The following is a 113,810-nucleotide window of genomic DNA, read 5'->3' as shown; positions in this document are numbered from 1 at the left end:
CGGCTTCGGGCGGCATGTAGTTCTGGTCGTGCTTGGCCAGCACTTCGTCGGCCTGCAGCGTGCCCTGGGCGTCGAGCCGGCCCAGGGCGACGATGCCCTGGCCTTCGCGGAACAGGTCGGGCAGGATGCCCTCGTAGCGCACCGGAACCTGGTGGGCGCCGTCGGTGATGCCGAACTGCACGGCCAGGCTGCCCGGGGCGCGGCGCAGCGACCCGTCCAGCACCAGCCCGCCGGCGCGTATGCGCGTGTGCAGCGGCGCTTCGCCGGCGGCGATCTGGCTGGGCGAGTAGAACAGGTTGATGTTCTGCTGCAGGGCCGCCAGGGCCAGCGCCACCGCGGCGGCCAATCCGCCTGCCAGGGCGGCCAGCATGGCCAGCCGCTTCTTGCGCAGCGGGGTCATCGCGGCGCCTCGCGGCGCAGGCGGCGCGCCAGGGATTTCAGGTAGCGGCGCCGCGCCAGCAGCGGCAGCAGCGCATTCCAGGCCAGCAGCGCCACGCACAATGCGTAAGAAGCCCAGACATAGGCGCCATGGCCGCCCATGGCCAGAAAGTCGTGGAGCGAAGCAAAGGGAGTCATGCGGGGCCTTTCAGCAGGCGGGTGATTTCCTGGCCGGCCCAGCGCGCGTCGGCTTCACGCCTGAGCACTTCGAGCCGCATGCGCAACAGCAGCACCGTGCCGAAGAAGCAATAGAAGCCCAGCACCGCCAGCATCAGCGGCAGCCACATCTGCGGCGGCATGGCCGGCTTCTGGGCCAGCGAGAACGTGGCGGGCTGGTGCAGGGTGTTCCACCAGACGACCGAATACTTGATGATGGGGATGTTCACCACCCCCACCACGGCCAGCAGCGCACAGGCGCGCGCCGCGTTCTGGCGGTGGGCAATGGCCTGCCCCAGCGCGATGATGCCGAAGTACAGGAACAGCAGGATCAGCATCGAGGTCAGGCGCGCGTCCCAGACCCAGTAGGTGCCCCAGGTGGGCTTGCCCCACAGCGCGCCGCTGGCCAGGGCGATCACGGCCATCCAGGCCCCGATGGGCGCGGCCTGCTGCAGGGCCACGTCGGCCAGCTTGATCTTCCAGACCAGGCCGGCCACGCCCGCCGCGGCCAGCATGACGTAGATGGATTGCGCCAGCATGGCGGCCGGCACGTGCACATAGATGATGCGGAAGCTGTCGCCCTGCTGGTAGTCGGGCGGCGCGAAAGCCAGGCCCCAGGCCAGGCCCGCCGCGATCAGCACGACGCTGGCGCCGGCCAGCCAGGGCAGGCAGCGCCCGCTGATGCGGTAGAACCACTTGGGCGAGCCCCATCGATGCAGCCAGGCGAGGCTCATGGCGAGGGCCCGTCAGCTGTGGCCGCGCGCGGGACGGGCGGCGTCATTCGCCGGCGCTGATGGACAGGCCCGCGGCGATGGCGTAGGGGGCCAGGGCAAGCGCCAGCGCGGCCAGGCAGCCCAGCCACAACAGGTGGCCGGCGGCGGGCAGGCCCTGCAGCACGGCCTGCAAGGCCCCGCTGCCCAGGATGAGCACCGGGATGTACAGCGGCAGAATGAGTAGCGCCAGCAGCAGCCCGCCCCGGCGCAGGGCGACGGTAAGCGCCGCGCCCACGGCGCCCAGCAGGCTGAGTACCGGCGTGCCCAGCAGCAGCGATGCCATCAGCACGGGCAGGCACCTGGCGGGCAGGCCGAGCATCAGGGCCAGCAGCGGCGCCAGCACCACCAGCGCCAGGCCGCTGCACAGCCAGTGCGCCAGCACTTTGGCCAGCACCAGCACGGGCAGCGGATGCGGCGACAGCAGCCATTGTTCGAGGGAGCCGTCGTCGAGGTCGGTACGGAACAGGCTGTCGAGCGACAGCAGTACCGCCAGCAGCGCCGCCACCCACAGAATGCCGGGGGCCATGCGCTGCAGCAGCTGGCTTTGCGGCCCGACCGCCAGCGGAAACAGGGCGATGACCAGAGCGAAGAAGACCAGGGGATTGGCGAGTTCTGCAGGACGGCGGCATAGCAAATTCAGCTCACGAATGAATAAGAGAATAAATATCCTGCTCATGCGGCGTACTGTCCGAGATCAAGCTCGCGGTAGGCGGATGGCCGGTGCGCCAGCCGGTGATGGCTGGTCAGCACGGCGATGCCGCCGCGCGCGCAATGGCCGGCCAGATGTTGTTCGAGCTGCATCACGCCCTGCTGGTCGAGCGCGGTAAAGGGCTCGTCCAGAATCCACAGCGGCGCGCTGCCGGGCAGGTACAGCCGCGCCAGGGCCACGCGCCGCTGCTGTCCGGCCGACAGGGTGTGGCACGGAACGTCCTCGAAGCCGCGTAGCCCGGCTGCCTCGAGCGCCCGCCAGCTGTCGGCGCGCGATACCGGCGCATGCAGAGCGCTCAGCCACGACAGGTTCTCGTGCGCGGTCAGCAGGCCCTTGATGCCGGTGGCATGGCCGATCCACAGCAGGCGGCGGCCCGCGGGGCCATGCCATTGCACGCTGCCGGCGGCCGGCCGCATCAAGCCGGCCAGCAGCCGCAGCAGGCTGGTCTTGCCGCTGCCATTGGGGCCGCTGACCTGCAGCATGTCGCCCGGGCGCAGCTGCAGGTGCAGGCGCCTGAACAGCCGCCGCTCGCCGCGTTCGCAGGCCAGGCCCGCGGCGGTAAGCGCCGGCGCCGTGGCGGCGTGCGTGTCGAGTCGTGCGGCGCAGCGGGCTTGCATGGTGCGGGGTTCAGTGGGACGTGCCTTCGGCGTATTCGATCTTGTTGCCCACGTTGTACTTGCCGGACGGCTTGTTCATCGGGATACGCTTGATTTCCCGCAAGGTGAGGCTGTCGTAGACGATCAGCGCGCCGTCGTGGTCCCAGACGCTGAGCAACAGATGGCGCCCGTCGCGGGTGAACTCGACGTGGGCGGCGTTTTTGCCGGGCATGGGCCGCAGCGTGCGGGCGATGGCCAGCGTCTGCTTGTCGATCAGGTGCACCGCGTCGTTGTGGGGGCCGAAGAAGACGTCGGTCCAGGCGTAGGGCGAGTTGCGGTGGCTGCGCATGAAAAACCCGGGGCCTTCGGTGGGTATTTCCTTGATCAGTTTCCAGGTGCGCAGATCGAGCACCGAAATCAGCCCCTGGCTGATGTTGGGCGTGGCGAACACCCAGTCGTTGCCGCGCTGCCAGTAGATGCCCGAGCCCAGGTGCGGCATGCCCGGCAGGGCGATGTCGTTGACGGCTTCGCCGCTGTTCAGGTCGATGACCTGGCCGCCATGCGCCTTGCGCGAGGTGGCCAGCAGATAGTGATAGTCGGGCGTGAAGGAAAAGTCGTCGAGGAAATCGCGGGCCGGGATCCGGCGCGGGATGAAGTCGGGCTGGCCCGCATAGGACAGCTCCCAGACTTCCTGGACGTCTTTCAGGGCAACCACGAAGCTTTGCCGCGGCGGCGCCGTATACACCGCGCTGACACGCGAGGGCATGCCGTCGGCCGGCGGTGTGGCGATGCGGCCTGCCAGCGACAGGTCGCGGGCGTCGAGCAGCACCAGCCCGCCGGGCAGGTAGTTGCCGACCAGTACCCAGCGGCCGTCGCTGCTGACGGCCAGATTGCGCGTGTTCAGCCCGGCCCGTATTTCGGCCAGCATGGTCAGGTTGTGCAGGTCGTAGAGGCTGACCCAGCCATCGCGCGAGGCGAAGTACACAAAGCGCCCATCGGGCGAGAACTTGGGTCCGCCATGCAGGGCGAAGTGGGACGGAAACCGCGCCAGCGGCTCGAAGCGGTCGCCGTCCAGGATGACCACGTGATGATTGCCGGCTTCGACCACGACGAACAGGTTGAGCGGATCGGCGCCGTGCTGCGGGGTGGCCGGCAGCGTATTCGGGTCGGCCAGTTGCCGGTGGCTGGCGCGGATGTCGGTGTCGGTCCAGGTGGGAGGCGTAGCGGGCGGCTGGTACAGGTAATCGGCCAGGGCGTCGATCTGGGCTGCGTCGAGCACCTGCGCGAAGCCCGCCATCTGGCTGGCCGGGCGGCCTTGCCGGATGGTTTTCAGCGCCTCGGCGCGCTTGATGCGCGCCAGGCTTTCGGGCAGCAGCGCCGGCCCGGTGCCGCCCAGGCGGTCGGCGCCATGGCAGCTTTGGCAATGTTGCCGATAAAGCTGCGCCGCGTCTTGCGCCAGGGCGGCGCCAGCCAGCAGCCAGGCCGCCAAGGGCAGCAGCAGGCGGGGACTCAGCCGCATAGCTGTTCCCGCGCGGCGGGCACCGGCCGCGGATTGGCCCGCAATCTGCCCGGATGTTCGACTTCGCGATCGTCCAGCAGGCTGACGACGCGCCCGACGATGGTCAGGGTGGGAGTGCCCAGGCGATGGCTGCGCGCCGCGCCGGCCAGGCTGCGCAGCGTGCCGCGCACGGTGCGCTGGTCGTGGCGGGTGCCGTTGGCTACCAGCATGGCGGGCGTATCGGCGGGCCGGCCGGCGGCGATGAGCTGGCGCGAGATTTCATCGAGGCTGGCCAGGCCCATGTAGAACACCAGGGTGCAGCCCGGGTCGGTCATGGTGTGCCAGGGCAGCGCCAGCGTGCCGTTGCCCTGCGCGTGGCCGGTAATGAACTGGCACGAATGCGCCAGGCCCCGGTACGTGAGGGGGATGCCGGCGTAGGCGGTGCAGCCCGAGGCCGCGGTCACGCCCGGCACCAGCTGGCAATCGACGCCGTGGGTCAGCAGGAAATCGATCTCTTCGCCGCCGCGGCCGAAAATGAAAGGGTCGCCCCCCTTCAGGCGCGCCACCCGCATGCCGTGCCGGGCCAGCCGCAGCAGCAGTTCGTTGATTTCGTCCTGGGGCAGGCTGTGGCGGCCGCTGGCCTTGCCCACGTAATAGTGGCGACAGGAGCCGGGCAGCAGGTCGAGCAGCGCCTGGCTGACCAGGCGGTCGTAGACCAGCGCATCGGCCTGCAGCAGCAGGCTCCAGGCCGCCACGGTAAGCAGGCCCGGGTCGCCCGGGCCTGCGCCGATCAGGGCGACTTCGCCAGGGCGGAACAGGCGCTGCAGCGCGGCAGGCAGGGTGATCGGGTGGGGCAGGACGCAATCGGGAAGTGTCATGTTGGCAAGCTGGGTGTGGGGCATCAGGCCGGCTGCCCGGCCGGCGCGGGCACGTGGATGGGGGCCTCGATTTCGGCGTCGCTGAGGTGGCAGCCGGGGTCTGCGCCCCACAGATCGCCCGCCGCCCAGGCGCGTGTGCGGGTGTTGCCGTTGCAGATGGGCAGCCAGTGGCAGCCTGCGCAGCGCCCGCCCACGGAACGAGGGTGCTGGCGCAGCTGCAGCAGCAGGGGGTGGGGGCGGCCGATCCAGATGTCGCGAAAGGACTGGCGCCGCACATTGCCCACCTGGTGCTGCCACCAGTAGGTATCGGGGTGTACGTCGCCGGTGTTGTCGATGTTGGCGATGCCGTTGCCCGAAGCGTTGCCGCCCCAGGCTCGCAGCATGCGTTCCAGCCGCGCGGCGTGCTGCGGCACACGCCGGCGTACCCAGTGCAGCAGCAGGATGGCATCGGCATCGTTGTTGCCGGTGACGAAATCGGTATCCAGGCCGGCGCCGATATCGGCCCAGGCGCGTTCGAACAGCAAGTGCACCGCGTCGCGCGTCATCTGGCGATGCGCGTCGAACTTCCTGCTGCGCCTGCCCCGGCCGCTGTAATTAAGATGAGACAGATAGAACTTCTGCACGCCGTGGTCGTGCATCAGGCTGAGAATGGCCGGCAGCTGTTCGCTGTTGTGCTGGGTGAGAGTGGTGCGCAGGCCCACACGGATGCCATGCTGGCGGCACAGATCGATGGCGTGCATGGCCGCGGCAAAGCTGCCCGGCATCTGTCGCCATGCATCGTGGACGTCCTGCAGACCGTCCACGCTGATGCCCACATAGTCGAATTGCGCTGCCGCGACCTGTTCGATGTTGTGCGCGTTGATCAGGGTGCCGTTGCTGGACAGGGCTACGAAGAAACCTTGCGCGCGGGCATGGCCCGCCAGCTGGAAGAGATCGGTGCGCAGCAAGGGTTCGCCGCCGGACAGGATGAGTATGCGCACGCCGGCGGCGTGCAGGTCGTCGATGACGCGCAGCGCTTCGCTGGTGCCGAGTTCATTGCGGAACGGGCTGTCGGCCGAAGTGGCGTAGCAGTGCTTGCAGGTCAGATTGCAGCGCCTGAGCAGGTTCCAGATGACGACGGGCGGGCGCTGGGCGGGCGTGACAGGAGCGCCAGGTGCCGGCGCGGCCTCCGGTTGGGCAAGGGCGCGCAGGTAATGGCTGATTCTCAACATGGGGATTCTCTGGATGCGGCGGGCTGGCAATCGGCCCGGCTGATGCATGGGTTCAGCATCGCCGAGACGCGCGGCGCACGCCTTGACCGTGGACAATAAGATTCGGTACCCCACGGCCTGTTTGCGTTAAAGGGCGTTCTGCGAGGGCCGGGTATCGGGTGGCAGGCGCAGGCCGGTTTTCTTCAGAATGCGGGTGCTGACCAGCATGTCGTCGGCGACCGCGGCGCGCCCGAGCAAGAGACGGATGTGCCCGCGATACTGCTCGATTTCGGCGGCGCTGCGGCCATGCACCATGGCGAACAGGTTGTAGCGCCAGGCCCGGCGGCGCGGCCGCCGGTAGCAATGGCTGACGAAAGGCAGCGCGCCCACCTGCAGGCCGAGCCGGTCGATTTTTTCGTCGTCGACATCCCAGACGGTCATGCCGTTGTGCACGTAGCCCAGGCGGTAGTGGTTGGGTACCGCGGCAATACGGCGTATGGCGCCGGCGGCGTGCAGGCGGCGCAGCAGGGCCAGCACGGCGCCGCGGCTGAGGCCAAGCTGCGCGCCCAGCCAGGCCCAGGGGTCGGCCACCAGCGGCAGGCCGGCTTCGGTAAGCTGGATCAGCCGCTGGGCCAGGCAGGCGTCAGACGGGGAAATGCAGGCCGACATGATAGGTTTGCTCTTTGGGCAGGTTGAGCACGGCGAGCCCGGTGTGTTCTTCGATGTGCTGGATGGCGCGGGCGATGTCGCGCGGCGCGCGGCACGCCAGCACGAACCACATGTTCCAAGTGTGTTCGCGCAGGTAGTTGTGCGCCACTTCGGGCATGCCGGCAAGCACGCCGGCGACTTCATCGATGCGCGATGGCGGCACGCACAGCGCGGCCAGCGTGAAGGCGCCCCCCAGGGGTTCGACATCGAACAGGGGGCCGAAGCGGGTCAGCGTGCCGTCGTCCAGCCAGGCCTTCACCCGGGCGCGCAGCTGGCGCGCGGGCACGCCGAGCTCGGCGCCGATGGCATCCCAGGGCCGGGGCACCAGCGGCAGGCCATGCTGCAGGCGGTTCAGCAGGCATCGGTCGAGTTCATCCATGATGGCTTCCCAGCGCGTAGCGGCCGCCGCCTTGCTTGAAAGCCTGCTCGCTGAACAGCAGGCGGTGCGGCAGGTGGCTCAGGCCCGTCCGCCGCAGCAGCAGGCCGACATGCTGGCGCACGGCTTCGCGCTGGCGGCCGTGCACCATGCAGAACAGGTTGTACGGCCAGTCGGGCAGCCTGCGGGGGCGCTGATAGCAAAGATTGACGCCGGGCGCGGCACCCAGTTGCCGGCCGGCCTGGTCCACCTGGCGGTCGGGCACGTCGATGACCAGCATGGCGTTGGCGCGAAAGCCCAGGGCGCGGTGGTTGAGCACCAGGCCAATGCGGCGGAACAGGCCGTCGTCGTTCCAGCGCCGCACCTGGCCCAGCACCGCGTCTTCGGTGGCGCCGATCTGGTCCGCCAGGCGCAGATAGGGCCGCGTGTCCAGCGGCAGGCCGGCTTCGAGCAGGCGGCGCAGTTGCAACGCCTGGGCGGGCGCCAGGGCCGGGGCATGGGTCATGCCGGAGCCTCCAGCGGGAAGCCGAGATCGATGCGGTGGGCCCGGACCATGGGCAGGTCGAGCGGCGCCTGGCCGGTGTCGGCGGCGATTTCAGCCAGGATCTGGTCGATGCGGGCCCGGTGGGGCGCCGTGATGACGAACCAGAGGTTGTAGCGATGGCTGCGCAGGTAGTTGTGGTTGACTTCGGAATACTGGTTGATGCGGGCGGCCACGCGGTCGACATCATGCGGCGCCAGGGCCAGGGCCGCCAGGGTGCTGGCGCCGGCCTGGCGATGCTCGAAGACGGGGCCGACGCGGTTCAGGATGCCGGTTTCCTGCAGGCGGCGCAGGCAGTCGAGCAACTGCCGTTCGCCGCATCCCAGGGCCTGCGCCATGGCCTGGTAGGGCCGCGCACACAGCGGCATGCCGTGCTGGTAGGCATTCGCAGCCCGCAGTGCCAGTTCGTCGAGCATCGTTTCACAGGCCGGTTGCATGGGCTCTGCTGGTGAAGAAGATGCCGCTGGGGCTGGCCGCCGGCAGCGTGGCCGTGCGTTCCAGTGTGTAGGGGTTCCATATCTGGATTTCCCCGCTGTCGCGCACCGACATCCAGAGCTGGTCGCCGCGCGCCGTGAATTCCATGTGCAGCACGGCCGGGCCGGGTTTCAGCGTGGCGATGACGCGCAAGGTTTCGGTGTCGATGACCTGCACCACATCGTTGTCGGGATGCGCGAAATTCACCCATACCTGGCGTCCGTCGGGGCGGGCCATGACGAACACGGGCTGTCCCGCCACGTCGATGGCGGCGGTCTGCTGCCAGGCGCCGGTGTCCATGACCAGCACCTGGTGGTGTCCGACGGCCGGCACGAAAGTCTGGCTGCCCGCGACGGTCCAGCCTTCCAGGTGCGGCATCTTGTACACCGGAAGCCTGCGTTCGCCGCGCCCGTAGTGGCCGAGCACGCGCCGCACGCCACGCTCGGGGTGCCACAGGTCCAGCTGCGCCATGCCGTCTTCGCCGAACAGGCCGGCCAGGTAATAGCGGCCGTCAGGCGTCAGCAGGGCGTCATAGGGCTGGTTGCCGATGCCGGTATGGCGGGTGACCAGCGGTTCGCCGGCGCCGCTGAAGTCAGCCACCCAGATTTCGCCGGTGTCGAACAGGCTGTAGATAAAGCGCTGGCCGGGGGCATCGGCCACGCCGATCACGCGTGATCGGCGTTCGGTGCCGGGCACCATGGTGGCCGGAATATCGGCCACCTGCGCCAGCGTGCGCGCGTCGAACACCTTGACCCCGCCAGGTTCGTAGTTGCCCACGGCGATCAGGGTGCCGTCCTGGCTGATGGCGCCGCCGATGCTGTTGCCGCCTTGCACGACGCGCCGCTCGATGCGCCGCGCCAGCAGATCGACCTTGGTCAGGCCGCCGTCGCGGCCGAACACGTAGGCATAGCGCTGGTCGCGTGAAAACACCACCGAGGCGTGCGACAGGTCGCCCAGGCCTTGCACGCGGCCCAGGCTGGTACGGCCAGTACTTTCGACAATTTGCAGGCTGCCGGTGGCGCGTTCGACCACGACGCCAAGGTCGCCGGTGCCGCGCGGCGCAGGCTGTGCGCAGCCGCCCAGCAGCAGGCCGGACAGTAAAAGCAGCAGGGGGCGCATCATGGTGGGGAAGATCCTTGCAGAAGGCGGTCGGCCAGCCAGGCGATATCTTGTTGGTCGAGCAGGGCATCCCAGTTGGGCATGGGGGTGCCCGGGCGGCCGTGCGTGATGGTGGCGACCAGCAGCTCGCGTGGTTTGCCGGCCAGGGCCTGGCGCGTCAGCGGCGGCCCCAGGCCGCCGGTCAGGCGCAGGCCGTGGCATGACCCGCAATCCTGGCGCAGCAGATGTTCGAGCTGGCCCTGCCGCAGGCTGCCCGGCTCGGCGTGGGCGGCGCCCAGCAAGACGCAGGCCGCCAGGATGCCAGCCAGTCCGGTTGCGGGGTAGCGGGTGCGCGCCACGGGCCGAATGGTGGGTAAACGCATGCTGCCTACTGGCGAACCGCGGTAATGTCGGCCGTGGCGCCGATGCCCAGGTGGTAGCCCAGCGACACGTGGTGATAGCGGCCGGCGCTGTGGTCATCGTGGATGGCCATGCCGAAGTTGTAGGTCTTGCCCGGTTCGAGCAGCACATCACCCGTGCCGCCCGCAAGCTTGCGCGTGAATTCCACCGTCCAGGTATCGCCGTCGAGCTTGCCCTGCGCCTCTGTCAGGGCCTGGCCGCCTTCCATGACGCGCGCCTCGGCGACGTGGCCGTCGTAGGCTTTGTTTTCGCCACTGCGCCATTGGTTCAGATCGTAGAAAACGCCGTTGGCCGGCGAGCCACCCTTGACATATTTGGTTCGGGTGTCGGCGGCGCCCGGCATGGTGCGGGCGTCGGCGTGGCAGGCACCCCAGCAGCCGCCGGCCTCGGCCAGTGGAACCTTGCCGCCCGCTTCGAGCATGTAGGCGAGCTTGACGGGGTTGTCGGCGTCCATCGGGGCGGCGCCCGAGCCCTTGGGCTGCGTCCAGCTGAAACGCAGGTACAGGTTCTGGTCGTCGTGGGTGGCCTGGACCTTGACCTTGATGTAGGACGCCTTGCCGGCAATGGGGCTGGGCTCGAGCTTCTTGCCGCTGGCGATCAGCTGGCCCATGTTGGCGACTTCTTCCGAATGGCAGTCGAGGCAGGTTTCGCCCTTTTTCAGGGCACGCGCGCCGCCGTGCTCGGTGCCCTTGGTGATCCATTCCACTGCCGAGATACCAGGGTAGAACAGAGTGACCTCGGTGGCTTGCACGGTGTTCCAGTCGGCCGGGGCGGCGGCCTGGACGGCGCTGGCCGCCAGGGCGAGCGCGGCGCCGGCAGCGCCGCCAAGCAAGGTGTTCTTCATGCTGGGTTCCTTTTCGTTCAGTGAGGCGGGCCGCTATTCTTCGTCTTCTTCGGTCATGCCTTGCGGTTTGTGGTGCGCGATGCCTTTGTGGCAGTCGATGCAGGTCATGTTGTCTGCGGCGGCCGTGGCATGCTGCTTGCGGGCGCGCTGCTTCTGCGAGTCGCTGTTCATGCTTTCCAGGCTGTGGCAGTTGCGGCATTCGCGGGAATCGGAGGCCTTCATGCGCCGCCATTCGTGGCGGGCCAGTTCGAGCCGCTTGGCCTCGAATTTCTCGCGGGTGTCGATGGTGCCCACCAGCTTGCCCCACAGTTCTTTCGATGCCTGGACCTTGCGGACCATTTTGTAGGTCCAGTCTTTGGGCACGTGGCAGTCGGGGCAGGTGGCGCGCACGCCCGTGCGATTGCTGTAGTGGATGGTTTCTTTGTATTCGGGATAGACGTTGTCGCGCATTTCGTGGCAGGAAATGCAGAACGCCTCGGTGTTGGTGGCTTCCAGGGCGGTGTTGAACCCGCCCCAGAAAATGATGCCCAGCGCCATTCCCGCCAGCAGCAGGAAGCCGACCGAGTACCTTGCGCTGGGGCGCCGCAACAGGGCGCCGAAGCCCTTCTTGCCGTTGGTGTATGTCATGTGATGGCCTGGGCGGTTCCCCGCGACAGGGAACCGCCGACGAGTGGAGGCGGCGTGGATCAGTAGACGTCGTGCATGGTGTTGTAGACGTTGAACTTGCCGGTGGGGGTGACCACGGCCGGATCCGTAATGACCTGCTTGAGTTTCAAGGTCTTGTCGTCGTAGATCACGATGGCGGACTGGTCGGCCTTGCCGCCCCAAAGCGAGATCCAGACCTCGTTGCCCGCCTCGTTGTATTCGGGCTGCACGGCGCGGCGGATGGCCTTGCTTTCAGGCAGCCCGGAATCCTTGGCCACGTTGAGCTGCACGGGCGCCTTGGACAGGTCGTCGAGGCTGAACACGTATACCGATTCGGCGATTTCGCGTTCGGGGTTCATGGGGGCATCGGCCCAGAAGTGCCTGGACTTCGGATGGGTCTTGACGAACAGGTTGCCGGCGCCCGGCATCTTCAGTTCTTGCACGACCTTCCAGTTGTGCTGCTTGAACTTGGCGTGCTCGGGTTTCTCGGAAGCGGTGGAGATCAGCGACACCACGTCGTCGCCCAGGTGGCCCGTGGCCCAGACGGGGCCGAACTGCTTGTGCACGAAGTTGGCGCCGCGGCCCGGATGGGGGATCTTGGCGGTATCGACCAGCGCCGCGAGCTTGCCGGTCTTGGTGTCGGCCACGGCGACCTTGTTCGAGGCGTTGGCGGCCACCATGAAGTAGCGCCCGGATGCGTCCCAGCCGCCGTCGTGCAGGAACTTGGCCGATTCGATGGCGGTGGTTTTCAGATTATGCAGGTCGGTATAGTCGACCAGCAGGATCTGCCCGGTTTCTTTCACGTTGACCACCCATTCGGGCTTTTGCAGCGAGGCCACGATGGACGCCACGCGGGGCTCGGGGTGGTAGTCGCCGTCGACCGTATTGCCGCGGGTGGACACGATCTTGATGGGCTCGAGCGTTTCGCCGTCCATGATGGAGTACTGGGGCGGCCAGTACGTGCCGCCGATCAGGTATTTGTCTTCGTAGCCCTTGAACTTGGACACGTCGACCGAGCGCGCGTCGGAACCCAGACGCACGGTGGCCACGGTGGTGGGTTCTTCGAACCACATGTCGATGATGGTGGTAAGCCCGTCTCGGCCCACCGTGTATACATACCGGCCCGAGGCGGACAGGCGCGAGATGTGCACCGCGTAGCCGGTGTCGAGGATCTTCCAGATCTTGTGGGTGTCGCCGTCGACCAGGGCCAGCTTGCCGGCGTCGCGCAGCGTGATGGCGAACACGTTCTTCAGGTTGATCTTGTTGAGCTGCTTCTTGGGGCGTTCGGACACGGGGACGATGAGCTTCCAGCTGTCTTTCATGTCCTGCAGCGAGAATTCTGGCGGCACGTCGGGCGTTTGCTGGATGTAGCGCGCCATCAGGTTGATTTCCTGGTCGGTCAGGATGTCGTCGTAGTTGACCATCCCGCCTTCGGTGCCGTAGGCAATGATGTTTTCCAGCCGCTTGGTGCCGAGCTGCAGCGTGCCGCCTTCGGTCTTGGCGCCGCCGGCGTCGGTGTGGGTCCAGTGGGGTTCCAGGTTCTTGCCCGTGGCGCCCTTGCGCAGCACGCCGTGACAGCCGGCGCAGCGCTCGAAATAGATTTGCTTGGCAACCTCTTTTTCGTCGTCGGTCATGGCCGGCGCATTGGCCTGGGCGCCTGCCGCGCCCAGCAGCGAGACGCTGGCGATGAGGCCTGCCAACAGGGTTTTCTTGGGACTGGTCATGGGTACTTCTCCTTAAGGAGTCGCTGGCCGCGGCCCCCGGGACCGCCGCGCTTGTGGGTAATGGGTGAAACGCTGGACTCTCGGGCGGATCGTACTCACGGCCCGCTGGCGGCATGCTTGACTGCGGTCAATTGAATGGGCGCGGCGTTGACTGCAATCAAGAGCGGCCGCCGGATGGCTTGAGAACCCATGTTTCGCACAGGTAAGGTCGTTTTTGATTTACGACATAAACAAAGGAATTCGCATGACTCTTTCCGCAGTGGCCGGGCCTGCCGGCGCAGCGCCCGATGCGCCTTACTACCGGCCCCTGGGCAACGAGGCGCAATTGTTCGAGCGGGCGTGGCGCCACGGCATGCCCGTACTGGTGAAGGGGCCTACCGGCTGCGGCAAGACCCGCTTTGTGCAGCACATGGCGCATCGCCTGGGCTTGCCGCTGTATACCGTGGCCTGCCACGACGATCTCAGCGCCACCGATCTGGTCGGGCGCCACCTGATCGGCGCCGCGGGAACGTGGTGGCAAGACGGCCCGCTGACCCGCGCCGTGCGCGAAGGGGGCATCTGCTACCTGGATGAAATCGTCGAGGCCCGGCAAGACACCGCGGTGGTGCTGCACCCCCTGGCCGACGACCGCCGCGAGCTGTATATCGAGCGCACGGGCGAAACCCTGCGGGCCCCGCCCGGGTTCATGCTGGTGGTGTCGTACAACCCCGGCTACCAGAATCTGCTGAAAGGCATGAAGCCCAGCACGCGCCAGCGGTTCGTGGCATTGCGCTTCGGCTATCCGCCGCCGGCCGAAGAATGCGCCGTCGTGGCGGCCGAGGCGCGGGTCGACGACGCTCTTGCGGCTCGCGTGGTCGAGCTGGGGCAGGCGCTGCGCCGGCTCGAGCACCACGATCTCGAAGAAGTGGCCTCGACCCGCCTGCTGATATTCGCCGCCCGCATGATCCGCGACGGCATGCCGCCGCGCGAGGCCTGCCTGGCCTGCCTGGCCGAGCCGCTATCGGATGATCCCCAGACGGTGGCCGCGCTGATGGATGTGGTCGATGTCCACTTCGCCTGAGGCCGGGCTGCCCGCCGGGCCGCGCCTGCCGGGCGACCTGGCGATGTGGTTCTTCATCCTGGCCGAGCTGGCGGTGTTCGGCATCCTGATTCTTGCTTTTGTCGTCGCCCAGGCAATGCAGGCCGAGCGCTTCCAGGCCGGCCGCCAGGCGCTGGACGCCTCGACCGGCCTGGCCCTGACCCTGAGCCTGCTGACCGCGGGCTGGTGCGCCGCCCAGGCGCTGGCCAGGGTGCGGCTGGGGCGCGGCGGCGCCAGCCCGCTGTTGTGCATGGCGCTGGCCGCGGCGTCCTGCTACGTGGTCTTCAAGCTGGCCGAATACAGCCACCTGGCCGGGCTCGGCCTGGGGCTGGAACACGATACTTTCTTCACGCTGTACTGGATACTGACCGGGTTCCATTTTCTGCACGTGCTGCTGGGCATGCTGATACTGGGATGGCTGGCGTGGCGCTGCCGCGCCGGCGCATACGGGCCGGGGCGCAGCGCCGGCATGGAATCCGGCGTGCTGTACTGGCACATGGTCGATCTGGTCTGGGTGCTGTTGTTTCCCGTGGTGTATTTGCTGGGGCCGGCATGAACGAGACCTTGCGCCTGCTGTGCTACTGGATCGGGCTGGCACTGCTGACGGCCGCCACGGTAAGCATCGCCGGGGGCGCGCGGCCGCCATGGCCGCAGCTGGGCGTCATTGCCCTGGCGGTGGCCAAGGCATGGCTGATCATCGACGGCTTCATGGAACTGCGCCGTGCGCCGCGCGCCTGGCGCCTGCTGTTGCTGGCCTGGCCATTCGCCATGGCGGCGGGGGTGCTGCTGGCCGGCTATCTGCCAGGGCGCTGAGGCGGCCGGCCCGGTCTCGCGGCGACTACTTTTGTTTCTTGATTGCAGTCAAGCAGGGCCGGCAGCCTCGCTTCCTAGAATGAAGTCCACCTGAAACCAAGTGGAACCATCATGCCGGAAACCTTTACCAAGGGCATGGCCAGGAATATCTACTTCGGGGGAAGCGTGTTCTTCATCCTGATATTCCTGGCCCTGACTTTCCATACCGAAAAGCAATTTCCCGAACGCACCAACCAAGACCAGATGACCGAGGCCGTGGTGCGCGGCAAGCTGGTCTGGGAACAGAACAACTGTGTCGGCTGCCACACCATCCTGGGCGAAGGCGCCTACTTTGCCCCCGAACTGGGCAATGTGTACGAACGCCGCGGCGGCGACCAGGACTTCCACTCGTTCCTGCGCGCCTGGATGAGCGCCCAGCCGCTGGGCGTGCCAGGGCGCCGCGCCATGCCGCAGTTCCGCCTTTCCGAGGGGCAGGTCGACGACCTGGCCGAGTTCCTGAAATGGACCTCGAAAATCAACAACTACAACTGGCCTCCCAACCGTGAGGGCTGAACCATGACCGCCGCCAATCCGCATCTCAAGTTCGCCTCGCAGGCCGTTGCGAAGCCCTATTTCGTGTTCGCCCTCATCCTGTTCGCGGGGCAGATCCTGTTCGGCCTGATCATGGGCCTGCAATACGTGGTGGGCGATTTCCTGTTCCCGCTCATCCCGTTCAACGTCGCGCGCATGGTGCATACCAACCTGCTCATCGTGTGGCTGCTGTTCGGTTTCATGGGCGCCGCCTACTACCTGATACCCGAAGAAGCCGATCGCGAGCTGCACAGCCCGCGGCTGGCGCTGGTGCTGTTCTGGGTGTTCGCCGTGGCCGGCGTGCTGACCATCCTGGGCTACCTGCTGCTGCCCTATGCCGGGCTGGCCGCCCTGACGGGCAACGACGTGCTGCCCACCATGGGGCGCGAATTCCTCGAGCAGCCCACCATCACCAAGGCGGGTATCGTGGTGGTGGCCCTGGGGTTCCTGTACAACATCGGCATGACCCTGCTCAAGGGCCGAAAAACCGCCATCAGCATGGTCATGATGACCGGCCTGATCGGCCTGGCGGTGCTGTTCCTGTTCTCGTTCTACAACCCCGAAAACCTGTCGCGCGACAAGTTCTACTGGTGGTGGGTGGTGCATCTGTGGGTCGAGGGCGTATGGGAACTGATCATGGGTTCCATGCTGGCCTTCGTCCTGATCAAAATCACCGGCGTCGACCGCGAGGTCGTCGAGAAATGGCTGTATGTCATCATCGGCATGGCGCTCATCACCGGCATCATCGGCACCGGCCACCATTATTTCTGGATCGGCGCGCCGGGCGTGTGGCTGTGGCTGGGCTCGATATTCTCGGCCCTGGAACCGCTGCCGTTCTTCGCCATGGTGCTGTTCGCCTGGAACATGATGAACCGGCGCCGGCGCCAGCATCCCAACCGCGCCGCTTCATACTGGGCCATCGGCACCACGGTCACGGCGTTCCTGGGCGCGGGCGTGTGGGGCTTCCTGCATACCCTGGCGCCGGTGAACTACTACACCCACGGCACGCAGATCACCGCGGCGCACGGCCACCTGGCGTTCTACGGCGCCTACGTGATGATCGTGCTGACCATGATCTCGTACGCCATGCCGCGCCTGCGCGGCCTGGGCGAGGCGCCGTCCGCCCAGGCGCAGCGCATGGAACTGTGGGGCTTCTGGCTGATGACGCTGTCGATGCTTGCCATCACGCTGCTGCTTACCGCGGCCGGCGTGGTGCAGGTCTGGCTGCAGCGCCTGCCGGCCGATGCGGGCGCCATGTCCTTCATGAACACCATGGAGCAGCTGTCGCTGTTCTTCTGGCTGCGCCTGGCAGCCGGGGTGGGGTTCCTGGCAGGCCTGGTGTGCTACCTGCTCAGCTTCCGCCAGCGCGGCGCGATCATGCCGCAGGCCGCGGCCAGCGCCTGAGGCGGCCATCCGCAGGCAAACGGCCCGGCGCATCGGCGCGGGGCCGTTTTTCATTTGACGAACCGGGGGCATGTTTGAGTTTCGAGCTGGAAGAATGGGTGGGCGGGTTCTGGCACAGGTTCATCACACGCCAGGCCAGCCATGAATTTCCCGCCGCGCGCGTGCTGCTGGCCGACATGCAGCGCAGCCTGGCGGTGCTGTTCCGCGCCATGGGCGGCGCCGGCGGCATTGCCCTTGAAACCGCCGACCCGCGCACCCTGACGCTGCGGCGCAATCTGCTGCAGCGCGTCGCCGGCGCGGGCCGGCACGGCGCGCTGGCGTGGCGCGATGCCGATACCCTGCGCCTGCCCGGCCAGTTGGCGGTGTATGCCGACGCCGCGCTCAACGCCGAACTGTATCGCTGGCTGGCGCTGCTGGCCGGGCAGGCCGGCCGCATGCGCCATTGGGGCCGCGACAACCAGCGCTGGACGCACGCTTTGCTGCAGCGCTACCCGGCCTTGCGCCCCCGCTATCGGCGGCTGGTCGAGGCGCATCTGCGCCTGCGCCCGGAGCCGGCCGCATTGCGGCGCGACGAGGCCGCGCTGGAACACGCCGTGCGGCAGGCGTTGCACGAGCCCGGCAGCCTTGTCGATTTCCCGCGCAGCGAGCGCGCGCCGTGGCCCGTGCCGTTGTGGCTGTACCCGCCCCAGCAGGCCGGCCTGCCGCAAGCGGCCGAGCTCGACAGCGGGCCTGAAGACGGGCAGCAGCCCGCCGCCGATGCGCGCACGGCGGCGCGCAAGCGCGCCACGCGGGTCGATGACCATTCCGGCAAAGACGGCCTGTTGCTGATACGCCTGGAAAACCTGTTCAGCTGGTCCGAGCACGTCGACCTGGACCGGCGCGGCGACGACAGCGAAAACCCCGATGCCGCGCGCGCGGCCGAAGACCTGGACGAACTGGCAATGTCGCGGCGGCGCATGCGCCAGGGCGGCGGGCTGAAACTGGACCTGGACCTGCCGCCCGCCGATGTCGACGACTTGCCCCTGAGCGACCCCTTGGCCCTGCCCGAATGGGACTACCGCCGCCAGCACCTGCAAGACAACTTCGTGCAGGTGCAGATGATGGCGCCGCGCCAGTCCGAGCCGGCGGCGCTGCCGGCCCGCCTGGCGCCGCTGGCCAGGCGCCTGCGCCGGCAGTTCGAAAATTTGCGCAGCGATCGCCAGTGGCTGCGCCAGCAGCCGCTGGGTTCCGAGCTAGACATGCAGGCCTGGATCGATTTCCAGGTCGAGCGCCACCATGGGCATTGCGCCGAGCGCGGCTGGTTTCTCGAGCGCCGGCAAACCCGGCGCGACCTGGCCTGCCTGCTGCTGGCCGACTTGTCGATGTCCACCGACGCTCACCTCGACGATGAACACCGTGTCATCGACGTCATCGGCGACAGTCTGCTGCTGTTCGGCGAGGCGCTGTCGGCAGTGGGCGACCCGTTCGCGCTGTACGGGTTTTCCTCGCTGCGGCGCCAGCAGGTACGCATGCTGGAACTGAAAACATTCCGCCAGCGCTATGGCGACGAAACGCGCGGCCGCATCCAGGCGCTGCGGCCCGGCTACTACACCCGCATGGGCGCCGCGCTGCGGCAGGCCACGCGGCTGCTGGCCGCCAGCCCGCGCCGGCGCAAGTTGCTGCTGCTGGTAACCGACGGCAAGCCCAACGACCTGGACCGCTACGAAGGCCGCTACGGCGTCGAAGATACGCGCCAGGCCGTCATCGAGGCGCGCCGCCAGGGGCTGCTGCCGTTCTGCATCACCATCGATCGCGAGGCCGGCGGCTATCTGCCCTATATGTTCGGCGCGCACGGGTACACCCTGATACGCCAGCCGCAGCAGTTGCCCTACCGGCTGCCCCAGCTGTACCGCCAGCTGACGCAGCCTTAGCACGGCGAGCAGCGGTGTCTGGTTCCGTCAGGTGCCAGACACCGAAGTGTGCAGCGATTTTCTCAACAGCACGGTGTCTGACATCAGAGGTATCAGACACCCATGGCGCTACCTTAAGGCCGATCCGGTGATTTCCTGGCTATTGGCCTCGTGTACCTGTGGATATTCCGTTTTGGGGTTTGCGTTCTAGCCCCGTCCCGCGTCGTGCGGGCCAGCGGTGTCGGCGCNGCGCCGACACCGCTGGCCCGCACGACGCGGGACTGCGATAGTTGAATTCGAACCGCCGCTCAGCACCCGTATCGCAGGATCGGCCAGCTTATCCAGGTGCCTGACACCCTGCGGGAGTCAGACACCTGGCGACGGCCCACGGAGCCCGATACCGGGGCGAAGCCCCTCAAAACGCCGTCTTTCGCCTTAAGGTAGCGCCATGGGTATCAGACACCTGGCGGTGCGGTGTGGGGGAAGTGCGCAGGGCTACATAGCGGGGTTACGTCAAAGTGCGTGGCAGCCAGTAGATCATGATGGCGCAGAACACGGCCAGGCCGGCGCAGAACCACTGGAAGCGCCGCAGGCGGCGCTGGCGGGCGCGTTCGGCCGAGACGGGCAGGGGCATGCCGCAATGCGGGCAATCGTGGGCGCCGGTTGGGGCGGCGCGCTGGCAGTACAGGCAATCGGACATGGCAGAGCGTGCGGATTATTCGAAAAGTTCCAGGCGCTGGCTGTTCAGCACGCAGATATGGTTGCCGCGCTGGGTGATGATGCCTTCGTCGATCAGGTGGCGGATGATGCGCGAGAAGGTTTCAGGCTGGATCGACAGGTGGCCCGCAACCAGCCGCTTGGCCATGGGCAGCTCGAAGCTGTCGCAGTCGGGGTGCCGCGCCAGCTGGGTGAGCAGGTAGCGCACCACGCGGTGGGTGGCGTTCTTCAGGGACAGGGTTTCGATTTCGTTGATGCGCTGGTGCAGCCGGATGCAGAGCTTGCCCAGCAGGGCGAAGGTCAGCTTGCTGTTGTTCTGCAGCAGTTCCATATAGGTGCTGTTGGAAAACCGGTACAGCTGCGAAGGCGCGATGGCCTGCGCCGACGCCACGTAGTCGGGGGTGTCCATCAGCATCATGGCTTCGGCGAAGGTCTGGCGGCCGCCGATCACGTCGAAGACTTTTTCCTGGCCGTCCGGCGTCAGGCGATAGATTTTTACCGTGCCGGCGATCACAAAGTAGAAGGCATGGGCGGGTTCGCCCTGGTGGAACAGTTTTTCGCCCTTGTCGACATTGAGCAGCCGGGCCGTTTCCAGCAGGGTGTCGAGTTGCGCTTCGCTCAAGGGCTCGAACAGATGGTGGCTGCGAAGGATCTGGTGATGGACGCGGTGGGGCTGCATGGTGGAATGGGCGGTAAGTGTGGAGGGCCGATGCTTCAGGCGGGCGCTGGCGCCGCCAGGCTGTCGACGCCCGGCACTACCTGGAACGGGATGCCGTGCGCCGCCAGGGCATCGAGCGCGCCGCCGTGTTCATGGGCGGCGGCATTGCCGGCCACCAGCAGCAGTACCCGCTTGCCCTGCCGGGCCAGTTCGATGAGTTGCAGGCTGCAGCAGGGGGCGGTGCCGGCGGCGGGCGGGCGCGGCGCGATGCGGTCGGCGTCGCGGCGGCACAGGTCGACGATGGACGACGGGATGCAGGGGCTGCTGAGCACGATATCGGCCTGTTGCATCAGCCGCAGGGCGCGAAAGGTGAGCAGGTCGGGGTCGCCCGGGCCAGCGCCTACCCAGTAGACCTCGCCCGATGCCTGCGGGGCCGGGCCCGCCAGCCGGGCTTCGAGCAGGCGCCGCGCCAGTTCGGGCTGGCCGGCGAGCAGGGCTTCGGCAACCGGACCCTGGAAAATGTCTTCCCAGAACAGGCGGCGCTGCTGCACGCTGGGCAGCAGCGACTTGACGCGGCCGCGGAACTGCCTGGCCAGGCTGGCCAGCTGGCCGTAGCGGGCGGGCAGCCGGGTTTCGATCTGGGCGCGCGCCAGCCGGGCCAGCACCGGGGCGTGGCCGCCGCTGCCGACCGCCACCACCAGCGGCGAACGATCGACGATGGCGGGAAACAGGGCGCTGCACAGGCTGGGAGAATCCACCACATTGACCGGGATGCCGCGCGCCTGGGCCTGCGCCGATACGGCGGCGTTGAGCGCGGCCTGGTCGGTGGCGGCGACCGCCAGCGCGACGCCGTCGAGGTCGGTGGGGGCGTAGGCGCGCTGGCGCATTTCGGCGGCCAGGGCAGGAATCTGGGGGTGCACGCGCGGGGCTACCACGCGCAGCAAGGCGCCGGCGCTGTAAAGCAGCCGCGCCTTGCGCAATGCCACGTCGCCGCCGCCGACAAGCAGGACGGCGCGGCCTCGCAGGGAGTGGAACAGGGGAAGGAATTCCATGGCGCGCTTGGCGTCGCGCCGGGGGATGCCGGCCGGTGTGGCCGGCCGCGATGCGCGACGCCGAAAAGTTTACGGCGCGCGCTGGCGCAAAGTATTCACCATGCAAGCGAACACTTTGCGAAAAATCATATCAATGCAAATCAGACTGTCTTAGCGCGGCGCGCTGGCCAGTGTTTCGGCAAATTGCGGTACTGAAGCCAGGAAGGTCTTGACCAGGAAGTCCGCGCCGTTGTCGCCGATGCCGCCGTAGGCGTTCACGTCCATTTCCAGCACTGCCTGGTTGTCGGTATCCAGGTAGGCGCGGGTCCAGCGGTTGCGGACGTTCCAGTCGTTCAGCAGCTTCAGCGGCACGGGCTGTTTCGATGCAAAGCTGGCGCGCAGCAGCAGGTCGGAGCAGGCGCTTTCGATGTCGCAGTCGTTGAACTCGACGCGCAGGCCTGCCGCGCCGCTGTCGCCCGGCTCGATCTCTATCAGCGGATATCCCTGCGCGGTAGCGCCGATTTCGTACGCGAAACCGGCCTCGTCCAGAATGTCGCCCACCAGGGCCGGATCGAGCGAGCTGAGCATGCCGCCGTCGGCGGCGGACATCTCGTCTTCGCCGTCGCCGCCCAGGCCGCCCAGCAGGTTGCCGAAGAGTTCGTCAGCGGGGATCTCGTTGCCGTTCAGGTTGGCCTTGCCGTCGGCGTACTGGAAAGAGGCCACGAGCTTGTCGCCGTCGTTCTTGCCGAGGTTCAGCATTTCGGCCATGCCGGCCAGCGAGCGCACCTGGTCGTCGGCTTCGGCGGACGCCTGCTGCGCGTCCAGGCCCTGGCCCTGCATGTACTGGGCGATCAGGTCCTGCGCCATGGGCTTGGACAGCGCGACCTTTACGTCGATGCCCTTGATGGCTTGCTGCACGATGGCCTGCAGGTTGTCGGCGGCCGGCGGGGCGGCGTCCAGCGCCGCGGGCTTGGCCAGGTCGATCGCCACTGAAAGGCGGCTTTCACCCTTGGCGGTCTGCCACAAGACCGGATCCAGGCGCATCGACGGATTGCCGGCCAGCAGCTGGCGGCCCAGCTGCAGCAGGGCCTGGCGCCGCTCGTCGGTAAGCGCGGCATCGGCCGTGCTGCCCTCGCCGACTTCCTGGACGATCTGGTTGTAGAGTTTGGACAGGTCGTTGACGGCTTTGCCGTCCAGGCGCTCGAGCTTCAGGTTTGCCTGGCCCTTGCCGAAGTCCTTGCCGTTGACCTGGATCTGGCCGATGCGATAGCCGGCTTCCAGGTTCAGGTTGCTGCCGCTTTCGGCCAGCACGGCCGTATAGCCCAGCCCTTGCAGGGCTACCTGGGTTTCCGTGTCCAGGTCCTGGATGTCGATGCGTTCGACCTGCGCGCTCGAGCTGCCCACCCCCAGGCCGAACTGGCCCATGCGGGTATCCACGTCGAACACCAGGCCCGCGAGGTTCAGCTTGACCGGCTGGTCGCTTTTGCTGGCGTCCAGCGCCACTTGGTCGATCGTCACACGGCCGATCGAGTTCTGGGTGGAGCGGATGTAGCGGCCTTCGGCATGTGCGCCGCTGAATTTCAGGACGTCGCCGTCTTTGCTGAATTCGATGGGCGCCAGGCCGGCGGTGCCGGTGGAATCGCCGTTATACGAGACGATGGTGTCGCTCCACAGGGGCGTGGCGCCTTTGGTCAGCTCGAACAGCGGCTTGAGGTCGTCATTGGCGGCCAGTTCGGCGTGCACGAAGGCGAGCGCGGGCATCAGGTGGCCGCGAGCGAGGGCGTCTTTGGGGAAGGGGCCGTGCTGGATGCGGGACACGAACTCGGCGGTGCCCTGGGGCAGGTCTTCCGGACCGTCCGGCCCTTTGACCAGCGAGACGCCGTAGCGGGCCTGGCTGGTGAAGAAATGGCGTTCGTAGCCGATCTGCTTGATGGTGACGCCGAACCCCATGCCCGACAGTGCGTCGGCCAGTTTCTGGTTCACTTCTTCCAGGCGGGCCGGCGCTTCGGCCTCGATGCGCTTGCCGGTGTACCAGGTGGCGCCCAGCCAGCCCGCCGCCAGCACAATGACCACTCCTGCCGTGATCCCCACTGCCTTTTTCATCGTGTCGTCCAACTTGAGTTATGGATACGGTCCGGACAGCGGCGCAAGGGCCGGCGGACCGGGGCGAGCCCCGCCCGCGGCGAGTATAACGATGCGCGAAGTTGCGGTCTCTTCGTCTGAGTTACCAGTCGTTTCGACTGACGACAAAACTACAACTCATAGCGGGTCCAGCGGGTAGATGGGCCGCCGCACGTGCTTGAATTCGACCTGGCTGTAGTCGGACGTGGTGACACCCACGCCGGTGCAGGCGATGATGTCGGTGGCCATGTCCGCGAAACCCGCACGCCAGTGCACGCGGCTTTTCAGCGCCACATAGCGTTTTTGCAGTGGGTCGATGCCGGCCGATAGCAGGCAGTTGATGTCGAAGGGCTCTTGGTGGCGCGAGACGACCACGATTTGCACGCGGCCGGTATCGAACACTACGGTCAGGCCGGTGTCGTTGCGCACGCCGCGGTACATGGGCCCGCGGTTCAGATACACGCCGTCGAATACCAGCTTGACCCGCCCGGCGACCGACAGCGGCTGGCTTTGCTGTTTCAGGGCGGGCATGGACACCTTGCCGCCCAGGGCCAGGGTGATGTCGGCGCCCACGCCGGCGGCCGCGGCCTGCTGCGCGGCCTGCGGATCGCACAGCGCGTAGAACGCCACGTTGTCGAGCTCTTGCCGCAGGATCTCGGCCAGCACGGCGGTGGTGTCCATGGTGCCGCCCGAGCCGGTGTTGTCGAAATGGTCGAGCAGGATCACCGGGCCGCGCTCGATGGCCTTGGCGCGGGCGATGGCGGGGGCCAGCGGCTCGCAGTGGAACACCCATTGTTCGCGGCCGTTCCAGGCGGCGTCGAGCAATTCGTCGCGATAGCGCTCGGCCGACGGCAGGTCGCCGTCGGTGCAGATGACCGCGCTGAGGCCGGCTTCGCGGATATCGGCGTGCGGGAAGCCCACGAATACCGAGGCCGCCAGCACGCCCTGCGATTCCAGCGCCCGGCAGCGGTCTTGCAGCGATTTGTTGGGGTCGGCATGCGTGCCCTGGCACATGATGTGCGGCAGCATGGGCTTGTTGGCCCAGGCCATGACGGGGCGGATTTCCTTTTTCAGCGTGCGGGCGATGGTGTCGGCCGCGCGCACGCCGCTGGCGCGGATGTCCACGTGGGGATAGGTGTGAAAGCCGGTGACGACGGTGGCATGCTTGACGATGTCGTCGTAGATATTGGCATGCATGTCCAGCGTGACGCCCACCGGGGTGTCGGGATCGATTTCACGCAGGCGGCGCAGCAGGTTGCCTTCGGCGTCTTCGACGCCTTCGGCCACCATGGCGCCGTGCAGGTCGAGCAGAATGGCGTCATAGCCGCCGCGCCGCACCTCGTCGAGCACCAGCTGGCACAGGCGTTCATAGGTGCCCGTGTCGGTGGGGGCGCTGGGCCAGGATTCGGCCGCCACCGGCACGACGATCTCGGCGCCCTCGCGGCGCGCGATCTCGATATAGCCGCCCAGCCCGCTATCGGTGTTTTCGTACGCGCGAATGGCGCGCTCGCCCGCCAGGATCTCGGGATTGCCGCGGAAGAAGCGCTCCAGCGGCGTCGCCACCGGCGAAAACGTATTGGTCTCGTGCTTGATCATCGCCAGCAGCCAACGCATGATGTCGTGCTCCAAGTGGGTTCAATACATCGATGTCAGGCACCTTCGGAGCCTGGCGCCTGGGGGGGCAGGGGGAAGCGCGCAGCGCTTCGGGGGTGGGTCTCATCCAGCGGCCGGAAGTTGCGGAAATCCCAGCCGCGCCCAGGCGCGGCGTCGATCAGGGCGCGGGTGTAGTCGTGCGCGGGCCGGGTCAGCACCACGTCGGCGGCGCCGGTTTCCACCACGGCGCCGCGCTGCATCACCATGATGGTGTCGCAGATCTGCGCCGCCACGCGCAGGTCGTGGGTAATGAACAGCACGCCCACGCCGGTGCGCCGGCGGATTTGCTCGAGCAGTTCGAGCACCTGCGCCTGCACCGAGACATCCAGCGCGGAAACGGCCTCGTCGGCTACCAGCACTTCGGGTTCCATGACCAGGGCGCGCGCAATGCAGATGCGCTGCCGCTGCCCCCCCGAAAACTGGTGCGGATAGCGCTCCATGGCGTCGGCGCCCAGCCCCACCACGCGCAGGGTTTCGGCGGCCCGCGCCAGCGCGCGTTCGCGCGATTCGCCGAAATTCAGCAGTCCTTCGATGATGGAATCGCCCACTTTGCGGCGCGGATTGAGCGACCGGTAGGGGTCCTGGAAGACGATCTGGATGCGGCGGCGCACCGGCCGCAGGGCCGCGCCCGACAGGGTGGAGATGTCGTCGCCGCCGATCAGCATGCTGCCGGCCGAGGGCTCGATAAGCCGCAGGATGCAGCGCGCCACGGTGGATTTGCCCGAGCCGGATTCGCCCACGATGCCCAGGATCTCGCCCTTGCGCAATACCAGGTTGACGTCGTTGGCGGCCTGCACCGAGCGGGCGCCGCCGCTCCAGAATGAGCGTTTGTCGGTGTAGATGCGGCCCAGGCCGCGCACGCGCAGCACCGGGTCGCCGGCCGGCGCGTCGCGCCGCACCGGAACCAGGCTGGGCACCGACGATACCAGCCGGCGCGTGTAGCTTTGCCGGGGGCGCGCCAGGATGTCGCTGCGCGTGCCGGTTTCGATCAGGTCGCCGCGGTTCATCACGACGATGCGGTCGGCGATCTCGGCCACCACGCCGAAGTCGTGCGTGATGAACAGGACGGCGGTGCGGTGCCTGACCTGCAGTTCCTTGATCAGGGCCAGGATCTGCTTTTGCGTGGTGACGTCCAGCGCCGTGGTGGGCTCGTCGGCGATCAGCAGGCGCGGTTCCAGAATGAGCGCCATAGCGATGACGATGCGCTGGCGCTGCCCGCCGGACAGCTGATGCGGATAGGAATCGTAGATGCGCTCGACATCGGGCAGGTGCACCGAACGGAACATGTCCAGCACCTTGGCGCGGCGCGCGGCGCGCGCCATGCGGCGGTGCAGCCGCAGGACTTCGTCGACCTGGCGGCCCACGGTATGCACCGGGTTGAGCGCCGTCATGGGTTCCTGGAAAACCATGGCCATGCGGGTGGCGCGCAGTTCGCGCAGGCGCCGCGGCGAGGCGCTGATGACGTCTTCGCCTTCGACGCGCACGGCACCGCTGGGCAGCAGAACCCCGGGCGGCAGCAGGCCCATGACGGCCAGCGAGCTGACCGATTTGCCCGAGCCGGACTCGCCCACCACGCAGACGGTTTCGCCGGCGTGGACGTCCAGGCTGAGGTTGCGTACGACCCGGTTGCCGGCGCCGGCCACTTCGACCGACAGGTTGCGGATGGCCAGCACGGCGTCGGTGGTGTCGCCAGCGGGGGGATGGGGGGAATAGGCCATGGCGTCAGATCCTTCGCGCCATCTTGGGGTCGAGCGCGTCGCGCAGCGCATCGCCCAGGATGTTGACGCTGAGCACGGTCAGCGACAAGAACAGGCCGGGAAACAGGATCAGGCCCGGCAGCATGCGGAAGTACATGCGTCCTTCGGACATGATGTTGCCCCAGGAAGGGATCTCGGGCGGGATGCCCGCGCCCAGGAAGCTGAGAATGGCTTCGGTGAGCATGGCGGACGCGAACACATACGTGCCCTGCACGGTCAGGGGCGCCACGGTGCTGGGCACCATGTGGCGCCACAGCAGCAGCGGCAGCGGCGTGCCCAGCGCCAATGCGGCCTCGACGTAGGGCTCGCCGCGCACGCTGAGGATCTGTCCGCGCACCAGCCGCACCACGCGCGGGATTTCGGGGATGGTGATGGCCACCAGCACGGTGGCCAGGCTGGCGCCGGTTACCGACACCAGCGCGATGGCCAGCAGAATGCCGGGAATCGCCATGATGGCGTCCATGACGCGCATGATGGGGCCGTCGAGCGAGCGGAACCAGCCCGCCACCAGGCCGATGGCCAGGCCCGCCGCGACGCTGATCACGGCCGCGCCCAGCCCGGCGGTGAGCGACACGCGCGCCCCGTACACCACGCGCGACCAGACATCGCGCCCGAAGGCGTCGGTGCCCAGCAGAAAGCCGCCGAAGGGCGGCTTCAGGCGGCTGCCGGGGTCGAGGGCGGTGGGGTTGACCGTGCCCAGCCACGGGGCCAGCAGCGCGGCGGCCACGATCAGCAGCAGCACGACCAGCGCCAGCAGCACCGGCCAGCTTTTCAGCGAGTGGCGCACGCGGCGCCAGGCCGTGGCGCGCGGGTCGCCGCGCAGCGCGTCGGCAGCTTGGGCAATGGCGTCGGATTGCGTGGCCATGTCAGTACCTGATGCGCGGGTCGAACAGCGTGTAGGCGCAGTCGACGACCAGATTGATGAAAACGTAGACGAATGCGAAGAACAGCGTCAGCCCCTGGATGACGGGGTAGTCGCGCGCCAGCACGGCCTCGACCACCAGCCGCCCCAGCCCCGGGATGTTGAACACGGATTCGGTGACCACCACCCCGCTGATGAGCAGGGCGATGCCCACGCCGACCACCGTGGCGATGGGCACCGCGGCATTGCGCAGCGCATGCCCCAGCAGCACGCCGGTTTCGCCCAGGCCCTTGGCGCGCGCGGTGCGGATGAAGTCTTCGCCCATGACTTCGATGACGCTGGTGCGCGTGATGCGGGCGATCAGCGCCACGTAGATGGAGGACAGCGCCAGCGACGGCAGGATCAGCCGGTGCAGGAAGGGCCAGAAACCGGCCGACAGGGGGGTGTAGCCCTGCACCTTGAACCAGTCGAGTTCGATGGCGAAGGCCCAGATCAGCAGGTAGGCGGTGACGAACACCGGCACCGAGAAGCCCAGCACCGAAAAGCCCATGACGACGCGGTCGAGCAGCCGCCCCTGGCGCCAGGCGGCCAGGATGCCGAGCGGGATGGCGACGATCAGGGTGAACACCAGGGTCAGCAGTGCAAGGCTGAGAGAGGGTTCGAGCCGCTGGCCGATGAGCTGGCGGACCGGCACGCCCGACATCAGCGAGGTGCCGATGTCGCCCTGCACCAGCCGCCCGGCCCACAGGAAGAACTGCTTGAACAGGGGCTGGTCCAGCCCCATGACCTGGCGGATCTGGTCGATGCGTTCGGGCGTGGCGCCATCGCCGGCCATGATGACCGCCGGGTCGCCCGGGCTGAGGCGCACGATGGCGAACACGACCACGGCCACCAGCACCAGCACGGGCAGGGTGGCCAGCAGTCGGCGCAGGATGAAGGCCAGCATTTGCGGTTTCCCTGGCTACGGCGCTTTCTTGACGTTCCAGAACGCCATCACGGGCGCGTGCACCAGCCCGCTGAGCTTGACCGAATACGCCGTGGGCACCGACATCTGCCCCAGCGGCACGTACAGGCCTTCGTCGATGCCGATGCGCTGCACTTCATCGGCGATTTTCTTTTGTTCGGCCGGATCGGAGGTCAGGGCGAACTTGGTGCGCAGGGCTTCGATCTGGGGGAAGTCGGGCCAGCCGAACCAGGCGTTGTCGCCGCTGGCCGCGGCGGGCGCCGACCGCAGCGGGTCCATGATGTCGGTGGCGTACCAGTTGGTGTTGTGGATGTTCCAGCCGCCGGCATCGGGGGCCGCCTTCGAGGCGCGGCGGGTGGCCACGGTCTGCCAGTCCATGGCGGCCAGGTTCACGTTGAAGCCGGCCTTGCGCAGGGCCTGCGCCATGACGACGGGCTGCGGGCTGAGCGTGCCGACGTCGGTGGCGTGCATAACCAGGATGGGCGTGTTGTCGTAGCCGGCTTCTTTCAGCAGCGCCTTGGCCTTTTCGATATTGGACGGCACCACCACGTCTTTGCCGATATCGCTTTCGAACGGCGTGCCGCAGCCCCACAGCGAAGCGCAGGTCTGGTAGTACTTTGGATTGCCCACCAGCGCCTTCATGACGTCTTCCTGGCCGATGGCGTACATGGCGGCCTGGCGGATTTTCTTGTTGTTGAAGGGCGGGTACTTGAAGTTGAAGCGGTACATCGTGAAGTAGCCGACCGGGCTGAGCGACTCGACCTTGAAGTCGGAGTTGCCGTCGAGCATGGGCAGCAGGTCGTACGGGAACTGCTCGACGTAGTCGATTTCGCCGCCCATCAGCGCATTGGCGGTGGTCAGGGCGTCGGGCATGACGTTCCAGACGACCTTGTCGACATTGACCACCTTGCCGCCGGCCATGCCGCTGGCGGGTTCCTTGCGCGGCACGTAGTCGGTGTTCTTGACGTACACCGTGACCACGCCGGGCTTGAACTCGGCCACCTTGAAGGGGCCCGAGCCGGTCATGTCGGTGATGGGCTTGCCCACCGGAATGTCGGCGATGCGCTTGGGCATCATGAAGGCGGCCGTGCCGGTGGGCTTGGACAGGGCGCGCAGCGCCAGGTCGGTGGGCTCGGTCATGACGATGCGGAAGGTGTTGTCGTCGACCACGTCGATGCTGGCCACGAATTTCAGCAGGGTGCGGCCCATGCCGTCGCCGGCCGCCCAGCGCTTGATCGAGGCCACGCAGTCTTCGGCCTTGACCGGCTTGCCGTCGTGCCATTTGAGGCCCGGACGCAGCGTCATGGTGTAGGTTTTGCCGTCGGGCGAGACTTCCCATTTGTCGAGCATCTGCGGCTGGATCTTGTTGTTGGCGTCGACGGCCAGCAGGGTGTCGTAGATCATGTAGCCATGCCAGGTGGTGATGTATGCGGTGGTGGCATGGGGATCGGTGAGGCGCAGCGGTGAATGCATGACCGCCCGGATGACGGTTTCTGCGTGCGCGCCGCCTGCTGCCATGAGCGCTGCACCGGCCAACAGGGCCGCACGAACAAGCTTCAGCATGGAAATTCCCCTTTCAGTCGATGGGACGGCGGTGGGTGCCGCCGCGGTAGCTGGCGCGCCGCCTGCCGCGGCGCGCCGAGGGTCAGGCGGTGGCCGGGCGGGCCGGAAAAGCCGGGCCGCAAGGTGCCATTCTGATGCCGTGGCGCAGCCGTGTCCATGGCTGCTGGGCGGCATCCATCAACATCGACCCGGGCGCCGCGCAGACCAGGATGGCATGGGCGATGTCGGTGAAGTCGGCGCGGAAGTGCGCCGAGCTCTTGAGCACCAGGATGGCCTGGCGGGTGGGTTCGATGCCGGCGAAGCGGAACATTTCCTGGTCGGCCATCTGGACCTTGTTCGAGGCCACCACGATGCGCACGCCGTCCAGGCGCAGGCAGGCGCTGGGGCCGAGGTCCATGTGAAAGCCGCGGTAGAACGCGCCGTGGGTGTCGAAGCGCCCGTCGGAGATTTTCTCGACCAGGTATTCGGCTTCGAGCGGGGCGTCATCGGGAATACCCGAGTGCCCGCCCAGGGCGATCCGGACGGTATTGCCGGCGCCGGCGCGGTGCGCCGCCAGCGCGGCCGCCGGATCGACGATCAGGCCGATGGCCGCATTGGCGGCGCGATGCCGCAGCAGCGCGCGCAGGATGCCGGTGGTGTCGGAGCTGCCGCCGGCGCCGGGGTTGTCTTGCACGTCGGCGATGACAACCGGCCTGGTGCTGTCGCGCGCCATGGCCATGGCGGCCTGCACGGCTTCGTCGGGCGTGTGGATCTTGCCGCCGAAATCGGCCTCGGCGTTGAGCACGGCGCGCGCCATGGCGTCGGCCGTGGCGTCGGCATCGGCCTGGGTGTCGCTGTACGCCCATACCGTGGGCGCGCATTCGGGAAAGTCGGCCGCCGGGAAACCGGTGGCGAACGACAGGCTGATGGCGGTTTCGCGCGTTTCGAGGTCTTCGAGCAGCTTGTACAGGCTGCGCGACGGTTCGATGTCGGTGGACTGCCAGCACAGCGAGATCAGGTAGGGGATGCTGCGCAGGGCGACATACGGGCGCGGCATGCCATGCAGCCGGCGATCGAGCAGCTGCGCCGCGCGCATGCCGGTGTCGGCCATGTCGATGTGCGGATAGGTGCGGTAGCAGACCAGGCTGTCGGCATGCGCCACCATGGCGCGCGTGACGTTGGCGTGCAGGTCGAGGCTGGCCACGATGGGCAGGCTGGGGCCCACCAGCGCGCGCACGCGGCGCAGCAGTTCGCCTTCGCCGTCGTCGAGGTGTTCGGCCACCATGGCGCCATGCAGGTCGAGATAGACGGCATCCAGAGGCAGGGCCTGGCGCAGGCCGTCGAGGATCATGCCACTGATGCGTTCGTAGGCGTCGCGGGTGACGTGGCCGGAAGGGCTGGCCGCCGCCCAGGTAGTGGGCACCAGCGTGTGCTCGCGCATGGCATCGATGAAGCCCGCAACCGGAATATTGGCGCCCGCCACCGCTTCGAACATGGCCGGCCCCGACACCAGCTTGGGCCAGCCGCCGCCCTTGTCGGCGAATTCTTCCCAGGTGGCGCGCGACGGCGCGAAAGTGTTGGTTTCGTGCTGGAACCCGCCTATCCCGATGCGCATCGGAGTGATCCTCTAGGAGCTTGCGTTCGCGTGGAAGAATCCCGGATAGAAGGATTCTGCTGAAGAAATGCGCGTACGGCAATAAGGCTATGCCCGGATCGGGGGGGGGGTTGTGCTACTGGCGTCGCGGGGGTGTGGCGTGACCGCCTTGGCTTCACGGTGCCGTCCGGGCGCCCCGCGCGCCCGGGCCCGGCCCCGAGGCGCCGCGGCGGTCACGCCACACCCCCGCGACTCGCAGCCGCGCTGGCCCGCCACGCTGCGGGGACTAGCGGGGTTCTTGCATTCTTTTGGTGCAGCCTCTTAAAGAAGAACAGTTTGCGGGGCCGGCAATCCCGGCCGCCCAGCGCGGCCGGGATTGCCATTCAGGACGGGTATTGCGGCCAGGTGTCAGGCTCCCGCAGGGTGCCTGACACCGTTGTGGGCAGACCGTCTTGCCAATTCGGTGTCTGACACCCTTCGGGAGTCAGACACCTGACGAGGCATGAAACGGGTGCTGCTAGAGCGGGGACGCCGCGGAGCCGGCTTTGCCGGTCCGCCAGCGTCGCCCCCTTGAGGGGGAAGCGCGCAGCGCTTCGGGGGTGGGCGTCACTTCGCCACGGGCATGGTGAACTCCGCCCCTTTGGCGATGCTGTCGGGCCAGCGCTGCATGACGCTCTTGTAGCGGGTGTAGAACCGCACGCCTTCTTCCCCGTAGGCGTGATGGTCGCCGAACAGCGAGCGCTTCCAGCCGCCGAACGAATGCCAGGCCATGGGCACCGGGATGGGCACGTTGATGCCCACCATGCCCACCTTGATCTGCCGCGCGAAGGCGCGGGCGATGCCGCCGTCGGACGTGAAGCAGGCCACGCCGTTGGCGAACTCGTGCGCGTTGATGAGTTCGACGGCGGCCGCGAAATCGGGCACGCGCACCACGCACAGCACCGGGCCGAAGATTTCTTCGCGGTAGATGTTCATCTGCGGGGTCACCTGGTCGAACAGCGTGCCGCCCAGGAAGAAGCCCTTGCCGGCGATCGCCTGTTCGCGCCCGTCGACCACCAGCCGCGCGCCCGCGGCCACGCCGTCTTCGATGTAGCCCAGCACCTTGGCGCGGTGCTGCGCGGTGACCAGCGGCCCCATCTCGGCGTCGGGTTCCATGCCGTTCTTGATGACCAGCGCCTGCACGCGCGGCATCAGCCGTTCGATCAGCGTGTCGGCCACTTCGCCCACCGCCACGGCCACCGAGATCGCCATGCAGCGCTCGCCGGCCGACCCGTAGGCGGCGCCGATCAGCGCGTCGGTGACCTGCTCCAGGTTCGCGTCGGGCATGACCACCATGTGGTTCTTCGCCCCGCCCAGCGCCTGCACGCGCTTGCCGCGGCGCGTGCCCTCGGCGTAGATGTATTCGGCGATGGGGGTCGATCCCACGAACGACAGCGCCTCGACGTCGGGGTGCGCGATCAGCGCATCGACCGCCTGCTTGTCGCCCTGCACCACATTGAATACGCCATCGGGCAGGCCCGCTTCCTTGAGCAGCTCGGCCAGGCGCAGCGACACCGACGGGTCGCGCTCGGACGGCTTCAGGATGAAGGTGTTGCCGCAGGCCAGCGCCACCGGGAACATCCAGCACGGCACCATCATGGGGAAGTTGAACGGCGTGATGCCCGCCACCACCCCCAGCGGCTGGCGCATGCTCCAGTTGTCGATGCCGCCGCCGATCTGGTCGGTGTACTGGCCCTTGAGCAGCTGCGGCGCCGCGCAGGCGAATTCCACTACCTCGATGCCGCGCACCACTTCGCCCTTGGCGTCGGAGAACACCTTGCCGTGTTCGGCGGTGATCAGCGCGGCCAGCTCGTCCTGGTGCTGGTCGAGCAGTGCCTTGAAGTTGAACAGGATGCGGGCGCGCTTGAGCGCCGGCATTTCCGACCAGGCCGGGAATGCCGCGCGGGCCGCGGCCACCGCCGCGTCGATCTCGGCGGCCGAGGCCAGCGGGATGGAGCTGCTGATTTCGCCGGTGGCGGGGTTGTAGCCTTCGGCGTAGCGGCCGCTGCGGCCTTCGCAGGCCTGGCCGTTGATGAAATGAGTGAGCTTCTTCATGGGATTCAGGCGATTTCCTTCAGTACCTTGCCGATCGACTGGAACATCTCGGCGATTTGCGATTCTTCGATGATGAGCGGCGGCGAGACCGCCAGCGTGTCGCCCGTGTAGCGCACCATCAGGCCGCTGTCGAAGCATTTCTGGAAGGCTTCGGCGGCGCGCGTGCCGGGCGCGCCTTCGCGCGGGGCCAGCTCGATGCCGGCCACCAGGCCGATGTTGCGCACGTCGATGACGTTGGGGGCGCTCTTCAATGAGTGGGCGGCGGCTTCGAACGCCGGCGCCAGCGTGCGTGCGCGCGTGAAGAGCTGGTCGCGCCGATAGAGGTCGAGCGTGGCCAGAATGGCGGCGGCCGCCAGCGGATGCGCCGAATACGTGTAGCCGTGGAAGAACTCGATGCCGCCCTGCGCGCCGTTGACGATGGCGTCGTGCACGTCGCGCCTGACCGCCACGGCGCCCGCCGGCACCGCGGCGTTGCTGATGCCCTTGGCCATGGTGATCAGGTCGGGCGTGACGCCGAAGAACTCGCTGGCGGTGGCGGCGCCCAGCCGTCCGTAGCCGGTGATCACTTCGTCGAAGATCAGCAGGATGCCGTGCTTGGCCGTGATTTCGCGCAGCCGTTCGAGGTAGCCCTTGGGCGGCACCAGCACGCCGGTCGAGCCGGCCATGGGTTCGACGATGACGGCCGCGATGGTGGACGGATCGTGCAGCGCCACGATGCGTTCGAGGTCGTCGGCCAGGTGGACCCCCCAGGCCGGCTGGCCCTTCGAGAACGCGTTGTGCTCGAGGCTGTGGGTATGGGGCAGGTGGTCGACGGCCGGCAGCAGGGCGCCCGAGAAGGTCTTGCGGTTGGGCGAGATGCCGCCCACCGAGATGCCGCCGAAGCCCACGCCGTGATAGCCGCGTTCGCGGCCGATCAGGCGGGTACGCTGCGCATCGCCGCGGGCGCGGTGATAGGCCAGGGCGATCTTCAGCGCCGTGTCGACCGATTCCGAGCCCGAGTTGGTGAAGAAGATGCGGTCCATGCCCTGCGGCATCAGGCCGGCCACCGCCGATGCGGCCTCGAAGGCCAGCGGATGGCCCAGCTGGAAGCCGGGCGCGTAGTCCAGCGAGCCGGCCTGGCGCGCAATGGCCTGGACGATTTCTTCGCGGCAGTGGCCGGCATTCACGCACCACAGGCCCGAGGTGCCGTCGAGGATCTGGCGGCCGTCGACCGACGTGTAGTACATGCCCTTGGCGCCGGCCAGCATGCGCGGTTGGGACTTGAACTGCCGGTTGGCGGTAAACGGCATCCACAGGTGGGACAGGTCGGGCAGGCCGGTGGGGGCATTCATGGTGCGGGGCTCCAGGAGGGACCTGCATGGCGGGCCGCGACCTGTACGGCCCGGGCGCGGCGCTGGCGGCAGGATTACAGCCATTCTGATCGCGCCGGGCCGCTATGAAAATATACAATCCATGTAAAGCCCGCTAACTGTATAGGCAGTGGCTGGCAAACTGTATTGAATACTCGCCACCCCGCCGACCATGCTCGATTTCCAGCCCGTCCGCACGCGCAACCAGGCCCCCTCGCTGGTCGACCAGATCGTCGACGCCTATGCGCGCGCCATCCAGGCCCAGGCATTGCGCCCCGGCATGGCCGTGCCGTCGGTGCGCGAGTTCGCGCGCACCTACCAGGTCAGCACCTTCACCGTGGCCGGCGCCTATGGCCGGCTGGTGGCGCAGGGCTGGCTGTCGGCCCGCCCCGGCGCCGGCTACCGGATCGCGCCCCGGGCGCGCGCGGCCGCGCCGGCCCCGGCGCCCTGGCAGCCGCCGCGCCTGAACGCCGGCTGGCTGCTGTCGGACATCTATGCCGATCATTCCATCCCCATCAAGTCCGGCTGCGGCTGGCTGCCCGGCGAATGGCTGAACGAAGAAGGCCTGCACCAGGCGCTGCGGCACCTGGGGCGGGTGCCGGCCCTGCGCATCGCCGGCTACGGCCATCCCCATGGCTATGCGCCGCTGCGCGAAGCCGTGGCGGCCGGCCTGGCGGCCCACGGGCTGGATATCGCCGCCGACCAGGTGGTGCTGACCCAGGGCGTCACGCACGGGCTGGATCTGGTGATCCGCACCCTGCTGCGGCCGGGCGACACCGTGGCCGTCGAGCAGCCGTGCTACGCCAACCTGCTGCAGCTGCTGCGCCTGGCGGGCATGCGCGTGGTCAGCGTGCCGCGCACGCCCGACGGCCTGGACTGCGATGCGTTGCATCGCCTGGCGGCCGAACACCGGCCGCGTGCGCTGTTCGTCAATACGGTGCTGCAGAACCCCTCTGGCGCGGTCATGAGCATGGCCAATGCCTTCCGGGTGCTGCAGGCGGCGCAGCAGCACGATTTCTGGATTGTCGAAGACGATATCTCGCGCGAGCTGATGCCCGGCGTCGCGCCGCTGCTGGCCGCGCTGGACGGCGCGCAGCGGGTGGTGTACCTGGGCGGCTATTCGAAGGTGATCAGCCCGTCGGTGCGGGTGGGCTACGTGGCGGCGCACCGCGACCTGATACGCGACATCGCCCGCACCAAGATGGCGGTGGGGCTGACGTCGCCGGAAATCATGGAGCGGGTCGTGCACCAGGTGATCCGCGAAGGGCGCTACCGGGCCCACATCGTGCGCACCCGCGAGCGCCTGGCGCAGGCCCATGCCAGTGTCGCCCAGCACATGGACGAACTGGGCATGCACGTGTGGGCGCGGCCGCAGGCCGGGCTGTTCGTGTGGGCCAGCCTGCCCGGACAGGCCGCCGGCGCCAACAGCCTGGCCGAGCTGGCGCTGCGCGACGGCATCTGGCTGGCGCCCGGTTCGTACTTCGATCCGGGCGAGCAGGACGTACCGTGGATACGCTTCAACGTGGCGTATTCGCAAGGGCCGGAACTGTGGCGCTTTTTGCGCGGCGCCCGCCAGGCGCCTTAAGCGCCGCGTTCGTAGACGACGAAATCGTAGTCGTAGCCGTTCTCGGCGGGCTGCGGCTGGCGCGATGCCTCGCGCCAGGCGAACGACGGCAGGTAGGGGAAGAAGGCATCGCCCTCGACTTGCGCATGCACTTCGGTGGCCACGATGCGCGCCGCCAGCGGCAGCGCCTGCGCATAGATCTGCGCGCCGCCGATGACGTAGGCGTCGGCGGCATCGCCGCAGGCCTCGACCGCGGCCTGCAGGGTGGGCACCACTATTGCGCCCGGCGCGGCATAGCGCAGGTTGCGGCTGATGACCACATTGGTGCGCCCGGGCAAGGGCCGGCCCAGCGATTCCCAGGTCTTGCGGCCCATGATGATGGGGCTGCCCAGGGTGGTGCGCTTGAAGTGCGCCAGATCGCCCGGCAGCTTCCAGGGCAGGGCGTTGTCGCGTCCGATGACGCGGTTATCGGAATAGGCAACGACCAGGGTCAGGCGGGGCGGGGCGGACATGGGCGGATATCGGGCGCGGTGGCGGTCAAACCGCCATGGGGGCGGTCAGGGCGGGATGGTGCCGGTAGCCTTCCAGCGTGAAGTCGGCGGGCTCGACCTGCTCCAGCCATTCGGGCTGGTAGCGCCCGGTGACGGCGTAGTCGGGGATGCGGTCGGACAGCACCAGGCGGGGCGCCTCATAGGGCTCGCGCGTGAGCTGTTCGCGCAGCATCGGCAAGTGGTTTTCGTAGATGTGCGCGTCGCCGATGAAATACGAGAACCAGCGCGGCGTATAGCCCGTCAGCCGGCCCACCAGGTGCAGCAGGGCCGCGCCTTCGGTCAGGTTGAAAGGCGTGCCCAGGCCGACATCGTTCGAGCGGATGTACAGGCACAGTGAGATCTCGCGCGTGGTGGCGTTGGGCAGGAACTGGTACAGCAGGTGGCAGGGCGGCAGCGCCATTTCTTCGATTTGCGCCCAGTTCCAGCCGTGGAACAGGATGCGCCGGTCTTGCGGGCTGTGGTGGATGGTGTCCAGGCACTGGCGCAACTGGTCGACCGCCTTGTACAGCAGCACGTGCGGCACGCCGTTTTCATCGAGTTCGGCCACCTGCGCGTAGCCGCGTTCGCGGGCGTCGCGGATCTGCGCGCCGCTGGCTGCCGGCAGCAGCTTGTAAGCCGGCCAGCGGCGCCATTGCACGCCATATACGGGGCCCAGGTCGTCTGGCCCTTCGCGGTACGGATTGGCCAGCCAGCCGGCGTTTTCGTTGGCGTTCTGGTCCCATACCCGGCAGCCCAGCGCGCGGAAATCGGCCGCGCTGCGCGCACCGCGCATGAAGCCCACCAGTTCGCCCACGGCCGATTTGAAGGCCAGCTTTTTGGTCGTGACGGCGGGAAAGCCCTGCTGCAGGTCGAAGCGCAGCGCCGCGCCGGGCAGCGACAGGGTGCGGATGCCGGTGCGGTTTTCCTGCCACGAGCCGTGGTCGAGAATCGATTGGATGAGCGAGAGGTATTGTTTCATGGCAATGCGCCCGCCTGGGCGGGCAGGCCGCGGATTCAGGCGGCCGGGGTTTCCTGGGTATCGACGATATCCACCGAGAAAGTCAGTTCCGCGGTTTTCTCCAGCATGGCCGAGGCCGAGCAGTATTTTTCGTGCGACAGCTGCACGGCGCGTTCGACGGCGGCGCGCGGCAGGTTCTTGCCGGTGACCGTGAAGGCGAAGTGGATGCGCGTGAAGACCTTGGGATCGGTGTCGGCGCGGTCGGCCGACAGCTTGACGCTGCAGCCCGTGACCGCATGGCGGCCGCGCTTGAGGATCAGCACCACGTCATAGGCGGTGCAGCCGCCCGTGCCGGCCAGCAGCAGTTCCATGGGACGGGGCGCCAGGTTGTGGCCGCCGCCGTCGACGGCGCCGTCCATGGTGGCGACGTGGCCGCTGCCGGTGGTGGCCACGAAGAGCATGCCATCGGGGCCGCCCCAGTTGATCGTGCAGTCCATGCGGGTTCCTTCAGCGTTAAGCGCAGACAAGTTCCGATGATACCTGTTGCGTACAATTCCCGATGGAGAACCCCGCCGCTCAACAGGGTGGGGATGCCTGTCCAGGAGCCCCCATGTCCGTTGCCCCGTCTTCCGCTTTTACGCCTTTCTCGCGCCGGCGCGGCCCGCTCGACCCCCTGTTCGCCGAAATCGACCGCGCGCTGCGCGTGCTGTCGGGGGCGGCGGCCTCGGCGCGCCCGTATCCGGCCAGCGCGGCCGAGCCCGTGCCGCCGTTGTCCGACCAGCAAAAGCGCCATGCGGCCGGGCTGATGCGCGTGAACCATGTGGGCGAGGTTTGCGCACAGGCGCTCTACCGCGGGCAGGCCGCCGCCTGCCGCGAGGCGCCTGTGCGCGAACTGCTGCGCCACGCCGCCGCCGACGAAGTCGACCACCTGGCCTGGTGCGCCCGCCGGCTCGAAGAACTGGGCAGCCGCCCCAGCCTGCTCAACCCCGTGTGGTACGCGGGCTCGTTCACGCTGGGGGCGCTGGCCAGCTGCGCCGGCACGGCGCGCAACCTGGGCTTCATGGCCGAAACCGAACGCCAGGTCGAAGCCCACCTCGACGGCCACTTGCGCAGCCTGCCCGACGCCGACCAGCGCTCGCGCCAGATCGTCGGCCAGATGAAAGACGACGAAGCCCGGCATCGCAGCAGCGCCGAGCACGCGGGCGGCGTGCCCCTGCCCGCGCCGGTGCGGGGCGCCATGCGGGCCATGTCGCGCATCATGACCTCCACGGCCTACTGGATCTGACGCATGGCCTGGCCTGCCGCGCAATATGATGCGTTGCACAATATATGCTGGCACAGAGCTCGAAATACCTCAGAACGGCCGAGCTAAGTTATTGAAAAATATAGGGTAAGCCCGCAAGGGTTTACCCTTTTGGCATAAACCCTCTGCAGCGTGAAGCTCAATGGTGGCGCTGCTTTTCAGCCGTTATTGCGGCAAAGCCACAACATAGGTAGCGCCCCTCCAACAGGCCAAAAAAATTTCTTGCATCGCACAAAACAATGCGCTACGATTCAGTCATGGATGTTGAAAACGCGGTCGGCGCGGTGCAAACCCCGAAAGCGTAGCGGTCGAACCTGATGCAGTGTTCACCCCAACATGCCCCGGTTGTCTCCTCCACCCTCCTCCTTTGGTGGATTTAGCCCGAGATCGCAAGATCTCGGGCTTTTTTTTCGACTCTCCAAATCCGTCCCCAATATTGAGGCGGCGGCCATGATTCCTGGCGCGCAGCCTTTGCGCCAGGGCAGGCTGGCTTGGTGTTTACCCTTAAAAACGCCCGTTGCAACGGCCGGGAAAGAATTACAATGGTTTTCCGTGCGCGCGGGTACAGCCGGGCGGCCGTGTCTGTGGTTACGTTCTGTGGGGTGGGCTTGCACTTGTTCAGGTCTCGCATATAAGGCCGTTACACGCGCTCTCGATAATGATGTGCTTCATGAAAATCGTCCCAAATAAGGTGTTTCCGTGACCTGGCTGTACATCTGCGTGGTGGCGTTCATGGTGGGGGGACTCATCGTGGCGTCCGAGCGCTGGCATGGCGCCTTTACCGGCGACAGCGACCTCAGCAAGCCCCAGGCCTCGCATACGCGCGCCACGCCCCGTGTGGGCGGGCTGGCCGTGCTGGCCGGGTCCCTGGCGGGGCTGCTGGTGCTGGGTCCCAGCAACATGACCCTGACCTGGCTGTGGCCGGCGTTGTTCGTGGCCGTGCTGCCGGTGTTCGTGGCCGGCCTGCTCGAAGACATCACCAAAGACATCGGCGCCAGCAAGCGCCTGCTTGCCGCGTTCCTGTCGGCCGCCATCGCGTGGTGGTTGCTGGGCGGCGTCAGCCGCGTGGGCATCGCCCCGGTCGACTGGGTGCTGGCGTTCTGGCCGATTTCCCTGCTGTTCACCATGTTCGCGGTGGGGGGTTGCACGCATGCGCTGAACATCGTCGACGGCATGAACGGCCTGGCGGGCATGGTGGCCACCCTGATGGCCGTGTCCATCGCGCTGGTGGCGCTGCAGGTGGGCGACATGCCCATTTCCATGATCGCCGCCGCGCTGGCCTCGGCCACGCTGGGGTTCCTGGTCTGGAATTTCCCGTTCGGCCGCGTGTTCCTGGGCGACGGCGGCGCGTATTTCCTGGGGTTCATGCTGGCCGAACTGGCCGTGCTGCTGGTGGTGCGCAATCCGTCGGTGTCGCCGTTTTATGCGCTGGCGGTGCTGTTCTATCCCGTGTTCGAAACCGGTTTTTCCATCTGGCGCCGCCGCTTCAAGCGCGGGGTGCCGGTCGACCAGCCCGATGCCCTGCATCTGCATCAGCTGGTGTTCCGGCGGCTGGTGCGCGTTACCTTCAGCCGCGGCCGCCGCCATGCGGTGCCGGCGCTGTGCAATGCGCTGGCTTCACCCTACATGTGGGTGCTGGCGCTGATCGGCCTGGTGCCGGCCACCATCTGGTGGGACAACGCCTGGATCCTCAGCCTGAGCCTGCTGGTGTTTGCCGCGGCATACATCTGGCTGTACGTGCGGCTGGTGTCGTGGCGCCGGCCGGGCTGGCTGCTGCTGCCGCGCACCCACTGATCATCCTGTCGGGTGGCCCCGCGACGGGTCGAGGGGCCGTAGTTACAATTCCCGTGTTCCTTATTTCAAGCGCCGTGCACGTAGCGCGGCAAAGGGAGAGCTATCTTGCGTATCGATGAGGTAAAACTTGCCGTGGTCGGCCTGGGTTATGTCGGGCTGCCACTGGCCGTGGAGTTCGGCAAGAAGCGTCCGGTGATCGGCTTCGACATCAACGCCAAGCGCATCGACGCCTTGAAGGCGGGCCATGACCACACCCTGGAAGTGAGCGATGCCGAACTGGCCGAAGCCACGCACTTGGCCTACACCGCCGACCGCGCCGAACTGGCCAAGGCCAATGTGTACATCGTCACGGTGCCCACGCCTATCGACGACTACAAGCAGCCCGACCTGACGCCGCTGGTGAAGGCCAGCGAGACCATCGGCGCGGTGCTCAAGCGCGGCGATATCGTCATCTACGAATCCACCGTGTATCCGGGCGCCACCGAAGAAGACTGCGTGCCGGTGCTCGAGCGCGTTTCGGGGCTGAAGTTCAACGAAGACTTCTATGCCGGCTACAGCCCCGAGCGCATCAACCCGGGCGACAAGGCGCACCGCGTCAACACCATCAAGAAGGTCACTTCGGGCTCGACGCCCGAAGTCGCCGACCTGGTCGACACGCTGTACAACGAAATCATCACGGCCGGCACCCACAAGGCGTCGAGCATCCGCGTGGCCGAGGCCGCCAAGGTCATCGAGAACACACAGCGCGACGTGAACATCGCCCTGATCAACGAGCTCGCCCTGATCTTCAACAAGATGGGCATCGATACCGAAGCCGTGCTGCAGGCCGCCGGCACCAAGTGGAACTTCCTGCCGTTCCGTCCCGGCCTGGTGGGCGGGCACTGCATCGGCGTCGATCCGTACTACCTGACCCATAAAGCGCAGGCCATCGGCTATCACCCCGAGATCATCCTGGCGGGCCGCCGCCTGAACGATTCCATGGGCGGCTACGTGGTGTCGCAGCTGGTCAAGTGCATGACCAAGCAGCGCATCCACGTGCAGGGCGCGCGCGTGCTGGTCATGGGCCTGACCTTCAAGGAAAACTGCCCCGACCTGCGCAACACGCGAGTGGTCGACATCGTGAACGAGCTGGGCGACTACAACGTCGATGTCGACGTCTACGATCCGTGGGTCGACCCCGAAGAAGCCCGCCACGAATACGGCATCACGCCGGTGGCCGAGCCCGAGGCCGGCAAGTACGACGCCATCATCCTGGCGGTGTCGCACCACCAGTTCGTCGAAATGGGCGCGGCCGCGATCCGCAAGCTGGGCAAGGCCAAGCACGTGCTGTACGACCTGAAATACGTGCTGTCGCCCGCCGAATCCGATCTGCGCCTGTAAGGAGTTTGAATGACCGATCGCTACGAAAGCATCCAGCAAGAACTGCGCCAGACGCCCCGCAAGTGGCTGGTCACCGGCTGCGCGGGTTTCATCGGCTCGAACCTGCTGGAAACCCTGCTCAAGCTCGACCAGACCGTGGTCGGGCTCGACAACTTCGCCACCGGCCATCGGCACAATCTGGATGAGGTCCGTGATTCGGTCGACCCGGCCCAATGGGCGCGCTTCACTTTCCTGGAAGGCGATATCCGCGACCTGGCGGCGTGCAAGCAGGCCGCCGAGGGCGTCGACCACGTGCTGCACCAGGCCGCGCTGGGTTCGGTGCCGCGTTCGCTGAACGACCCGATCACCACCAACGAAGTCAATATCAGCGGTTTCCTGAACATGCTGGTGGCCTCGCGCGACGCCAAGGTCAAGACTTTCGTCTATGCCGCGTCCAGCTCCACCTACGGCGACCACCCCGGCCTGCCCAAGGTCGAAGACACCATCGGCAAGCCGCTGTCGCCGTATGCCGTCACCAAGTACGTCAACGAGCTGTACGCCGACGTGTTCGCGCGCTCGTACGGCCTGGCCAGCGTGGGGCTGCGCTACTTCAATGTGTTCGGCAAGCGCCAGGACCCGCAGGGCGCCTATGCGGCGGTGATTCCCAAATGGACGGCCGCCATGATCCGCGGCGACGATGTCGTCATCAACGGCGACGGCGAGACCAGCCGCGATTTCTGCTTCGTTGAAAACGCGGTGCAGGCCAACCTGCTGGCCGCGCTGGCGCCGCAAGAAGGCGTCAACCAGGTGTACAACGTGGCCTACAGCGGCCGCACCACGCTGAACCAGCTGTACAAGTTCCTGGCCCAGGCGCTGGGCGGGCAGGGCGTGCGCTACGACAAGGCGCCCGTGTACGCCGATTTCCGCGCGGGCGACGTGCGCCATTCGCAGGCCGACATCGGCAAGGCCGGCAAGCTGCTGGGCTACCAGCCGGCCTACGATATCCTGCGCGGGCTGGAAACCGCCATGCCCTGGTACACCCAATTCCTGCGTTGAATTTTTTTTGCCCAAGGCAAAATTGAAAGCGCTCATCCGCAGGCTCAACGCGGTCCACCCCGACCACCAGCGCATTTTCCGGGGGGCGTTCCGGGTGGCGGTCTTCCTGTTGCTGGGCAAGGCCGCCGGCGCCATCAAGGAAATGGCGGTCGCGTACCGGTACGGCATCAGCGATGCCGTCGACGCCTACCAGTTCACCATGACCATGGCCAACTGGCTGCCGGTCACCATCGTGGGCGTGCTGGGGGTGGTGCTGATACCGGTGCTGGTGCGCCTGCGGCGCACCGGCGGGCATGAGCGCGACCTGTTCGTGCGCGAGCTGCAGGGGGCGGTGCTGGCGGGTGGCCTGGTGCTGGCGGCGCTGACGGCGCTGGCCTGGCCCTGGGTGCTGCAATGGCTGGGCAGCGGGCTGTCGGGCCCGGTGGCGGCCATGAGCACGCAGCTGCTCTACGCGTTCGTGCCGGTAACCGTGCTGCTGCTGATCGCCGGCATCAGCGGCGCGCGCCTGCGTTCGCACGAACGCCACGTCAATACCCTGCTCGACAGCATGCCCGCGGTAACCACTTTGGCCTGGGTAATGCTGGCGGCGGTGTCGGCCGACGATGTCGGCCCGCTGCTGTGGGGCACCCTGGTGGGCTATGCCATCCAGGCCGCCTGGCTGGCCTGGCTGGCGGCCCGCGCCGATGGCGGTTTCTGGGGGGCGCCGCTGCTGTCGCTGCGCTCGCCGCACTGGCCCGAACTGATGAGCGCGGCCGGCGTCATGCTGGTGGGCCAGGTGGCCATGAGCTTTGTCGGGCCGCTCGACCAGTACACGGCCGCCAACCTGGGCGACAACGCCAACGCCACGCTGGGCTATGCCAGCCGCCTGCTGTCGCTGCTGCTGGGCATCGGCGCGGTGTCGGTGGGGCGCGCCGCGCTGCCGGTGCTGGCCGATGTGCAAAGCCGGGGCGATCCGGCGCGCGCGCGGTCCATGGCCCTGAAGTGGTCGGTGCTGATGATGGGCGCGGGCGCCGCCGCCGTGGCGATAGCCTGGGCGCTGGCCCCGTGGGGCGTGGCGCTGCTGTTCGAGCGCGGCGCGTTCACCGCCGACAATACCCAGGCCGTGGCCCAGGTGCTGCGCTGGGGGCTGCTGCAGCTGCCGTTCTATTTCGGCGTGCTGATCCTGGTGCAATTGCTGGCCAGCCAGAACCGCTATCGCGTCATGGCCCTGATCGCCGTGGCCAATTTCCTGCTGAAAGTCGTGCTGAACGCCATGCTGGCGCCGCGCATGGGCACCGCCGGCATCATGCTGGCCACCAGCCTGATGTATGCGCTGTCGTTCGCCTGCTATGTCGTGGTGGCCTGGCGGCCACACGAGCCGGCCGTGCCCCGGGAGAACCCCTGATGGGCACGCACCACGACGCGCCGCGCGTGCTGGTCTTCATCCATTCGCTGCATGGCGGCGGCGCCGAGCGCGTGGCCGCCGACCTCAGCGCGCACTGGGCCCGGGCCGGCTGGCAGGTCATGGTGGTGACGCAGGCCGATGCCGCGGGCGACGCCTATGCGCTGCATCCGGCCGTGCAGCGCGAGGTCCTGCATACCGAGGGCGCGGGCGGCGGCCTGCGCGGCGCGCTGGCCAATGTACGGCGCGTGCGCGCCCTGCGGCGGGTGTTGCGCCGCTTCCAGCCCGATATCGTGCTGGGCATGATGACCACGGCCTCGGTGCTGGCGGTGCTGGCGGCGCGCGGCCTGCCGTGCCGGATCATCGCCACCGAGCACACGCATCCGCCGTCGCAGGCGCTGTCGGGGTTGTGGCAGCGCCTGCGGCGCCTGACCTATCCGCGCGCGGCCCGCGTCGTGGCCCTGACGCGCGGCACGGCCGACTGGCTGGCGCGCCACGTGCCGGGCTCGCGGCTGGCGGTCGTTCCCAATCCCGTGCATTGGCCGCTGTCGCGGGCGGAACCCGTGCTGGACCCGCCGCCGGCCGATGGGCGGCGGCGCCTGCTGGCCGTGGGCCGGCTGCATCCCGACAAGGGGTTCGACCTGCTGATCCAGGCCTATGCCCGGCTTGCCGGCCAGCATCCCGACTGGGACCTGGTCATTCTGGGCGAAGGCGACGAACGGCCGCGCCTGCAGGCGCAGGTCGATGCCGCCGGCCTGCAGGCGCGGGTGGCCATGCCCGGGCGGGTGGGCAACGTGGGCGACTGGTACCGCGCCGCCGACCTGTACGTGCTGAGCTCGCGTTTCGAGGGCCTGTCCAATACCCTGCTGGAATCGCTGGCCAGCGGCCTGGCGGCGGTGTGCTTCGATTGCGATACCGGCCCGCGCGAGGTGGTGCGCGACGGTGTCGACGGCGTGCTGGTGCGGCCCAACGGCGATGTGCCGGCGCTGGCCGCGGCCCTGTCGGCCCTGATGGGCGACGCCGCCGCGCGCCAGGCTTTGTCCGAACGCGCCATCGAGGCGCGCGAGCGGTTTTCGGCCCAGCGCGTGCTGGGCCTGTGGCAGGAAATTTTTGACGACGTGCGCAAGCCGGGGCCTTGACTGGCCTGGCCCGGTATAACTCACACAAGCGCGGAAGACACGATCATGTGCGGAATAGTCGGAATCTGGGGGCCTTTGCAAGACAAGGCGCAAGTGCTGGCCGATAGCTGCCGGCGCATACGCCATCGCGGGCCCGACAGCCAGGGGCTGTGGGAAGACCCCGCCGCCGACCTGGCGCTGGCGCACGTGCGCCTGGCCATCCTGGACCTTACCGAGGCCGGGCACCAGCCCATGGTGTCGGCCTGCGGCCGGTATGTGCTGGTGCTCAACGGCGAGATCTACAACCACATGGCGCTGCGCGAGCGCCTGGAGCAGGCCGGCCAGGCGCCCGACTGGCGCGGGCATTCCGATACCGAGACCGTGCTGGCCAGCTTTGCGGCGCTGGGCGTCGAGGCCACGCTGCAGGCGGCGGTGGGCATGTATGCCATCGCGCTGTGGGACCGCCAGCGCCGCACGCTGACGCTGGCACGCGACCGCATGGGCGAAAAGCCGCTTTACTACGGCTACAGCGGCGCCAACCTGGTGTTCGCCTCGGAACTGAAAGGCCTGATGCCCATACCGGGCTTCGGGCGCGAGCTCAGCCGCGCCGCGCTGGCCTCGCTGATGCGGCACAACTACATTCCCGCGCCGCAGTCCATCTACGAAGGCATCAGCAAGCTGCCGCCCGGCGCCTGGCTCGAGATTCCCGAAGCCGACATGCGCGGCCGCCGCCTGGCGGAGCCGCGCGCGTACTGGTCGGCCCTGCAGGCGGCCGACCAGGGCCTGCAGACGCCGCGCAGCTTCGGATCCGACGCGCAGGCCGCCGATGCGCTGGAGGAGGTGCTGTCGCAGGCCGTGGGCGGCCAGATGCTGTCGGACGTGAGCCTGGGCGCGTTTTTGTCGGGCGGCATCGATTCGTCGACCATCGTGGCGCTGATGCAGGCGCAAAGCCGGCAGCCGGTGCGCACCTTTGCCATCGGCTTTCACGAAAAAGGCTACAACGAAGCCGAGCACGCCAAGGCCGTGGCCCAGCACCTGGGCACCGAGCACACCGAACTCTACGTCACGGCCGACGACGCGCTGGCTGTCGTGCCCACGCTGGCCGACATGTACGACGAGCCGTTCGCCGATTCGTCGCAGATTCCCACTTCGCTGGTCACGCGCATGGCGCGCCAGCACGTCACCGTGGCGCTGTCGGGCGATGGCGGCGACGAGCTGTTCGGCGGCTATTCGCGCTATTTCCGCGTGCGCGACTGGTGGCGCCAGTGCGAGCGCGTGCCGGGCCCGGCGCGCCACGCGGCGGGCGCGCTGCTGGGCGCATCGGCTGCGCTGCCGGGCCGCGGCGCCTGGCGCGGCAAGCTGGCCAAGCTGGGCGAACTGCTGCGCGCCGACACGCGCGGCGATTTCTACCGCCTGTTCGTGTCGTACTGGGGCGACCCGGGCCGCGTGGTCAAGGGCGGGGTCGAGCCGCCGTCGCTGTTCGAGCAGCCCATGGAAGGCACTGCCTTCGATGTCATGATGAAGCTGGATGCAGTCACCTACCTGCCCGACGACATCCTGGTCAAGGTCGACCGCGCCGCCATGGCGGTCAGCCTGGAAACGCGCGTGCCTTTGCTGGATCATCGCGTGTACGAATTCGCGTGGCAGCTGCCTTTTGAATACAAGGTGCGCGGCAACACGGGCAAATGGCTGCTGCGCCAGGTGCTGTACCGCCACGTGCCGCAGGCGCTGGTGGACCGCCCCAAGCGCGGCTTCGCCGTGCCGCTGGCCGGCTGGCTGCGCGGGCCGTTGCGCGACTGGGCCGAAGCCCTGCTGGACCCGGCCCGCCTGCGGCAGGAAGGCTGGTTCGAGCCCGAACCCATCGTGCGCAAATGGCGCGAACATGTGTCCGGCCACCGCAATTGGGACAGCCGCCTGTGGGGCGTGCTGATGATGCAGGCCTGGCTGGACCGCTACCACGCCGGCATGGCCGGCGAAAAGGATTCCGCTACATGAAGATATTGCTGCTGGTCAGTTCCATGCACGCGGGCGGCGCCGAACGGGTCGCCGCCACGCTCGTCAATGCCTGGACCGATCGCGGCGATGCCGTGACCCTGGTGCCGACTTATTCTTCCAAGGGCACGTGTTTTTATCCTTTGTCCGACGCGGTGGAGCTGGTCTGGCTGGCCGACCGGGCCGGCACGCGCGCCGCGGGCCCGCTGGCCGCCTGGCAGCGCCTGCGCACCCTGCGGGCGCTGATCCGCGAAAAAGCGCCCGACGTGGTGGTGTCGTTCCTGACCAACGTCAACGTGGCGGCCATCCTGGCCACGCGTGGCCTGGGTGTGCCGCTGATCGTGTGCGAGCGCACCAACCCGGTGGCCGAGCGCAGCACCGGCAGGGTGTGGCGCACCCTGCGCAAGCTGTTCTACCCCCGCGCCGACATGGTGACCGTGCAGGCCGAGGACACGGTCGAGCCCTTTGCCTGCCAGGTGCCCGGCATCAAGCAGCTGAAGGTCATCCCCAATCCGCTGCCGCCCGAGCTGCTGGATGCGCCGCGGGTCGACGCCCAGGCTCCGGCGGCGCGCAAGCGCCTGCTGGCCATGGGCCGGCTGGCCCCGGCCAAGCAGTTCGATTTGCTGGTGGACGTTTACGCTGAACTGGCGGCCGACTTCCCCGACTGGGACCTGTGGATCTGGGGCGAAGGGCCGCAGCGTGAAGAACTGCAGGCGCGCATCGCCGCGGCCGGCCTGCAGCAGCGGGTGCAACTGCCGGGCCGCACCACCGAGCCCTGGGAAGAACTGGCCAGGGGCCAGGCGTTCGTGCTGAGCTCGGCGGTTGAAGGTTTTCCCAATGTGCTGCTGGAAGCCATGGCCCTGGGGCTGCCCTGCGTGGCCTTCGACTGCCCCAGCGGCCCGCGCGAAATGACCCGCGATGGCCAGGATGCCCTGCTGGTGCCGGCGGCCGACCGCGCGCAGTTGCGCGAGGCCCTGCGGCGCGTGCTGGCCGATCCGGCCTTGCGGCGCGACCTGGGCGCGCGTGCGGCCGAATCGGTGCGGCAGCGCTACGCGCTGCCCGCGGTGCTGGCCGAATGGGATGGCCTGTTCGACGCGGTGCGAGGCAAGGCATGACGCTGCCGGCCGTCCTGCGCGTGACGCACGTCATTACCGGCCTGGGGCAGGGCGGGGCCGAATCGGTGTTGTTCCGCCTGGCCACCTACCCCGACCAGCGCGTGCGCCACACCGTGGTGTCGCTGACCGATGAAGGCGTGTACGGCACGCGCCTGCGCGGCGCCGGCGTTGCCGTGCACACGCTGGGCATGCCGCGCGGGCGCCTGACGCTCGACGGTTTCCTGGAACTGCGCCGGCTGCTGGCGCGCGACCGGCCCGACGCCGTGCAGACCTGGATGTATCACGCCGACCTGATCGGCGGGCTGGCGGCACGCCTGGCCGGTGTGCGCGCGCTGGCATGGGGCATCCGCAATTCCGGCGCCCACCTGCAGCGCAGCAGCCGATCGGCGCGCCTGGTGCTGAAGCTGTGCGCCCTGTTGTCGGGCCGCCTGCCGGCCGCCATTGTGTGCGCCGCCCGCGACGCCGCCGTGCGGCACCAGCAATACGGCTACCGGGCCGATCGCCTGGTGGTGATCGCCAATGGCTATGACTTGTCTCGCTACCAGCCCGATGCCGCGGCCGGCCAGCGCATGCGCCAGCTGTGGCAGGTGGCCGACGGCACACCGCTGGTGGGCTGCGTGGCGCGCTGGGATCCCCTGAAAGACCACGCCAATCTGCTGGGCGCGGTGGCGGCCCTGGTGCGCGACGGGCGCGACCGCGGCCTGCAGTGCGTGCTGATCGGACGCGGCATGTCGCCCGGCAATGCCGAGCTGGCGGCGCTGATCGAAAACCTGGGGCTGCGCGGCCGCATCCTGCTGGCCGGCCCCAGCGACGACGTGCCGGCCGTGATGAACGCGCTGGACCTGCATGTGCTGTCGAGCTGCGCCGAGGGCTTTCCCAATGTCGTGGCCGAGGCCATGGCCTGCGGCACCCCCTGCGTGGTGACCGATGTGGGCGACGCGGCGCATATCGTCGGCGCCACCGCCCCGGTGGCGCCGCCCGAACAGCCCGAAGCGCTGGCGCAGGCCATGGCCGCCGCGCTGGACGACATCGCCGCGCGCGGCCGCGCGGCTGTCGGCGCGCCGGGCCGGGCCCGCGTGCTGGCGGAGTTCGACCTGGCGCACATGGTGGCGGCCTACGAGGCCGTGTGGCGACGCATTGCCGGAGCATCCGCATGACCCCTGCACCCGCCCCGCGCCTGCTGTTCGTGGTGAACAACCCGGCGTTCTTTCTTTCGCACCGGCTGCCGCTGGCGCTGGCCGCGCAGCGCGCGGGCTACGAGGTGCACGTGGCCACCATGGCGGGCGACAGCGTGCCGCGCATCACCGCGCATGGCCTGTTCCACCATGCCATTCCCATGACGCGCAGCGGCAAGCAGCCGCTGCAAGAGCTGCACACCCTGTGGGCGCTGTTCCGGCTGTTCCGCCAGCTGTGCCCGGCGCTGGTGCACCTGGTAACCATCAAGCCCGTGCTGTACGGCGGCATCGCCGCGCGGCTGGCGCGCGTGCCCGCCGTGGTGTCGGCCATTTCCGGCCTGGGCTTCGTGTTCGTGGCGCGCGGCGCCAGGGCGGCGCTGGTGCGGCAGGTGGTGGCCACGCTGTATCGCCTGGCGCTGGGGCATCGCAACAGCCGCATCGTGTTCCAGAATGCCAATGACCGCGAACTGCTGTGCGGCCTGGGCGCGGCGCGCCCCGAGCAGGCCGTGATGATCCGCGGGTCGGGCGTCGACCTGGCCGGCTATCAGGCCGTGGCCGAGCCGCCGCCGCCGGTGGCCGCCCTGATGGTGGCCCGCCTGCTGCGCGACAAGGGCGTGCTGGAATTCGTCGAGGCCGCGCGCCTGCTGCGGCGCCAGGGGGCGGGCGTGCGCATGCTGCTGGCCGGCGGCGTCGACCCGGGCAACCCGGCCTCGGTGACCCAGGCCGATGTCGACGCGTGGCAGCAGGAAGGCTGCATCGAGGCCCTGGGCGAACGCAGCGATATCGCCGCGCTGTACGCGGCTTCGCACATGGCGGTGCTGCCTTCTTACCGGGAAGGCCTGCCGCGCTCGCTGATCGAGGCGGCGGCCTGCGGCCGCGCGGTGGTGACCACCGACGTGCCGGGCTGCCGCGATGCCATCGAGCCCGGCGAAACCGGCCTGCTGGTGCCGCCGCGCGACGCGCAGGCGCTGGCCGACGCCATCGCCCGCCTGGCGGCCGACGCCGCGCTGCGGCAGCAGCTGGGCCAGGCCGGCCGCCGTTTGGCCGAGCGCGAATTCGACATCGAAGACGTGTGCCGCCAGCACCTGGATATCTACCGCGGCCTGCTGCAGGCCGCGCGCTAGCGGGCTAGCGCCGCGACAGCGAGTCGATCCAGTAGCGGGTGGACGGGTCCTGGTCGCCGGCGGCGTCGGCCGACGGCACGTCCAGTTCGCGGATGATGCGCTTGGCCAGCAGCTTGCCGAATTCCACGCCCCATTGGTCGAACGGGTTGATGCCCCACAGCGCGCCCTGCGCGAATACCTTGTGTTCGTACAGCGCCAGCAGGGCGCCCAGTGAGTAGGCGTCCAGGCGCGGCAGCACGATCAGGCTGGACGGCCGCCCGCCCGGATGGATGCGGTGGCGCGCCAGCACTTCGGCGCGCTGCAGGTCGGGCTCGTGTTCGCGGATTTCCTGCAGGGCTTCTTCGTACGATTTGCCGCGCAGCAGCGCCGAGCGCTGCGCCAGGCAATTGGCGATCAGCATGTTGTGGTGCCGCGTATAGGCGTGGTCGGCCCGCTCGCACACGATGAAATCGACCGGCGCGCCGGTGGTGTCCTGGTGCAGCCACTGGAAGAACGTGTGCTGGCAGTCGGTGCCCGGCATGCCCCACACGACCGGGCCGGTGGGCACCCCCGCCGGCGTGCCGTCGCGCGTGGCCACCTTGCCCAGCGATTCCATTTCAAGCTGCTGCGCCCACGGCACCAGGTGCATCAGGCGTGAATCGTACGGGGTGATGGCCAGCGTGGCGTAGCCCAGCACGCTGCGGTTGGCCAGGCCTGCCAGGGCCATCTGCAGCGGGGCGTTCTTGCGCAGCGGCGCCTGCAGGAAGTGCTGGTCCATGGCGGCCGCGCCGGCCAGCAGCTGGTCGAGCGCTTCGTTGCCGAGCGCCAGCGCGATGGGCAGGCCGATGGCCGACCACAATGAATAGCGGCCGCCCACCCAGTCCCAGAAACGGAACACGCGGTCGGGCGAGATGCCGAAATCCAGCGCCGCGTCGACGTTGGCGGTAACGGCCACCACATGCTTGATGGGGTCGGCCACGCCGGCGTCGCGCAGCCAGTTCATGGCGACTTCGGCATTGGCCAGCGGCTCGGTGGTGGTGAACGATTTCGAGGCGATGATGACCAGCGTGCGGCGCGGGTCGAGCTGGCCGATGGCGTCGGCCACCGCGTGGGAATCGACGTTCGAGGCGAACTGGATGTTGCGGCGCAGGCCGCCGTGCCGCAGGGCGCGCGTCACCATGCGCGGGCCCCAGTCGCTGCCGCCGATGCCCAGGTGCAGTACGCAATCGTAGTCGGCCGACTGGTCGAGGGCGCGCACGAAGCGCCGCACGCGTTCGCGTTCGGCCAGGATGGCCTGCGCCACGGCCGGCGGCGGGTTGTCGGCCCGCAGCGCGGTGTGCCAGGCGGGGCGCCGCTCGGTCCAGTTGGCTTCGCCGCCGTCGTACAGCTGCGCGCGCGCGGCGTCGAAGTTCTGCTGCGCCAGCAGGTCTTGCGCGGCGCTGTCGAGCGCGTCGGACTGGGCCTGGGCGGTGAGGTCGATGCGCAGGCCGGCCGCCTCGATGATGCGCAGGCGCTCGCCGCTGCGGGAAGCGTCTTGCGCCGCCTGGGCAAAAGCCAGCCATGCGGGACTGGACGGCAGGTAAGTGGCCATGGTGGGACGCGTACGGGTTAGAAAGGCAGCGCCACGCCGGGGGCGAGCCGCAGCAGCTGCTGGCGGAAGTCGTCCTGGATGCGCGCCAGCGCGTCGGGCGTGTCGGCCTCGAAGCGCAGCACGACCACCGGCGTGGTGTTCGAGGCGCGCGCCAGGCCGAAACCGTCGGCATATTCGGCGCGCACTCCGTCAATGGTTATCACGCGCAGGGCGCTGTCGAACTTGCCCTGCTCGCGCAGCGCCTGCACCAGCGCAAACGGCTCGCCTTCGGCCATTTCGAGCTTGAGCTCGGGCGTGGACAGGGCCTGCGGCAGGGCTTCGAGCGGCTGCGACGGGTTGGCGTGGCGCGACACGATCTCGAGCAGGCGCGCGCCGGTGTACAGGCCGTCGTCGAAGCCGTACCAGCGCTCTTTGAAGAAGATGTGGCCGCTCATTTCGCCGGCCAGCGGCGCGCCGGTCTCGGCCAGCTTGGCCTTCACCAGCGAGTGGCCGGTCTGCCACATCAGCGGCTGCCCGCCGGCTTCCTGGACGGCCAGGCCCACGTGGCGGCTGCACTTGACGTCGTAGATGATGGTGGCGCCCGGGCAGCGCTGCAGCACATCGCGCGCGAACAGGATCAATTGGCGGTCGGGCCAGATGATCTGCCCGGACTTGGTGACCACGCCCAGCCGGTCGCCGTCGCCGTCGAAAGCCAGGCCGATTTCGCAGTCGGTGCGCGCCAGGTGGTCGATCAGGTCTTGCAGGTTGCGGGGGTCGGCCGGATCGGGGTGATGGTTGGGAAAATTGCCGTCGACCTCGCAGTACAGCTCGTCGACCTGGCAGCCCAGGGCCCGGAACAATTGCGGCGCCACCGCGCCGGCCACGCCGTTGCCGCAGTCGATGGCGATCTTGAGCGGGCGCGCCAGCTTGACGTCGCCCACGATGCGTTCGATGTATTCGCCCGCCAGGTCCAGCTCGCGGCGGCCGCCGCGGCCGGGGGCGGGCGCCGCGCCGGCGGGCGCGGCGTTCATGGCGTCGCGCAGCGTCTGCACCGCGGGCCCGTACAGGGCCTTGCCGGCCATCATCATCTTGAAGCCGTTGTATTGCGGCGGATTGTGGCTGCCGGTAATGGCCACGCCCGAGCCGGTTCCCTGGGTATGGGCCGCGTAGTACACCAGCGGCGTGGGCACCTGGCCGATGTCGATCGTGTCGATGCCGCCTTCCAGGATGCCGTCTTGCAAGGCCCGGGACAGTTCGGGGCTGCTGAGGCGGCCGTCGCGCCCCACCACCAGGGCGCCGACGCCTTGTTCGCGCGCCTGGTCGGCCAGGGCGCGCCCCAGCGCACGGGCAAAATCGGCGTTGAGCGGGGCGGGCACCGTGCCGCGGATGTCGTAGGCCTTGAAAACCGAGTCGGGATAGCGGGCAGTGAGATCCAAGCGTGTTCCTTGAGGGTGGCATGTCTGGGCGCCGCCTGCGGCGGGCGCCCAGGAGTGGAATTATCCCCGATTCGCCCGCTACGCAAATGGTGTTCCCGGCTCGTCCTACAATAAACGATATCTCCACTGTCGCCCGTTACGGTCGGGCGCCCTGACCCCGGCTTGCGTCCATGACTCTATTGAACGAACTGCAGTCTCTGCTGGGCCCGGCCCACGTGCTGACCGGCGCCGACGCCGAATCCTACCTGCAGGATTGGCGGCGCCGCTACCGGGGCGCCGCCCTGGCGGTCATCCGGCCCGGATCCACCGACGAGGCGGCCCAGGCGGTGCGCCTGTGCGTGCGGCACGGCGCACCCGTGGTGCCGCAGGGCGGCAATACCGGCCTGTGCGGCGGCGCCACGCCCGACGGCTCGGGCCAGGCCGTGCTGCTGTCCACCGCCCGGCTGAACCGCGTCCGCGCCATCGACACCGCCAATGACACCATCACGGTCGAGGCCGGCTGCATCCTGCAGGCCGTGCAGCAGGCCGCGGCCGAAGCCGGCCGCCTGTTCCCGCTGAGCCTGGCGGCCGAGGGCAGCTGCACCATCGGCGGCAACCTGGCCACCAATGCCGGCGGCACCCAGGTGCTGCGCTACGGCAATGCGCGCGAACTGGCGCTGGGCCTGGAAGTGGTCACGGCCGAGGGCGAGGTCTGGGACGGCCTGCGCGGCCTGCGCAAAGACAACACCGGTTACGACCTGCGCGATCTGTACATCGGCAGCGAAGGCACGCTGGGCATCATTACGGCCGCCACGCTCAAGCTGTATCCGCAGCCCGTGGCGTCGTGCACCGCGCTGCTGGCGCTCGATTCCATCGACGCGGCGGTCGAGCTGCTGTCGCGCGCGCGCGCCGGCTTCGGCGCCTCGCTGACCGGCTTCGAACTCATGGCGGGCGATTGCCTGCAGACCGTGGTGCGGCTGTTTCCGCAGCAGCGGCTGCCCTTCGAAGGCGAATCGGCGGCCTCGCCCTGGTTCGCCCTGCTGGAGCTGTCCGACAGCGAAAGCGAGACGCACGCCCGCGAGCGGTTCGAGGCCGTGCTGGGCGCGGCCATCGAGGCCGGCCTGGTCACCGATGCCGCCATTGCCGCCAGCGTGGCCCAGAGCCGGGCCATGTGGCACCTGCGCGAAAGCATCCCGCTGGCCGAGGCCGAGCAGGGCAAGGGCGTCAAGCACGACGTGTCCATTCCCATTTCGTCCATTGCCGGCTTCGTGCACAAGACCAACGCGCTGCTGCAGCAGCGCTTTCCGAATGTGCGCAACGTGGTGTTCGGGCATCTGGGCGACGGCAACCTGCACTACAACGTGGCGCGCGCGCCGGGCCAGACCGAGGCCGACCTGCTGGCCCTGCAGCAGGATATCTACGATGTGGTGCATCGCAGCGTGCTGGAGCACGCCGGGTCGATCAGCGCCGAGCACGGCATCGGCCAGCTCAAGCGCGACGAGCTGCCGCACTACAAGAATCCGCTCGAACTGGCGCTGATGAAGCGGGTGAAGCAGGCGCTCGACCCGCGGGGCCTGATGAACCCCGGTAAGGTGCTGCAGGCCTGATCCATGGCCGCGATTCCCGCCAACGCGCATTACCGGGTGCTGATCGTCGAAGACGATCTCACCATCGCGGGCAACCTGTACCGCTTCCTGGAGGTGAGCGGTTTCGTGCCCGACGTGGCCTATGACGGGCGCACGGCGCTGCGCATGCTGCAGGACCAGCGCTTCGACGTGATGGTGCTGGACGTGGGACTGCCCGGCCTGGACGGCTACGAGGTGCTGCACACCCTGCGCGCCGAGCGGCGCCAGGCCATTCCGGTGCTGATCCTGACCGCGCGCGATGCGCTGGACGACAAACTGCAGGGGTTCTCGCACGGCGCCGACGACTACCTGACCAAGCCGTTTGCGCTGGCCGAGGTGCAGGCGCGCCTGCTGGCCCTGATCCACCGCGCCCAGGGCGCCGTGGTGGACGCGGTGCGCGAGTTCGGCCCGCTGCAGTTCGACGGGCGCACCCGCGCCGTGTCGGTGGCGGGGCAGCCGGTGCGCCTGACCCGCAAATCGGGCCTGATCGTCGAGGCGCTGCTGCGCGACCCCGGCCGCATCGTGTCGCGCGAAGAGCTCGAGTCGGCGCTGTGGGCCGACGAACCGCCGTCGCCCGACGCGCTGCGCAGCCAGATGCACTTGCTGCGGCGCGCGCTGGCCGACGCCGGGTTCGACGGCATCGAAACCGTGCACGGCATCGGCTGGCGCCTGGTGATGCCCGAGGCCGCCCCATGAAAGGCGGCACGCTGACACAGCGGGTCGTCTGGGCGCTGACGGGCGCGGTCGCCGTCTTCGTGGCCGCGCTGGCGCTGCTGGCCTACCTGACATTCGACCAGATGGAAGACGGCCTGGTCGACCAGATCCTGACCACCGAAACCGAGCGGGTGGCGCAGCACGTGGCGGCCGACTCGCAGTTCCTGCCGCCGCAGGGCGCGCGCGAGCTGGGCGGCTCGATGCGGGCCTGGCTGCACCAGGGCGCCGTGCAGGACGACATGCCCGCCCAGCTGGCAGGCCTGCCGCCGGGGCTGCACCTGCTGCAGCCGGGTATCGAGACCTGGCACGTGATGGTGGCCGACACCGCGCGCGGCCGCCTGTACGTGCTGTACGACGCCACCGACCACGAGGCGCGCGTGCGCGACTTCGGCCTGATCGTGCTGGGCATGGGCGCGCTGTGCGTCATGGCGGCGTATGCGCTGTCGCGCCGGGTGGCTGGCGTGGCGGTGGGGCCCTTGCTGGACCTGACCGGGCGGCTGTCGAACTGGGCGCCCGGCGCGCCCGATCTGGCCGTTACCCGCGACGACGAGGCCGGCCGGCTGGTCGAGGCCTTCAACCGCGTGCAGAACCAGGTCGACCGCTCGATCGCGCGCGAGCGCGAATTCGCGGCCAATCTCAGCCACGAGGTGCGCACGCCGCTGGCGGCCATTCGTTCCGACAGCGAGATCATGCTGCTGGACGCGGCGCTGCAGGCCGACCCGCGGCAGCGCCTGGAGCGCATCACGGCCAATGTCGACCATATCGTGGCGTCGCTGGAAAGCGCGCGCTCGATGGCGCGCGACCAGCCCCGGCCGGCCGAGCGCGTGGACCTGGCGACCTGCATGGAGGACGCCTGGCGCGGCCTGGAAGTCGAGGCCGACGCCGCAGGGCTGTCGTTCCATAATCTGATTCCGGGCGGCACCGAGCACATGCTGGACCGCTATGCGCTGCTGACTGTGCTGCGCAACCTGGTGCGCAACGCCATCGAGCATGCGGCGCCGGCCACCCTGACCGCCGGCCTGGCGTACGACGGCGCCCTGGAGCTGCGCGACAACGGCAAGGGCATTGCCGCCGAAGAGCTGCCCTTCGTGTTCCAGCGCTATTACAGCGGGCGGCTGGGCGACACGGCGGCCGCCACGCCCGACGACAACGGCTTTCCGCGCGGGCTGGGCCTGGCCATTGCCAAGCGGGTGTGCGACATGCAGGGCTGGGACCTGCATATCGAATCCGAGCGTGCGGGCCCGCGGCAGGGTACCTGTTTCGTGCTGCGCTTTATTTGAACAGCAGGTCGGGCAGCCACGACGAGAACGCCGGCACGTAGGTCACCAGGGCCAGCGCCGCCAGCAGCGCGCCATAGAACGGCCAGATGGTGCGCATGACCGTGCCCACCGATACCTTGCCGATGGCGCAGCCCACGAACTGCACGGTGCCCACCGGCGGGGTGTTCAGCCCCAGCGCGCAGTTCAGCAGCGTGACCACGCCGAACTGCACCGGGCTCATGCCGTACTGCATGCAGATCGGCAAGAAGATCGGAGTGCAGATCAGGATGGTGGCGGCCATGTCCAGGAAGGTGCCCAGCACGAACAGCGTGATGTTCACCATCAGGAAAATCGCCCACGGCTCGGTCGATATCGAGGCCATCAGCGCGCCGATTTTCTCGGCCACGCTGTAGAACCCGATCAGGTAGCCGAAAGTGGCCGAGATGCCGATCAGCAGCAGCACGATGCCGGTGGTCTTGACCGCCTTGGCGGCCGCGCGCAGGAACTGGTCCCAGGTCAGCGAACGGTATACCAGCGCCGTCAGGACCAGCGCGTACAGCACCGCCACGGCGGCCGACTCGGTGGCGGTGAACACGCCGCTGAGAATGCCGGCGATGATCAGCACGATCACGAACAGGCCCGGCGTGGCCGCCACCAGCGAGCGCAGCACGATGCCCCAGCCGGGGAACGTGCCGGCCGGATAGCCGCGCTTGCGCGCCACCAGGTAGGCGGCCGCCAGGTTGCACAGGGTAAGAATCGCCGCCGGCACCACGCAGGCGGCGATCAAGGCCGCGATCGACGCCTTGCCGCCGGCCGCCAGGGTATAGATGATGATGTTGTGGCTGGTGGGCATCAGCGCGCCCACCAGCGCCGCGTGCGTGGTCACGTTGACGGCGTAGTCGGCGTGGTAGCCTTCGCGCTTCATCATGGGGATCATCACCGATCCCATGGCCGACACGTCGGCCACCGGCGAGCCCGACACGCCGCCGAACAGCGTGCAGGCCAGCACGTTCGACATGCCCAGCCCGCCGCGCACGTGGCCCACCACCGACTTGGCGAAGGTGACGATGCGGTCGGCGATGCCGCCGTAAAGCATCAGCTCGCCGGTGAAAATGAAGAACGGGATGGCCAGGAACGAAAAAGCGTTCATGCCCGAGGTCATCTGCTGGAAGGCCACCGCGATGGGCAGGTCTTCATACACGATGGCCGATATCGACGCCAGGCCGATGGCGAAGGCCACCGGCACGCCGATGAGCAGGAAGCCGATGAACGTCAGGGAAAGCAGCGTCAGTGCCATGCGGGAACCACCTTCTGGTTGCGCAAGAGCGCGATGATGTGCTCGATCGAGAACAGCACGATCAGCACGCCCGACAGCGTGGCGGGGGCGTACTTCCAGCCCTCGGACAGGCCCAGGTTGGGAATCTTGTAGGTATGCACCGATTCCGCCAGCAGGCCGCAGTACCACGCCATCAGCACGCCGAACAGCAGCACCAGCCCGTGCACGAACAGCTGCAGGCGGCGCCGTCCGGCCGCCGGCAGCAGGTCGGCCAGCGACTCGAAGCCGATGTGGCCGGCGTCGCGCACGGCCACGGCGGCGCCCATCATGGTGACGTACAGCACCAGCAGCAGCGACAGGCTCTCGGCCCAGGTGGGTGTGCGGTTGAGCACATGGCGGCCGAAGATCTGGTAGGACACCGCCATGATCAGGCACACCAGGCCGGCCACGCTGAGCACCATGCAAAGCCGGGCCAGCACGGCGCAGGCGCGCGCGTAGCCGTCCAGCGCCCGCGCGAGCGCGCGGCCCGGCGCGCTTTCGCCGTCCGATCGGATGACTTGGGCGGACATGGCCGGCGCCTTATTTCACGGCCTGGATGCGGGACACCAGGTCTTTCATTTCAGGCGTGGTGACGTAGCGCTCGTACACCGGTTTCATCACTGCCTGGAACGAGGCCTTGTCGGGCTGGATGATCTGCGAGCCGGCCTTCTCGACAATGGCGCGCGATTTTTCCTCGCGCGCATCCCACAGCTTGCGCATGTAGGGCACCGATTCGCGGGCGGCGTCGCGGATGATCTTGCGGTCGGCTTCCGGCAGCTTGTCCCATTGGCGCTTCGAGAACAGCAGGATCTCGGGCGTCATGGTGTGTTCGGTCATCGAGTAATACTTGGCCACTTCGTAGTGGTGCGCGCTTTCATAGCTGGGGAAGTTGTTCTCGGCCGCGTCCACCAGGCCGGTCTTCAGGGCCGTGTAGACCTCGCCCATGGCCATCGGCGTGGCGTTGGCGCCCAGCGCCTCGACCATCGCGACCGACAGGTCCGACTGCTGCACGCGGATCTTCAGGCCGCGCACGTCGGCCACCGTCTTGATGGGCTTGTCGCGCGTGTACATCGAGCGCGCGCCGCTGTCGTACCAGGCCAGGCCGATGAACCCGGCGTCTTCGCACGAGCGCAGGATTTCTTCGCCGATGTCGCTGTCCAGCACTTTGTGCAAGTGCTCTTTCGAGCGGAACAGGAACGGCAGCGACGGCACCCGCGTGATTTCGCAGATGTTGTGCATGGCGGCGCTGCTGACGCGGGTCATGGCCAGCGCGCCCAGCTTGACCTGCTCGATCGAGTCGACTTCGCGGCCCAGCTTGCTGCCCGAATAGACCTTGATATCGATGCGGCCGTTGGTGCGCTGCTTGACCAGCTCGCCCATGTGGCGCACGGCCAGCACGGTGGGGTAATCGTCGGGGTGGATGTCGGCCGATCTCAGGGTTTCGGCCTGGGCGGCCAGCATGCCGGCGGACAGGAACAGGGCGGCCGACGCGGTCAGCGTGGCGCGTTTGAGGGTGAAGCGCAGCATTGTCTACCTCCGGGTTGGGAGTACGGCTGTGGTGAGGGTTCTTGTGGAAATCTCTGCGTGACTGCGGCGTGGGCCCCGGGTGCGGGCCTGCTCGGGGGCTAGCCGAGGTAAGCCGGTTCCTCCAGGCCGCGGGTGCCGGGCTGCAAGGCGAAAACGGCGCCGTCCAGGGCGTCGTCCGGCGCGGCGGGCGGCCGGATGCTGGTGACGAACAGCGTGTCCAGGCCGGGGCCGCCAAAGGCGCACATGGCCGGCTTGGCCGCCGGCAGGCGCAGGCCGCGGTCCAGCCGGCCATCGGGGGCATAGCGGTACAGCATGCCGGCGTCGTTGCCGCAGATCCAGTAGCCGCCGTCCTGGTCCACCGCCGCGCCGTCGGGGCGGCCGGCGGGCAGTCGGTCGATGAACACGCGGCGGTTGTGCGGCAGCCCGGCGTCGGTGTCGTAGTCGAATGCCCAGACGACCTGGCGGTCCGGGTGCGAGTCCGACAGGTACATGGTGCGGCCGTCGGGGCTGAAGGCCATGCCGTTGGGCACGATCAGCGCCAGCGGCACGGGCATGGACAACTCGCCGCCGGCGTAGCGGTACAGGCGGCCCGTGTCCAGGCCCCGCGCCATGTCCTGCGCCATGGTGCCGGCCCAGAAGCGGCCCTGCCGGTCGCAGCGGCCGTCGTTGAAGCGCATGTCCGGCGCGGCATGGTTCACCTTGGCCAGCGGCGCCGCGGCGGGGGCGGGCTGCCCGGCGGCCAGGGCGGGCAGCGCGTACAGGCCGGTTTCCATGGCGGCCAGCCACCCGTCGCCGCGCATGGCGATGCAGCCGGCCATCTCGGGCAGTTGCCAGTGGCGGGCCTGGCCGCTGCCGGGTTCGCAGCGCCACAGGCGGCGCGCCGGGATGTCGGTCCAGTACAGGGCCTGTTCGGCGGCGCGCCACACCGGGCTTTCGCCCACGGCGCACAGCATGTCGCCCAGCCGTTCGACCCGCGGCTGCGTGTTCATGAACTGAACGGCCCGGCCTTGACGAAGGCGCCGCCCTGGAACTGGGTCGCCGGGTCTTGCGGATCGGGTTCCGGCTGGGCCTGGACCGCGGCGCGGAAGCGTTCCGAGGAATCTTTGGGCGCGAAGCCCAGGCGCGCGGCCAGGCGGTTGTCCCACCAGCTGTCGCGGTTGGCCGACGCGCCGTACACGATGGTGTGGCCCACGCCGGGGGTGAACAGCGAGCGCGCCACCAGGTCGGTCAGGTCGTCGTAGCTGAGCCAGGTCACCAGCATGCGGCGGTCGCGCGCTTCGGGAAACGACGAGCCGATGCGCAGGCAGACGGTTTCGATGCCGTAGCGGTCGAAATAGAAGCGCGACAGGTTCTCGCCGAATGCCTTGCTGATGCCGTAGTAGCCGTCGGGCCGGGGCGGCGTGTCGGCGTCCAGCACCTGGCCCTGCCGGTAGAAGCCGGTGACATGGTTGGAGCTGGCGAACACGATCCGCCGCACGCCGTGCACGCGGGCGGCCTCGTAGATGTTGTAGGTGCCCTGGATATTGGCGGGCAGGATCTCTTCGAACGGGCGTTCGACCGATACGCCACCCAGGTGCACGATGGCGTCGGTGCCGCGCACCAGGTCCATCACGGCCTGCGGGTCGGCCAGGTCGCAAGGCGCGACCTCTTCGCCGGGACCTGCCGGGGGCATGGCCGAGATGTCAGACAACTTCAGGATATCGGCGTAAGGCCGCAGGCGTTCTCGCAGCACCGTGCCCAGGCCGCCGGCCGCGCCGGTAACCAGTAAACGGTGGCAGCGCGCGGTATTCAGGGGCGATTCAGCAGGGGAAGTCATGCAGCGGTTCCAGCGGGTGTGGCAGGGCGGCAGTGGGATTGAACTTATACGTTATCGTACAACTTGGCGGCAGTATAATGACCCAAAAATTTCGACGTCAAGCGCACGATTACCCGGGATATCCCTTGATGAGCGATTCCGCACACCTGCCAGTTTCCGCGCCACGCCGGCCGCGCAACCTGGCGCAGGGCCTGGTCGAGGATTTCTCTGAACGAATCCGCGGCGGGCAGATCCGGCCCGGCGAAAAACTGCCCACCGAATCCGCGCTGATGCGGCAATTCGGCGTCAGCCGCACGGTGGTGCGCGAAGCGCTGTCGCGCCTGCAGGCCGCCGGCCTGGTGGAAACCCACCACGGCGTGGGCACTTATGCGCTGGAAGCCAGCGGCGGCGCCGATTTCCGGGTCGATCCGGCCGATATCGCCACCGTGCGCGACGTGCTGGTGCTGCTGGAGCTGCGCATCTGCCTGGAAAGCGAGGCTGCCGGCCTGGCGGCGCAGCGCCGCAGCCCGCAGCAGCTGGCCGAGATGCGCAGCGCGCTGGATGAGTTCCGCAAGTGCCTGGCGGCGGACGGCGACACCATCACGCCCGATTTCCGCTTCCACCTGCTGATTGCCCAGGCAACCGCCAACCGGTATTTCGCCGACCTGATGTCGCACCTGGGTTCGGCCATCATTCCGCGCACCCGCATCAATTCGGCCCGCATCGCCCACGAAGACCGCGAGCAATACCTGGCCCGCGTCAACCTGGAACACGAAGACATCTACGAGGCCATCCTGCGGCAAGAGGCCGACGCGGCGCGCGCGGCCATGCGCACGCACCTGAGCAACAGCCGCGAGCGGCTGCGGCGGGCGCAGGAACGCTAGCCTGGCGATGCCGGAAATGCTGCCAGGTGTCTGACTCCGAAGGTGTCAGACACCGCTGTGTGGCAGATAGCCGCGGTTTCAGCGCGCGGGCAGCACGGTGCCGGACGATTCGCCGAATCCGATGCGCGGGTAGCCCGGCTTCTGGCAGTGCGCGCGGATGATGATCTGGTCGCCGTCCTGCAGGAAGGTGCGTTGTTCGCCCCACGGCAGGTCGATCGGCGTTTTGCCGCCCTGGGACAGTTCCAGCAGCGAACCCGCTTCGTCGGGGTTGGGGCCCGACAGCGTGCCCGTGCCGAGCAGGTCGCCCGGCTGCAGATTGCAGCCGTTGACGGTGTGGTGCGCGATCAATTGCGCGATGTTCCAGTAGGCGTCGCGGAAATTGCTGGCCGACAGGTGGGCCGGCGCATGCTGGGCGGCGCGCGAGGCCTCGGTGGCCAGCAGGACTTCCATCTGCACGTCGTAGGCGCCCTGCGCGCGGTTGGCGTCCGACGACAGGTACGGCAGCGGCTGCGGGTCGCCGGCCGGGCGGGTCCAGGCGGCGCGGAAGGGTTCCAGCGCTTCCAGGGTGACGATCCAGGGCGAGATGGTCGAGGCGAAATTCTTGGACAGGAAGGGTCCCAGCGGCTGGTATTCCCAGGCCTGGATATCGCGCGCCGACCAGTCGTTCAGGATGCAAAGGCCGAAGATGTGGTTGTCGGCCTGGTCCAGGGCGATGCGCTCGCCCTGCGCGTTGCCCTGGCCGACGAACACGCCCAGTTCCAGCTCGTAGTCGAGCCGCTTGCACGGGCCGAACTGCGGGGCTTCGCCTTCGGCGGCGGGGCGGGTCTGGCCCACCGGGCGCGGAAAGCGCTGGTTCACGCCCAGGCTGGAGGCGCGGCCGTGGTAGCCGATGGGCACCCATTTGTAGTTGGGCAGCAGCGGGTTGTCGGGGCGGAACTGCCTGCCCACCGAGGTGGCGTGGTGCAGCGAGATATAAAAATCGGTGTAGTCGCCGATGCGGGCCGGCGTGGTGTATTCGGCGTCGGCCTGCGCCACCAGCAGCGGCTCGATGCGCGCCTGCAGGGGCGAGCCGCTGCGCAGGGCGCGCGACAGCGCCAGCCGCAGCGCGCTCCAGTGCGCGCGGCCCAGCGCCATCAAGGCGTTCAGGCTGTCGCCCGTGCAGGCGGCCAGCGCTTCGGCGGCCTGGCCGTCGAACACATTCAGGCCCGCCAGGGCGGACAGGTCGACGATGCGGTCGCCGATGGCTGCGCCGGGGCGGAAGGCTTCTTGCGAGCCGCGGCGGCGGAACACCGCGTAAGGCAGGTTCTGCACCGGGAAGCCGGTGGCGCCGTCGTTGGCGCTGGCTACCCAGCTGGTCAGGGCGGCGTCGTGGGTTTCGTTCAAAGTGGTCATGGGCGGTGGTGGGTCAGGGTTGGGCTGGATTGAAGTGCTTGTTCAGCCCTTGCCAGCATTGGTAGTAGTCGTCTTGCAATTGCGCGCTGGCCAGCGCCTGCGCGGTGGGGCGGATGACGCGCCGCGTTTCGAACATGAACGCCATCGTATCGCGGATGTAATGCGGCTGGCGGGTGTCGGCGGCGGTGGCTTTTTCGAAGGTGCCGGCGTCGGGGCCGTGCCCGCTCATGCAGTTGTGCAGGCTGGCGCCGCCGGGCGCGAAGCCTTCGGCCTTGGCGTCGTACACGCCGTGGATCAGCCCCATGAACTCGCTGGCCACATTGCGGTGGAACCAGGGCGGCCGGAACGTGTCTTCCATGGCCAGCACGCGCGGCGGGAAGATGGCGAAATCCATATTGGCCGTGCCGGGGGTGTCCGACGGCGAGGTCAGCACCGTGAAAATGGAAGGGTCGGGGTGGTCGAAACTGATCGAGCCGATGGCGTTGAAATGGCGCAGGTCGTACTTGTAGGGGGCGTGCGTGCCATGCCAGGCCACCACATCCAGCGGCGAATGGCCGATGGCGGCGCGCCAGAAGCCGCCGGTGAATTTGGCGATCAGTTCGAAGTCGCCTTCCACGTCTTCGTACCAGGCCACCGGGGTCTGGAAGTCGCGCGCGTTGGCCAGGCAGTTCGAGCCGATGGGGCCGAGTTCGGGCAGGCGCAGCGCGGCGCCGAAGTTTTCCAGCATGTAGCCGCGCGCCTGTCCGTCGGGCAGTTCGACGCGCAGACGCACGCCGCGCGGAATCACGGCGATTTCCAGGGGCTCGACCTCGATCACGCCCAGTTCGGTGGCCAGGCGCAGCCGCCCCTGCTGCGGCACGATCAGCAGTTCGCCGTCGGCGTTATAGAAAAAGCGGCCCTGCATGGAACGGTTGGCCGCGTACAGGTGGATGCCGACGCCGCCGTGTTCGCCCGGCCCGCCGTTGCCGCCCCAGGTCTGCACCCCTTCGATGAAATCGGTGGGCGCCTGGGGCAGGGGCAACGGGCTCCAGCGCAACTGGTTGGGCGTGACCGGGGCGCTTCCGAATTCGCTGAGCCAGCGCGCCGCGCCGCCGAACGGCTCGAACGGGCGGTGCTGCGCCGCGGGCCGGATGCGGTACAGCCACGAGCGGCGATTCTCAGCGCGCGGCGCGGTAAAGGCCGTGCCCGACAGCTGTTCGGCATACAGGCCGTATGGGCAGCGCTGCGGGGAATTGCGGCCGGCCGGCAATGCGCCGGGCAGGGCCTCGGTGGCCCAGTCGTTGCCGAATCCGGGTTGGTATTGCAGGGGCATGGCGTCTCTCTCTTGGGGAACGCGCGTCTTGGGGCGCGCGGCAGGCAAACCCTATTTTCGGAAAAAAGCCTGCCCATGGCTATGGGAATACAAAAATATCGACTATAAATTTCATGAATACCTGGCAACTACCGCGGGAACCTGCATGGCCGAACTTCGCAATATCGATCTGAACCTGCTGGTGGTGTTCCAGCACTTGCTGGAAGAGCGCAATATCTCGGCCGTGGCGCGGCGCCTGGACCTGTCGCAGCCCGCCGTCAGCAACGCGTTGCGGCGCCTGCGCACCGCCCTGGGCGACGACCTGTTCGTGCGCACGCCGCAGGGCATGCAGCCCACGCCGCAGGCCGAACGCCTGGGCGGGCCGGTGGGCGAAGCCCTGGCGCTGCTGTCGCACACCCTCGAGGCCACCCAGGACTTCCGTCCCGCCGACAGCCAGCGGCGCTTCCGCATCGCCATGTCGGACGTGGGCGAGATCCACTTCATGCCGCGCCTGATGGAGCAATGCGCGCGCCATGCGCCGGCGATCCGCATCGATTCGCTGCGCCTGGCGGGCGCCGACCTGCGCCGCGAAATGGATGCGGGCCGGGTCGACCTGGCCATCGGCGCCTTCGAAGACCTGGGCAGCGGCATCATGCAGCGCATGCTGTTCCGCCAGGGCTACGCCACGCTGTTCCGGCGCGGCCATCCCACGGCCCATGAAGGCATGGGGCTGAAGGCGTTCCGCGCCGAGAGCCACCTGGTGGTGTCGCGCGCCGCGCCCTACGGGCAGGTGAACCAGTCGCTGGAAAAAGCCGGCGTGGCGCTCGAATCGAATTTCAGCGTGCCGCATTTTTCGGCGGTGCCGTACATCGTGGCCACTACCGATCTGCTGGCCACCGTGCCGCGCAAGCTGGCGGCCAGCACGGCGCCGTATTTCCAGCTGGGCATGCTGACGCCGCCGGTGCGGGTGCCGGCGCTGCAGACCAATCTGTACTGGCACCGGCGCTTCCATCGCGACAGCGGCAGCCAGTGGCTGCGCGCATTGGTGCTGGATACGTTCGCCGACGCCGCCTGATCAGGGCGCGGCGCCGGGCAGCACCGAACTTCGCGCGCGCGCCAGCGCATCGCGGATGACGTCCATGTCGCCGATGTGATTGGCCAGCAGCAAAATCAGGGCGGCGTTCAGTTCCGCGCTCTGGGTATCGCTCAGGTCGCGGTGCGTGTCGATCAGCGCTTCGTAGAACGCATCCGGCGCCGGCAGGTTGGTGTCGATGATCAAGGGCATGGTGTCGGTTCCTTCAGGCATGGCCCAGGGCGCGCGCCAGCGCACCGGCGATGGCCGGCGCGTCGAAGGCGCGGCGGCGCGCCGCCACGTGCTGGTCGGGCCGCAGCAGATAGCAGGTGCCGGGGCGGGCGTCGTAGCGCTGCACCAGGCAGCCCTGGTGGTCGTGCGCCACGTCGATGCCGGGCGCGGCTTCGAGCGGGGCGCTGCCGTCGCCCACCAGCACGATGCGCAGCGGCACGCGGCCGCCGGCCAGGCCGCGCAAGGCTTGCAGCGTTGCGCCGTCGGGCTGCCGGCCACCGCAGAACAGCGCCAGCACAAAGCGGCCGTCCAGGTACGACAGCCACCAGGCGTCGCTGCCGTCGGCCGCGCGTACCGGCGCGTCCAGCGCCACCGCGCCGGGGGCCAGGCGTCCCGCATAGGCCTCGGTGTCCGGCGTATTGAGCGGCGAATCCGCATAGACGCTGGGCAGCGACAGCCGCCCGCTGTTGACCAGCGCACGCGCAAAGGGGTGCTCGCGCGCCAGGTTCAGCACCGCGTTGCGGAAGCTGCGGCTGACCTCGCTTTTGGGGGTGATGAAATCGGTGGAGCGCGTCGAGTTCAGCAGGTTTTCGTCGGCCGCCTGCTCGCGCTCCGCGGCATACGTGTCGACCAGCGACTCGGGCGCCGCGCCGTCCAGCACGGCCTGCAGTTTCCAGGCCAGGTTCTCGGCATCCTGCACGCCGCTGTTGGCGCCGCGCGCGCCGAAGGGCGACACCCGGTGCGCGGCGTCGCCCGCGAACACCACGCGTCCATGGCGGAAGGCGTCCATGCGCTCGCACGCGAAGGTGTACACGCTGACCCATTCCAGCTCGAACTGCGTATCGGCGCCCAGCAGCGCGCGGATGCGCGGCAGCACGTTGGCCGGCTTGACGGCCTCGACCGGGTCGGCGTTCCAGCCCAGCTGGAAATCGATGCGCCAGACATTGTCGGGCTGCATGTGCAGCAGCACCGACTGGTTGGGATGGAAGGGCGGGTCGAACCAGAACCAGCGCTCGGCCGGGAAGTCGGCCGTCATTCTGACGTCGGCGATCAGGAAGCGGTCTTTGAAGACGCGGCCATGGCTTTCCTGGCCCAGCAGCTTGCGCACCGGCGAGCGCGCGCCGTCGCAGGCGATCAGCCATTCGGCCTGCAGCGCATAGGGGCCGTCGGGCGTTTCCACCGACAGCGCCACGCCGCCGGGGCGCTGCTCCACCCCCACCACCTTGCTTTTCCAGCGCAGGTCGATCAGCGGATGCGCGCAGGCGGCCTCGTGCAGAAAGCCTTCCACATAGTATTGCTGCAGGTTCACGAAAGCGGGGCGGCGGTGGCCCGGCTCGGGCAGCAGGTCGAAGCGCCAGACTTCCTGGTCGCGGAAAAACACTTTGCCGACGTGCCACGACACGCCCTTGCCGGCCATGCGCTGGCCCACGCCCAGGCGGTCCCAGATTTCGAGGGTGCGCTTGGCGAAACAGATGGCGCGCGAACCGGTGGACAGGCGGTAGTCGTCATCCAGCACCACCACGCGCACGCCGCGCTGCGCCAGGTCCAGCGCGGTGGTCAGGCCCACCGGGCCCGCGCCCACCACCACCACGCGATGCGAGGCGGGCGCCGGGCACGACTGGTCGGCGTGTTTCTGGTAGGCGAACTCCAGCGCCTGGTAATCGATATCGGTCACGCATTGTCTCCTGAGGGCGAGACGCGGCTCGCCACGGCGCGCCGCCGCGCTCTCTGGGGAGCGCTGGCGCGGCCTGCACAACGTATTGCGGAAAGCGGCTCAGCCTTCCAGCTGTTTCCACATTTCCAGGTCGCGCTTGTCCGTCCAGATGCGCGGATCATCGTACCCGGTGGCCTCGTCGTAGGCGCGCGACACGTCGAACGGCATGCAGTGGTCGAAGATGACCCAGTCGCTGTAGCGCGGGCGCATGAAGTCGTACACCTCGCGGTAGATGGTCTTCAGGTCTTTGCCGTCGGCCACGCCGCGGTTCACGGCGCTGTACAGGTCGGTCAGGAAGGCGCGCGTGCCGGCCAGGCCCTGGCGCACTTCGGCGGCGTTCTTCAGCGCCGGGCCGCGGCCGGGCACCATTTTCTCGGCGTTGAAGCCGGCCAGCGCGTCCAGCGTGGCGGGCCAGTCGCGGAAATAGGCGTCGCCGCAGTAGGGCGTGGACTGGTATTCGACCAGGTCGCCGGCGAACAGGATTTTCTGTTCGGGCAGCCAGGCGATCGTGTCGCCCTTGGTGTGGCCGCGGCCCACCTGCAGCAGGTGCACTTCCAGGTTGCCCAGGTTGACCGTCATGGCGCCCTGGAACGTCATGGTGGGCCACACCAGGCCGGGCGGAATCGATTCGGCGTTGCGGAACAGGCGCGGAAAGCGGCCGATCTCGCTGGCCTTGTCCTGCTCGCCGCGCTCGGCGATCAGGTCGTGGGTGTCGCGGCTGGCCAGGATTTCCTGCGCGTTGTAGGCCGACGCGCCGAACACCCGCACCGCGTGGTAGTGCGACAGCAGGATGTACTTGATGGGCTTGTCGGTAACTTCGCGGATGCGGCGGATCACGTCCTGCGCCATGACGGGCGTGGCCTGCGTGTCCACCACCATGACGGCTTCGTCGCCGATGATGACGCCGGTGTTGGGGTCGCCTTCGGCGGTGTAGGCATAGGCGTTGTCGGACAGCTTGTCGAACGATACGACTTTGTCGGCAAGGTCGGCGTGCGAGGCGAATTGCTTGCTCACGGTGTCTCCTGTCTGTAATGGGGCAGGCCGCGGCGGGGCCGCGGCAATGAGGGAAATATAGCTGGTGATTCGTTGTTATGCAATACGTTTGCTATAAACGAATTCCAGGGGCGCGATTCCCCGCGCCAGGTGTCTGGCTCCGAAGGTGCCTGACGCCGCTGTGTGCTCCGGCTGTCTCAGTCGTGCGGTGTCAGGCACCTGCGGGAGCCTGACACCAAGGGGGCGGTGTTTAGCGCCGCTGGCAGGCGGGGCAGTAGTACGTGGCGCGCTGGCCCTGGACCAGCCGGCGGATGGGGGTGCCGCAGACGCGGCAGGGCAGGCCCGCGCGTTCGTAGACGGCGGCGTGGATCTCGAAATAGCTGCCCGGCTGGCCGCTGGCGCCCACGTAGTCGCGCAGCGTGCTGCCGCCCGAGGCCAGGGCGTCGGCCAGGGTGGCGCGCACCATGTCGGCCAGCCGCGCGCAGCGCGCCAGCGAAATGCGCCGCGCCGGCGTGCGCGGGTCGATGCCGGCGCGGAACAGGCTTTCCGACGCATAGATATTGCCCACGCCCACCACCGCGTCGCCGGCCAGCAGGGCCTGCTTGACGGCGATGGCGCGATTGCGGAACTGGCTGTGCAGCCAGGCGCCGTCGAAGCGCGGGTCGAAGGGCTCGATGCCCAGCCGCGCCAGCAGCGGATGGGCGGCAACCGGTCCGGCCGCTTCGGGATGCCACAGCACCGCGCCGAAGCGCCGCGGGTCGTGCAGCCGCAAGGTGGCGTGGTCGAAGATCCAGTCGACGTGGTCGTGCTTGCGCGGCGCCTCGCCGGCCGGCACGCTGCGCAGCGACCCCGACATGCCCAGGTGCACGATCTGCGTGCCGTGCTCGAAGCGCAGCAGCAGGTACTTGCCGCGGCGCGCGCATTCGAGCACGGTGCGGCCGGACAGCAGGCCGGGCAGGTCGGCGGGGATGGGCCAGCGCATGCGCGATTCGCGCACCAGCAGCCGGCGCAGCGTCTTGCCGGTAATGACGGCATCGATCCCGCGGCGGGTGGTTTCGACTTCGGGGAGTTCCGGCATGAGCCAGTGTAAGATGACTGATTACGTGTACAGATGATTGTGCCATCAACCGGACAGGCCGCGTGAAGTCGTCGCTTAAACAAGTTCATTCCGTCGTTACCGTGCTGGCGTTGGCGCTGGCGGGTTTGCAGTCCTTGCCGGCCCTGGCGGCCGACCGGGTTCCGGGCGATGCCACGGGGCCGCGCCTGGTGCCGCAGCCGCGCACGCCCGAAACCCAGGTCATCCGCCTGCGCCCCGGCCAGACGCCGCTGGTCACGCTTACCGCCGATATCTTCTATCGGGTGCTGGCCTCTGAAATCGCCGCCCAGCGCGGCATGTACAGCACGGCAGCCTCTACGCTGGTGAACCTGGCGCGCGAAACCGGCGACCCGCGGCTGGCGCGGCGCGCCCTCGAATTCCAGCTGGCCGGCGGCAACCTGCCCGGCGCGCTGGACGCCGCGCGCCAGTGGTCGAAGCTGGCGCCGGGCGACGTCGAGGCCTCGTCCACCGAACTGGCGCTGGCGGCCGCCAACGGCCAGACTGCCGGCCTGGCCGCCGCGCTGCGCACGCGCATCGACGCATCGGCCGACAAGCCGACCGCCATCGCCCAGGCGCTGGGCGTGCTGGGCCGCCTGAACGACCGCCGGCTGGCGCTGCGCATCCTCGATGAATCCCTCAGCCCCGCGGTGCGCAAGCTGCCCGAGGCGCACCTGGCCCTGGCCGACGTGGCCCAGGCCTCGGGCGACTACAACCGCGCCGCCGAAGAGGCCCGCGCCGCCCTGGTGGCCGCCCCGAGTTCCGAGGCCGCCGCCCAGCGCGTGCTGGAATACGGCGCCCGCATCGACCCGCAGCGCGCCGAAACCGAGGCGCGCGCCTTCCTGGCCAAGCACCCCGACGCGCGCAAGCTGCACCTGTTGCTGGCCGGCCAGATGGCCGACCGGGGCGACTACGACAGCGCCCTGGCCGAATTGCAGGCCATGTCGCGCCGCTCGCCCGAAGACTTCGACCTGCTGTTCATGCAGGCGCAGCTGGCCTACAAGGCCGGCCGCAAAGACCAGGCGCGCACCCTGCTTGAACAGTACCTCGACGTGCAGAACCAGCGCCAGGCGGCCATCACGCCGGGCGCCACCGATGCCGGCGCCGCCGAGGCCGACGCGCGCGTGCTGCTGTCGCGCATCGCCGAAGACCAGGGGCGCTACGACGAGGCCATCGCCCAGCTCGGCCAGATCGACGACCCCTCGCTGCGCTATTCGGCCCAGATGCGCCAGGCCGCGCTGCGCGCCAAGCAGGGCCGCATCGACGAAGCCCTGGCCATGGTCGACGCCGCCCAGCCGCACGACGAAGACGACCAGGTGCAGGGCGTGCTGACCAAGGCCCAGATCCTGCGCGACGCCGGCCGCGTCGACCAGGCCGTGGCCACGCTCGAGGCCGCCAACCAGGCCCAGCCCGACACGGTCGAGATCAAATACGAACTGGCCATGCTGTACGAACGCCAGGGCCGCTACGACGAACTCGAAACGCAGCTGCGCCAGGTCATCGCGCTGGATCCCGATCACGCCCACGCCTACAACGCGCTGGGCTACACGCTGGCCGACCGCAACCAGCGCCTGCCAGAGGCGCTCGACCTCATCACGCAGGCGCTCGAACTGCAGCCCGACGACCCGTTCATCCTGGACAGCATGGGCTGGGTGAAATTCCGCATGGGCGACAAGCAGGCCGCGGCCGAATACCTGTCGCGCGCTTACGCGCAGCGCCCCGAGGCCGATATCGCCGCGCACCTGGCCGAAGTGCTGTGGGCCGAAGGCAAGCGCCAGCAGGCCGAAGAAATGCTGCATGCCGGCTTCAAGAAAGACCCCAAGAACGAAACGCTGCTTGATACCGCCAAGCGGCTGGGGGTCAAGCTGTGATGGGTGCGGCGGGCGCCGCGCGCCGGGCGGCCCGGCGGCTGCGCGGCGGGCTGGCGGCAGGGCTGTGCGCGCTGCTGGCCGCCTGCGCCAGCGTGCCCGATGCCCCTTCTGGCACGGCCGAAGGCGCTTTCTCGCGCGGCGGCCGCTTCGCCATCACCATGACCGAAACCTCGGGCCAGCAGCAGGCCGTGCAGGGCGGCTTCACCTGGCGCGACGACGGCCGCCGCTACCAGCTCGATCTCACCAATCCGCTGGGCTCTACCGAAGCCCGCGTGGAAGGCGGGCCCGGCCATGCCACCCTGACCAAGGCCGACGGCACGGTGCTGCAAGCCAGCAGCCCCGACGCACTGGTCGAAGAGGCGCTGGGCAGCCCGGTGCCGGTCTCGGGCCTGCGCGACTGGCTGCGCGGCCAGGTGGCCGACGACGCGCCGGCCGGCAAGCTGCAGCGCGATGGCCAGGGCCGCCCGGTATCGTTCGAACAAGACGGCTGGCAGGCGCGCCTGTCGCGCTACGACGACCTGGGCCCGGGCCTGCTGGTACTGCAGCGCACCGAGCCGGGGCGCCGCATTGTGGTGCGGCTGGCCGTCAGCCAGCCCTGACCGCCGGCCATGCTGTACGACGTTGCCGCGCCGGCCAAGCTGAACCTGTTCCTGCACGTGGTGGGGCGCCGGCCCGACGGCTACCACCTGCTGCAAACCGTGTTCCGCTTCATCGACCTGTGCGACACCCTGCATTTCGAGGCGCGCGCCGATGGCCGCATCGAGCGCGCCGCCGACCTGCCCGGCGTGCCGCCCGAACACGACCTGACCCTGCGCGCGGCGCGCGCCCTGCAGCAGGCCACCGGCGCCCGGCAGGGCGCCGTCATCACCCTGGAAAAACGCATTCCGCAGGGCGGCGGGCTGGGCGGCGGATCCAGCGACGCCGCCTCCACCCTGATCGCGCTGAACCGCCTGTGGGGCACCGGACTGTCGCGCCGCGAACTGATGGCGCTGGCGCTGCCGCTGGGGGCCGACGTGCCGGTGTTCGTGTTCGGCCAGCCGGCCTTCGCCGAAGGCGTGGGCGAGCTGCTGGCGCCGCTGGACCTGGCGCCCGCGGCCTACCTGGTCACCCAGCCCGACGCCAGCGTGCCCACGGCCGGCATTTTTGCCGACCCAGATTTGACACGGGACACACCTTCAGTCACAATAGCCGACTTTCTTGCTTCGCAAGGTTCTGGCGCAAAGCGCGGCCAGGGGCTTTTTGGCAGAAACGACTTGGAACCGGTGGTCTACCGGCGCTACCCTGAAGTTCTACGGGCTGCGCAGTGGCTGTCGGGGCGTGGCATACACGCCCGCATGTCGGGGTCTGGCGCGTGTTTGTTCGCCCAGTACGCCACCATGCAGCAGGCCGTTTTGGCGCAGCAGGAAATTACCGCTACAATGCGCGTCGCCGGTGAAACTACCGGCCACACGCAGCCAGGGTTCCGGTTAGTGCGGGCATGTCCCGGGTTGGCCGAGCATCCGTTGCGGAACTGGATCGCAAGATAGTTGGGGAGTCGCCAAGCTGGTTAAGGCACCGGATTTTGATTCCGGCATGCGAAGGTTCGAATCCTTCCTCCCCAGCCACCAAATATCAATAAAAAAGCTGTTGAACGCGCCTGTCAGACACTGGCCACGGTTCAGCAGCTTTTTTTATTTGCCGGTTTTCCGGCTGCAGCACACGTTCGCGTCCTAAACGACCATCGCAGCTTCCATCATGGCAAACGACAGCTTCATGATCTTCACGGGTACGGCCAACACGCGCCTGGCCGTGGATGTAGTCAACCACCTCGACATGTCCCTGGGCAAGATGACGGTTGGCCGTTTCTCCGATGGCGAAGTCATGGTCGAGATCAACGAGAACGTGCGCGGCAAAGACGTTTTCGTGCTGCAGCCCACCTGTGCGCCCACCAACGACAACCTGATGGAAATCATGGTGATGGTCGACGCCCTGCGCCGCGCCTCGGCGGGCCGCATCACCGCCGCCATCCCGTATTTCGGCTATGCCCGCCAGGACCGCCGCCCGCGTTCGGCGCGCGTGGCCATCTCGGCCAAGGTCGTGGCCAACATGCTGCAGGTGGCCGGGGTCGACCGCGTGCTTACCATGGACCTGCACGCCGACCAGATCCAGGGTTTCTTCGACATCCCGGTCGACAACATCTACGCCGGGCCGATCTTGCTGGGCGACATCTGGCGCCGCAACTTCTCGAACCTGGTGGTCGTGTCGCCCGACATCGGCGGCGTGGTGCGCGCCCGCGCGCTGGCCAAGCAGCTCGAGGCCGACCTGGCCATCATCGACAAGCGCCGCCCGCGCGCCAATGTGTCCGAAGTCATGAACATCATCGGCGAAGTCGACGGCCGCACCTGCATCATCATGGACGACATGGTCGACACCGCCGGCACGCTGTGCAAGGCGGCGCAGGCCCTGAAAGACCGCGGCGCCGGCGCCGTTTACGCCTATTGCACGCACCCCGTGCTGTCGGGCGGCGCCATCGACCGCATCGAAGCGTCGGAACTCGACGAACTCGTCGTCACCGACACCATCCCGCTGTCCGAGCAAGGCCAGGCCAGCGGTAAAATCCGCCAGCTGTCGTGCGCGGCACTGCTGGGCGAGACCATTCTGCGCATTTCCAACGCCGAATCGGTCAGCTCGCTGTTCGTCGACTGAACCCGGCGCCAGCCCGAATTTCCGTATTTGCCTGCCTGCTGGTCGCGGCAGACGGGCGAACAACACGGTGCGCATGTCGCGCGCCGTGCCACTTAACCGGCAGCCTTGCGGCTGCCAGATTGTCTGGAGTCATCCATGAAATTCAATGCCACTGCGCGTAGCGTCCAGGGTTCGAGTGCGAGCCGCCGCCTGCGCCGCGCGGGCCGCGTTCCCGCCATCGTTTATGGCGGTACGGCTGCCCCCCTGAACATCGACCTCGACCACAACGAGATCTACCACGCCCTGCGCAAGGAAGAATTCCACGCCTCGATCCTGCAGATGCAGCTCGACGGCAAGGAAGAAGCCGTGCTGCTGCGTTCGGTTCAATGGCACGCCTACAAGCCGCAAGTCCTGCACGTGGACTTCCAGCGCGTCGACGCCAACCAGGCCCTGCACACCAAGGTGCCCCTGCACTTCATCAACGGCGAAAACTCGCCCGCGGTCAAGCTCAGCAGCGCCGTCATCAGCCACGTGGTCACCGAGCTGGAAATCACCTGCCTGCCGGCCGCGCTGCCCCAGTTCATCGAAGTCGACCTGGGCAATCTGCTGGGCGGCGGCTCGGTGCACCTGTCGGATGTCAAGCTGCCCAAGGGCGTCACCTATGTGGCCCACGGCAGCGAGGCCGACCCGGTGCTGGCTTCGGCCCTGGTCAAGGGCGGCGGTGCCGCCGCCGCTGACGACGAAGGCGACGCCCCGGCCGCGGAAACCCCCGCTGCCTAAGCCCGCGGCGCCCGATTCCCATCGGGGCCACGTCGAAACCCTGCGCGTGCGGCTTGCATGCGCAGGGTTTTTTGTGTTTTAAACATGCCCATCATGTCTACTGCCATCCGCCTGATCGCGGGCCTGGGCAACCCAGGGCCCGACTACGAAACCACCCGCCACAACGCCGGCTTCTGGCTGGCCGACCACCTGGCCGACGACCTGCGCGCCACGTTCGCGCTGGAAAAAAGCTTTTTCGGCATGGTGGCCAAGGCGCGGCATGCGGGCGACAGCGTGCTGCTGGTCAAGCCCATTACCTATATGAACCGTTCCGGCCAGGCCGTGGGCGCGCTGGCGCGCTTCTACAAGCTGGCGCCCGAGCAGGTGCTGGTGTTGCACGATGAGCTGGACCTGCTGCCCGGCCAGGTCAAGCTGAAGCAGGGCGGCGGGCATGCCGGCCACAATGGCCTGAAAGACATCCAGGCCGCGCTGGGCAGCCCCAATTTCTGGCGCCTGCGCATCGGCATCGGCCACCCCCGCACGCTGGGCCTGGCCCAGCAGGTGGCCGACTTCGTGCTGCACCCGCCGCGCCGCGACGAGCAGCCCGCCATCGACGAGGTCATCCACCGCTGCCGCGCCGTGGTGCCGGCCATGCTGGACGGCGACTTCGCCCTGGCCACGCGCCAGCTGCACAGCGGCAACGGGGCCTGACCCGCATGCCCACGGCATCGGCGGCCAAGCTGCGTTTCCGGGACGAACTGGCCGATTTCTGGCGCTTTCTGTTCGCCCCGGACCTGCGCCGCCTGCCCGGCCGGCGCTCGCGCAGCGGGCTGCGCAACGACTGGCTGCCCGATGTGCCGCTGCGCCGGCTGCTGGCGTGGGCGGCCGTGCTGTGGGGCCTGAACTTCTTCGCGCTGGGGCCTATTGCGGTAACCGCGGCCGGCGCCGGCGGCGCCGTGCACCGCATGGATCCGTCCGCCATTCCCTGGCTGACCGCGGTGCTGTGGGCGCCGCTGATCGAAGAAATGCTGTTCCGCTACGGCCTGCGCCGCCCCAGGCAGGCCCTGTGGGTGTGCCCGGCCATTTTGCCGCCGCTGCTGTGGGGCGTGCACGGCTGGACGCTGGCGTGGGCGGCCGCGGTGGTGCTGCTGGCCTGCTTGCCGCTGCGGCGCGCCCGGGTGGCGCGCGTGCACTGGCAGATGGGCTGGCGCCGCCATTACCTGATGCACTTCGGCCGGGTCTACCACCTGTCGTCGCTGGCCTTCGCGGTGGTGCACCTGAACAATTTCGAACTGGCCGGCACGGCCTACTGGATGCTGCCCCTGCTGATATTGCCGCAGTGGGCCACCGGCCTGGTGCTGGGCTGGATCCGCGTGCGGCGCGGCATCGGCGCGTCCATGGCGCTGCACAGCCTTTTCAATGCCGGCCCCATGCTGCTGATCATGGCGGTGCTGGCGCTGGGGCAGGGCTGATCCGGGCCAGAGGCCCGGGCCGGCCCGGGCGGCTACAATCCCCGTCTTGATTACTGAGGAATTTCCATGGCTCTGCAATGCGGCATCGTCGGCCTGCCGAACGTGGGCAAATCGACGCTTTTCAACGCCCTGACCCGCGCGGGCATCGCGGCGGAAAACTACCCCTTCTGCACCATCGAACCCAACGTGGGCGTGGTGGAAGTGCCCGATCCGCGCCTGCAGAAGCTGGCCGATATTGTCTCGCCCGAGCGCATCCTGCCGGCCACGGTGGAATTCGTGGACATCGCCGGCCTGGTGGCCGGCGCCAGCCAGGGCGAAGGCCTGGGCAACCAGTTCCTGTCGCACATCCGCGAAACCGACGCCATCGTCAACGTGGTGCGCTGCTTCGAAGACCCCAACGTCATCCACGTGGCCGGCAAGGTCGATCCCATCGCCGACATCGAAGTCATCGAAACCGAACTGGCGCTGGCCGACCTGCAGACCGCCGAAAAAGCCCTGCACCGCCATTCCAAGACCGCCCGTTCGGGCGACAAGGAAGCCCAGCGCCTGGTGGCCGCGCTGGAAAAATGCATTGCGGCGCTCAACCAGGCCAAGCCGGTGCGGTCCATCGACCTTAGCGATGAAGAAAGCGCGCTGATCAAGCAACTGTGCTTCATCACCGCCAAGCCCGCCATGTACGTGGGCAACGTCAGCGACGACGGCTTCACCGACAACCCGCTGCTGGACCGCCTGACCGAATTCGCGGCCTCGCGCAACGCGCCGGTAGTGGCCATTTGCGCCGCCATCGAATCGGAAATCGTCGACCTGCCCGACGAAGACCGCCAGGCCTTCCTGGCCGACATGGGCATGGACGAACCCGGCCTGAACCGCCTGATCCGCGCCGCCTTCAAGCTGCTGGGCCTGCAGACGTATTTCACCGCGGGCGTGAAAGAAGTGCGCGCCTGGACGGTTCCCATCGGCGCCACCGCGCCGCAGGCCGCCGGCGTCATCCATACCGACTTCGAACGCGGCTTTATTCGCGCGCAGACCATTGCTTTCGATGATTACATTGCCTGCAAGGGTGAGCAGGGCGCGAAAGAAGCGGGGAAGATGCGGGCGGAAGGCAAGGAGTATGTGGTGCAGGATGGGGACGTGATGAACTTTTTGTTTAACGTCTGACGGTTTTTGCTGGATCTCGGTGGCGTTCAGTAGCGCTTGGTGGACAGGCTAGCCCATTTGAAATCAATGGGTTGCATAAAAAATACGGTCTGCTGGGCGTTCCTATTGTTCATCGAGGTCCAGAAAATTCGGGGGTAGCGTTGGGGGTACTCGTGTTCAACCGTGGGGGTACATCTCCCCGCAGTGGAGTCCAACGATGCCCGAAAATCTACTCACCGACCTCAAAGTCAGGTCGGCCAAATCGACTGATCGAGATTGGAAACTTTCAGACGGCGGGGGCCTGTTCCTGCTGATCAAGCCTACCGGCGGCAAGCTCTGGCGGTGGAAGTACCGCCTGCAAGGCAAGGAGAACCTCTTTGCCATTGGCAGCTTTCCTCAAGTAAGCCTCGCGGAGGCGCGTGCGGCCCGCGAGAAGGCGCGTGCCTTGGTCAAGCAAGGCATCCATCCTGCTCATGAGCGGCAACAGATCAAGCAGCGCAACCTGGAAGTGCTGGAGGAACGCAAACGCGTCCGTGAAAGCTCGTTCGCCAAGGTGGCGCAGGCTTACCTGGCGGAGATCAAGCCTGTCTTTGCGCTCAGTTCCTACCGGACGAAAGAATCGAGGATCAGGAAGTACCTGTCGCCGAAGTTTGATGGGTTGCCGATGAGCGACATTGGCGTGAAGCAGATTCGCCCATTGCTGGAGGAGTGCAAGGCCCATGGCGCGTGGGCGGCCATCCATGTCAAAGGCGATCTTTCAGCCATCTTCGAATTCGCGGTGGTGCGTGGGCTGGTCGAGGCAAATCCAATCCCCAGCCTGCGCGGGCTGCTGCGCGTGCCGTTCAGCGAGAGCAAGGCGGCGATGACGCGAGAGCAAATCCAGAAGTTCTATCAGGAGTTGCGCGGCTACCGGGGCTATCCGGAAACCTCGCTATGCCTGCGGTTGATTGCGCTGACCGCCTGCCGTCCAGGGGAAGCGGCGGATGCCGAGTGGGATGAGTTCGACTTTGAGGATGCACTGTGGCGTCGGCCTGCGGTAAAGATGAAAGCGCGACGTGACCATGTCAGCCCGTTGTCGGCGCAGGCTATTGCCGTGCTGAAGGATTTGCAGTGCATCACGGGTGGTGGGCGCTATCTGTTCCCACACCGGAGCGGCAAGGGCTTCACCACGCCCAATCGGTTGCGAGATATGAACCTGGGCCGGGGCACGACGCCGCATTGCTGGCGGACGACCTTTTCGACCTGGGCCAACGAGACCGGATACCGGCCTGATGCAATTGAACGGCAGCTTGCCCACGTGGAAAGCAACAAGGTGCGGGCGACGTACAACAAGGCGCTGCTGCTGGATCAGAGAAGGACGCTGTTGCAGGACTGGGCGGACTATCTGAGTGCTGCGGAGGGCAGCGGCACAGCATAGAGACGGTTTGGCCGGGTATCGCAGCAGCGCGTGGGCAGAACGGCCTTTTCCTTTTCTGGATAGGGCCGTTGTCCCTTGAGTGCCGTTCCCTTGCCATTTGTCTTTGCCCTGAGTTGGGCCTGGAAATGGGGTGAACAATGGGAAAAATAGGGTAATTTTGAAATTATTACCCTTTTTCAGGCATTTCCTTCCTGGTCGGCCATGCCGGCCCCTTGCGACCGGGCCTACGTTCAGGAAATGGGGTAATCAAACACCTTTAATGAGGCATTTTTAGAGACAGTGCCCCATTTAATGGCTATGATTACCCCATTTAGATAGCCTGGGTTTACATTTTCATGCACTCGCTCACACCCGAGTACCTTGCCGCGCTTCGCTTCGATGGCACTCAGGCCGCCACGTTGCGCACACTGGGCGAGTATCAGGGTAAGCAGCAACTCTACGCCGCACAGTCGCCCGAAGCCCTTAAGGGCCTGCGCCAGATCGCGGTGGTGGAGTCCACCGAGTCGTCCAACCGGCTGGAAGGTGTTGTCGTCGCGCCCTCGCGCTTGAAGTCCCTGGTCATCCGCAACGCAACGCCAAAGAGCCGTTCCGAACAGGAGATCGCCGGCTACCGTGATGCCCTGGCGCTGATCCACGAGTCCGCTGCGCACATGCCCTTCAACGAAGGTGTGGTGCTGCAACTGCACACCCTGCTGTACCGCTACATGCCGCAGACGGGCGGGCGCTGGAAGGCTACCAACAACGACATCATCGAACGCCATCCTGACGGCACGTCGCGTCTGCGCTTCCAGCCAGTGGCTGCGCACCTGACACTGATGGCAATGGCCGATCTGACCGGCCGCTACGCCACCGCCCTGGACCAGCACCTGGCCGACCCTCTGGTACTGGTGCCGCTGGCGATGCTCGACTTCCTGTGCATCCATCCCTTCCCGGACGGCAACGGCCGCATGTCCCGCTTGCTGACCTTGCTGCTGCTCTACCACTTCGACTATGCCGTGGGTCGCTACATCAGCTTGGAACGCATCTTCGAGGACACCAAGGAAGGTTATTACGAGACGCTGGAAGCCAGTTCGCAGGGCTGGCACCAGGGGCAGCACGACGTAAAGCCCTGGCTCGACTACTTCTGGGGCGCCTTGCTACGGGCCTACCGTGAGTTCGAGGAGCGTGTCGGCACCATCGAGCGTGGCCGTGGCAGTAAAGGTGATCGGGTGCGTGCGGAAGTCCTGGGACGTACCCTGCCGTTTTCGATTTCCGAAATCGAAGAAGCCTGCCCGGGCGTAAGCAGGGACATGGTGCGGCTAGTGCTGCGGGCGATGAAATCAGAGGGGTTGATCGAATCGACTGGCAAGGGGCGAGGTGCGAAATGGATCAGGCGAGCGTAAGGGAAGCACGATGGAACTGATCGACAACATCAGCCGCTTGTTGGGTGATGACCTCAAGCAAGTAGTTCGGCCAGGGGCACGGCTGCAGATCGGAGACTTGTGCTTCGACCGGCCCCGAAACAGCCAAAAAATCAGGGGGCAAAGAAGTGAGTGACCAGTTTTTCAACCAGCCAATCCTCAATTCGCCTTACGGCTACCCGTCGCGGCACTGGGAGCTGGATGACAGCGGACAACCTACGCAGCAAATCGTCGAGTCACGCCGAGCGTCCAGCTTCATCAGTCCGATTCCAAAGCCCCGCCGGCACCGCGGCGAGCAGGCTACTCTGACGCTGGATGAAGTCGAGAACCTGGCTGACGACGGGCAGCGTTACCGCCACTCTGAACTGATCAATTCGGTGCGGCGCGAGGTCGATGCGTGGCGTCGCTTGCCGCCGACGCAGTGGCGTGTCACCCCCGAAACGGCCCGTCTGCTGGAGCACTGGCGCAACCACAAGTTCGTTGGGGTGCGCCCCTTCTTCTGCCAGGTAGAAGCTGCCGAAACCGCGATCTGGCTGACCGAGGTCGTCCCGCAGCTCGGCAAAAGTGGGGAACGCTTTCTCGATCACCTGAAGAAAGTCAGCAACGATGCCAACCCCGGCCTGATGCGCCTGGCACTGAAGCTGGCCACCGGCGCAGGAAAGACCACAGTCATGGCCATGCTCATCGCTTGGCAGACGGTCAATGCCGTGCGCCATCCGCAGAGCAAGAAATTCACCAGAGGCTTCCTGCTGGTCGCCCCTGGCCTGACCATCAAGGATCGCCTGCGCGTGCTGCTGCCCAATGATGCGGACAGCTATTACGCCAGCCGCGAGATCGTGCCCCGCGACATGCTGGCGGATCTGGACAAGGCCAAGATTGTCATCACCAACTACCACGCCTTCAAGCTGCGCGAACGCATGGAATTGTCCAAGGGCGGCCGTCGCTTGCTGCAAGGCCGCACCGGCAGCGAGCTGGACACGCTGGAAACCGAGGGGCAGATGCTCCAGCGGGTCATGCCGGAATTGATGGGGTTGAAGAACATCCTCGCCATCAACGACGAGGCGCACCATTGCTATCGTGAAAAGCCCGCTTCCGACGGCGATTTCATCGACGATAAGGGCAATCCCCTGACCGGCGATGACCTCAAAGCCGCCAAGGAACACGTCAAGGACGAGAACGAAGCCGCGCGCCTGTGGATTTCCGGCCTCGAAGCCGTGAACCACAAGCTGGGCCTGCAACAGGTCATCGACCTCTCGGCCACGCCATTCTTCCTGGCCGGTTCCGGCTACGTGGAAGGCACCTTGTTCCCGTGGACGATGAGTGACTTCTCGTTGATGGATGCCATCGAGTGCGGCATCGTCAAGTTGCCGCGTGTGCCGATTGCACAGAACCTGCCCGGCGACTTCGACATGCCGATGTTCCGCGATCTGTGGAAGCACATAGGCAAGAAGATGCCCAAGAAGGGGCGCGGCAAGGGTGCACAGGCTGATCCAGAAGACATTCCGCAATTGCTGAAAAGCGCGCTGGACGCGCTTTACGGCCACTACCTCAAAACCTACGAAGCTTGGAAGCAGGCCGGCATCAAGGTGCCGCCGTGCTTCATCGTGGTGTGCAACAACACCGCCACCTCCAAGCTGGTGTTCGATTACATTTCCGGCTTTGATCGTCTCAATGACGATGGCAACGTCAGCTACCAGGCTGGCCGACTGGAACTGTTCCGCAATTACGACGAGCACGGTGAGCCGCTGGCGCGCCCAAATACTCTGCTGATCGACAGCGAACAGCTCGAATCCGGCGAGGCGCTGGACGACAACTTCCGGGGTATGGCCGCCGACGAGATCGAGCGTTTCAAGCGCGAAATCATCGAGCGCACTGGTGACCGCAGACAGGCCGAGAACCTGAGTGACAGCGAATTGCTGCGCGAAGTGATGAACACCGTTGGCAAGCAGGGCCGCCTGGGCGAGAAAATCCGGTGCGTCGTGTCGGTGTCCATGCTCACCGAAGGCTGGGATGCCAATACCGTTACCCACGTCCTCGGTGTGCGTGCGTTCGGCACCCAGTTGCTTTGCGAACAGGTGATTGGCCGAGCTCTGCGCCGCCAGTCCTATGAATTGAACGAGCAGGGATTGTTCGACGTGGAATATGCCGACGTGTTCGGCATTCCCTTCGACTTCACTGCCAAGCCGGTAGTTGCCACCCCGCCCAAGCCGCGCGAAACCGTCACCGTCAAGGCACTGCGCCCGGAACGCGACTCTCTGGAAATCCGATTTCCGCGCGTGCAGGGCTATCGTGTCGAACTGCCGGAGGAAAGGCTGGAAGCCGCCTTTGGCATCGACGATCATTTGACATTGACGCCAGAGCAAGTCGGCCCCACGGAAACCCGCAACGCCGGCATTATCGGCGAAGCGGTGGAACTGAACCTCAAGCACCTAGGCGACGTGCGCCAGTCCACGCTGCTGATGGAGCTGACCAAGCACCTGCTGTTCGAGCACTGGCGCGACCAAGGCCAGGATGCACCGATCGCCCTGTTCGGCCAGCTTAAGCGCATCGTGCGTGAGTGGCTGGAGGAGTGTCTGGAATGTAAGGGTGGCACCTATCCGGCGCAGTTGATGCACCGTGAACTGGCCGACCTGGCCTGCCAAAAGATTACTCGCGGCATCGTCAAGCGCGAACTAGAGAAAGGCCGGCAGGTCAAGGCCATCCTCGACCCATTCAACCCCACCGGCAGCACCGCGCACGTGCGCTTCAACACTTCTCGCGAAGACCGTTGGGAAACCCTTGGGCCGCCGCCCAAGAACCAGGTCAACTGGGTGATTCTGGACAGCGGCTGGGAATCCGAATTCTGCCGCGTCGCCGAGTCGCACCCCAGTGTGCTGGCCTATACCAAGAACCACAACCTCGGCCTGGAAGTGCCCTACCGCTTCGGCTCGGCCAACCGCATCTACATCCCGGACTTCATCGTGCAAGTGGACAATGGTCACGGCAAGAGCGACCCGCTGAACCTGATCGTCGAGATCAAGGGCTACCGGCGCGAGGATGCGAAGGAAAAAAAGTCCACCATGGACACCTACTGGATTCCCGGCGTGAACCACCTCGGCACCCACGGCCGCTGGGCCTTTGCCGAGTTTGGCGATGTGTACGAAATGCAGGACGACTTTGCCAAAGAGGTCGAAGCAAAGTTCAACCAAATGATTGAAACGGCTGCACCTGCACCGGGAAACAAGGAACACTGAGATGGCAACCAAGAAAACCCAGAAGCCCGGCAAGAGCATCGAGCAGATCACGCACACCGAGGCCAAACGCAAGAACATTCCGACGGTGGAGCACCAGTCGGTGATGCAGCACCACGAGCAAGCGCCGGTGCAGGTGGCCTACCCACGCGCCAATCGGCAATGGCTGGAGGAACTGTGCGCGCTGCACGACGCCGGCAAAGCATCCCCGGAATTCCAGCAGCGGCTCAATCGCGACCTGGACCCGCAACTCATCTGGCGCGGCAAGGATCAGCAGGACTGGTCAGATCTGGTCGTCAATGCGCCGCCGCTCTACATCCAGGAGAAGGTCAAGCCCAAGGCGCTGATCGACGACCTGCGCCGCCAGACCGAGGAGCGCCGCGAAGCCGCCGCGCCACAGCAGGACACGCTGGACCTGTTCGGCGACTTCAACGGCCTGCCCGAAGGCGCGGACCGCACCGAGTTCTACCAGCACGAAGGCCACTGGCAGAACCGCATGATCCTGGGCGATTCCTTGCAGGTGATGGCGAGTCTCGCCGAGCGCGAAGGGCTGCGCGGCAAGGTGCAGTGCATCTATTTCGATCCGCCCTACGGCATCAAATTCAACAGCAATTTCCAGTGGTCAACCACCAGCCGCGACGTGAAGGACGGCAACGCCGACCACATCACCCGCGAGCCGGAGCAGGTGAAGGCCTTCCGCGATACTTGGCGCGACGGAATTCATTCATACCTGACCTATCTGCGCGATCGGCTGATGGTGGCGCGGGATTTGTTAACGGAATCTGGATCAATCTTTGTGCAGATTGGCGATGAAAACGTGCATCGCGTGCGGGCTTTGCTGGATGAAGTTTTTGGTGATGAGAATTTCGTTTCGCAAATTAACTTCCAATCAATGACGCCGCTCGAATCGGGTCAGATTGAGTCAGTTTTTGACCATATTCTTTGGTATGCGCGAAATAAGTCTGCGATCAAATATCGCAACCTATTTAGAGAAAAGCAGTTTGATGGAAACCCGGAATTCAAGTTCAAGAAAACAGATTTTGGTTTTGAAGAAGTTGATCCAAACAAACTTGATGTCAAGAACTCTTCAGGCGTCTTTAAGCGATCCGTATTGGAGTCGTCAGGGTTCACCCCATCGTGCATGTTTGAGCATAGGTTTGAAGGGAAGCCATTCATTCCTCGCGGCAAAAAGAGTTGGCGAACCAATCCTGCAGGTATGAGGCGCCTTGAACAAGCTGATCGCCTGTTCGTACGAGGCATAAAGCTCTACTTCAAGTTGTATTACGACGACTTCTCGAAGATGAGCTTTTTGAACACATGGCCTGATACTGTTGCTGGCTTCGGTGACACGAAAACGTATGTTGTTCAGACACACCCGAAGTTGATTCAGCGTTGTTTGCTGATGGCATCCGATCCTGGCGACTTGGTGCTTGATCCGACTTGCGGTTCCGGCACGACGGCCTATGTCGCCGAACAATGGGGCCGCCGCTGGATCACCATCGACACCAGCCGCGTCGCGCTGGCGCTGGCCCGCGCCCGCATCATGGGCGCGCGCTATCCGTATTACCTGCTGGCCGATTCCCGCGAGGGCCAGTTGAAGGAAGCCGAGATCACCCGCGGCGCACTGTCCAGCCAGCCCACCTGGGGCAATATCGCTCACGGCTTCGTCTATGAGCGCGTGCCGCACATCACGCTCAAATCCATCGCCAACAACGCCGAAATCGAAGTCATCTGGGACAAGTTCCAGACCGTGCTGGAGCCGCTGCGCGAAGCGCTGAACAAGGCGCTCGGCAAACAGTGGCAGGAATGGGAAATCCCGCACGAAGCCGATGCCAAGTGGAGCGATTCTGCGAAAAAGCTGCACGCCGACTGGTGGCAGCAACGCATTGCCCGCCAAAAGGACATCGACGCCTCTATCGCCGCCAAGGCCGAGTTCGAGTACGTCTACGACAAACCCTACGAGGACAAGAAGAAGGTGCGCGTGGCCGGCCCCTTCACCGTCGAATCACTCAGCCCGCACCGCGTACTGGGCGTGGACGAGGAAGACAACCTGATCGACCATGTGGCTGAGACCCAGGCCGAATACGGCCAGGACTTCGCCAGCCTGATCCTGGCCAACCTGCGCACCGCCGGTGTGCAGCAGGCGCACAAGGCCGACAAGATCGAATTCACCTCACTTGAACCGTGGCCGGGCGACTTGATCTGCGCCGAAGGCCGTTATCTGGAAAACGGACAGGTGAAGCGAGCAGGTATCCTGGTCGGCCCGGAATTCGGCACCGTCACCCGCGCTGACCTGGTCGATGCCGCCCGTGAAGCCGGCGATGCCAACTTCGATGTGCTCATCGCCTGCGCCTTCAACTACGACGCACCAGCCAGCGAGTTCAGCAAGCTAGGTCGCATCAACGTGCTCAAGGCACGCATGAACGCTGACCTGCACATGGCCGAAGACCTGAAGAACACCGGCAAGGGCAACCTGTTCGTCATCTTCGGCGAGCCGGACGTGGACGTGCTGGACACGCAAGGCCGCAGCATCCGCAGATACGATGGCAAGCGTGACGTCATTGAGGTGCCTGCCGATGGGCAATTGGTGGTCAGGATCAACGGCGTGGACGTGTTCCACCCCAGCACCGGCGAAGTCCGTAGCGACGGCGCGGACGGCATCGCCTGCTGGTTCCTGGACACCGACTACAACGAGGAGTCCTTCTTCGTCCGTCATGCCTACTTCCTCGGTGCGAACGACCCGTACAAGGCGCTGAAGACCACCCTCAAGGCCGAAATCGACCCTGACGCCTGGGCAACCCTCAATAGCGATATCTCACGCCCGTTCCCAAAACCGAGCAATGGCCGGTTTGCGGTGAAGGTGATCAATCACCTGGGGGATGAGGTGATGAAGGTTTTCAGGGTAAGCTAGGGGAGCGAGGACATATGAAGATCGACTTCTCCCAACCCAGATTTACCGGCGCACGTTTTGACGAGCACACCCTGCCCGTCGATGTGGCCCGTGACCTTGCTGCTTATGAACGCTTGATTGTCGAGCTAGCCAAGCACCTATATCTATTAGAGCACCCGGAAAGGCAGCGAGTGCCCAAGGGATTTGAAGCTGGTTTCCGTTTGGACATCGAACGCATTGATGCGGGTAGCGCCAAGCCGATGTTAGCTCTAGTCATGGCCGGCGCGCTAGCCCTGCAAGGTGGCGAAAAGGATTACTTCGAGCGTGCCCGTGACTTGGTGGCAGAGTGCATCGCCGCGCCGATTGTGGCATTGCCGGAAGCGTTTCCGAAGGAGTTGTTGGGCCACTTCAATCAGTTCGGTCGTTCCTTGCGTGCCGATGAGGCTTTGGAGTTACCGGTTCAAGGGGATGGAAATCCGGCCCGGCTGACACAAGAAAAGCGCAAGCAACTGGTGTTGGCCGCTGACCAGGTCTATGAGCGAGAAATTTCGCTTAACGGCTACATCGAAGAGGTAGATTTCGCCAAATCCTCATTTCGTCTGAAACCGGCAGACAATAGTCCAGCCGTAGTTATTCCCATGCCAGATTCGTTTCACAACATGGCTCGCACCTATGGCGGTCGCCAGCGCCATCAGATTAGCGTGGTGGGCGTAGGTGCCTATGACTCTTACGAACGTCTGCAGAAAGTAATTTCTATCGAGTCACTGGAAGTCACCAAGAACTACGCCATATTGGCGCGGTTCGACGAAATCTCCCTGCTCGAAAATGGCTGGTTCGAGGGAGATGGGCTGGCACCAGATGCCGACAGGCTGTCTCGTGTTTCTGAAAAACTGATCGCTGATTACCCGGATAAATTACCCATACCCCTCATTGTTCCAAAGCAGGATGGCAATCTATTGCTCGAATGGAAAGTCGAAGGTGACCCATCGCTGGACATCGACTTGACCAATTTGCAAGCCAGTTACCATGCGTTCGGAGCTAATGACGAGGACATGGAGAGAGACTTCGATTTGGATACTGTCGGCTGGCAATCCCTGTTCGCGTTCTTGAATGACAACATCAAGGTGCAGCAGGCATGAACGATCAGACTTTGTTGCTGCGCCAAGTGCATCCGAATTTTGCTCCCGATGGCGAGGTTTCCAGTCAGGCTTTTTTCCCCTTCCCGAAGGATGACGGAAAGCTGTCTGTTTACGATGGTGATCAGACTACCGCAGAGGCATCGCATCAGCACTACACCGTGGATCTCGGTTTGGAATCCGTTGGTGTATGGGCTGTCAGTGGAGCGGAGACCGTATCGGTTGGTTTGCTGCATCAGCCCGATCCCATCGCCGGGAACACAGCGCACGCGATCGTTAATTTTGGCGCGTTCTCAGAAAAGGAGTGTCGGAAGCTGGCGAAGAAGCTGAAGAAATTTGCGGTGGATCGCGGTAGTCAGTACCGCGCAGCGTAATTGCCATCGTTGAGAGGAACTGATGGAATTCCGCATCGCCGACACCTTTACCACCAGCCTTGCGCGCCTGACCGGCGATGAGCAGAAGGCCGCCAAGACCACCGCCTTCGATTTGCAGGTGGACCCGACTGGCAACGGCATGAGCTTCCACAAGCTCGACAGAGCCAAAGACCCGAACTTCTGGTCGGTGCGTGTCAGCCGCGATATTCGCCTGATCGTCCACAAAACCGCTGGCAGTCTGCTGCTCTGCTATGTCGATCACCACGACAAGGCCTATCAGTGGGCCGAGCGGCGCAAGCTGGAAGTACATCCGACCACCGGCGCAGCGCAGCTTGTCGAGGTCCGCGAGCGTGTCGAGGAAATCCTCGTTCCGAAGTACGTCGAGGACAGCCGACCGGCCACAGGGCAGAAGCCGAAACTGTTCGCGAAATATGGCGACTCCCAACTGCTGGCCTATGGCGTGCCGCAGGAGTGGCTGGCCGATGTGAAGGCTGCCGACGAGGATTCACTGCTGGAGCTGGCTGACCATTTGCCCGGCGAAGCGGCTGAAGCCTTGCTCGAACTGGCGACCGGCGGCACGCCGGCGTTGCCGGAAGTGGCAGGCAAGGGGGCGGACCCATTCCTGCACCCGGACGCGCAACGCCGGTTCCGCGTCATGTCCGATATGGACGAATTGGCCCGTGCCCTGGAATACCCGTGGGACAAGTGGACGGTGTTCCTCCATCCGGCGCAGCGTCAGCTGGTCGAGCGCCATTACAACGGTGCGGCGCGTGTGTCTGGCTCGGCGGGCACGGGCAAGTCCGTGGTTGCCTTGCACCGGGCTGTGCATCTGGCGCACCAGGACGAAGATGCGCGCGTTCTGCTTTCCACGTTTTCGGATACATTGGCCAATGCCTTGCGCGGCAATCTGTATCGGTTGATCTGGAACACTCCCAAGCTCGGCGAACGTATCGACGTGGCCGCTATGGATGCTCTTGGCATCCGCTTGTATGCGGCGGAACTCGGTAAACCGGTATTCGCCAGCCGTGAGGAAATTTCCACGTTGTTGAAGGCCGCCGCCACGCAGGTCGATGGCCTGAAGGCCAACGCTGCATTTTTGCTGTCCGAATGGGAAGATGTGGTGGACACTTGGCAAGTGGAAAGCTGGGAGGCTTACCGCGATGCCAAGCGGCTGGGTCGCAAGACACGTCTGCCGGAGGCGCAGCGCGCCTTGTATTGGCAGGTGTTCGCCAAGGTGAAGGCGCAATTGAAGCAGGCCGGCAAGATCACTGCGGCAGAGATGTTCGCCAAGCTGGCTGAGACCATATCCAACCGCAAGCATCCGATATTCGATTACATCGTGGTGGACGAGGCGCAGGACATCGGCGTGCAGCAATTGCGCTTCCTGGCGGCGATTGCCGGCAACCGCGCCAACGCACTGTTCTTTGCTGGCGATCTGGGCCAACGCATCTTCCAGACGCCGTTCTCGTGGAAGTCTTTGGGTGTGGATGTACGTGGTCGCTCGCGAACGCTCAATATCAACTACCGTACCTCGCACCAGATCCGCTTGCAGGCCGACCGTTTGCTCGGTCCCGAGGTATCCGATGTGGACGGAAACGTCGAAAGCCGCAAGGGTACGATTTCTGTATTCAATGGGCCAGAACCGACCATCTGTAGCTACGCCGATGTCGATGCGGAAAGCCAGGCCGTCGGCGTATGGTTGCAGCAAAGCAGTGCCAGCGATGTGCTGCCGGAGGAAATCGGCGTCTTCGTCCGATCCGACAGCGAACTGTCCCGCGCGCAGATGGCAGTCAAGGTCGCAGGTTTGCGGGGGCGTGTGCTCGGCAAGGACATGGCAACGGAAGAGGGCTTCGTCAGTATCACCACCATGCACTTAGCCAAGGGCATGGAATTCCGCGTGGTTGCGGTCATGGCCTGCGATGATGAAATCATCCCTTCACAGGTGCGCATCGACACTGCTGCTGACGAGGCCGAACTGACCGAAATCTATAACACCGAACGCCAGTTGCTGTACGTGGCTTGCACCCGTGCCCGCGACCAACTGCATGTGTCAGCAGTAAAACCTGAGTCGGAATTTCTGGAGGACTTACTGCAGAAGTAGCCCCACGCGTCTTGGATGAGTCTGGTGGTGACAGCGTGCCTTGGCTGTGTCGCCCCAAGTACTTGCGCAGCGTGCGACTTAGCTTCCGAGATAGACCGCTGTCACCTTCACCCGCTCGTGCCCAAGTTCATGACTGATCTGTTGCCGGACGTGTCGGTCGGCCAGACGCTGTGATAGGTCGAGTTGAGCCGTGCCCGGTCCACCGGCTGCCGGTGACTTCCACCCCGTCAATGTTTCATATCGCATCTGTGCATACCGATGCCGCAGCCCATGCATATTGCTCAAGCCCGCCGCCTTGCACTGTCCATCGTAGACGTGCCGTTGCTGGATGTAGGTCTTGTTTGCCGGGATCAATGATCCTGCGCCCGCTAGACGGTGTGCAGCCTGGAGCGCATCGCGTTGCTCTGTTGTTGTGATGGGCACAGTTCGCTCCCGACCGCCCTTGGTCCACGATCCCTTGAGGGCGATGTAGTCACCCCGATCCGCGTAACTAGGCTGGAACTTGATCGCTTCCTCCCGGCGCAATCCGAAGGCGGCCTGTAGCTGGAGGCTCATGCGCACGTGGACATCGGTGATCTGTTCAAGATCTGCGCCCAGTTCCTGGGCCTTGCTGATGTTGGTCACATAGCGGCGCTCGGCCACGCCAAGCTGCGAGTTGTCCGCCGGTAGGATGCCGGCCTTGCCGATCTTTTCGGCCCACCAGCGCAGGTGAGAGAGCCGATTCTTGATGGTGCCGGACGATAAACCTTCGCCTTGCCAGCGTTCCAGTAGCGCCTGGACGTGCTTGCCCTTGAGAGACGAAGCTTTCATCTGCCGGAAACCGGCCTCGCGCAGTTGCCGCGCGGCCAGCGACAGCGAACGCATCCGGTCAGCCTGCGTGTTGTGACTGCCGTCACGGTTGCGTTGGCAAAGCTGCCGCAGGGTATAGGTCAAGTCGTCCATCTTCCGGCCTCCAGGCAAAGCGCCGTGCTGCGTTGTCCTGAAAATCAATGGTTAGTGTTGGTGCCAACTCGCTGAGGCGAGATCCCGTGAGGGCAAGGGCATGGTGTTCAGGAGACACCAGAGCCTCGAATGAGGCGTCCGTCTTGCTCCCTGCTGGAAGCCCGGACGGAGGTACTGCAAGACGAAAGTGATGTGAACGTGGACGAGTCCTCCTATGAAGTAAGTGGGATGAGAAATGCAGCGGCAGCCCCGTGCGTTGCGCACAGGCAATTGCCGCAAAGGACAGTGCGCCAGGCGGCGCGATAGGGATGAATTCAAACAGACGAAGAAGGCTCCGCCCTGGGTAGGGCCGGTATGCGGTCAGAGCCTGGGCATACCTGGGGTGGCTCCACCCTGTAGGGCCAGCGCTTGCAGGAACCTGCGCTGTTGGGGGTGCCGATGTACGAAGCCCATCGGTCTTGGCAACTGCCCGGTCAGTGTAGGGCGGACATCATCATGTATGCCGCACTCAATTGGAACTGGCTTTCGCCCGCATTGTTTGCGGTGTTGCGCGGGGCGTCACTGCGGCGTGCAGTGACGCCCCGTTTCGCGGCAGCATTTACTACGCAGGATGCGGCTGCCATCCCCTGGCCTGCATTGCCTGTGCTGCGATGTCCCCAGCGTTCGTCGGGGCATTCAGCATCTTGCGGATGTTGGCGATGTGCGCCAGGGCGGTTTCACGCGATGCCGGTGGCGCAGTCGGTTCTGGGCGGTGTTTGGTGCGTGGCACACCGGCAGGCCGATTTTCGACAGGCCGTGGGGTGGCAGATGTCTCCTTGCGACCTGCCCACAAGCGGAACTCGCCCGCAAAAACGCGCTTCACCAAGGCGAAGAAGTAGGCCACGACATTGCGCACGGTGCCGCTCTGGCTGCGTGCCTGCAACTCGTCGAGTACTTCCTGGCGATGCTGCGGCGGCAGCCGCCGCAAGGCGGCCTGCACGTCCTTTTGCTGGTCTGCCTGGGCATTGCGCAGGCAAGGCGGCAAGCTCACCGGCCGCGATGCGGGATCGCTGTTTTCTTCGCGCGCGCGGTACGTACGTTCTTTTTTATACATATACGTCTTATACGTACTGCCCTGCTCAGCCGTCATGTGGCGAGCGTGTCCGGTCTGTTGCGGAACAAGCGTGCTGCCAGCGGAATTGCCAGACAATGGCAGTGGGTCGGCTGCCTCGCTCGCCGGCGACGGCGGCGTGGGGGGCAAATCATCGTCATCGTGACGCTGATCGTGGGTCGCGATGGAGGCAGCTTCAGGTGCCTGTGCCAGCGTTGCCCGAATGTGGACAGCCACCCGATCTACCTGGTTGTTCTCGTGGCCGATGGATGCTTGCAGAAGCGCGGACAGACTGGCATCGAGCTCGCAGGCCTGTTGGAAGTGCAGGGCGCTTTCGTGAACCTGATACAGCTCGCTGAGCACATGGCCGGTGAGAGGATCGCGTTGCTGGCCCACCAGACTGATCCACCCCGTCAGTCGAAGCACGACGAGAACACGCCAGGCCGTCTCGTACCCGGCCCGCTGGCCCAGCGGGGTAGAGGTGAGATAGCGGCGCAACTGCCCCAGATTCGCCAGCGGGCTGATACCCTCCGCAGAGCGCAGCATCCGCAGCACCTGCCAGCCATTGCGCTCCAGCGGCGTGAGGCGAGCATCGAGCATGAGCGATGCCGGCGTGGCGAACAGGGCGTCTTGCCCAGGCGGGTTGTGGCGGGTGTGGTGGTCTGCCATGAGAGTTCTCCGAGGTCTGGGCCACAGCGGCCCGTTCCCCTGCATCTCATCGCGTACCGTTCCAGGCGTCAGCCAACAATGCGGTCTGCGCCATACCCGTTTTATTTGGCAGGCGCAGCGCTGGCATCGGCATCCAGACTGATCTATCATCCCGATACCCCCTTGGGGGTACAACTGGGGGTACTTCCAGCGATTCCCGCAAAGGCCGTGGCCCGATTTCCCCGCGAAACCTAGTGTCCACAAGCCTTTGCCAACCGATCAACGTTTAAACGTGTGATCAACGTCTGATTGCCATGTCGCCAGGTGTCTGACTCCCGCAGGGTGTCAGACACCGAGGTATAGCGCGTCTGCACACATCGGTGTCAGGCACCCTGACGGGAGCCAGACACCCGTCTCTTGCTCCCACCCCCCGCAGCGCATGGCGCTAACCGCCAGCCGCCTCGCTGCGCTCCCGCGCAAACACGCTTCGCAACTGCCCCATCACCGCCTTGACCGCCGCCGCGCGCTTTAGGTCGGAATGCACCACCAGCCAGATGTCCCGCGACACCAGCGGCGCACCCGGCACAGCGGGAACCAGCTCCGCGTCACCCAAGCCCATGAAGTCCGGCAACGCCGCAATGCCGGCGCCGTTGCGCGCGGCGGCCTGTTGAATGTCCAGGCTGCCGGAGTAGAACGCGAACACCCGCCCGGCCGCGAGATTTTCCAATGCCGCCTGCTGCGGCGCCTGCGCCAGCGGCCCGTCGGAACCGATGAAGCGCCAGTTCTCTTCGGCCGTGTCGGCCAGGTAGGCGGGGCTGGCATATAGCCGGAAATCCACTCTGCCCAGCCGGGTGATTGTCAGGTCGCCTTTTTCCGGGCGGGTCAGGCGGATGGCGATGTCGGCTTCCGCGCGGTCCAGCGAGGCGGCGCGGGCTTCGCCGATGATGCGCAGGGTCAGGCGGGGATGGCGGCGTTGCAGGTCCACCAGGGGCGCGGTCAGGGCCAGCGCCGCCAGGGCGGGCGCGGCGCTGATGACGATGGTTCCCGACAGCTCGGAACGCGCGCCGTCGGCAGCCCGCCGGATGGCGCGCGCTTCGTTTTCCATGTTGGCGGCAATGGCCGCGACGCGTTCGCCTTCGGCTGTCAGGGTCCAGCGCCGGCCGCGCCGGTCGACCAGCGGGATGCCCAGGGAGGCTTCCAGCGACGCGATGCGGCGCGCCACGGTGGCGTGTTCGACCGCCAGCGTTCGCGCCGCGGCGGACAGCGAGCCGGCCGCGGCCAGGGCGCTGAAGTGGCGCAGGTCATCCCAGTTCATCGGTTAATTTTTTCACATCGGTGGTCAAGATATGGGGAATTTACTACCAGTTTGGTAGCTGCAACCATGTTGGCTCACACATCGGAGGCCAGCCATGGACCAGCAGGTAGAACTGATCGCCACGGGCGATATCGGCAATTTCAAGGTTGTGGATTGCGCGCCGCGGGCGCCGGGGCCGGGCGAGATCCGCCTGCGCCATGAAGGCATCGGGGTGAATTTCATCGATATTTACCACCGGCTGGGCCTGTATCCCTTGCCGTTGCCCGCCATTCTGGGCGTGGAGGGCGCCGGCGTGGTGGAAGCGGTGGGCGCGGAAGCCGGCAACGTGCGCGTGGGCGACCGGGTGGCGTATGCCGGCATCCCGGGCGCCTATGCGGCCACGCGCCTGCTGCCGGCCTGGCGCGCGGTGAAGCTGCCCGACGACGTCGGCACGCAGGTGGCCGCGGTGTCTTTTCTGCGCGGGATCACGGCGCATATGCTGCTGACCGGCATTTACCCGGTTGCGGGCGGAACGACGCTGCTGGTGCATGCCGCGGCAGGCGGCCTGGGCGCGATGCTGACCCGCTGGGCGAAGCACCTGGGCGGCACGGTGATCGGCACGGCCAGCTCGCCGGAAAAGGCCGCCATCGCGCGCGCCCAGGGTGCGGACCACGTGATTGTGGGCCGCGATGCGGATGTGGTGGCGGAAGTGGGCCGGCTGACGGGCGGCAAGGGCGTGGACTTTGCGGTCGACGGCATTGGCGGCGCGATGCTGCGCAAGACGCTGGCGAGTACCCGGCGTTTTGGCGTGGTGGCATCGGTGGGGCAGGCCGCGGGGCCGATTCCGCCGGTGGCGGTGGATGAGTTGCGCCCGATGCTGGTGCGCCCGAGCGTGATGGCTTATGCGGCGGACCAGGACACCTATGCGGTGGCGGCGCAGGCGGTGATTGCCGCGATCCGCCAGGGCATCATCCAGAGCGCGGCAAGCGAGTACCCCTTGGCGCGGGCCGCCCAGGCGCACAGCGATCTGGAATCCGGCAAGACGACCGGCAGCCTGGTGCTGGTGCCTTGAAAGGATGCGGGTTTGCCGTGGCATTCGAAAATCGAATGCCATGCATGAAGATATTTAACTTGTAGATGCGCCGGGGCTTGGTTATGTTGATGGCATCCCGGCCGGCCGCCAGCCGGCCCGCACTGGAATCCATCATGACCGAACGTCTTTACACCAACGCCCTGGCCGCCGACGGCAGCCGCATTCACATTGCCGTGGCAGATGGCCGCATTGCCGGTATCGGGCCGGACCTGCCCGCCGCCGGCGCCGCGGAAATCATCGACCTGCAGGGCTGGCTGGTGCTGCCTGGTTTTGTGGATGGCCATATCCACCTGGACAAGAGCTTCGTGGGCGACCGCTGGCATCCGCACCAGCCCGCCGGCAGCCTGCGCGAACGGCTGGCCATCGAGAAGCAGGCGCTGGCCGGCGCGCGGCCGATTGCCGAGCGCGCCCATGCGCTGGTGGCGCAGGCAGCCGCGTTCGGCACCGTGGCCATGCGCAGCCACGTCGATGTGGACGCCACCACCGGCCTGGAGAACCTGCGTGCGGTGATGCAGGTGCGCGAACAGTGGCGCGGCGTCGTGGATATCGAACTGGTGGCCTTTCCGCAGGCGGGCGTGATGTCCTGCCCCGGCACGGCTGCCGTGCTTGAAGCTGCCGTGCGCGAGGGCGCCGAGGTCGTGGGCGGCATCGATCCGTCCACGCTCGACGGCGACGCCGACGGGCAGCTGGATGTGGTGTTCGGCATTGCCGAAAAGCATGGCGCCAAGATCGACATCCACCTGCACGAACCGGGTGAGCAGGGCGCACAGCAATTGCAGCGCATCGCCGCGCGCACGAAAGCCGCCGGGTTGGGCGGGCGGGTGGCGGTCAGCCATGCGTATTGCCTGGGCGATGTGGCCCCCGGCGTGCTGGACGAGGCGGCCGAGGCGCTGGCGCGGGCCGGCGTGGCCATCATGACCAACGCGCCCGGCAACCGGGCTTTTCCGCCGGTGCTGCGGCTGCGCGAGGCCGGCGTGCAGGTGTTTGCCGGCAATGACAATATCCAGGACGCCTGGTGGCCCTATGGATCGGGCGACATGCTTCAGCGCGCCATGCTGGTGGGCTATCGCTCGGGTTTCTATACCGACGAATCGCTGCGCGTCGCGCTGCACATGGCCACGGCGGCGGGGGCCCAGGTGCTGGGGCTGCCGGACTATGGCCTGGAAGTGGGCAACCCGGCCACCTTCGTGGCGCTGCAGGCGCCGAACGCGGCCGCGGCGGTGGCTGCCGTGCCGGCCCGGCGGGTGGTGGTCCAGCGCGGCCAGGTGCGCGCCGGCGGCCCGGCGGGCCAGCCTTAAGCGCCGTCGCGGTCCAGCATTCGCGCCAGGACGCCGGCCAGTTCTTTCACCATGCGGTCGGCGGCAGGGCGGTGGAAGATGCCGATCTCGTAGGTGTCGATGTCGGGCAGGCCGTCTTTTTTCTTGAGCACCACGTGGTCTTTGGTGACCGCGCGCCGCGGCAGCAGGCTGATGCCCATGCCGTTGGCCACGGCGCTCTGGATGCCGCCCAGGCTGGAACTGGTGAAGCTGATGCGCCAGCGCCGGCCGCGGGTTTCCAGGGTCTGGATCATGTCGTCGCGGTACAGGCCCCGCATCGGAAACACCACCAGCGGCACGGGGTCCATGTGGATGCACGGATGGCGGGCGCTGTCGATCCAGGCCATTTTTTCGGGCCGGCAGGCCACCGCCGCGCGGCTGTGGCGGCGCTGCTTCACCAGCGCCAGGTCGAGCGCGCCGTGGTCGTAGCCGGCGGCCAGGTCGCGGCTGAGGCCGCTGGTGACTTCCAGCTTGACGTGCGGGTAGCGCCGGTTGAAAGCGGACAGTTCGCGGGTGGCCGGCCCGGTGGCGAAGTCTTCGGGCAACCCCAGCCGGATGGTGACCGCGACCAGGGCGCCGGACAGGGCTTCGGCCAGCTGTTCGTTGGTGGCCAGCATATGCCGCGCATAGCCCAGCAGCACCTGGCCCGCCTCGGTGGGGCGCACGTCGCGGTTGCCGCGGTCGAGCATAGCGTGGCCGGCCAGGTCTTCCAGCCGGCGCACTTTCTGGCTGACGGTGGATTGCGTGGAATGCAGGCGCGCGGCCGCGGTGGTGAAGCTGCCGCATTCGGCCACGGCGACCATGGCCCGCAGCAGGTCCAGGTCGAACAGCGTTCTATTCGGTTTTTGACTGGCGGCCATTCGAGTATTCAGTTTCTAGATAGGATGGCCAACTTTTATCATGGTGCGGCAGGGCGGGCAATGCGGCCAGGGGTCAGTTCACGCAGGTGCCAGGCACCGTACCGTTGAGACAGTCGCTGCACACTTCGGTGTCTGGCACCTTGTATCTTGGCACTTGTGGTGATTAGCTATCACCACAGCGGTTCCGGTGAGCTTGTTCTGGCACCGAAAGCGTGGACTTTGCTCCGCAGATGAAGCCCCGGAACCGCCCCCTGTAAGCCAGCTGAACACTGAACGGTAGCCTAGGGCCAGGACCCTGCATGTACAAGGTAAGTGGGCACAGTGGGTTGAGGGGATTCTTTTTGAGGAGCCCAAGTCTATGTTTTTTCTAGGAATTGACGTCTCCAAGGCGAAGCTCAATTGTGCCTTGCTGAGCGCCGAAGGCGACAAGCGCAAGACCAAAGTGGTGCCCAACACGGCCGCGGGCATCCAGGCCTTGGTGGGCTGGTGCGCCAAGCAAGGCGCTACACCGGAGCAATTGCACGCCGTGCTTGAGCCGACCGGCCCCTACCATGAGCAGGCCGGCACGGCATTGCACGACGCAGGAACCACGGTTTCGATGATCAATCCGGCACAGGCACGCGACTTTGCCCGCGCCTTGGCGGTGCGCTCGAAAACCGATGAGATCGACAGCTACATGCTGGCCCGCTACGGCCAGGTAGTGCGCCCACCGGCTTGGCAGCCCGCGCCGCTGCATGCGCGGCAATTGCGTGCACTGCTGGCCCGGCGTGAAGCCTTGGCCAAAGACCTGCAACGCGAGCTCAACCGCCAGGAGAAAAGCGAGTTTGGCCGCTCTCCGGAGCTGGTGGCCGGTTCGATCGCCAAGACCGTGGCGTTCCTGCGTGAAGAGATCAAGCGCCTGGAGCGCGCCATTGACGACCACATCGATCGCCACCCCGACCTGAAGGGAGACCGGGAGCTATTGAGCAGTATCCCGGCCGTTGGCCCGCAGACCGGCAATGCCATTCTGTCGATCATGCATAACCGGCGCATCGACTCACCGCAGGCGCTGGCCGCTTATCTAGGCGTTGTACCGGTGCAGCGCCAATCGGGCAGCAGCCTGAATGGCCGGCCTCGTCTATCCAAGACCGGCCCGGCGCGAGTACGGGCCACGCTCTACATGGCAGCGGTCGTCGCGGTACGGCACAACCCGCATATACAGGCGCTTTACGCTCGCTTGCTCAACGCGGGTAAAAGCAAAATGGCCGCGCTGGGCGCGGCCATGCGAAAGCTCGCTCACTTATGCTTCGGCGTACTCAAGAGCCGCACTCCATATCGCTCTGATTACGCCTTAAGCCCTTGACCGCCAAGACGGTATCTGCGGAGCCAGACACCTGAAGCCACACGGCTAGTTCAGGCTGGCGCCCGACAGCTTGACGATTTCCTGGTATTTGTCTTTCTCGTTCTTCACGAACGCCGCGAAGGCTTCGGGGGTCATCGGCTCGGCTTCCGACCCCATGGCCAGCAGGCGCTGGCGCACGTCGGGCTGGCGCAGGGCATCGGCATAGGCCTTGTTCAGCTTGGCCACCACGGCAGCGGGGGTGCCGCCGGTGGTGAACACGCCGAACCAGGTGCCCAGGTCGAAACCCTTGACGCCCGCCTCGTTCATGGTGGGCACGTCGGCCAGCAGCGACGAACGCTGCAGCGTGGTCACCGCCAGGGCCTTGACCTTGCCATCCTTGATCAACGGCGCCGAGGCGGCCAGGTTGTCGAACATGAAGTCGGACTGCCCGCCCAGCAGCGCCAGTTGCGCCGGCGACGCGCCCTGGTACGGCACGTGCACGGCGTCGATGCCGGCGCGCGCCTTCAGCAGTTCGCCCGCCAGGTGGCCGGCGCTGCCGTTGCCGCCCGAGCCGTAGTTCAGGCGGCCCGGGTTCTTCTTGGCGTAGGCGATCAGGTCGGCCAGGGAACTGATGTTGTTCTTCTTGGCGAAATCGACGTTCATGACCAGCACGTTGGGCACCGCGGCCACGATGGTGACCGGCGCGAAGTCCTTGATGGGGTCGTACGGCAGGTTGGCGAACAGCCACGGGTTGATGGCGTGGGTGGCCACGGCGCCCATCACCAGCGTGTAGCCGTCGGGGGCCGCCTTGGCGGCCAGGTCGGCGCCGATGTTGCCGCCCGCGCCGGAGCGGTTCTCGACGATGACCGGCTGCCCCAGCGAAACGCGCACCTTCTCGGCCAGCATGCGGGCGGTGGAATCGAGCGGGCCGCCGGGGGGATACGGCACCACGAAGCGCAGCGGCTTGGTGGGGAAATCGGTGCTCTGGGCGGCGGCCGGGGCCGTGCAGGCCAGGGCCGCGGCCAGGGCGACGGCGCCGCGCACCAGGGCGCGGCGGGTGGGCGAAACAGGGGATTGTTGCGGATTGCGCATTTGTTTTGGTCTCCAAAGGGCTTCTGTGCGGCAGCTAGCATACTCCAGGCCCCCTGGCCGTGCGGCCTGAACAAAGGCATGCCCGCCCTCCTGGCCGGCCGATTGGCTGGGCCGGCCACGGCCTTGCGGGCGAATCAATGTCAAGCAAAGCCTTACATCAAGCAAGCAAGATGACAGCATATCGACAGGTATGGTGGAAGGTCTGCTCGCGAGCCCATGCCATGCACATCCTGTACACGAACTTCCACGTCGGCCCCCATATCGGCGGCCACACCATCTACGTATCGCGGCTGGCGGCGGGTTTGTCGGGGCAATGCCGCGTCGCCGTGGCCACCCCCGCGACCAGCGCCCTGTACGCGCTGGCCGGAAAAATCCCCGGCGTCACGCGCCACGCCCAGGACTACCCGTCGCGTTTCTACCGGATTCCCGCCGCCCTGCGCACGATGCGCGGCCTGTTGAAGGCGCAGCGCTTCGACGTGGTGCACGTCAATGGGTCGGCCGACCACCGGCTGGTGATCATGGCCACGCGCTTCATGAAAAACCGGCCGCGCATCGTCTTCACCAAGCACAACACGATCCCGATCTCGCGCACCAGCGCCGCCCTGCGCGCCCGCTACGGCACTGACCATGTCATCGCGGTGTGCAAGCACGTCGAGCAGCGTGTGCGGAACAGCCCGTACGCGGCATGCGGCGTCAGCACCATCGGCAACGGCGTGGACACCGACTGCTTCCGCCCGCCCGACGAGGCGACGGCGGCCGCCCACCGCCGCGCCCTGCTGGGCGAACGCGCCGACAACCGCATCGTGCTGGGCAGCAACGCGGGCACCGCCTCTTACAAGGCCTGGCTCGACATGGTGCGCGCCCTGGCCCTGCTGCCGGCCGAAATCGCCGACCGCTTCCATATTGCGCTGGCCGGCGAGGCGTTCAGCCAGTCGCAGCAGGCCGAGCTCGACGCGTCGGGCATGGCGGCCCGCGTCACCCATGCGGGGTCGCTCGCGGATGTGCGGCCTTTCATCGCCGCCATCGATGTGGGGTTCGTGCTGTCCACCCGGGTGGAAACAATCTCGTTCGCCTGCCGCGAGATGATGGCCATGGGCAAGCCCGTGATCGTCACCGATTATGCCGGCCTGCCCGAAAACATCGACCCGGGCCGCGACGGGTGGGTGGTGCCGCCGGCCCGGCCCGAGGCGCTGGCGGAACTGCTGCGCGGCATGGCCGGCGGCGCCTGCGATCTGCGGGAAATGGGCCAGGCCGCCCGGCGCAAGAGCCTGGCGGCGTTCGGCCTGCAGCACTTCCTGGCAAACACCATCCAGGTGTACCGGACGGTAAGCGGGCGGCCCGCCATGGACCGCCCGCCGCAACCCTGCACGTCTTAGTGCAGGATCTGGCTCAGGAACAGCTTGGTGCGCTCGTTCTGAGGATTGTCGAAGAACTGGTCGGGGCTGTTCTGCTCGATGATCTCGCCGCGGTCCATGAAAATCACGCGGTTGGCCACCTTGCGCGCGAAGCCCATTTCGTGGGTCACGCACAGCATGGTCATGCCGCTTTCCTGGGCCAGCGTCACCATCACGTCCAGCACTTCCTTCACCATTTCCGGGTCCAGGGCGGACGTGGGCTCATCGAACAGCATGATCTTGGGGCTCATGCACAACGACCGCGCGATGGCCACGCGCTGCTGCTGGCCGCCGGACAGCTGGCCGGGGAACTTGTTGGCCTGTTCCGGGATGCGCACGCGTTCCAGGTACTTCATGGCGGTGGCCTCGGCCTCGGCGCGCGGCTTCTTCAGCACCCAGGTGGGTCCCAGCGTCAGGTTCTCCAGCACGGTCAGGTGCGGGAACAGGTTGAAGTGCTGGAACACCATGCCCACGTCGCGGCGGATGGTCTCGATGTGCTTCAGATCGTTGGTGAGCTCGGTGCCGTCGACGATGATGTGGCCCTGCTGGTGTTCTTCCAGCCGGTTGATGCAGCGGATCATGGTCGACTTGCCCGACCCCGACGGGCCGCACACCACGATACGTTCGCCGGGCGCCACGTCCAGGTTGATATTGCGCAGCACGTGGAACTGGCCATACCACTTGTTCACGTTCTGCATGCGGATGATGGCATCACTCATGCCTGTACTCCCATAAGGTGCGCCGGCCCGGCCCGCCTGCGGCGGGCACGGGCCCGGCAACTATCGTTTGTGCCCGGTCGCCAGGCGTTTTTCCAGGCGTTGGCTGTATTTCGACATCGAAAAGCAGAACACGAAGTAGATCAGCGAGATGAAAACATAGGCCTCGACCCCGAAGCCGCGCCAGGCGGCGTCCGACAGCGCGGCCTTGGCCGCCAGCGTCAGGTCGAAGATGCCGATGATCACCACCAGCGACGTGTCCTTGAACAGCGCGATGAAAATGCTGACCAGCGGCGGGATCACGATGCGCAGGGCCTGCGGCAGGATGATCTTGCGCATCTGCTGCCAGTAGTTCAGGCCCAGCGAATCGGCGCCTTCGTACTGCCCCTTCGGGATGGCCTGCAGCCCGCCGCGCACGGTCTCGGCGATATACGCGGCCGCGAACATGATGATGGCGATCTGCGCGCGCAGCAGCTTGTCGATGGAAAAGCCCACCGGCAGGAACAGCGGCAGCATCACCGACGACATGAACAGCAGGCTGATCAGCGGCACGCCCCGGATCAGCTCGATGTACACGACGCACAGCGCCTTGATGGCCGGCATCTTCGACTTGCGGCCCAGCGCCAGCAGCACGCCGATGGGAAAGGCGAAGGCGATGCCGAAGGTCGACAGGATCAGCGTCAGCGGCAGGCCGCCCCACAGCGAGTTCTCGACGTAGGTCAGGCCCAGCACGCCGCCCCACATCAGCACCGCCACGGCGGTCAGGCCCACGGCCCAGATCAAGGCCAGGCGCATGTTCCAGAAACGGCGCAGGCCGCTGCAGACGATCACCCCGATCAGGATGATGGTGGCCAGCAGCGGACGCCACTGCTCGTCGTACGGATAGGTGCCGAACAGGATCAGGCGGTGCTTCTCGGCGATGAACGCCCAGCACGCGCCGGCGGCCTTGCGGCATTCCTGCGAGGTCGCCGACGTGAAGTCGGCCTGCAGGAAGGCCCATTCGACCAGGGCCGGCACGGCCATCAGCAGGATCCAGGCCACCAGCACCGTGGCCAGGATGCTCATGGGCGACGAAAACAGGCGCTCTTTCAGCCAAGGCCACAGGCCGACCTGGTTGCGGGGCGGCGGCAGGCCTTCGCTGGGGATAGGCGTAGTCGTGCTCATGTCAACGCTCCACCAGCGCGATGCGCTTGTTGTACCAGTTCATGAATACCGAGATCGACAGGCTGACGGTCAGGTAGGCCGCCATGATGATCAGGATGCCTTCGATGGCCTGCCCGGTCTGGTTCATGGTGGTGTTGACCACCGACACGATGTCGGGATACCCGATGGCCACGGCCAGCGAGCTGTTCTTGGTCAGGTTCAGGTACTGGCTGGTCATGGGCGGGATGATCACGCGCAGCGCCTGCGGCAGTATCACCAGGCGCAGCACCCGCGAGCGGCGCAGGCCCAGCGAGCCGGCGGCTTCCCACTGGCCCTGGTTGACCGCCTGGATGCCCGAGCGCACCACTTCGGCGATGAAGGCCGAGGTGTAGATCACCAGCCCCGCCAGCAGGGCCGCGAACTCGGGCGACAGCGTCAGCCCGCCCGAGAAGTTGAAGCCCTTCAGCACCGGCATGTCCAGCGTCAGCGACGCGCCGCTCACCAGCCAGCCCAGGATGGGCAGCCCGATGAACAGGCCCAGCGCGACACGGCCCAGCGGGAACACCTTGCCGGTGGCCTCCTGGCGCTTCTTGCCCCAATGGGCGGCCACGATGGTGCCGATGATGGCCAGCGCCAGCCCGCCCAGGATGAAGTCCAGCGAGGCGCCTTCCAGGGCCGGCACTTTCAGGCCGCGGTTCGAGATGAACACGCCGGGCAGCGGGTTGGTCGCCTGGCGCGGGCCGGGCATGTTCTCGGTGATCAGCGCATACCAGAAGAACAGCTGCAGCAGCAGCGGCACGTTGCGCATGGCCTCGACATACACCGAGCACACCTTGGCCATGAGCCAGTTCTTCGACAGCCGGCCCACCCCGATCAGGGTGCCCAGGATGGTGGCCAGGATGATGCCCAGCACGGCCGCGCGCAGCGTGTTCAGCAGGCCCACCACGATGGCGCGGCCATAGGTGTCGGCCGGGCTGTAGCTGATGGGCGTCTCGCCGATGGCGAAGCCCGCCTCGCGCTCGATGAACCCGAAGCCGGTAGAGATGTTGCGTACCTGCAGGTTGTGCAGGGTGTTGGAAACCAGGAACCACACGGCCAGGGCGACCAGGGCCAGCGCGACAACCTGATACACCACGGCGCGCACGCCGGGGTCGTTCCAGTTGAGGCGCCGCTTGGGCGCCGCCACCGGGACTTGGGGGTTGTTTGTCGTCATGGAATGAATCTACAGAAGTCGAACAGGAATGGCCGGTAAACCCTGGCGCCACCTTACTCCTGCCGCCCGCTCCAGGCGGGCTTGGCAAGGCGGGCGACCCCGCCTTGCCTGGCAGCCGTGCTTAGCGCACCGGCCAGCCGTACATCAAGCCGCCGTTCTTGTACGAAGCGTTCAGGCCGCGCTCGAGCTTCATGGCGCTGCTGCCGCCGAGCGTGCGTTCGAACACTTCGCCATAGTTGCCCACCTGCTTGATGATGGTGTAGGCCCACTTGTCGTCCACGCCCAGGTTCTTGCCCATGCCCGGGGTCACGCCCAGAATGCGCTGGATGTTGGGATTGGAGCTCTTGGCCATTTCATCGACGTTCTTCGAGGTGATGCCGTATTCCTCGGCTTCCAGCATGGCATTGAGCGACCAGCGCACGATGTTGAACCATTGCTCGTCGCCCTGGCGCACCATGGGGCCCAGCGGCTCTTTCGAGAAGTCTTCCGGCAGGATGACGAAGTTGTCGGGGTTCTCGAGCGTGGTGCGGGTCGAGGCCAGCTGCGATTTGTCGGTGGTGAAGGCGTCGCAGCGTCCGGCCGAGAAGGCGCGGATGATCTCGTCGTACTTGTCGATCACGACCGGCTTGAATTCGATCTTCTGGCCGCGGAACCAGTCGGCCAGGTTCAGCTCGGTGGTGGTGCCCGGCTGCACGCAGATGGTGGCGCCGTTCAGTTCCTTGGCGCTCTTGACGCCGAGTTCCTTGGACACCATCACGCCCTGGCTGTCGTAGTAGTTGACGCCGGCGCCGATCAGGCCCAGGGTGGTGTCGCGGGTCAGGGTCTGGGTGGTGTTGCGGGTCAGCACGTCGACTTCGCCCGACTGCAGCGCGGTGAAGCGCTGCTGCGTATTCAGCGGCGTGACCTTGAACTTGGTGGAATCATTGAACATGGTGGCGGCGATGGCACGGCACATGGCCACGTCGATGCCTTTCCATTCGCCTTTGCTGTCCGCCATGGAGAATCCGGGAATGCCCGTCGACACACCGCACTGGACAAAGCCTTTCTTCTTGACGCTGTCGAAGGTTGCGCCAGCGTTGGCCGCCGAAGACGCTGCGAACAGTGCGGCGGCAACGGCGGCTAATTTCAGTGCTTTCATCTTTCTCTCCTGTAGGGGAAGCCTCGATGCGCAGAGGGTGGGCGCATCAAGCATCGCCGGGATGGTAGCGGCTCAGCATATTCGGGGACATGGGGGAAATCCCTTGACGGATTAACTGAAAAAAAGGGACGGAAAAATATGCAACCGTCGCCCGGATCGCTGCGCGGTACTATTGCTGCTTCATCCTCACCTGCCGCCATGATCGAATTCCAGCACGTCTTCAAATCGTATGGGCGCGGCCGCAATATCCTGGCCGATATCAACTTCCGGGTCAGCGCCGGCGAATTCATTTTCGTGTCAGGTGCATCGGGCGCCGGCAAATCCACCCTGCTCAAGCTGATAGGCGGCCTGGAGCCCGCCAGCCGGGGCTCCATCCAGGTCAACGGGCAGCGGCTCGACAAGCTGCCGGCGCGCGCGCGGCCCTATCTGCGGCGGGCCGTGGGCGTCATCCTGCAAGACACCCACCTGCTGTTCGACCGCAGCGCCCTGCAGAACGTCATGCTGCCGCTGGCCGTCATCGGCCAGGCCCCCGACGCGGCCAGCGCCCGGGCGCGCGCCGCGCTCGACAAAGTCGGCCTGGCGGGCAAAGAAGGCATGAACCCCATCGAATTGTCGGGCGGCGAACAACAGCGCCTGGCCATCGCGCGCGCCATCGTCAACCGGCCGGCCATCCTGATTGCCGACGAACCCACCGCCAACCTGGACCACGACACCGCGCAGCGCATCCTGAATGTGTTCCGCGATTTCAACCGCGTCGGGGTCACCACCCTGATCGCCTCGCACGACGAAGCGCTGATGTCCCAATACGCCACGCGCATGCTGCGGCTGGAGCCCGGCAAGTTCCACGACTCGGGAGCCTCCGCATGAAATCCTGGCTGCGGCAGCATCGCTATGCCCTGACGGTTACGCTGCGCCGCCTGGCGGCGCAGCCCTTCTCATCCCTGGCCAACCTGCTGGTCATGGCCCTGGCGCTGGCCCTGCCGCTGCTGGGCGGCGCCATCCTGGTGTCAGCGCAGCCCGTGGCGCGGCAGGTGTCGGTTACCCCCGAACTCACCCTGTTCTTGCAAACCGACGCGCCCGCCGGCGCGGCTCAGGCCATCGCGCAGCGCATCCGCGCCGAAAACGCCGCGCAGGTCCAGGCGGTGCGCGTGGTGCCGCGCGACGACGCGCTGGCCTCGCTGCGCAGCGACCCCACCTGGGACCAGGCGCTGGCCGTGCTGCCCGGCAACCCCCTGCCGGACGCCGTGGTGGCCACCCTGACCGAAGGCGAGCAGCTGGCGCAGCGCGCCGGCCAGCTGGCCCAGGCCTGGAAGCAATGGCAGCACGTCGACCAGGTGCAGCTCGACAGCGCCTGGGTGCAGCGGCTGGAAGCCATCCTGCGCTTCGCCCGCGTGGGCCTGCTGTTCCTGGCGGCCTGCGTGGCGGCGGTGGTGCTGGCCGCCGTCTTCAATACGGTGCGCATGCAGGCCATGCTGCAGCGCGAGGAAATCGCCGTGGCGCGCCTGGTGGGCGCCACCGAATCGTTCGTGCGCCGGCCGTTCCTGTACCTGGGGGCCCTGTCCGGCGCGCTGGCCGCGCTGGTGGCCATCGGCGCGGCGGCCATCGCGCTGGCGCCGCTGAACAGCGCTCTGCTCGGGCTGGCGCGCAGCTATGGCGCCGACTTCGCCCTGCACCTGCCGGGCCTGCCGGTGCTGGCGGCCGCCGTGCTGGGCACCAGCATCCTGGGCGCCCTGGCGGCGCGCTGGTCAGTCACGCGCAGTACGCGCTTTTAATCCCCTTAATACCCCAAAAGAAACGCCCCCGCCGCCGCTACATTGCAAGTAGCCGGCGCGGCTGGGCAAAATAAAAGGGACATATTATCCGGCGTCCTGGCCCGCGCGCGCCCGCCCCGCCAAAGCAGCGGGTCGAAGATTGAAAAAATCTTTAGTTTTTTTTACATAAAACAAATTTGCTAACATATTTGGGCAGCAGATTTCTCCCTCCACTTGCCTGTACCGTTTTTCTGATGCGGTCCCTCCATGTCCACTCGCCTCGACGCCCGCGCGACTCGTCACTATTTTGATAGCGCCTTTCATTGCCCGGCGGTCAAGGTGCTGCCCAATGAATACTATGTGGCGGCCGGCGAAGACATCATGATCTCGACCGTGCTCGGCTCATGCGTGGCGGCCTGTATCCGCGACCCGCGGGCCGGCGTGGGCGGCATGAACCATTTCATGCTGCCCGAGGGCGACAGCGATTCGCCGGCCTCGGCCACCATGCGCTATGGCGCCTTCGCCATGGAAGTCCTGGTCAACGAGCTGCTCAAGGCCGGCGCGGCGCGCGAGCGGCTGGAAGCCAAGGTGTTCGGCGGCGGCGCGGTGCTGAGCGCGATGCAGCAGCTGAATATCGGCGAACGCAATGCCCGTTTCGTGCTCAATTACCTGCAGACCGAAGGCATCCCGGTCCTGGCGCAGGACCTGGGCAATGTGCATGCGCGCCGCATCGGCTACTTCCCGCGCGACGGCCGGGTGATGGTGCGCAAGATGGCGCCGCATCACCACAAGGCCGAGGCCCTGATCGCCCAGCGCGAACAGGCCGCGGCCCAGACCGCGCGCGCCCAGGCCCAGACGCCGCCGCGTGTCGAACGCTTCGGCGCGCCGGCCAAGCCGCGCTTCGAACGCTTCACGCGGCCCAGCACCGCCACCGGCTGACCCGCCGGCCTCAGGCGGCGCGCGCACCGTCGATGGGCACCACCTTGGCGCTGAACCCCTGCATCAGCTCGGCGCGCCTGGCGGCGGCCTGCCGCATCGCGGCTTCTTTGATGTGGCCATAGCCGCGGATGGATTCCGGCAGGCTGGCCAGCGCCACGGCGCGGTCCAGGTTGGCCCGGTTCAGTTTGGGCAGGATGGCCAGCAGGTCGCCGCGATAGGTATCGATCAGGGCGCGCTCCGCGCGGCGCTCGGCGGTATAGCCGAAGATGTCCAGCGGCGTGCCGCGCAGGCCGCGCAACCGGGCCAGCACCCGGAAGGCCTTCAGCATGCCCGGGCCATAGGCGCGCTTGACCAGGTGGCCTTGCGCGTCGCGGCGGGCCAGCAGCGGCGGGGCCAGGTGCAGGCGCAACTTCCAGTCGCCCTCGAACTGCGCCTCGAGCTGCTTCAGGAATTCGCCGTCGGTGTACAGCCGCGCCACTTCGTATTCGTCTTTGTAGGCCATCAGCTTGAAGTAGTAGCGCGCCACGGCGGCCGCCAGCCGGGTAGTGCCGGTGGCGGCTTGCTCGGCCTGCGCCACGTGCCGTACCAGGTCGCGGTAGCGGTCCGCGTAGGCGGCATTCTGGTAGGCCGTCAGGAAGTCGCCTCGCACCGCCACCAGCGCGTCGAGCTCGCCGGACGGCCGCTTGATGTCGACCACCGCCGTGGGCTGGCCGCGCCGCACTTCGACAAAACGCTCGTCGGGCGCGGCGCCGCGGCCAACCAGGCGCTGCACCGCGGCCAGGTCGTGCGCGGCGCGGCGGCCCCAGGCGAACGCCGCCAGGTTGGCCGGTACCTGCTGGCCGTTCAGCTCGATGGCGCGCAGCAGCGCCTGCTGGCCCAGCGGCAACCAGCCTTTCTGATAGGCATAGCCCATCATCAGCGGATTGGCGTAGATGGCGTCGCCCAGCAGCCCCACCGCCAGCTCGGCGGCATCGATCATATCGACGCCGCCCTCGCCGCAGGCGGCTCGCAGGTCGGCCTGCAGATCGGCGCCGGGCAGGCGCCAGTCGGGGTCGCTGACGAACGCGGCGGTGGGCGCCACGTCGCTGTTGAGCAGTACGCGGGTGCGGCCGGCACGCATGCGGGCCACCGATTCCTGGCTGGCCGCCACGACCAGGTCGCCCGCCAGCACCAGGTCGGCTTCGCCCATGGCGACCCGGGTGTTGAGCAGGTCTTCGGGCGACGGCGCCAGCACCACGTGCGAAAACACCGCGCCACCCTTCTGGGCCAGGCCCGCCATGTCCAGCACCGAACAGCCCCTGCCTTCCAGGTGCGCCGCCATGCCCAGCAATTGGCCGATGGTGACCACGCCGGTGCCGCCCACTCCGGCCACGAACACACCGTACGGCCGCGCCAGGGCCGGCATCGCCGGCTCGGGCAGGCCCGCGTCGATGGCGCCCTCTTGCGCCAGGGGCCGGGGCTTGCGCAGGCGGCCGCCTTCTACAGTGACCAGGCTGGGGCAGAACCCCTTGAGACAGGAATAGTCTTTATTGCAGCTGGACTGGTTGATGGCGCGCTTGCGGCCGAACTCGGTTTCCAGCGGCTCGACCGACAGGCAGTGCGACTGTTCGGAACAATCGCCGCAGCCTTCGCAGACCCGCTCGTTGATGACCACGCGGCGCGCCGGGTCGGGGTACGCGTTGCGCTTGCGGCGGCGCCGCTTTTCAGTGGCGCAGGTCTGGTCGTACACCAGGATGGATACGCCGGGGTATTCGCGCAGCTCGCGCATCACCGCGTCGAGCTCGTCGCGGTGGCGCACCGGCACGCCCGGCGCCAGGCCGGTCGCGCCCTGGTACTTGTGCGGCTCGTCGGTCACGACGACGATTTTCTCGATGCCCTCGGCAGCCATCTGGCGGGTGATCATCGGCACGTCGATCGGCCCGTCCACCGGCTGCCCGCCGGTCATGGCCACCGCGTCGTTGAACAGGATCTTGTAGGTGATGGGTGCCTTGGCCGCCACCGCCGCGCGGATGGCCAGCAGGCCCGAATGGTAGTAAGTGCCGTCGCCCAGATTGGCGAAAACGTGCTTTTCATCGGTAAACGGCGCCTGCCCCAGCCACGGCACGCCCTCGCCGCCCATCTGGGTATAGGCCTGGGTATTGCGGCCCATCCAGGTCACCATGTAGTGGCAGCCGATGCCGGCCATGCCGCGCGAGCCCTCGGGCACCCGCGTCGAGGTATTGTGCGGACAGCCCGAACAGAACCAGGGCTTGCGCTCGGCGGTCACGCGCGGCCTGGCCAGCGCCTGCTCGCGCTCGGCGATGAACGCCAGCCGGGCCTCGATGCCGGCGCGCACATCATCGGGCAGGGCGAAGCGCAGCAGGCGCGCGCCCACCGCCTTGGCCACCATGGCGGGCGAAAACTCGTAGTGCGCCGGCAGCAGCCAGTTGCCCTGCGGCACCGACCATTCGCCGCCGTCCTTGTCGTCGAACTTGCCCACGACGCGCGGGATTTTCTTGCCGGTGCCGATCCAGCTGAACAGCTCTTCCTTCAACTGGTATTCCAGCACCTGGCGTTTTTCTTCGACCACCAGGATCTCGTCCAGCCCCTCGGCGAACTGCTGCACGCCGGTGGCTTCCAGCGGCCATACCATGCCCACCTTGAACAGGCGCAGCCCGATGCGGCGGCAGGCGGCTTCGGTCAGGCCCAGGTCGGCCAGGGCCTGGCGGGTGTCCAGGTAGGCCTTGCCGGAAGTCATGATGCCGAAGCGCGCCTCGTTTTGCGGCACGTGCCACAGTTCGCGGTTCAGCCGGTTGGCGCGCGCGTAGGCCAGCGCGGCATACAGCTTGTAGTCGAGCAGCCGGGCCTCCTGGGCCAGCGGGGTGTCGGGCAGGCGGATGTTCAGGCCGTCGGGCGGCAGCTGGAAGTCATCCGGCAGGATGATGGGCACGCGGTGCGGATCGACCTCGACCGAGGCCGAGACCTCGACGATGTCGGTGATGCACTTCATGCCCACCCACACGCCGGCGTAGCGGCTCATGGCCCAGCCGTGCAGGCCGTAGTCCAGCACTTCCTGCACGCTGGAAGGAAATAGCGCCGGGATCATGCAGGCTTTCAGGATGTGGTCGCTCTGGTGCGGCAGGGTGGACGACTTGGCCGGGTGGTCGTCGCCCGCCACCACCAGCACGCCCCCGTGCGGCGCGGTGCCGGCGGCGTTGGCGTGCTTGAAGACATCGCCGCAGCGGTCCACGCCCGGACCCTTGCCGTACCACATGCCGAACACGCCGTCGTAGCGCGCGCCGGGAAACAGGTTGACCTGCTGCGAACCCCATACCGCGGTGGCGGCCAGGTCTTCGTTGATGCCCGGCTGGAATTCGACGTGGTGCGCCTTCAGGTACTGGGCGGCCTTCCACATGTTCAGGTCCACGCCGCCCAGGGGCGAACCGCGATAGCCCGAAATGAAGCCGGCGGTATTCAGCCCGGCACGCTGGTCGCGCACGCGCTGCATCATGGGCAGGCGCACCAATGCATGGATGCCGCTCATCCAGGCGCGGCCGGTTTCCAGGGTGTATTTGTCGTCCAGCTGGACGGAGGCAAGCGCCGCGCGCTGCGCGGACGTAAGAGGGGCATTCATGTCTACTCCGAGGGTCTTGGATGCCCGGGCCGGCTGCGCACGCCGGTTCTTGTGAAACCGGGGCGGGTGGGATCGGGCACAGGTGCCGTTGTTCTTCTCAGGTTGTACCCGGGGTGAAGGGGGGATGCAAGGGGGGCTGCTTGGGGTTTTGGAGTTCTTGCGGTCTTGGGGTTTTGCTTTCTTGCCCCGTCCCGCGGCGTCCGGGCAGGCGGTGGCGGCGCACGTGCGTCGGGCTCGGGCGCATGCAGGCGCCCTCGGCCTGCTGCGCAGGCTGCCCCGCCGCCCAACGCGCCG

98 protein-coding genes, 1 tRNA gene and 1 pseudogene (1 of these 100 running past the window's edge) are annotated in these 113,810 nt (G+C 67.0%); 45 read left to right on the top strand and 55 right to left on the bottom strand.

What is annotated here, in order from left to right:
* The 17 genes from ccmE to J2P76_RS18585 form a co-directional block, all read right to left on the bottom strand.
* Positions 1–400, bottom strand: partial view of a cytochrome c maturation protein CcmE gene (gene ccmE, locus J2P76_RS18665; RefSeq protein ID WP_207409354.1) — the 5' portion only. The gene continues 47 nt to the left of window position 1, outside the view; the window shows 400 of its 447 coding nt (coding positions 1–400); the start codon lies at positions 398–400; the stop codon falls past the left edge of the window.
* Positions 397–576, bottom strand: coding sequence for a heme exporter protein CcmD (gene ccmD, locus J2P76_RS18660; RefSeq protein WP_207409353.1), 180 nt, complete (start codon positions 574–576; stop codon positions 397–399). The genes ccmE and ccmD overlap by 4 nt, the downstream gene beginning before the upstream one ends.
* Positions 573–1,328, bottom strand: a complete 756-nt coding sequence (locus tag J2P76_RS18655) for a heme ABC transporter permease (protein ID WP_207409352.1) — start codon at positions 1,326–1,328, stop codon at positions 573–575. Before J2P76_RS18655 ends, ccmD begins: the two co-directional genes overlap by 4 nt.
* A 43-nt stretch (positions 1,329–1,371) precedes the next feature.
* On the bottom strand, positions 1,372–2,043 hold the full coding sequence (gene ccmB, locus J2P76_RS18650) for a heme exporter protein CcmB (RefSeq protein WP_207409351.1): 672 nt from the start codon (positions 2,041–2,043) through the stop codon (positions 1,372–1,374).
* Positions 2,040–2,693, bottom strand: coding sequence for a cytochrome c biogenesis heme-transporting ATPase CcmA (gene ccmA, locus J2P76_RS18645; RefSeq protein ID WP_207409350.1), 654 nt, complete (start codon positions 2,691–2,693; stop codon positions 2,040–2,042). The genes ccmB and ccmA overlap by 4 nt, the downstream gene beginning before the upstream one ends.
* Before the next feature lie 10 nt (positions 2,694–2,703).
* A complete protein-coding gene (locus J2P76_RS18640; protein ID WP_207409349.1) occupies positions 2,704–4,191 on the bottom strand; it encodes a cytochrome D1 domain-containing protein in 1,488 nt (495 codons plus the stop codon).
* Entirely contained in the window at positions 4,182–5,048 is an 867-nt protein-coding gene (gene cobA / locus J2P76_RS18635; protein WP_207409348.1) for a uroporphyrinogen-III C-methyltransferase, read from the bottom strand. The genes J2P76_RS18640 and cobA overlap by 10 nt, the downstream gene beginning before the upstream one ends.
* A 23-nt stretch (positions 5,049–5,071) precedes the next feature.
* Complete coding sequence (nirJ, locus tag J2P76_RS18630) at positions 5,072–6,259, bottom strand: heme d1 biosynthesis radical SAM protein NirJ (protein ID WP_207409347.1); 1,188 nt, start codon at positions 6,257–6,259, stop codon at positions 5,072–5,074.
* 126 nt (positions 6,260–6,385) lie between these two features.
* On the bottom strand, positions 6,386–6,907 hold the full coding sequence (ahbB, locus tag J2P76_RS18625; protein ID WP_207409346.1) for a siroheme decarboxylase subunit beta: 522 nt from the start codon (positions 6,905–6,907) through the stop codon (positions 6,386–6,388).
* The gene (locus J2P76_RS18620; protein WP_207409345.1) at positions 6,882–7,325 is read right to left on the bottom strand and encodes an Lrp/AsnC family transcriptional regulator; all 444 of its coding nucleotides are present in this window, start codon (positions 7,323–7,325) and stop codon (positions 6,882–6,884) included. The genes ahbB (J2P76_RS18625) and J2P76_RS18620 overlap by 26 nt, the downstream gene beginning before the upstream one ends.
* On the bottom strand, positions 7,318–7,827 hold the full coding sequence (ahbB, locus tag J2P76_RS18615) for a siroheme decarboxylase subunit beta (RefSeq protein ID WP_207409344.1): 510 nt from the start codon (positions 7,825–7,827) through the stop codon (positions 7,318–7,320). The genes J2P76_RS18620 and ahbB (J2P76_RS18615) overlap by 8 nt, the downstream gene beginning before the upstream one ends.
* Complete coding sequence (locus J2P76_RS18610) at positions 7,824–8,300, bottom strand: Lrp/AsnC family transcriptional regulator (RefSeq protein WP_207409343.1); 477 nt, start codon at positions 8,298–8,300, stop codon at positions 7,824–7,826. The genes ahbB (J2P76_RS18615) and J2P76_RS18610 overlap by 4 nt, the downstream gene beginning before the upstream one ends.
* Positions 8,284–9,459: a cytochrome D1 domain-containing protein gene (locus J2P76_RS18605; RefSeq protein ID WP_207409342.1), complete on the bottom strand. Its 1,176-nt coding sequence runs from the start codon at positions 9,457–9,459 to the stop codon at positions 8,284–8,286. Before J2P76_RS18605 ends, J2P76_RS18610 begins: the two co-directional genes overlap by 17 nt.
* On the bottom strand, positions 9,456–9,818 hold the full coding sequence (locus tag J2P76_RS18600) for a c-type cytochrome (RefSeq protein WP_207409341.1): 363 nt from the start codon (positions 9,816–9,818) through the stop codon (positions 9,456–9,458). The genes J2P76_RS18605 and J2P76_RS18600 overlap by 4 nt, the downstream gene beginning before the upstream one ends.
* Before the next feature lie 5 nt (positions 9,819–9,823).
* The gene (locus J2P76_RS18595; protein WP_207409340.1) at positions 9,824–10,699 is read right to left on the bottom strand and encodes an ethylbenzene dehydrogenase-related protein; all 876 of its coding nucleotides are present in this window, start codon (positions 10,697–10,699) and stop codon (positions 9,824–9,826) included.
* A gap of 33 nt (positions 10,700–10,732) precedes the next feature.
* On the bottom strand, positions 10,733–11,326 hold the full coding sequence (locus J2P76_RS18590; protein WP_207409339.1) for a cytochrome c3 family protein: 594 nt from the start codon (positions 11,324–11,326) through the stop codon (positions 10,733–10,735).
* Between the two features lie 59 nt (positions 11,327–11,385).
* Entirely contained in the window at positions 11,386–13,068 is a 1,683-nt protein-coding gene (locus J2P76_RS18585; RefSeq protein ID WP_207409338.1) for a cytochrome D1 domain-containing protein, read from the bottom strand.
* Between the two features lie 244 nt (positions 13,069–13,312).
* On the opposite strand from J2P76_RS18585, the gene J2P76_RS18580 reads away from it, so the two are divergent.
* The 6 genes from J2P76_RS18580 (at position 13,313) to J2P76_RS18555 (ending at position 18,843) form a co-directional block, all read left to right on the top strand.
* Positions 13,313–14,128, top strand: coding sequence for a CbbQ/NirQ/NorQ/GpvN family protein (locus J2P76_RS18580; RefSeq protein ID WP_207409337.1), 816 nt, complete (start codon positions 13,313–13,315; stop codon positions 14,126–14,128).
* Positions 14,112–14,702 (top strand): cytochrome c oxidase subunit 3, encoded by a 591-nt coding sequence (locus J2P76_RS18575; protein WP_242697613.1) that lies wholly within the window; start codon positions 14,112–14,114, stop codon positions 14,700–14,702. The genes J2P76_RS18580 and J2P76_RS18575 overlap by 17 nt, the downstream gene beginning before the upstream one ends.
* Positions 14,699–14,959: a cytochrome C oxidase subunit IV family protein gene (locus tag J2P76_RS18570; protein ID WP_207409336.1), complete on the top strand. Its 261-nt coding sequence runs from the start codon at positions 14,699–14,701 to the stop codon at positions 14,957–14,959. Before J2P76_RS18575 ends, J2P76_RS18570 begins: the two co-directional genes overlap by 4 nt.
* A gap of 111 nt (positions 14,960–15,070) precedes the next feature.
* Complete coding sequence (locus J2P76_RS18565) at positions 15,071–15,511, top strand: c-type cytochrome (RefSeq protein WP_207409335.1); 441 nt, start codon at positions 15,071–15,073, stop codon at positions 15,509–15,511.
* 3 nt (positions 15,512–15,514) lie between these two features.
* Positions 15,515–16,933 carry a cbb3-type cytochrome c oxidase subunit I gene (locus J2P76_RS18560; protein ID WP_207409334.1) on the top strand — a complete coding sequence of 473 codons (1,419 nt, stop codon included), beginning with the start codon at positions 15,515–15,517 and terminating at the stop codon, positions 16,931–16,933.
* 74 nt (positions 16,934–17,007) lie between these two features.
* Positions 17,008–18,843 carry a nitric oxide reductase activation protein NorD gene (locus tag J2P76_RS18555; RefSeq protein ID WP_207409333.1) on the top strand — a complete coding sequence of 612 codons (1,836 nt, stop codon included), beginning with the start codon at positions 17,008–17,010 and terminating at the stop codon, positions 18,841–18,843.
* Between the two features lie 487 nt (positions 18,844–19,330).
* Here the strand turns inward: J2P76_RS18555 and J2P76_RS23765 are convergent, their stop codons facing one another.
* The 12 genes from J2P76_RS23765 to J2P76_RS18500 all read right to left on the bottom strand — a co-directional run bounded on the left by J2P76_RS23765 (position 19,331) and on the right by J2P76_RS18500 (position 35,146).
* Complete coding sequence (locus tag J2P76_RS23765) at positions 19,331–19,456, bottom strand: hypothetical protein (RefSeq protein ID WP_278253183.1); 126 nt, start codon at positions 19,454–19,456, stop codon at positions 19,331–19,333.
* 81 nt (positions 19,457–19,537) lie between these two features.
* Positions 19,538–20,218 (bottom strand): Crp/Fnr family transcriptional regulator, encoded by a 681-nt coding sequence (locus tag J2P76_RS18550; RefSeq protein WP_207409332.1) that lies wholly within the window; start codon positions 20,216–20,218, stop codon positions 19,538–19,540.
* Between the two features lie 35 nt (positions 20,219–20,253).
* Complete coding sequence (locus tag J2P76_RS18545; protein WP_207409331.1) at positions 20,254–21,249, bottom strand: NAD(P)-dependent oxidoreductase; 996 nt, start codon at positions 21,247–21,249, stop codon at positions 20,254–20,256.
* Positions 21,250–21,399: 150 nt separating this feature from the next.
* Entirely contained in the window at positions 21,400–23,331 is a 1,932-nt protein-coding gene (locus J2P76_RS18540; protein WP_207409330.1) for a DUF945 family protein, read from the bottom strand.
* Between the two features lie 156 nt (positions 23,332–23,487).
* Entirely contained in the window at positions 23,488–24,963 is a 1,476-nt protein-coding gene (locus J2P76_RS18535) for a M81 family metallopeptidase (protein WP_207409329.1), read from the bottom strand.
* A gap of 35 nt (positions 24,964–24,998) precedes the next feature.
* A complete protein-coding gene (locus J2P76_RS18530) occupies positions 24,999–26,720 on the bottom strand; it encodes an ABC transporter ATP-binding protein (RefSeq protein WP_242697612.1) in 1,722 nt (573 codons plus the stop codon).
* 4 nt (positions 26,721–26,724) lie between these two features.
* The gene (locus J2P76_RS18525) at positions 26,725–27,624 is read right to left on the bottom strand and encodes an ABC transporter permease (RefSeq protein WP_207409328.1); all 900 of its coding nucleotides are present in this window, start codon (positions 27,622–27,624) and stop codon (positions 26,725–26,727) included.
* Position 27,625: 1 nt separating this feature from the next.
* Positions 27,626–28,567, bottom strand: a complete 942-nt coding sequence (locus J2P76_RS18520) for an ABC transporter permease (RefSeq protein ID WP_207409327.1) — start codon at positions 28,565–28,567, stop codon at positions 27,626–27,628.
* Positions 28,568–28,582: 15 nt separating this feature from the next.
* A complete protein-coding gene (locus J2P76_RS18515; RefSeq protein WP_207409326.1) occupies positions 28,583–30,148 on the bottom strand; it encodes an ABC transporter substrate-binding protein in 1,566 nt (521 codons plus the stop codon).
* Positions 30,149–30,230: 82 nt separating this feature from the next.
* The gene (locus J2P76_RS18510; RefSeq protein ID WP_207409325.1) at positions 30,231–31,742 is read right to left on the bottom strand and encodes a M81 family metallopeptidase; all 1,512 of its coding nucleotides are present in this window, start codon (positions 31,740–31,742) and stop codon (positions 30,231–30,233) included.
* 585 nt (positions 31,743–32,327) lie between these two features.
* On the bottom strand, positions 32,328–33,815 hold the full coding sequence (locus J2P76_RS18505) for a CoA-acylating methylmalonate-semialdehyde dehydrogenase (RefSeq protein WP_207409324.1): 1,488 nt from the start codon (positions 33,813–33,815) through the stop codon (positions 32,328–32,330).
* Positions 33,816–33,820: 5 nt separating this feature from the next.
* A complete protein-coding gene (locus J2P76_RS18500; RefSeq protein WP_207409323.1) occupies positions 33,821–35,146 on the bottom strand; it encodes an aspartate aminotransferase family protein in 1,326 nt (441 codons plus the stop codon).
* 190 nt (positions 35,147–35,336) lie between these two features.
* On the opposite strand from J2P76_RS18500, the gene J2P76_RS18495 reads away from it, so the two are divergent.
* On the top strand, positions 35,337–36,749 hold the full coding sequence (locus J2P76_RS18495; RefSeq protein WP_207409322.1) for a PLP-dependent aminotransferase family protein: 1,413 nt from the start codon (positions 35,337–35,339) through the stop codon (positions 36,747–36,749).
* Here the strand turns inward: J2P76_RS18495 and J2P76_RS18490 are convergent.
* The 3 genes from J2P76_RS18490 to J2P76_RS18480 are packed head-to-tail and all read right to left on the bottom strand — an operon-like array spanning position 36,746 to position 38,713.
* A complete protein-coding gene (locus tag J2P76_RS18490; RefSeq protein WP_207409321.1) occupies positions 36,746–37,240 on the bottom strand; it encodes a dihydrofolate reductase in 495 nt (164 codons plus the stop codon). The genes J2P76_RS18495 and J2P76_RS18490 overlap by 4 nt on opposite strands.
* A gap of 25 nt (positions 37,241–37,265) precedes the next feature.
* On the bottom strand, positions 37,266–38,237 hold the full coding sequence (locus J2P76_RS18485; RefSeq protein ID WP_207409320.1) for a thymidylate synthase: 972 nt from the start codon (positions 38,235–38,237) through the stop codon (positions 37,266–37,268).
* Positions 38,238–38,272: 35 nt separating this feature from the next.
* Positions 38,273–38,713 (bottom strand): OsmC family protein, encoded by a 441-nt coding sequence (locus tag J2P76_RS18480; RefSeq protein ID WP_207409319.1) that lies wholly within the window; start codon positions 38,711–38,713, stop codon positions 38,273–38,275.
* A 113-nt stretch (positions 38,714–38,826) separates the two neighbouring features.
* Here J2P76_RS18480 and coq7 point away from each other — a divergent pair, with 113 nt between their 5' ends.
* From coq7 to J2P76_RS18430, 10 genes are all read left to right on the top strand, one after another.
* Positions 38,827–39,501, top strand: coding sequence for a 2-polyprenyl-3-methyl-6-methoxy-1,4-benzoquinone monooxygenase (gene coq7 / locus J2P76_RS18475; protein ID WP_207409318.1), 675 nt, complete (start codon positions 38,827–38,829; stop codon positions 39,499–39,501).
* Between the two features lie 717 nt (positions 39,502–40,218).
* Positions 40,219–41,313 (top strand): glycosyltransferase, encoded by a 1,095-nt coding sequence (locus J2P76_RS18470; protein ID WP_207409317.1) that lies wholly within the window; start codon positions 40,219–40,221, stop codon positions 41,311–41,313.
* Positions 41,314–41,418: 105 nt separating this feature from the next.
* Positions 41,419–42,693 (top strand): Vi polysaccharide biosynthesis UDP-N-acetylglucosamine C-6 dehydrogenase TviB, encoded by a 1,275-nt coding sequence (gene tviB / locus J2P76_RS18465; RefSeq protein ID WP_242697611.1) that lies wholly within the window; start codon positions 41,419–41,421, stop codon positions 42,691–42,693.
* 9 nt (positions 42,694–42,702) lie between these two features.
* Positions 42,703–43,728, top strand: a complete 1,026-nt coding sequence (locus J2P76_RS18460; RefSeq protein WP_207409316.1) for an SDR family oxidoreductase — start codon at positions 42,703–42,705, stop codon at positions 43,726–43,728.
* A gap of 22 nt (positions 43,729–43,750) precedes the next feature.
* On the top strand, positions 43,751–45,112 hold the full coding sequence (gene murJ, locus J2P76_RS18455) for a murein biosynthesis integral membrane protein MurJ (RefSeq protein WP_207409315.1): 1,362 nt from the start codon (positions 43,751–43,753) through the stop codon (positions 45,110–45,112).
* Complete coding sequence (locus J2P76_RS18450; RefSeq protein ID WP_207409314.1) at positions 45,112–46,248, top strand: glycosyltransferase family 4 protein; 1,137 nt, start codon at positions 45,112–45,114, stop codon at positions 46,246–46,248. Before murJ ends, J2P76_RS18450 begins: the two co-directional genes overlap by 1 nt.
* Before the next feature lie 45 nt (positions 46,249–46,293).
* Positions 46,294–48,222, top strand: coding sequence for an asparagine synthase (glutamine-hydrolyzing) (gene asnB / locus J2P76_RS18445; RefSeq protein WP_207409313.1), 1,929 nt, complete (start codon positions 46,294–46,296; stop codon positions 48,220–48,222).
* Positions 48,219–49,334 (top strand): glycosyltransferase family 4 protein, encoded by a 1,116-nt coding sequence (locus J2P76_RS18440; RefSeq protein ID WP_207409312.1) that lies wholly within the window; start codon positions 48,219–48,221, stop codon positions 49,332–49,334. Before asnB ends, J2P76_RS18440 begins: the two co-directional genes overlap by 4 nt.
* A gap of 2 nt (positions 49,335–49,336) precedes the next feature.
* Positions 49,337–50,491: a glycosyltransferase gene (locus J2P76_RS18435; RefSeq protein ID WP_207410545.1), complete on the top strand. Its 1,155-nt coding sequence runs from the start codon at positions 49,337–49,339 to the stop codon at positions 50,489–50,491.
* Positions 50,488–51,633 (top strand): glycosyltransferase family 4 protein, encoded by a 1,146-nt coding sequence (locus tag J2P76_RS18430; protein ID WP_207409311.1) that lies wholly within the window; start codon positions 50,488–50,490, stop codon positions 51,631–51,633. The genes J2P76_RS18435 and J2P76_RS18430 overlap by 4 nt, the downstream gene beginning before the upstream one ends.
* Positions 51,634–51,637: 4 nt before the next feature.
* On the opposite strand, the gene pgi is transcribed toward J2P76_RS18430, so the two are convergent.
* Together pgi and J2P76_RS18420 are read right to left on the bottom strand one after the other, a co-directional pair.
* Positions 51,638–53,203 carry a glucose-6-phosphate isomerase gene (gene pgi, locus J2P76_RS18425; RefSeq protein WP_207409310.1) on the bottom strand — a complete coding sequence of 522 codons (1,566 nt, stop codon included), beginning with the start codon at positions 53,201–53,203 and terminating at the stop codon, positions 51,638–51,640.
* A gap of 17 nt (positions 53,204–53,220) precedes the next feature.
* Complete coding sequence (locus J2P76_RS18420) at positions 53,221–54,618, bottom strand: phosphomannomutase/phosphoglucomutase (RefSeq protein WP_207409309.1); 1,398 nt, start codon at positions 54,616–54,618, stop codon at positions 53,221–53,223.
* A gap of 170 nt (positions 54,619–54,788) precedes the next feature.
* Here J2P76_RS18420 and J2P76_RS18415 point away from each other — a divergent pair, with 170 nt between their 5' ends.
* Genes J2P76_RS18415 through J2P76_RS18405 form a run of 3 tightly spaced genes read left to right on the top strand, consistent with a single transcriptional unit; the run spans position 54,789 to position 58,216 of the window.
* The gene (locus J2P76_RS18415; protein ID WP_207409308.1) at positions 54,789–56,204 is read left to right on the top strand and encodes an FAD-binding oxidoreductase; all 1,416 of its coding nucleotides are present in this window, start codon (positions 54,789–54,791) and stop codon (positions 56,202–56,204) included.
* Between the two features lie 3 nt (positions 56,205–56,207).
* Positions 56,208–56,918 carry a response regulator transcription factor gene (locus J2P76_RS18410; protein WP_207409307.1) on the top strand — a complete coding sequence of 237 codons (711 nt, stop codon included), beginning with the start codon at positions 56,208–56,210 and terminating at the stop codon, positions 56,916–56,918.
* The gene (locus J2P76_RS18405) at positions 56,915–58,216 is read left to right on the top strand and encodes a sensor histidine kinase (RefSeq protein WP_207409306.1); all 1,302 of its coding nucleotides are present in this window, start codon (positions 56,915–56,917) and stop codon (positions 58,214–58,216) included. The genes J2P76_RS18410 and J2P76_RS18405 overlap by 4 nt, the downstream gene beginning before the upstream one ends.
* On the opposite strand, the gene J2P76_RS18400 is transcribed toward J2P76_RS18405, so the two are convergent.
* From J2P76_RS18400 to J2P76_RS18380, 5 genes are all read right to left on the bottom strand, one after another.
* Complete coding sequence (locus J2P76_RS18400) at positions 58,209–59,492, bottom strand: TRAP transporter large permease (protein WP_207409305.1); 1,284 nt, start codon at positions 59,490–59,492, stop codon at positions 58,209–58,211. The two genes, J2P76_RS18405 and J2P76_RS18400, sit on opposite strands and share 8 nt — an antisense overlap.
* Positions 59,483–60,040 (bottom strand): TRAP transporter small permease, encoded by a 558-nt coding sequence (locus J2P76_RS18395; protein WP_207409304.1) that lies wholly within the window; start codon positions 60,038–60,040, stop codon positions 59,483–59,485. Before J2P76_RS18395 ends, J2P76_RS18400 begins: the two co-directional genes overlap by 10 nt.
* Positions 60,041–60,050: 10 nt before the next feature.
* Positions 60,051–61,037 carry a TRAP transporter substrate-binding protein gene (locus J2P76_RS18390; protein ID WP_207409303.1) on the bottom strand — a complete coding sequence of 329 codons (987 nt, stop codon included), beginning with the start codon at positions 61,035–61,037 and terminating at the stop codon, positions 60,051–60,053.
* Positions 61,038–61,135: 98 nt separating this feature from the next.
* Positions 61,136–62,026 (bottom strand): SMP-30/gluconolactonase/LRE family protein, encoded by an 891-nt coding sequence (locus J2P76_RS18385; protein ID WP_242697610.1) that lies wholly within the window; start codon positions 62,024–62,026, stop codon positions 61,136–61,138.
* A complete protein-coding gene (locus J2P76_RS18380) occupies positions 62,023–62,853 on the bottom strand; it encodes an NAD-dependent epimerase/dehydratase family protein (RefSeq protein ID WP_207409302.1) in 831 nt (276 codons plus the stop codon). The genes J2P76_RS18385 and J2P76_RS18380 overlap by 4 nt, the downstream gene beginning before the upstream one ends.
* A 128-nt stretch (positions 62,854–62,981) precedes the next feature.
* Between J2P76_RS18380 and J2P76_RS18375 the strand changes: the two genes are divergently transcribed.
* Positions 62,982–63,716, top strand: a complete 735-nt coding sequence (locus tag J2P76_RS18375; RefSeq protein WP_207409301.1) for a FadR/GntR family transcriptional regulator — start codon at positions 62,982–62,984, stop codon at positions 63,714–63,716.
* A gap of 78 nt (positions 63,717–63,794) precedes the next feature.
* Here J2P76_RS18375 and fahA read toward each other — a convergent pair whose 3' ends face one another.
* On the bottom strand, positions 63,795–65,108 hold the full coding sequence (gene fahA, locus J2P76_RS18370) for a fumarylacetoacetase (RefSeq protein WP_207409300.1): 1,314 nt from the start codon (positions 65,106–65,108) through the stop codon (positions 63,795–63,797).
* A 13-nt stretch (positions 65,109–65,121) separates the two neighbouring features.
* On the bottom strand, positions 65,122–66,420 hold the full coding sequence (gene hmgA, locus J2P76_RS18365; RefSeq protein WP_207409299.1) for a homogentisate 1,2-dioxygenase: 1,299 nt from the start codon (positions 66,418–66,420) through the stop codon (positions 65,122–65,124).
* 145 nt (positions 66,421–66,565) lie between these two features.
* Here hmgA and J2P76_RS18360 point away from each other — a divergent pair, with 145 nt between their 5' ends.
* The gene (locus J2P76_RS18360; protein WP_207409298.1) at positions 66,566–67,474 is read left to right on the top strand and encodes a LysR family transcriptional regulator; all 909 of its coding nucleotides are present in this window, start codon (positions 66,566–66,568) and stop codon (positions 67,472–67,474) included.
* Here the strand turns inward: J2P76_RS18360 and J2P76_RS18355 are convergent, their stop codons facing one another.
* The 4 genes from J2P76_RS18355 to mutM form a co-directional block, all read right to left on the bottom strand.
* A complete protein-coding gene (locus J2P76_RS18355) occupies positions 67,475–67,684 on the bottom strand; it encodes a DUF2783 domain-containing protein (RefSeq protein WP_207409297.1) in 210 nt (69 codons plus the stop codon).
* Positions 67,685–67,697: 13 nt separating this feature from the next.
* On the bottom strand, positions 67,698–69,377 hold the full coding sequence (locus tag J2P76_RS18350) for an FAD-dependent oxidoreductase (RefSeq protein WP_207409296.1): 1,680 nt from the start codon (positions 69,375–69,377) through the stop codon (positions 67,698–67,700).
* A gap of 99 nt (positions 69,378–69,476) precedes the next feature.
* Positions 69,477–70,430: an MBL fold metallo-hydrolase gene (locus J2P76_RS18345; protein ID WP_207409295.1), complete on the bottom strand. Its 954-nt coding sequence runs from the start codon at positions 70,428–70,430 to the stop codon at positions 69,477–69,479.
* Between the two features lie 229 nt (positions 70,431–70,659).
* Positions 70,660–71,487: a bifunctional DNA-formamidopyrimidine glycosylase/DNA-(apurinic or apyrimidinic site) lyase gene (mutM, locus tag J2P76_RS18340; protein ID WP_207409294.1), complete on the bottom strand. Its 828-nt coding sequence runs from the start codon at positions 71,485–71,487 to the stop codon at positions 70,660–70,662.
* On the opposite strand from mutM, the pseudogene J2P76_RS18335 reads away from it, so the two are divergent.
* The 16 genes and pseudogenes from J2P76_RS18335 to J2P76_RS18260 all read left to right on the top strand — a co-directional run bounded on the left by J2P76_RS18335 (position 71,486) and on the right by J2P76_RS18260 (position 91,953).
* Positions 71,486–73,373, top strand: a pseudogene (locus J2P76_RS18335) (tetratricopeptide repeat protein). The gene mutM and the pseudogene J2P76_RS18335 overlap by 2 nt on opposite strands.
* Positions 73,373–73,972, top strand: a complete 600-nt coding sequence (lolB, locus tag J2P76_RS18330) for a lipoprotein insertase outer membrane protein LolB (protein ID WP_207409292.1) — start codon at positions 73,373–73,375, stop codon at positions 73,970–73,972. The pseudogene J2P76_RS18335 and the gene lolB overlap by 1 nt, the downstream one beginning before the upstream one ends.
* Positions 73,973–73,981: 9 nt before the next feature.
* Complete coding sequence (gene ispE, locus J2P76_RS18325; protein WP_207409291.1) at positions 73,982–74,899, top strand: 4-(cytidine 5'-diphospho)-2-C-methyl-D-erythritol kinase; 918 nt, start codon at positions 73,982–73,984, stop codon at positions 74,897–74,899.
* Position 74,900: 1 nt separating this feature from the next.
* A tRNA-Gln gene (locus J2P76_RS18320) sits at positions 74,901–74,977 on the top strand.
* Positions 74,978–75,107: 130 nt separating this feature from the next.
* Positions 75,108–76,058, top strand: coding sequence for a ribose-phosphate pyrophosphokinase (locus J2P76_RS18315; protein ID WP_006227587.1), 951 nt, complete (start codon positions 75,108–75,110; stop codon positions 76,056–76,058).
* Positions 76,059–76,193: 135 nt separating this feature from the next.
* Positions 76,194–76,817, top strand: a complete 624-nt coding sequence (locus J2P76_RS18310) for a 50S ribosomal protein L25/general stress protein Ctc (protein ID WP_207409290.1) — start codon at positions 76,194–76,196, stop codon at positions 76,815–76,817.
* A gap of 93 nt (positions 76,818–76,910) precedes the next feature.
* The gene (gene pth, locus J2P76_RS18305) at positions 76,911–77,507 is read left to right on the top strand and encodes an aminoacyl-tRNA hydrolase (protein WP_207409289.1); all 597 of its coding nucleotides are present in this window, start codon (positions 76,911–76,913) and stop codon (positions 77,505–77,507) included.
* A gap of 5 nt (positions 77,508–77,512) precedes the next feature.
* Complete coding sequence (locus J2P76_RS18300; protein ID WP_207409288.1) at positions 77,513–78,268, top strand: CPBP family intramembrane glutamic endopeptidase; 756 nt, start codon at positions 77,513–77,515, stop codon at positions 78,266–78,268.
* Positions 78,269–78,334: 66 nt separating this feature from the next.
* Entirely contained in the window at positions 78,335–79,426 is a 1,092-nt protein-coding gene (gene ychF / locus J2P76_RS18295; protein WP_207409287.1) for a redox-regulated ATPase YchF, read from the top strand.
* Positions 79,427–79,622: 196 nt separating this feature from the next.
* Positions 79,623–80,822, top strand: coding sequence for a tyrosine-type recombinase/integrase (locus J2P76_RS18290; protein ID WP_207409286.1), 1,200 nt, complete (start codon positions 79,623–79,625; stop codon positions 80,820–80,822).
* A gap of 335 nt (positions 80,823–81,157) precedes the next feature.
* Positions 81,158–82,204 carry a Fic family protein gene (locus J2P76_RS18285; RefSeq protein WP_207409285.1) on the top strand — a complete coding sequence of 349 codons (1,047 nt, stop codon included), beginning with the start codon at positions 81,158–81,160 and terminating at the stop codon, positions 82,202–82,204.
* 146 nt (positions 82,205–82,350) lie between these two features.
* The gene (locus tag J2P76_RS18280; protein ID WP_431603425.1) at positions 82,351–85,455 is read left to right on the top strand and encodes a BPTD_3080 family restriction endonuclease; all 3,105 of its coding nucleotides are present in this window, start codon (positions 82,351–82,353) and stop codon (positions 85,453–85,455) included.
* A gap of 1 nt (position 85,456) precedes the next feature.
* Positions 85,457–88,363 (top strand): site-specific DNA-methyltransferase, encoded by a 2,907-nt coding sequence (locus J2P76_RS18275; protein WP_207409284.1) that lies wholly within the window; start codon positions 85,457–85,459, stop codon positions 88,361–88,363.
* 14 nt (positions 88,364–88,377) lie between these two features.
* On the top strand, positions 88,378–89,481 hold the full coding sequence (locus tag J2P76_RS18270; protein ID WP_207409283.1) for a hypothetical protein: 1,104 nt from the start codon (positions 88,378–88,380) through the stop codon (positions 89,479–89,481).
* On the top strand, positions 89,478–89,852 hold the full coding sequence (locus J2P76_RS18265) for a hypothetical protein (protein ID WP_207409282.1): 375 nt from the start codon (positions 89,478–89,480) through the stop codon (positions 89,850–89,852). The genes J2P76_RS18270 and J2P76_RS18265 overlap by 4 nt, the downstream gene beginning before the upstream one ends.
* Before the next feature lie 22 nt (positions 89,853–89,874).
* The gene (locus J2P76_RS18260; protein WP_207409281.1) at positions 89,875–91,953 is read left to right on the top strand and encodes a UvrD-helicase domain-containing protein; all 2,079 of its coding nucleotides are present in this window, start codon (positions 89,875–89,877) and stop codon (positions 91,951–91,953) included.
* Positions 91,954–92,031: 78 nt separating this feature from the next.
* Here the strand turns inward: J2P76_RS18260 and J2P76_RS18255 are convergent, their stop codons facing one another.
* From J2P76_RS18255 to J2P76_RS18245, 3 genes are all read right to left on the bottom strand, one after another.
* Positions 92,032–92,895: a phage integrase N-terminal domain-containing protein gene (locus J2P76_RS18255; RefSeq protein WP_207409280.1), complete on the bottom strand. Its 864-nt coding sequence runs from the start codon at positions 92,893–92,895 to the stop codon at positions 92,032–92,034.
* 601 nt (positions 92,896–93,496) lie between these two features.
* A complete protein-coding gene (locus tag J2P76_RS18250; RefSeq protein ID WP_242697609.1) occupies positions 93,497–94,654 on the bottom strand; it encodes an STY4528 family pathogenicity island replication protein in 1,158 nt (385 codons plus the stop codon).
* Between the two features lie 424 nt (positions 94,655–95,078).
* Entirely contained in the window at positions 95,079–95,948 is an 870-nt protein-coding gene (locus tag J2P76_RS18245; protein ID WP_207409278.1) for a LysR family transcriptional regulator, read from the bottom strand.
* Positions 95,949–96,042: 94 nt separating this feature from the next.
* Here J2P76_RS18245 and J2P76_RS18240 point away from each other — a divergent pair, with 94 nt between their 5' ends.
* Together J2P76_RS18240 and J2P76_RS18235 are read left to right on the top strand one after the other, a co-directional pair.
* A complete protein-coding gene (locus J2P76_RS18240) occupies positions 96,043–96,999 on the top strand; it encodes a quinone oxidoreductase family protein (protein ID WP_207409277.1) in 957 nt (318 codons plus the stop codon).
* A 134-nt stretch (positions 97,000–97,133) separates the two neighbouring features.
* A complete protein-coding gene (locus tag J2P76_RS18235) occupies positions 97,134–98,318 on the top strand; it encodes an amidohydrolase family protein (protein WP_207409276.1) in 1,185 nt (394 codons plus the stop codon).
* Here J2P76_RS18235 and J2P76_RS18230 read toward each other — a convergent pair.
* Entirely contained in the window at positions 98,315–99,196 is an 882-nt protein-coding gene (locus J2P76_RS18230; protein ID WP_207409275.1) for a LysR family transcriptional regulator, read from the bottom strand. The genes J2P76_RS18235 and J2P76_RS18230 overlap by 4 nt on opposite strands.
* 358 nt (positions 99,197–99,554) lie before the next feature.
* Between J2P76_RS18230 and J2P76_RS18225 the strand changes: the two genes are divergently transcribed.
* Positions 99,555–100,538 (top strand): IS110 family transposase, encoded by a 984-nt coding sequence (locus J2P76_RS18225; RefSeq protein ID WP_207403706.1) that lies wholly within the window; start codon positions 99,555–99,557, stop codon positions 100,536–100,538.
* A 45-nt stretch (positions 100,539–100,583) separates the two neighbouring features.
* Here J2P76_RS18225 and J2P76_RS18220 read toward each other — a convergent pair whose 3' ends face one another.
* Complete coding sequence (locus J2P76_RS18220) at positions 100,584–101,609, bottom strand: Bug family tripartite tricarboxylate transporter substrate binding protein (protein ID WP_207409274.1); 1,026 nt, start codon at positions 101,607–101,609, stop codon at positions 100,584–100,586.
* A 170-nt stretch (positions 101,610–101,779) separates the two neighbouring features.
* On the opposite strand from J2P76_RS18220, the gene J2P76_RS18215 reads away from it, so the two are divergent.
* A complete protein-coding gene (locus J2P76_RS18215; RefSeq protein ID WP_242697608.1) occupies positions 101,780–102,985 on the top strand; it encodes a glycosyltransferase family 4 protein in 1,206 nt (401 codons plus the stop codon).
* On the opposite strand, the gene J2P76_RS18210 is transcribed toward J2P76_RS18215, so the two are convergent.
* The 4 genes from J2P76_RS18210 to J2P76_RS18195 form a co-directional block, all read right to left on the bottom strand.
* Positions 102,982–103,722, bottom strand: a complete 741-nt coding sequence (locus tag J2P76_RS18210; protein WP_012247528.1) for an amino acid ABC transporter ATP-binding protein — start codon at positions 103,720–103,722, stop codon at positions 102,982–102,984. The genes J2P76_RS18215 and J2P76_RS18210 overlap by 4 nt on opposite strands.
* Positions 103,723–103,782: 60 nt before the next feature.
* Entirely contained in the window at positions 103,783–104,883 is a 1,101-nt protein-coding gene (locus J2P76_RS18205) for an amino acid ABC transporter permease (RefSeq protein ID WP_207409273.1), read from the bottom strand.
* 1 nt (position 104,884) lies between these two features.
* Entirely contained in the window at positions 104,885–106,075 is a 1,191-nt protein-coding gene (locus J2P76_RS18200) for an amino acid ABC transporter permease (RefSeq protein ID WP_207409272.1), read from the bottom strand.
* A 121-nt stretch (positions 106,076–106,196) separates the two neighbouring features.
* On the bottom strand, positions 106,197–107,213 hold the full coding sequence (locus J2P76_RS18195; RefSeq protein ID WP_207409271.1) for an amino acid ABC transporter substrate-binding protein: 1,017 nt from the start codon (positions 107,211–107,213) through the stop codon (positions 106,197–106,199).
* Positions 107,214–107,411: 198 nt separating this feature from the next.
* Between J2P76_RS18195 and J2P76_RS18190 the strand changes: the two genes are divergently transcribed.
* From J2P76_RS18190 to cheD, 3 genes are all read left to right on the top strand, one after another.
* Complete coding sequence (locus tag J2P76_RS18190; protein ID WP_207410540.1) at positions 107,412–108,080, top strand: cell division ATP-binding protein FtsE; 669 nt, start codon at positions 107,412–107,414, stop codon at positions 108,078–108,080.
* The gene (locus J2P76_RS18185; protein ID WP_207409270.1) at positions 108,077–108,985 is read left to right on the top strand and encodes a cell division protein FtsX; all 909 of its coding nucleotides are present in this window, start codon (positions 108,077–108,079) and stop codon (positions 108,983–108,985) included. The genes J2P76_RS18190 and J2P76_RS18185 overlap by 4 nt, the downstream gene beginning before the upstream one ends.
* A gap of 246 nt (positions 108,986–109,231) precedes the next feature.
* Positions 109,232–109,903, top strand: coding sequence for a chemoreceptor glutamine deamidase CheD (gene cheD, locus J2P76_RS18180; protein WP_207409269.1), 672 nt, complete (start codon positions 109,232–109,234; stop codon positions 109,901–109,903).
* Between the two features lie 10 nt (positions 109,904–109,913).
* Here cheD and J2P76_RS18175 read toward each other — a convergent pair whose 3' ends face one another.
* Positions 109,914–113,516 carry an indolepyruvate ferredoxin oxidoreductase family protein gene (locus J2P76_RS18175; protein ID WP_207409268.1) on the bottom strand — a complete coding sequence of 1,201 codons (3,603 nt, stop codon included), beginning with the start codon at positions 113,514–113,516 and terminating at the stop codon, positions 109,914–109,916.
* Positions 113,517–113,810: the final 294 nt, after the last annotated feature.

The sequence above is a fragment of the Bordetella petrii genome, from assembly GCF_017356245.1.
Taxonomy (GTDB): domain Bacteria; phylum Pseudomonadota; class Gammaproteobacteria; order Burkholderiales; family Burkholderiaceae_B; genus Bordetella_A; species Bordetella_A petrii_D.
The sequence above is the reverse complement of the archived record's forward strand: the minus strand, read 5'-3'. Positions and strand labels throughout refer to the sequence as shown.

Excerpts from the sequence above, each read along its gene's own strand:
- ccmD (WP_207409353.1), bottom strand. The coding sequence starts at position 576 with ATGACTCCCTTTGCTTCGCTCCACGACTTTCTGGCCATGGGCGGCCAT.
- J2P76_RS18655 (WP_207409352.1), bottom strand. The coding sequence starts at position 1,328 with ATGAGCCTCGCCTGGCTGCATCGATGGGGCTCGCCCAAGTGGTTCTAC.
- ccmB (WP_207409351.1), bottom strand. The coding sequence starts at position 2,043 with ATGAGCAGGATATTTATTCTCTTATTCATTCGTGAGCTGAATTTGCTA.
- ccmA (WP_207409350.1), bottom strand. The coding sequence starts at position 2,693 with ATGCAAGCCCGCTGCGCCGCACGACTCGACACGCACGCCGCCACGGCG.
- J2P76_RS18640 (WP_207409349.1), bottom strand. The coding sequence starts at position 4,191 with ATGCGGCTGAGTCCCCGCCTGCTGCTGCCCTTGGCGGCCTGGCTGCTG.
- cobA (WP_207409348.1), bottom strand. The coding sequence starts at position 5,048 with ATGACACTTCCCGATTGCGTCCTGCCCCACCCGATCACCCTGCCTGCC.
- nirJ (WP_207409347.1), bottom strand. The coding sequence starts at position 6,259 with ATGTTGAGAATCAGCCATTACCTGCGCGCCCTTGCCCAACCGGAGGCC.
- ahbB (WP_207409346.1), bottom strand. The coding sequence starts at position 6,907 with ATGTCGGCCTGCATTTCCCCGTCTGACGCCTGCCTGGCCCAGCGGCTG.
- J2P76_RS18620 (WP_207409345.1), bottom strand. The coding sequence starts at position 7,325 with ATGGATGAACTCGACCGATGCCTGCTGAACCGCCTGCAGCATGGCCTG.
- ahbB (WP_207409344.1), bottom strand. The coding sequence starts at position 7,827 with ATGACCCATGCCCCGGCCCTGGCGCCCGCCCAGGCGTTGCAACTGCGC.
- J2P76_RS18610 (WP_207409343.1), bottom strand. The coding sequence starts at position 8,300 with ATGCAACCGGCCTGTGAAACGATGCTCGACGAACTGGCACTGCGGGCT.
- J2P76_RS18605 (WP_207409342.1), bottom strand. The coding sequence starts at position 9,459 with ATGATGCGCCCCCTGCTGCTTTTACTGTCCGGCCTGCTGCTGGGCGGC.
- J2P76_RS18600 (WP_207409341.1), bottom strand. The coding sequence starts at position 9,818 with ATGCGTTTACCCACCATTCGGCCCGTGGCGCGCACCCGCTACCCCGCA.
- J2P76_RS18595 (WP_207409340.1), bottom strand. The coding sequence starts at position 10,699 with ATGAAGAACACCTTGCTTGGCGGCGCTGCCGGCGCCGCGCTCGCCCTG.
- J2P76_RS18590 (WP_207409339.1), bottom strand. The coding sequence starts at position 11,326 with ATGACATACACCAACGGCAAGAAGGGCTTCGGCGCCCTGTTGCGGCGC.
- J2P76_RS18585 (WP_207409338.1), bottom strand. The coding sequence starts at position 13,068 with ATGACCAGTCCCAAGAAAACCCTGTTGGCAGGCCTCATCGCCAGCGTC.
- J2P76_RS18580 (WP_207409337.1), top strand. The coding sequence starts at position 13,313 with ATGACTCTTTCCGCAGTGGCCGGGCCTGCCGGCGCAGCGCCCGATGCG.
- J2P76_RS18575 (WP_242697613.1), top strand. The coding sequence starts at position 14,112 with ATGTCCACTTCGCCTGAGGCCGGGCTGCCCGCCGGGCCGCGCCTGCCG.
- J2P76_RS18570 (WP_207409336.1), top strand. The coding sequence starts at position 14,699 with ATGAACGAGACCTTGCGCCTGCTGTGCTACTGGATCGGGCTGGCACTG.
- J2P76_RS18565 (WP_207409335.1), top strand. The coding sequence starts at position 15,071 with ATGCCGGAAACCTTTACCAAGGGCATGGCCAGGAATATCTACTTCGGG.
- J2P76_RS18560 (WP_207409334.1), top strand. The coding sequence starts at position 15,515 with ATGACCGCCGCCAATCCGCATCTCAAGTTCGCCTCGCAGGCCGTTGCG.
- J2P76_RS23765 (WP_278253183.1), bottom strand. The coding sequence starts at position 19,456 with ATGCCCCTGCCCGTCTCGGCCGAACGCGCCCGCCAGCGCCGCCTGCGG.
- J2P76_RS18550 (WP_207409332.1), bottom strand. The coding sequence starts at position 20,218 with ATGCAGCCCCACCGCGTCCATCACCAGATCCTTCGCAGCCACCATCTG.
- J2P76_RS18545 (WP_207409331.1), bottom strand. The coding sequence starts at position 21,249 with ATGGAATTCCTTCCCCTGTTCCACTCCCTGCGAGGCCGCGCCGTCCTG.
- J2P76_RS18540 (WP_207409330.1), bottom strand. The coding sequence starts at position 23,331 with ATGAAAAAGGCAGTGGGGATCACGGCAGGAGTGGTCATTGTGCTGGCG.
- J2P76_RS18535 (WP_207409329.1), bottom strand. The coding sequence starts at position 24,963 with ATGCGTTGGCTGCTGGCGATGATCAAGCACGAGACCAATACGTTTTCG.
- J2P76_RS18530 (WP_242697612.1), bottom strand. The coding sequence starts at position 26,720 with ATGGCCTATTCCCCCCATCCCCCCGCTGGCGACACCACCGACGCCGTG.
- J2P76_RS18525 (WP_207409328.1), bottom strand. The coding sequence starts at position 27,624 with ATGGCCACGCAATCCGACGCCATTGCCCAAGCTGCCGACGCGCTGCGC.
- J2P76_RS18520 (WP_207409327.1), bottom strand. The coding sequence starts at position 28,567 with ATGCTGGCCTTCATCCTGCGCCGACTGCTGGCCACCCTGCCCGTGCTG.
- J2P76_RS18515 (WP_207409326.1), bottom strand. The coding sequence starts at position 30,148 with ATGCTGAAGCTTGTTCGTGCGGCCCTGTTGGCCGGTGCAGCGCTCATG.
- J2P76_RS18510 (WP_207409325.1), bottom strand. The coding sequence starts at position 31,742 with ATGCGCATCGGGATAGGCGGGTTCCAGCACGAAACCAACACTTTCGCG.
- J2P76_RS18505 (WP_207409324.1), bottom strand. The coding sequence starts at position 33,815 with ATGAAGAAGCTCACTCATTTCATCAACGGCCAGGCCTGCGAAGGCCGC.
- J2P76_RS18500 (WP_207409323.1), bottom strand. The coding sequence starts at position 35,146 with ATGAATGCCCCCACCGGCCTGCCCGACCTGTCCCACCTGTGGATGCCG.
- J2P76_RS18495 (WP_207409322.1), top strand. The coding sequence starts at position 35,337 with ATGCTCGATTTCCAGCCCGTCCGCACGCGCAACCAGGCCCCCTCGCTG.
- J2P76_RS18490 (WP_207409321.1), bottom strand. The coding sequence starts at position 37,240 with ATGTCCGCCCCGCCCCGCCTGACCCTGGTCGTTGCCTATTCCGATAAC.
- J2P76_RS18485 (WP_207409320.1), bottom strand. The coding sequence starts at position 38,237 with ATGAAACAATACCTCTCGCTCATCCAATCGATTCTCGACCACGGCTCG.
- J2P76_RS18480 (WP_207409319.1), bottom strand. The coding sequence starts at position 38,713 with ATGGACTGCACGATCAACTGGGGCGGCCCCGATGGCATGCTCTTCGTG.
- coq7 (WP_207409318.1), top strand. The coding sequence starts at position 38,827 with ATGTCCGTTGCCCCGTCTTCCGCTTTTACGCCTTTCTCGCGCCGGCGC.
- J2P76_RS18460 (WP_207409316.1), top strand. The coding sequence starts at position 42,703 with ATGACCGATCGCTACGAAAGCATCCAGCAAGAACTGCGCCAGACGCCC.
- J2P76_RS18450 (WP_207409314.1), top strand. The coding sequence starts at position 45,112 with ATGGGCACGCACCACGACGCGCCGCGCGTGCTGGTCTTCATCCATTCG.
- asnB (WP_207409313.1), top strand. The coding sequence starts at position 46,294 with ATGTGCGGAATAGTCGGAATCTGGGGGCCTTTGCAAGACAAGGCGCAA.
- J2P76_RS18440 (WP_207409312.1), top strand. The coding sequence starts at position 48,219 with ATGAAGATATTGCTGCTGGTCAGTTCCATGCACGCGGGCGGCGCCGAA.
- J2P76_RS18430 (WP_207409311.1), top strand. The coding sequence starts at position 50,488 with ATGACCCCTGCACCCGCCCCGCGCCTGCTGTTCGTGGTGAACAACCCG.
- pgi (WP_207409310.1), bottom strand. The coding sequence starts at position 53,203 with ATGGCCACTTACCTGCCGTCCAGTCCCGCATGGCTGGCTTTTGCCCAG.
- J2P76_RS18415 (WP_207409308.1), top strand. The coding sequence starts at position 54,789 with ATGACTCTATTGAACGAACTGCAGTCTCTGCTGGGCCCGGCCCACGTG.
- J2P76_RS18410 (WP_207409307.1), top strand. The coding sequence starts at position 56,208 with ATGGCCGCGATTCCCGCCAACGCGCATTACCGGGTGCTGATCGTCGAA.
- J2P76_RS18405 (WP_207409306.1), top strand. The coding sequence starts at position 56,915 with ATGAAAGGCGGCACGCTGACACAGCGGGTCGTCTGGGCGCTGACGGGC.
- J2P76_RS18400 (WP_207409305.1), bottom strand. The coding sequence starts at position 59,492 with ATGGCACTGACGCTGCTTTCCCTGACGTTCATCGGCTTCCTGCTCATC.
- J2P76_RS18395 (WP_207409304.1), bottom strand. The coding sequence starts at position 60,040 with ATGTCCGCCCAAGTCATCCGATCGGACGGCGAAAGCGCGCCGGGCCGC.
- J2P76_RS18390 (WP_207409303.1), bottom strand. The coding sequence starts at position 61,037 with ATGCTGCGCTTCACCCTCAAACGCGCCACGCTGACCGCGTCGGCCGCC.
- J2P76_RS18385 (WP_242697610.1), bottom strand. The coding sequence starts at position 62,026 with ATGAACACGCAGCCGCGGGTCGAACGGCTGGGCGACATGCTGTGCGCC.
- J2P76_RS18380 (WP_207409302.1), bottom strand. The coding sequence starts at position 62,853 with ATGACTTCCCCTGCTGAATCGCCCCTGAATACCGCGCGCTGCCACCGT.
- J2P76_RS18375 (WP_207409301.1), top strand. The coding sequence starts at position 62,982 with ATGAGCGATTCCGCACACCTGCCAGTTTCCGCGCCACGCCGGCCGCGC.
- fahA (WP_207409300.1), bottom strand. The coding sequence starts at position 65,108 with ATGACCACTTTGAACGAAACCCACGACGCCGCCCTGACCAGCTGGGTA.
- hmgA (WP_207409299.1), bottom strand. The coding sequence starts at position 66,420 with ATGCCCCTGCAATACCAACCCGGATTCGGCAACGACTGGGCCACCGAG.
- J2P76_RS18360 (WP_207409298.1), top strand. The coding sequence starts at position 66,566 with ATGGCCGAACTTCGCAATATCGATCTGAACCTGCTGGTGGTGTTCCAG.
- J2P76_RS18355 (WP_207409297.1), bottom strand. The coding sequence starts at position 67,684 with ATGCCCTTGATCATCGACACCAACCTGCCGGCGCCGGATGCGTTCTAC.
- mutM (WP_207409294.1), bottom strand. The coding sequence starts at position 71,487 with ATGCCGGAACTCCCCGAAGTCGAAACCACCCGCCGCGGGATCGATGCC.
- lolB (WP_207409292.1), top strand. The coding sequence starts at position 73,373 with ATGGGTGCGGCGGGCGCCGCGCGCCGGGCGGCCCGGCGGCTGCGCGGC.
- ispE (WP_207409291.1), top strand. The coding sequence starts at position 73,982 with ATGCTGTACGACGTTGCCGCGCCGGCCAAGCTGAACCTGTTCCTGCAC.
- J2P76_RS18315 (WP_006227587.1), top strand. The coding sequence starts at position 75,108 with ATGGCAAACGACAGCTTCATGATCTTCACGGGTACGGCCAACACGCGC.
- J2P76_RS18310 (WP_207409290.1), top strand. The coding sequence starts at position 76,194 with ATGAAATTCAATGCCACTGCGCGTAGCGTCCAGGGTTCGAGTGCGAGC.
- pth (WP_207409289.1), top strand. The coding sequence starts at position 76,911 with ATGTCTACTGCCATCCGCCTGATCGCGGGCCTGGGCAACCCAGGGCCC.
- J2P76_RS18300 (WP_207409288.1), top strand. The coding sequence starts at position 77,513 with ATGCCCACGGCATCGGCGGCCAAGCTGCGTTTCCGGGACGAACTGGCC.
- ychF (WP_207409287.1), top strand. The coding sequence starts at position 78,335 with ATGGCTCTGCAATGCGGCATCGTCGGCCTGCCGAACGTGGGCAAATCG.
- J2P76_RS18290 (WP_207409286.1), top strand. The coding sequence starts at position 79,623 with ATGCCCGAAAATCTACTCACCGACCTCAAAGTCAGGTCGGCCAAATCG.
- J2P76_RS18285 (WP_207409285.1), top strand. The coding sequence starts at position 81,158 with ATGCACTCGCTCACACCCGAGTACCTTGCCGCGCTTCGCTTCGATGGC.
- J2P76_RS18275 (WP_207409284.1), top strand. The coding sequence starts at position 85,457 with ATGGCAACCAAGAAAACCCAGAAGCCCGGCAAGAGCATCGAGCAGATC.
- J2P76_RS18270 (WP_207409283.1), top strand. The coding sequence starts at position 88,378 with ATGAAGATCGACTTCTCCCAACCCAGATTTACCGGCGCACGTTTTGAC.
- J2P76_RS18265 (WP_207409282.1), top strand. The coding sequence starts at position 89,478 with ATGAACGATCAGACTTTGTTGCTGCGCCAAGTGCATCCGAATTTTGCT.
- J2P76_RS18260 (WP_207409281.1), top strand. The coding sequence starts at position 89,875 with ATGGAATTCCGCATCGCCGACACCTTTACCACCAGCCTTGCGCGCCTG.
- J2P76_RS18255 (WP_207409280.1), bottom strand. The coding sequence starts at position 92,895 with ATGGACGACTTGACCTATACCCTGCGGCAGCTTTGCCAACGCAACCGT.
- J2P76_RS18250 (WP_242697609.1), bottom strand. The coding sequence starts at position 94,654 with ATGGCAGACCACCACACCCGCCACAACCCGCCTGGGCAAGACGCCCTG.
- J2P76_RS18245 (WP_207409278.1), bottom strand. The coding sequence starts at position 95,948 with ATGAACTGGGATGACCTGCGCCACTTCAGCGCCCTGGCCGCGGCCGGC.
- J2P76_RS18240 (WP_207409277.1), top strand. The coding sequence starts at position 96,043 with ATGGACCAGCAGGTAGAACTGATCGCCACGGGCGATATCGGCAATTTC.
- J2P76_RS18235 (WP_207409276.1), top strand. The coding sequence starts at position 97,134 with ATGACCGAACGTCTTTACACCAACGCCCTGGCCGCCGACGGCAGCCGC.
- J2P76_RS18230 (WP_207409275.1), bottom strand. The coding sequence starts at position 99,196 with ATGGCCGCCAGTCAAAAACCGAATAGAACGCTGTTCGACCTGGACCTG.
- J2P76_RS18225 (WP_207403706.1), top strand. The coding sequence starts at position 99,555 with ATGTTTTTTCTAGGAATTGACGTCTCCAAGGCGAAGCTCAATTGTGCC.
- J2P76_RS18220 (WP_207409274.1), bottom strand. The coding sequence starts at position 101,609 with ATGCGCAATCCGCAACAATCCCCTGTTTCGCCCACCCGCCGCGCCCTG.
- J2P76_RS18215 (WP_242697608.1), top strand. The coding sequence starts at position 101,780 with ATGACAGCATATCGACAGGTATGGTGGAAGGTCTGCTCGCGAGCCCAT.
- J2P76_RS18210 (WP_012247528.1), bottom strand. The coding sequence starts at position 103,722 with ATGAGTGATGCCATCATCCGCATGCAGAACGTGAACAAGTGGTATGGC.
- J2P76_RS18205 (WP_207409273.1), bottom strand. The coding sequence starts at position 104,883 with ATGAGCACGACTACGCCTATCCCCAGCGAAGGCCTGCCGCCGCCCCGC.
- J2P76_RS18200 (WP_207409272.1), bottom strand. The coding sequence starts at position 106,075 with ATGACGACAAACAACCCCCAAGTCCCGGTGGCGGCGCCCAAGCGGCGC.
- J2P76_RS18195 (WP_207409271.1), bottom strand. The coding sequence starts at position 107,213 with ATGAAAGCACTGAAATTAGCCGCCGTTGCCGCCGCACTGTTCGCAGCG.
- J2P76_RS18190 (WP_207410540.1), top strand. The coding sequence starts at position 107,412 with ATGATCGAATTCCAGCACGTCTTCAAATCGTATGGGCGCGGCCGCAAT.
- J2P76_RS18185 (WP_207409270.1), top strand. The coding sequence starts at position 108,077 with ATGAAATCCTGGCTGCGGCAGCATCGCTATGCCCTGACGGTTACGCTG.
- cheD (WP_207409269.1), top strand. The coding sequence starts at position 109,232 with ATGTCCACTCGCCTCGACGCCCGCGCGACTCGTCACTATTTTGATAGC.
- J2P76_RS18175 (WP_207409268.1), bottom strand. The coding sequence starts at position 113,516 with ATGAATGCCCCTCTTACGTCCGCGCAGCGCGCGGCGCTTGCCTCCGTC.